Annotated in this window: 103 protein-coding genes, 2 tRNA genes and 1 pseudogene (2 of these 106 cut by a window edge); 72 read left to right on the top strand and 34 right to left on the bottom strand. The window is 57.4% G+C overall.

Going from position 1 to position 115343, the window contains the following annotated elements; genetic code table 11:
• The 3 genes from fliN to motA form a co-directional block, all read right to left on the bottom strand.
• Positions 1–140 carry the 5' end (the start) of a flagellar motor switch protein FliN gene (gene fliN / locus G6N80_RS08390; RefSeq protein ID WP_062555345.1) on the bottom strand. The gene continues 439 nt to the left of window position 1, outside the view, so 140 of the gene's 579 nt are visible here — the first part of the coding sequence; its start codon is at positions 138–140; its stop codon lies off the left edge, out of view.
• Between the two features lie 63 nt (positions 141–203).
• Positions 204–1151 carry a FliM/FliN family flagellar motor switch protein gene (locus G6N80_RS08385; protein ID WP_062555346.1) on the bottom strand — a complete coding sequence of 316 codons (948 nt, stop codon included), beginning with the start codon at positions 1149–1151 and terminating at the stop codon, positions 204–206.
• Between the two features lie 5 nt (positions 1152–1156).
• Positions 1157–2035 (bottom strand): flagellar motor stator protein MotA, encoded by an 879-nt coding sequence (gene motA, locus G6N80_RS08380; protein WP_062555347.1) that lies wholly within the window; start codon positions 2033–2035, stop codon positions 1157–1159.
• Positions 2036–2274: 239 nt separating this feature from the next.
• On the opposite strand from motA, the gene flgF reads away from it, so the two are divergent.
• The 38 genes from flgF (at position 2275) to folD (ending at position 36615) form a co-directional block, all read left to right on the top strand.
• Entirely contained in the window at positions 2275–3009 is a 735-nt protein-coding gene (gene flgF / locus G6N80_RS08375; RefSeq protein ID WP_062555348.1) for a flagellar basal-body rod protein FlgF, read from the top strand.
• Positions 3010–3030: 21 nt separating this feature from the next.
• Positions 3031–4416, top strand: a complete 1386-nt coding sequence (gene fliI / locus G6N80_RS08370) for a flagellar protein export ATPase FliI (protein WP_062555349.1) — start codon at positions 3031–3033, stop codon at positions 4414–4416.
• A 2-nt stretch (positions 4417–4418) separates the two neighbouring features.
• The gene (locus tag G6N80_RS08365; protein ID WP_062555350.1) at positions 4419–4988 is read left to right on the top strand and encodes a hypothetical protein; all 570 of its coding nucleotides are present in this window, start codon (positions 4419–4421) and stop codon (positions 4986–4988) included.
• Positions 4989–5041: 53 nt separating this feature from the next.
• Positions 5042–5434 carry a flagellar basal body rod protein FlgB gene (gene flgB, locus G6N80_RS08360; RefSeq protein WP_062555351.1) on the top strand — a complete coding sequence of 131 codons (393 nt, stop codon included), beginning with the start codon at positions 5042–5044 and terminating at the stop codon, positions 5432–5434.
• A gap of 6 nt (positions 5435–5440) precedes the next feature.
• Complete coding sequence (gene flgC / locus G6N80_RS08355) at positions 5441–5863, top strand: flagellar basal body rod protein FlgC (protein WP_062555352.1); 423 nt, start codon at positions 5441–5443, stop codon at positions 5861–5863.
• Entirely contained in the window at positions 5860–6195 is a 336-nt protein-coding gene (gene fliE, locus G6N80_RS08350) for a flagellar hook-basal body complex protein FliE (RefSeq protein ID WP_062555353.1), read from the top strand. Before flgC ends, fliE begins: the two co-directional genes overlap by 4 nt.
• 21 nt (positions 6196–6216) lie before the next feature.
• Entirely contained in the window at positions 6217–7005 is a 789-nt protein-coding gene (flgG, locus tag G6N80_RS08345) for a flagellar basal-body rod protein FlgG (RefSeq protein WP_062555354.1), read from the top strand.
• A 19-nt stretch (positions 7006–7024) separates the two neighbouring features.
• Complete coding sequence (gene flgA / locus G6N80_RS08340; protein WP_062555355.1) at positions 7025–7507, top strand: flagellar basal body P-ring formation chaperone FlgA; 483 nt, start codon at positions 7025–7027, stop codon at positions 7505–7507.
• A complete protein-coding gene (locus G6N80_RS08335; RefSeq protein WP_376748543.1) occupies positions 7504–8619 on the top strand; it encodes a flagellar basal body P-ring protein FlgI in 1116 nt (371 codons plus the stop codon). Before flgA ends, G6N80_RS08335 begins: the two co-directional genes overlap by 4 nt.
• Positions 8616–9164, top strand: a complete 549-nt coding sequence (locus G6N80_RS08330) for a MotE family protein (protein ID WP_425503907.1) — start codon at positions 8616–8618, stop codon at positions 9162–9164. Before G6N80_RS08335 ends, G6N80_RS08330 begins: the two co-directional genes overlap by 4 nt.
• The gene (gene flgH / locus G6N80_RS08325) at positions 9161–9871 is read left to right on the top strand and encodes a flagellar basal body L-ring protein FlgH (RefSeq protein ID WP_062555356.1); all 711 of its coding nucleotides are present in this window, start codon (positions 9161–9163) and stop codon (positions 9869–9871) included. Before G6N80_RS08330 ends, flgH begins: the two co-directional genes overlap by 4 nt.
• A 26-nt stretch (positions 9872–9897) precedes the next feature.
• Complete coding sequence (locus G6N80_RS08320; protein ID WP_062555357.1) at positions 9898–10434, top strand: flagellar basal body-associated FliL family protein; 537 nt, start codon at positions 9898–9900, stop codon at positions 10432–10434.
• Positions 10431–11168 carry a flagellar type III secretion system pore protein FliP gene (gene fliP, locus G6N80_RS08315; protein ID WP_062555358.1) on the top strand — a complete coding sequence of 246 codons (738 nt, stop codon included), beginning with the start codon at positions 10431–10433 and terminating at the stop codon, positions 11166–11168. Before G6N80_RS08320 ends, fliP begins: the two co-directional genes overlap by 4 nt.
• A gap of 529 nt (positions 11169–11697) precedes the next feature.
• On the top strand, positions 11698–12660 hold the full coding sequence (locus G6N80_RS08310) for a flagellin N-terminal helical domain-containing protein (protein WP_062555359.1): 963 nt from the start codon (positions 11698–11700) through the stop codon (positions 12658–12660).
• A 256-nt stretch (positions 12661–12916) separates the two neighbouring features.
• Complete coding sequence (locus G6N80_RS08305; RefSeq protein WP_062555360.1) at positions 12917–13879, top strand: flagellin N-terminal helical domain-containing protein; 963 nt, start codon at positions 12917–12919, stop codon at positions 13877–13879.
• Positions 13880–14204: 325 nt separating this feature from the next.
• Positions 14205–15173: a flagellin N-terminal helical domain-containing protein gene (locus G6N80_RS08300; RefSeq protein ID WP_062555361.1), complete on the top strand. Its 969-nt coding sequence runs from the start codon at positions 14205–14207 to the stop codon at positions 15171–15173.
• Positions 15174–15418: 245 nt separating this feature from the next.
• Positions 15419–16051: a hypothetical protein gene (locus G6N80_RS08295; protein WP_165133000.1), complete on the top strand. Its 633-nt coding sequence runs from the start codon at positions 15419–15421 to the stop codon at positions 16049–16051.
• Entirely contained in the window at positions 16048–17352 is a 1305-nt protein-coding gene (locus G6N80_RS08290; protein WP_062555363.1) for a MotB family protein, read from the top strand. Before G6N80_RS08295 ends, G6N80_RS08290 begins: the two co-directional genes overlap by 4 nt.
• On the top strand, positions 17352–18629 hold the full coding sequence (motC, locus tag G6N80_RS08285; protein ID WP_062555364.1) for a chemotaxis protein MotC: 1278 nt from the start codon (positions 17352–17354) through the stop codon (positions 18627–18629). The genes G6N80_RS08290 and motC overlap by 1 nt, the downstream gene beginning before the upstream one ends.
• Before the next feature lie 4 nt (positions 18630–18633).
• Positions 18634–20094 carry a flagellar hook-length control protein FliK gene (gene fliK / locus G6N80_RS08280; RefSeq protein WP_165132998.1) on the top strand — a complete coding sequence of 487 codons (1461 nt, stop codon included), beginning with the start codon at positions 18634–18636 and terminating at the stop codon, positions 20092–20094.
• Positions 20021–20599: a transglycosylase SLT domain-containing protein gene (locus G6N80_RS08275; protein ID WP_062555366.1), complete on the top strand. Its 579-nt coding sequence runs from the start codon at positions 20021–20023 to the stop codon at positions 20597–20599. The genes fliK and G6N80_RS08275 overlap by 74 nt, the downstream gene beginning before the upstream one ends.
• Positions 20600–20882: 283 nt before the next feature.
• Complete coding sequence (gene rem / locus G6N80_RS08270; RefSeq protein WP_062555367.1) at positions 20883–21554, top strand: transcriptional activator Rem; 672 nt, start codon at positions 20883–20885, stop codon at positions 21552–21554.
• A 223-nt stretch (positions 21555–21777) separates the two neighbouring features.
• Entirely contained in the window at positions 21778–22998 is a 1221-nt protein-coding gene (locus tag G6N80_RS08265; RefSeq protein WP_062555368.1) for a flagellar hook protein FlgE, read from the top strand.
• A gap of 29 nt (positions 22999–23027) precedes the next feature.
• Entirely contained in the window at positions 23028–24473 is a 1446-nt protein-coding gene (gene flgK / locus G6N80_RS08260; RefSeq protein WP_165132996.1) for a flagellar hook-associated protein FlgK, read from the top strand.
• Positions 24474–24476: 3 nt separating this feature from the next.
• Positions 24477–25562, top strand: coding sequence for a flagellar hook-associated family protein (locus G6N80_RS08255; RefSeq protein WP_062555370.1), 1086 nt, complete (start codon positions 24477–24479; stop codon positions 25560–25562).
• 37 nt (positions 25563–25599) lie between these two features.
• Complete coding sequence (gene flaF / locus G6N80_RS08250; protein WP_062555371.1) at positions 25600–25947, top strand: flagellar biosynthesis regulator FlaF; 348 nt, start codon at positions 25600–25602, stop codon at positions 25945–25947.
• The gene (gene flbT / locus G6N80_RS08245) at positions 25944–26393 is read left to right on the top strand and encodes a flagellar biosynthesis repressor FlbT (RefSeq protein WP_062555372.1); all 450 of its coding nucleotides are present in this window, start codon (positions 25944–25946) and stop codon (positions 26391–26393) included. The genes flaF and flbT overlap by 4 nt, the downstream gene beginning before the upstream one ends.
• Complete coding sequence (gene flgD, locus G6N80_RS08240) at positions 26384–26905, top strand: flagellar hook assembly protein FlgD (RefSeq protein WP_062555373.1); 522 nt, start codon at positions 26384–26386, stop codon at positions 26903–26905. The genes flbT and flgD overlap by 10 nt, the downstream gene beginning before the upstream one ends.
• A gap of 142 nt (positions 26906–27047) precedes the next feature.
• Positions 27048–27314, top strand: coding sequence for a flagellar biosynthesis protein FliQ (gene fliQ, locus G6N80_RS08235; protein ID WP_062555374.1), 267 nt, complete (start codon positions 27048–27050; stop codon positions 27312–27314).
• A 105-nt stretch (positions 27315–27419) separates the two neighbouring features.
• Positions 27420–29507 (top strand): flagellar biosynthesis protein FlhA, encoded by a 2088-nt coding sequence (gene flhA, locus G6N80_RS08230; protein WP_062555375.1) that lies wholly within the window; start codon positions 27420–27422, stop codon positions 29505–29507.
• Positions 29504–30256 (top strand): flagellar biosynthetic protein FliR, encoded by a 753-nt coding sequence (gene fliR / locus G6N80_RS08225; protein WP_062555376.1) that lies wholly within the window; start codon positions 29504–29506, stop codon positions 30254–30256. Before flhA ends, fliR begins: the two co-directional genes overlap by 4 nt.
• 7 nt (positions 30257–30263) lie before the next feature.
• The gene (locus tag G6N80_RS08220; RefSeq protein ID WP_062555377.1) at positions 30264–30674 is read left to right on the top strand and encodes a hypothetical protein; all 411 of its coding nucleotides are present in this window, start codon (positions 30264–30266) and stop codon (positions 30672–30674) included.
• Between the two features lie 391 nt (positions 30675–31065).
• On the top strand, positions 31066–31623 hold the full coding sequence (locus tag G6N80_RS08215; RefSeq protein ID WP_165132994.1) for a rod-binding protein: 558 nt from the start codon (positions 31066–31068) through the stop codon (positions 31621–31623).
• 25 nt (positions 31624–31648) lie between these two features.
• On the top strand, positions 31649–32014 hold the full coding sequence (locus tag G6N80_RS08210) for a hypothetical protein (RefSeq protein ID WP_062555497.1): 366 nt from the start codon (positions 31649–31651) through the stop codon (positions 32012–32014).
• Positions 32014–32553 carry a hypothetical protein gene (locus tag G6N80_RS08205; protein ID WP_062555379.1) on the top strand — a complete coding sequence of 180 codons (540 nt, stop codon included), beginning with the start codon at positions 32014–32016 and terminating at the stop codon, positions 32551–32553. The genes G6N80_RS08210 and G6N80_RS08205 overlap by 1 nt, the downstream gene beginning before the upstream one ends.
• A 241-nt stretch (positions 32554–32794) precedes the next feature.
• The gene (locus G6N80_RS08200; protein ID WP_156379230.1) at positions 32795–33484 is read left to right on the top strand and encodes a hypothetical protein; all 690 of its coding nucleotides are present in this window, start codon (positions 32795–32797) and stop codon (positions 33482–33484) included.
• Between the two features lie 18 nt (positions 33485–33502).
• Entirely contained in the window at positions 33503–35434 is a 1932-nt protein-coding gene (locus G6N80_RS08195; RefSeq protein WP_165132991.1) for a GumC domain-containing protein, read from the top strand.
• Between the two features lie 281 nt (positions 35435–35715).
• Positions 35716–36615, top strand: a complete 900-nt coding sequence (gene folD / locus G6N80_RS08190; protein WP_165132988.1) for a bifunctional methylenetetrahydrofolate dehydrogenase/methenyltetrahydrofolate cyclohydrolase FolD — start codon at positions 35716–35718, stop codon at positions 36613–36615.
• Positions 36616–36621: 6 nt separating this feature from the next.
• Here folD and G6N80_RS08185 read toward each other — a convergent pair whose 3' ends face one another.
• Positions 36622–37647, bottom strand: a complete 1026-nt coding sequence (locus tag G6N80_RS08185) for a LacI family DNA-binding transcriptional regulator (RefSeq protein WP_165132985.1) — start codon at positions 37645–37647, stop codon at positions 36622–36624.
• Positions 37648–37919: 272 nt separating this feature from the next.
• Here G6N80_RS08185 and G6N80_RS08180 point away from each other — a divergent pair, with 272 nt between their 5' ends.
• From G6N80_RS08180 to G6N80_RS08145, 8 genes are all read left to right on the top strand, one after another.
• The gene (locus G6N80_RS08180; protein WP_062555384.1) at positions 37920–39281 is read left to right on the top strand and encodes an ABC transporter substrate-binding protein; all 1362 of its coding nucleotides are present in this window, start codon (positions 37920–37922) and stop codon (positions 39279–39281) included.
• 205 nt (positions 39282–39486) lie between these two features.
• Positions 39487–40500 carry a carbohydrate ABC transporter permease gene (locus tag G6N80_RS08175; RefSeq protein ID WP_062555385.1) on the top strand — a complete coding sequence of 338 codons (1014 nt, stop codon included), beginning with the start codon at positions 39487–39489 and terminating at the stop codon, positions 40498–40500.
• 1 nt (position 40501) lies between these two features.
• The gene (locus tag G6N80_RS08170) at positions 40502–41665 is read left to right on the top strand and encodes a carbohydrate ABC transporter permease (protein WP_062555386.1); all 1164 of its coding nucleotides are present in this window, start codon (positions 40502–40504) and stop codon (positions 41663–41665) included.
• Between the two features lie 28 nt (positions 41666–41693).
• Positions 41694–43349 carry a beta-galactosidase BglA gene (gene bglA, locus G6N80_RS08165; RefSeq protein WP_165132982.1) on the top strand — a complete coding sequence of 552 codons (1656 nt, stop codon included), beginning with the start codon at positions 41694–41696 and terminating at the stop codon, positions 43347–43349.
• 99 nt (positions 43350–43448) lie between these two features.
• The gene (locus G6N80_RS08160) at positions 43449–44537 is read left to right on the top strand and encodes an ABC transporter ATP-binding protein (protein ID WP_062555388.1); all 1089 of its coding nucleotides are present in this window, start codon (positions 43449–43451) and stop codon (positions 44535–44537) included.
• 174 nt (positions 44538–44711) lie between these two features.
• Positions 44712–45068, top strand: coding sequence for a hypothetical protein (locus G6N80_RS08155; protein WP_062555498.1), 357 nt, complete (start codon positions 44712–44714; stop codon positions 45066–45068).
• Positions 45069–45116: 48 nt separating this feature from the next.
• Positions 45117–45938 carry an AraC family transcriptional regulator gene (locus G6N80_RS08150; protein ID WP_343048863.1) on the top strand — a complete coding sequence of 274 codons (822 nt, stop codon included), beginning with the start codon at positions 45117–45119 and terminating at the stop codon, positions 45936–45938.
• Between the two features lie 176 nt (positions 45939–46114).
• Positions 46115–46726: a LysE family translocator gene (locus G6N80_RS08145; RefSeq protein WP_062555389.1), complete on the top strand. Its 612-nt coding sequence runs from the start codon at positions 46115–46117 to the stop codon at positions 46724–46726.
• Positions 46727–46752: 26 nt separating this feature from the next.
• Here the strand turns inward: G6N80_RS08145 and edd are convergent, their stop codons facing one another.
• From edd to G6N80_RS08120, 5 genes are all read right to left on the bottom strand, one after another.
• Entirely contained in the window at positions 46753–48573 is a 1821-nt protein-coding gene (edd, locus tag G6N80_RS08140; RefSeq protein WP_062555390.1) for a phosphogluconate dehydratase, read from the bottom strand.
• Between the two features lie 103 nt (positions 48574–48676).
• Positions 48677–49375 carry a 6-phosphogluconolactonase gene (gene pgl / locus G6N80_RS08135; protein WP_165132976.1) on the bottom strand — a complete coding sequence of 233 codons (699 nt, stop codon included), beginning with the start codon at positions 49373–49375 and terminating at the stop codon, positions 48677–48679.
• 4 nt (positions 49376–49379) lie between these two features.
• Positions 49380–50852 carry a glucose-6-phosphate dehydrogenase gene (gene zwf, locus G6N80_RS08130; protein WP_062555392.1) on the bottom strand — a complete coding sequence of 491 codons (1473 nt, stop codon included), beginning with the start codon at positions 50850–50852 and terminating at the stop codon, positions 49380–49382.
• Positions 50853–50942: 90 nt separating this feature from the next.
• Complete coding sequence (locus tag G6N80_RS08125) at positions 50943–52229, bottom strand: NAD(P)/FAD-dependent oxidoreductase (protein WP_165132973.1); 1287 nt, start codon at positions 52227–52229, stop codon at positions 50943–50945.
• Positions 52230–52242: 13 nt separating this feature from the next.
• Entirely contained in the window at positions 52243–53682 is a 1440-nt protein-coding gene (locus G6N80_RS08120) for a glutamine synthetase family protein (protein ID WP_062555394.1), read from the bottom strand.
• A 130-nt stretch (positions 53683–53812) separates the two neighbouring features.
• Here G6N80_RS08120 and G6N80_RS08115 point away from each other — a divergent pair, with 130 nt between their 5' ends.
• The 4 genes from G6N80_RS08115 (at position 53813) to G6N80_RS08105 (ending at position 60072) form a co-directional block, all read left to right on the top strand.
• Entirely contained in the window at positions 53813–55015 is a 1203-nt protein-coding gene (locus G6N80_RS08115) for a BaiN/RdsA family NAD(P)/FAD-dependent oxidoreductase (protein ID WP_165136978.1), read from the top strand.
• 194 nt (positions 55016–55209) lie between these two features.
• A complete protein-coding gene (locus G6N80_RS08110; RefSeq protein WP_165132970.1) occupies positions 55210–57747 on the top strand; it encodes a methyl-accepting chemotaxis protein in 2538 nt (845 codons plus the stop codon).
• 216 nt (positions 57748–57963) lie between these two features.
• Positions 57964–58086: a hypothetical protein gene (locus tag G6N80_RS23495; protein WP_280139192.1), complete on the top strand. Its 123-nt coding sequence runs from the start codon at positions 57964–57966 to the stop codon at positions 58084–58086.
• A 153-nt stretch (positions 58087–58239) separates the two neighbouring features.
• Positions 58240–60072 carry a methyl-accepting chemotaxis protein gene (locus tag G6N80_RS08105; protein WP_165132967.1) on the top strand — a complete coding sequence of 611 codons (1833 nt, stop codon included), beginning with the start codon at positions 58240–58242 and terminating at the stop codon, positions 60070–60072.
• Between the two features lie 78 nt (positions 60073–60150).
• Here the strand turns inward: G6N80_RS08105 and G6N80_RS08100 are convergent, their stop codons facing one another.
• A complete protein-coding gene (locus tag G6N80_RS08100; RefSeq protein ID WP_062555397.1) occupies positions 60151–60387 on the bottom strand; it encodes an SMc00767 family acetate metabolism repressor in 237 nt (78 codons plus the stop codon).
• Positions 60388–60485: 98 nt separating this feature from the next.
• Entirely contained in the window at positions 60486–61775 is a 1290-nt protein-coding gene (aceA, locus tag G6N80_RS08095; protein ID WP_165132964.1) for an isocitrate lyase, read from the bottom strand.
• A 215-nt stretch (positions 61776–61990) separates the two neighbouring features.
• Here aceA and G6N80_RS08090 point away from each other — a divergent pair, with 215 nt between their 5' ends.
• The 5 genes from G6N80_RS08090 (at position 61991) to G6N80_RS08070 (ending at position 67640) form a co-directional block, all read left to right on the top strand.
• Positions 61991–63409: a helix-turn-helix domain-containing protein gene (locus tag G6N80_RS08090; protein WP_165132961.1), complete on the top strand. Its 1419-nt coding sequence runs from the start codon at positions 61991–61993 to the stop codon at positions 63407–63409.
• A 139-nt stretch (positions 63410–63548) separates the two neighbouring features.
• On the top strand, positions 63549–64667 hold the full coding sequence (locus tag G6N80_RS08085; protein ID WP_183898016.1) for a polyamine ABC transporter substrate-binding protein: 1119 nt from the start codon (positions 63549–63551) through the stop codon (positions 64665–64667).
• A 68-nt stretch (positions 64668–64735) separates the two neighbouring features.
• Positions 64736–65902: an ABC transporter ATP-binding protein gene (locus G6N80_RS08080; protein ID WP_165132958.1), complete on the top strand. Its 1167-nt coding sequence runs from the start codon at positions 64736–64738 to the stop codon at positions 65900–65902.
• Between the two features lie 9 nt (positions 65903–65911).
• On the top strand, positions 65912–66820 hold the full coding sequence (locus tag G6N80_RS08075) for an ABC transporter permease subunit (protein WP_062555402.1): 909 nt from the start codon (positions 65912–65914) through the stop codon (positions 66818–66820).
• A 1-nt stretch (position 66821) separates the two neighbouring features.
• Complete coding sequence (locus G6N80_RS08070; protein WP_062555403.1) at positions 66822–67640, top strand: ABC transporter permease; 819 nt, start codon at positions 66822–66824, stop codon at positions 67638–67640.
• Positions 67641–67648: 8 nt separating this feature from the next.
• On the opposite strand, the gene G6N80_RS08065 is transcribed toward G6N80_RS08070, so the two are convergent.
• The gene (locus G6N80_RS08065; protein WP_165132955.1) at positions 67649–69502 is read right to left on the bottom strand and encodes an AsmA family protein; all 1854 of its coding nucleotides are present in this window, start codon (positions 69500–69502) and stop codon (positions 67649–67651) included.
• Between the two features lie 139 nt (positions 69503–69641).
• On the opposite strand from G6N80_RS08065, the gene G6N80_RS08060 reads away from it, so the two are divergent.
• Positions 69642–71594, top strand: coding sequence for an acetoacetate--CoA ligase (locus G6N80_RS08060; protein WP_165132952.1), 1953 nt, complete (start codon positions 69642–69644; stop codon positions 71592–71594).
• A 261-nt stretch (positions 71595–71855) separates the two neighbouring features.
• Here G6N80_RS08060 and G6N80_RS08055 read toward each other — a convergent pair whose 3' ends face one another.
• Both G6N80_RS08055 and G6N80_RS08050 read right to left on the bottom strand, forming a co-directional pair.
• Positions 71856–73424, bottom strand: coding sequence for an ABC transporter permease (locus G6N80_RS08055; protein WP_246251527.1), 1569 nt, complete (start codon positions 73422–73424; stop codon positions 71856–71858).
• A 168-nt stretch (positions 73425–73592) separates the two neighbouring features.
• Positions 73593–77498: an ATP-binding protein gene (locus G6N80_RS08050; protein ID WP_165132946.1), complete on the bottom strand. Its 3906-nt coding sequence runs from the start codon at positions 77496–77498 to the stop codon at positions 73593–73595.
• A gap of 235 nt (positions 77499–77733) precedes the next feature.
• On the opposite strand from G6N80_RS08050, the gene G6N80_RS08045 reads away from it, so the two are divergent.
• From G6N80_RS08045 to G6N80_RS08015, 7 genes are all read left to right on the top strand, one after another.
• Complete coding sequence (locus G6N80_RS08045; protein WP_062555406.1) at positions 77734–78180, top strand: phasin; 447 nt, start codon at positions 77734–77736, stop codon at positions 78178–78180.
• A 142-nt stretch (positions 78181–78322) separates the two neighbouring features.
• A tRNA-His gene (locus tag G6N80_RS08040) sits at positions 78323–78399 on the top strand.
• Positions 78400–78703: 304 nt separating this feature from the next.
• The gene (locus G6N80_RS08035) at positions 78704–80074 is read left to right on the top strand and encodes a DUF3696 domain-containing protein (protein ID WP_165132943.1); all 1371 of its coding nucleotides are present in this window, start codon (positions 78704–78706) and stop codon (positions 80072–80074) included.
• Between the two features lies 1 nt (position 80075).
• Positions 80076–80606: a hypothetical protein gene (locus tag G6N80_RS08030; RefSeq protein WP_165132940.1), complete on the top strand. Its 531-nt coding sequence runs from the start codon at positions 80076–80078 to the stop codon at positions 80604–80606.
• Positions 80603–81289, top strand: coding sequence for an RNA ligase family protein (locus G6N80_RS08025; protein WP_165132937.1), 687 nt, complete (start codon positions 80603–80605; stop codon positions 81287–81289). Before G6N80_RS08030 ends, G6N80_RS08025 begins: the two co-directional genes overlap by 4 nt.
• Before the next feature lie 240 nt (positions 81290–81529).
• Positions 81530–82678 (top strand): plasmid recombination protein, encoded by a 1149-nt coding sequence (locus tag G6N80_RS08020; protein ID WP_165132934.1) that lies wholly within the window; start codon positions 81530–81532, stop codon positions 82676–82678.
• Between the two features lie 664 nt (positions 82679–83342).
• Positions 83343–85307: a DotA/TraY family protein gene (locus tag G6N80_RS08015; RefSeq protein WP_165132931.1), complete on the top strand. Its 1965-nt coding sequence runs from the start codon at positions 83343–83345 to the stop codon at positions 85305–85307.
• 482 nt (positions 85308–85789) lie between these two features.
• On the opposite strand, the gene G6N80_RS08010 is transcribed toward G6N80_RS08015, so the two are convergent.
• The 7 genes from G6N80_RS08010 to G6N80_RS07985 all read right to left on the bottom strand — a co-directional run bounded on the left by G6N80_RS08010 (position 85790) and on the right by G6N80_RS07985 (position 89577).
• Entirely contained in the window at positions 85790–87106 is a 1317-nt protein-coding gene (locus G6N80_RS08010; protein ID WP_165132928.1) for a DNA cytosine methyltransferase, read from the bottom strand.
• Positions 87107–87194: 88 nt separating this feature from the next.
• On the bottom strand, positions 87195–87371 hold the full coding sequence (locus G6N80_RS23570) for a DUF7706 family protein (RefSeq protein WP_425503906.1): 177 nt from the start codon (positions 87369–87371) through the stop codon (positions 87195–87197).
• Positions 87372–87379: 8 nt separating this feature from the next.
• Entirely contained in the window at positions 87380–88258 is an 879-nt protein-coding gene (locus tag G6N80_RS08005; protein WP_165132925.1) for a hypothetical protein, read from the bottom strand.
• Positions 88255–88500 (bottom strand): hypothetical protein, encoded by a 246-nt coding sequence (locus tag G6N80_RS08000; RefSeq protein WP_165132922.1) that lies wholly within the window; start codon positions 88498–88500, stop codon positions 88255–88257. Before G6N80_RS08000 ends, G6N80_RS08005 begins: the two co-directional genes overlap by 4 nt.
• Positions 88497–88856 carry a hypothetical protein gene (locus tag G6N80_RS07995; protein ID WP_165132919.1) on the bottom strand — a complete coding sequence of 120 codons (360 nt, stop codon included), beginning with the start codon at positions 88854–88856 and terminating at the stop codon, positions 88497–88499. The genes G6N80_RS08000 and G6N80_RS07995 overlap by 4 nt, the downstream gene beginning before the upstream one ends.
• A 266-nt stretch (positions 88857–89122) precedes the next feature.
• Positions 89123–89416 (bottom strand): hypothetical protein, encoded by a 294-nt coding sequence (locus tag G6N80_RS07990; RefSeq protein WP_165132916.1) that lies wholly within the window; start codon positions 89414–89416, stop codon positions 89123–89125.
• Positions 89413–89577, bottom strand: a complete 165-nt coding sequence (locus tag G6N80_RS07985; protein ID WP_165132913.1) for a hypothetical protein — start codon at positions 89575–89577, stop codon at positions 89413–89415. Before G6N80_RS07985 ends, G6N80_RS07990 begins: the two co-directional genes overlap by 4 nt.
• 1058 nt (positions 89578–90635) lie before the next feature.
• On the opposite strand from G6N80_RS07985, the gene G6N80_RS07980 reads away from it, so the two are divergent.
• On the top strand, positions 90636–91328 hold the full coding sequence (locus G6N80_RS07980; protein WP_165132909.1) for a helix-turn-helix domain-containing protein: 693 nt from the start codon (positions 90636–90638) through the stop codon (positions 91326–91328).
• Here G6N80_RS07980 and G6N80_RS07975 read toward each other — a convergent pair.
• Both G6N80_RS07975 and G6N80_RS07970 read right to left on the bottom strand, forming a co-directional pair.
• Positions 91321–92418 (bottom strand): flagellin N-terminal helical domain-containing protein, encoded by a 1098-nt coding sequence (locus G6N80_RS07975; RefSeq protein ID WP_246251464.1) that lies wholly within the window; start codon positions 92416–92418, stop codon positions 91321–91323. The two genes, G6N80_RS07980 and G6N80_RS07975, sit on opposite strands and share 8 nt — an antisense overlap.
• A gap of 271 nt (positions 92419–92689) precedes the next feature.
• Complete coding sequence (locus tag G6N80_RS07970; RefSeq protein WP_165132906.1) at positions 92690–94033, bottom strand: hypothetical protein; 1344 nt, start codon at positions 94031–94033, stop codon at positions 92690–92692.
• A 148-nt stretch (positions 94034–94181) separates the two neighbouring features.
• Here G6N80_RS07970 and G6N80_RS07965 point away from each other — a divergent pair, with 148 nt between their 5' ends.
• A complete protein-coding gene (locus tag G6N80_RS07965; protein WP_165132903.1) occupies positions 94182–94349 on the top strand; it encodes a hypothetical protein in 168 nt (55 codons plus the stop codon).
• A gap of 99 nt (positions 94350–94448) precedes the next feature.
• Here G6N80_RS07965 and G6N80_RS07960 read toward each other — a convergent pair.
• Positions 94449–95372, bottom strand: a pseudogene (locus G6N80_RS07960) (IS5 family transposase); the annotation flags it as partial.
• A gap of 56 nt (positions 95373–95428) precedes the next feature.
• Between G6N80_RS07960 and G6N80_RS07955 the strand changes: the two are divergent.
• Positions 95429–96394, top strand: coding sequence for an IS481 family transposase (locus G6N80_RS07955; RefSeq protein WP_165132900.1), 966 nt, complete (start codon positions 95429–95431; stop codon positions 96392–96394).
• Between the two features lie 60 nt (positions 96395–96454).
• Here the strand turns inward: G6N80_RS07955 and G6N80_RS07950 are convergent, their stop codons facing one another.
• Positions 96455–96910 (bottom strand): very short patch repair endonuclease, encoded by a 456-nt coding sequence (locus G6N80_RS07950; RefSeq protein WP_246251526.1) that lies wholly within the window; start codon positions 96908–96910, stop codon positions 96455–96457.
• Between the two features lie 205 nt (positions 96911–97115).
• Between G6N80_RS07950 and G6N80_RS07945 the strand changes: the two genes are divergently transcribed.
• Genes G6N80_RS07945 through G6N80_RS07935 form a run of 3 tightly spaced genes read left to right on the top strand, consistent with a single transcriptional unit; the run spans position 97116 to position 102181 of the window.
• A complete protein-coding gene (locus tag G6N80_RS07945; protein ID WP_165132894.1) occupies positions 97116–98606 on the top strand; it encodes a DNA cytosine methyltransferase in 1491 nt (496 codons plus the stop codon).
• Positions 98603–100360 carry an McrB family protein gene (locus tag G6N80_RS07940; protein WP_165132891.1) on the top strand — a complete coding sequence of 586 codons (1758 nt, stop codon included), beginning with the start codon at positions 98603–98605 and terminating at the stop codon, positions 100358–100360. Before G6N80_RS07945 ends, G6N80_RS07940 begins: the two co-directional genes overlap by 4 nt.
• 3 nt (positions 100361–100363) lie before the next feature.
• Positions 100364–102181: a DUF2357 domain-containing protein gene (locus G6N80_RS07935; protein WP_165132888.1), complete on the top strand. Its 1818-nt coding sequence runs from the start codon at positions 100364–100366 to the stop codon at positions 102179–102181.
• Positions 102182–102183: 2 nt separating this feature from the next.
• Here G6N80_RS07935 and G6N80_RS07930 read toward each other — a convergent pair.
• The 3 genes from G6N80_RS07930 to G6N80_RS07920 all read right to left on the bottom strand — a co-directional run bounded on the left by G6N80_RS07930 (position 102184) and on the right by G6N80_RS07920 (position 105066).
• Positions 102184–102259: transfer RNA gene (locus tag G6N80_RS07930), tRNA-Lys, on the bottom strand.
• 133 nt (positions 102260–102392) lie between these two features.
• A complete protein-coding gene (locus G6N80_RS07925) occupies positions 102393–103907 on the bottom strand; it encodes a site-specific integrase (protein ID WP_165132885.1) in 1515 nt (504 codons plus the stop codon).
• A gap of 271 nt (positions 103908–104178) precedes the next feature.
• A complete protein-coding gene (locus G6N80_RS07920; protein ID WP_062555407.1) occupies positions 104179–105066 on the bottom strand; it encodes a LysR family transcriptional regulator in 888 nt (295 codons plus the stop codon).
• A gap of 105 nt (positions 105067–105171) precedes the next feature.
• Here G6N80_RS07920 and G6N80_RS07915 point away from each other — a divergent pair, with 105 nt between their 5' ends.
• Entirely contained in the window at positions 105172–106668 is a 1497-nt protein-coding gene (locus G6N80_RS07915) for a CoA-acylating methylmalonate-semialdehyde dehydrogenase (protein WP_165132882.1), read from the top strand.
• Between the two features lie 225 nt (positions 106669–106893).
• On the opposite strand, the gene G6N80_RS07910 is transcribed toward G6N80_RS07915, so the two are convergent.
• The 3 genes from G6N80_RS07910 to rirA form a co-directional block, all read right to left on the bottom strand.
• Complete coding sequence (locus G6N80_RS07910; RefSeq protein ID WP_244484759.1) at positions 106894–107553, bottom strand: TetR/AcrR family transcriptional regulator; 660 nt, start codon at positions 107551–107553, stop codon at positions 106894–106896.
• Positions 107554–108036: 483 nt separating this feature from the next.
• Complete coding sequence (locus G6N80_RS07905; protein ID WP_165132879.1) at positions 108037–109065, bottom strand: AbrB family transcriptional regulator; 1029 nt, start codon at positions 109063–109065, stop codon at positions 108037–108039.
• Between the two features lie 87 nt (positions 109066–109152).
• Positions 109153–109623 carry an iron-responsive transcriptional regulator RirA gene (rirA, locus tag G6N80_RS07900; RefSeq protein WP_062555410.1) on the bottom strand — a complete coding sequence of 157 codons (471 nt, stop codon included), beginning with the start codon at positions 109621–109623 and terminating at the stop codon, positions 109153–109155.
• Positions 109624–109796: 173 nt separating this feature from the next.
• Between rirA and G6N80_RS07895 the strand changes: the two genes are divergently transcribed.
• Entirely contained in the window at positions 109797–110834 is a 1038-nt protein-coding gene (locus G6N80_RS07895) for a Fe(3+) ABC transporter substrate-binding protein (RefSeq protein WP_165132876.1), read from the top strand.
• Positions 110835–110903: 69 nt separating this feature from the next.
• Here G6N80_RS07895 and G6N80_RS07890 read toward each other — a convergent pair whose 3' ends face one another.
• Positions 110904–112208 carry an NAD(P)/FAD-dependent oxidoreductase gene (locus G6N80_RS07890; protein WP_062555412.1) on the bottom strand — a complete coding sequence of 435 codons (1305 nt, stop codon included), beginning with the start codon at positions 112206–112208 and terminating at the stop codon, positions 110904–110906.
• Between the two features lie 11 nt (positions 112209–112219).
• The gene (locus G6N80_RS07885) at positions 112220–113467 is read right to left on the bottom strand and encodes an NAD(P)/FAD-dependent oxidoreductase (RefSeq protein WP_165132873.1); all 1248 of its coding nucleotides are present in this window, start codon (positions 113465–113467) and stop codon (positions 112220–112222) included.
• Positions 113468–113634: 167 nt separating this feature from the next.
• On the opposite strand from G6N80_RS07885, the gene G6N80_RS07880 reads away from it, so the two are divergent.
• On the top strand, positions 113635–114462 hold the full coding sequence (locus G6N80_RS07880; RefSeq protein WP_062555414.1) for a manganese catalase family protein: 828 nt from the start codon (positions 113635–113637) through the stop codon (positions 114460–114462).
• A 92-nt stretch (positions 114463–114554) separates the two neighbouring features.
• On the opposite strand, the gene G6N80_RS07875 is transcribed toward G6N80_RS07880, so the two are convergent.
• Positions 114555–115343, bottom strand: partial view of a pectate lyase family protein gene (locus G6N80_RS07875; RefSeq protein WP_206531710.1) — the 3' portion only. It continues 690 nt past the right edge of the window; the window shows 789 of its 1479 coding nt (coding positions 691–1479); its start codon lies beyond the right edge, outside the window; the stop codon is at positions 114555–114557.

The following is a 115343-nucleotide window of genomic DNA, read 5'->3' as shown; positions in this document are numbered from 1 at the left end:
CCGAAATCGTCACCGAGGCTGCCGGTTTCGTCAGCTTTCAGCACGCCGCGCAGATCGTCGATCGCCTGATCCAGTTCCTTTTCGTCGCTGGAAGGGGCGAACATATCGTCCGGATTGAAAGGTGTCTTATTCGTAGCCATGAATTGATTATTCCTGTTGAAACTTGCGTCAGGCTGCCCATGCTAAATTACGAACCTGGCGGGTCACTTCATGAGATGTCTCAGCAGTTCGTCTTCGGTGCTGATGTTGTCCTTGACGCGTACCGTGTAGCGATCGCCTGAGCGACCGAATTCGCACGCATAGAGATCTTTCCCGTTGGCGCTGACATCGACCCGGACATCTCCCTTGTCCTCGAAGGCGATGACATCGCCTGCCATCAGCTTCGAAATGGTCTTCAGCGTCAGCGATTGCAGACGAATGCGCGCCTGCAGAGTGATTTGCGAGCGGCGCACCTGTTCGGCAATGCGATCTGCCCATTCCTGCTTCTGTTTCGAAAGCTGTGCCCGGGATTTCGGTGTCACGACCTTTGTCTTCAGGAGCGCCGTCTGCGGTATGACCAGGGCGATTTCTGACGAAACATTGCCGATCTCGACGGCCATGCGGATAGTAGCGCCGAATTCAGGCTTCTCATCCTTGTCCGCTTCCGGTCTGGCGGCGGCGTTATAGGGGCGCTCCAGCATCGCTTCGAAACCACCGGCTGCATTGACGCCCGAACGCAGAACATTCGCAATGCGCTCGAACACCATGGAGGCCAGATCGATTTCAATGTCCGAAAGGGGACGAGGATCCGGTTGAACGATGATGGCCGGATCTGCGCCCAGCATACGCTCCATCAATGCGATGACGAAGCTGTTGCCACAGGCGAGAACGAAGTTCGGGCACCAGTTGCGCAAGGATCCGTCAGCCAGGCACACGACATCGCCCAGCTGTGCGATAAGGTCCTGCATCAGGCCCGACTGGAAGCCGATATAGGAAACGTCGATGTGGATATTCGTCTCGCTGTGAAAGACATCCGGCAGAAATTCCGAATAGAGCTGGCCGAAATCGGCGGCAAGCTTTTCCACGGTCTTGTAGTCGCCCAATCCGCCGGTGAGCTTTGCAAGAAGCGCGAGATCCATACCGGAAGCCATGTCGTCGGTGCTCTTGGTCATCTGGGTCAGGCCGCCTTGCTTTCGCCACCGCCACCCGGATTCATCATTTCCTGCTCGACGGCGTCAATCGACGGACGCTCATAGCCGGAGATCGTCTTGCGACCATACTCAAGCGCGACCTGCGGAACCGAGCCGTTCATGTAGGCAATCAGGGTCTGCTTCACGACGATGTAGAGGCGATGCTGCTTGGAACGCACGATCTTGATCTGGTTGCAGAGCGGCGCGACCATGCAATAGGACAGGAAGATGCCAAGCATGGTGCCGACGAGCGCCGCACCGATCAGGCCGCCGAGAACCTCCGGCGATTCGTTGATCTTGCCCATGGCCTTGATAACCCCGAGAACGGCGGCGACGATACCGATCGCCGGAAATGCGTCACCCATGGTCGTCAGCGAATTGTAAGGCTTCATCTTGTCGTGCAGGATGGTTTCGATTTCCTCGTCCATCAGCGCTTCAATTTCATGGCTTCGGGCATTGCCGATGATGATGAGGCGAACATAGTCACAGATGAAGGAAGTCAGTTCCTTGTTCTTCAGGACCGTCGGAGCGGTCTGGAAGATCGAGGATTCCTCCGGATTGTCGATGTGCGCTTCGATCTCGTTACGTGACTTGGTGCGAAGGTCGCGCATGAGAGAATAGAGAACACCCAGAACATCGAGGTAGTTGCGCTCCTTCGGAACCGCATACTTGAAAGCCTCTCCGATCGCCTTGCCCGAATCCTTCACAACCTTCATCGGGTTGGCCATGATGAAACTGCCGACACCGGCACCGCCGATGATGACGAGCTCGAAGGGCTGGACAAGCACGTCCAGATGGCCGCCCATGGCCATGTAGCCGCCGAGAACGCAGCCCAATGTGACTATAAATCCGATTATGATTGTCATCGTACACCTGCACCATGTTCGTATCAGGTTCCTGAATTACTGGCGCTGGCTTGCGTGAGGCTGGGTTTATAGCTGTTTAAGTAAATCGAAAAATTGCAGCGGCATGGTTTCGCAGTGGAACAGCCTCGCACAAGTCTCTCTGCCTATGGATTGGCATGATCAGGGTTCTCTGTGGAGCCCGCACATTCGACCCCACCAGCGTGTCGGAAACATCTGAACCATCACGGAGCCAGAGACGAATGCAGTCCGGTTTGTATGTCGGTATTTCTTCGCAGATCGCGCTTGAGCGCCGCTTGAACACGATCGCCGATAATATGGCGAACATGAACACGGTTGGCTTTCGAGCGACCGAAGTGAAGTTCGACGAAGTACTCAGCAAGACACGCAATGAACTCAACGCGAAGGTCGCCTTTGTCAGCCAGGGCAATGACTATCTGTCCACGCGTAGCGGCGGCTTCGATCATACGGGCAACCCGCTGGATGTTGCGATCAAGGGCGATGCCTGGTTTGCGATCGACACCCCGCAGGGTCAGGTTCTGACGAAAGATGGACGCTTCACGCTGAAGGAAACGGGCGAGCTCGTTTCCAACATGGGCTATCCGGTGCTTGATGCCGGTGGCGCACCCATCCAGCTGGACCGCACCGCCGGTCCGCCGGTCATCGGTCCAGATGGTCGCGTGACGCAGAACGACAGGCCTGTTGCCACGCTCGGGGTCTTTAGCACGGACATATCCAAGGGATATCTGCGCTTTGAGAATGGCGGCGTAATTCCCACGCAGGCGCCGCAGCCGGTTGTCGATCGCGTCGATATCAGCGTTGTCCAGGGCTATCTCGAGCAATCGAACGTCAACGGCATCGGCCAGATGACCGAACTCATTCAGGTCAATCGCAGCTTCGAAGCCATTTCTTCGCTGATGCGCGACACGGAAACCAATTTCAGCGAAGCCATCAAGACCCTCGGCGGCTCGCGCTAATTTCTCGGTGAAGGCTGAATCATGAACGGCAAGTCCGTGGAACCGGTGCCGAACGGCAAGCTGACCCAGATGGCGTCGCTCGTTGAACGCTTTACCAAACCCGAGGTCGCAGTGGCCCCTGGCGGTCATGTGCGCACAATTGCAGCCGGTCATTACACGGTCTCAGGACTTTCGAAGCAGGTAAGGCTTGGCGAATTCGTCGCGCACCGCAGCAAGACCGGCATCCATCTGGGCGAAGTTGTGCGGGTCGAACCGGATCTTGTTTATGTCTGCCCCATCGAACCCGGTGAACCGATCGGTATCGGCGATGTGGTCATCCGCAAGGGCGCTTTCCGCATTGCGCCGGACGACAGCTGGTGTGGCCGCACCATCAGTGCCCTGGGTGACCCCATCGACGGAAAAGGCCCGCTGGTCAATGGACCGGAGAAGCGGTCGATTTCCAACACGGCTCCACCTTCGATGACGCGACAGCGTATTGAAGAAGGATTTCGAACCGGCGTGCGTGCCATCGACATCTTCTCGCCGCTGTGCCTAGGCCAGCGTCTCGGCATTTTCGCCGGGTCCGGTGTGGGCAAATCGACGCTTCTTTCCATGATCGCGCGCGCGGTGGCCTTCGACAAGGTCGTCATCGCGCTTGTTGGCGAGCGTGGGCGAGAAGTGCGCGAATTCATCGAAGACACGCTGGGCGACAACATGGCGAAATCCATTGCCGTCGTTGCCACCAGTGACGAGAGCCCGATGCTGCGCAAGATGGCGCCGTTGGTCGGGATCACCATTGCGGAGCACTTTCGCGATCGCGGCGAAAACGTGCTGTTCATCGCCGATAGCATCACCCGATTTGCCCATGCGATCCGAGAGGTCGCGGTTGCGTCCGGCGAGCCGCCCATCGCACGTGGCTATCCTGCCTCCGTGTTTACCGAGCTGCCGCGCCTGCTGGAGCGTTCGGGTCCGGGTCCGGAAGGAACGGGTACCATAACGGCTATCATTTCAATCCTGGTGGATGGCGACAATCACAACGATCCGATCGCCGACTCCGCGCGCGGGATTCTGGATGGACACGTGGTGTTGGAGCGTAGCCTTGCCGAAGAGGGACGCTATCCGCCCATCAATCCCTTGTCGTCCATCTCGCGTCTTGCACGCAAAGCTTGGACTGGTGATCAGGAAAAGCTCGTTTCGAGGTTGAAATCCCTCATTCATAAATTTGAGGAGACGCGGGATCTGCGACTGATCGGGGGGTATCGCGCCGGCAGTGACGCCGATCTCGACATGGCGATCAAGCAGGTTCCCATCATCTACGACGTACTCAAGCAAGGTCCAGGAGATCCGCCGGCAGAGGATGCCTATGCGGATCTGGCAGGCGCCTTACGGGCCGGTGCAGGCCCCGGGAACCTGAGACAGAGAGGTTGAACATGCAGCAGGACAACGACGAAGAGATCAAGCCTTCGCGCACCCGTCGGCGATCTGGATCTTCCAGCGATCGAATGCTGGCTGGTGCCGGAATCCTTCTGGCAACCGCATCAGCGCTCTTCCCCTGGTACGTTTTCTTCAACGAGGACAAGTTCGGCATCCGTGTCGAAACAATGGATCACACGCGCGACCTGCCAGACACGCCGGCCCGGAACGTCTTCAGCGTATCGCCGCTTGCCATGGTCGATAACACGCCCTCCGACACGCCGAAGGACCCGCTGGATCCAACCGACAATCTGACGACAGCGACGGTTGCCTCGCCTGACAAGACCGATGGGAATGAAGGGGCGGGGCTCATGCAGCCTCTGCCCGGCAAGAATACGTTCCGCCTCATGCATGTTGCCAATGGTCGGGCGCTGATCGAAGACAGCAAGGGCATGTACATGGTGCGTGTTGGCTCGATCCTTCCAGATAACAGCCGTCTTGCAACAATCGAGCAGCGCGGCGGACGCTGGGTGATCATAACCTCCACCGGTGAGGTGTTAAACGATCAGGCCTCGGGCAGTCCGTAAGTCTGACGCAAGGATATCAGCCTAGGCTTCAATTAGAAAATGGAGAGAAGCCTATGCAACCCATTCAATTGTTCGATCTGGCATCGCGTCAAGCGGAATGGCTTTCCATTCGCCAGCAGGTCGTTGCTGGCAACATCGCCAACGCAAACACGCCCGGTTACAAATCCAAGGATGTCACACCCTTTTCGGCGGTGATGAACGAGACCAACATCGCCATGGCGCGCACCAATGCGGCGCACCTGTCGGGTCACTCCCTGGATAGTTCGATCGATGTGAACATCGAAGAAGAAGATCTCAATCAGGAAATCGGCGTCCAGGAATCGGGAAACACCGTTTCCCTGTCGCAGGAACTCACCAAGATGGGTGGGATCAAGCGTCAGTACGATATCGGGAACACGCTGGTTAAGTCCTTCCACAGCATGATGCTGATGACAGTCAGGAGGTAATGATCCATGGATCCGCTAGCCGCATCGCTCAGGATTGCCGGTTCGGGTTTGGAAGCCCAATCCACCCGCTTGCGCATTGTTTCAGAAAACATCGCCAACTCGCGCACCACGGGTGATACGCCCGGTGCTGATCCCTATCGCCGCAAGACGATCACCTTCGGATCGGAACTGGACAAGCTGTCCGGCGCCCAGGTTGTCGACGTCAAGAAGCTCGGCACCGACTCCTCTGATTTTCACGAGGAATACGATCCCGGCAATCCGGCCGCCGATGCCAAGGGCATGGTGAAGATGCCCAATGTGAACGTGCTGATCGAAATGGCCGACCTTCGGGAATCCAACCGCAGCTATGACGCAAACCTGCAGACCATCAAGCAGACGCGCGAAATGATTTCCTCCACTCTCGATCTTCTGAAGGGCGCATCGCAATGATTGACGGTATCCAGAAAGTCGCCGGTCTCTCCATGACGCGAGATCTCGGCGAGGTGACTTCCTCTTCGAGTGCTGCTTCTGCATTTGGCACCGGCGGTTCTGCAGCAAGCACGGGCGCTTCCTTCTCCGAAGTGCTCGGCAATATGGCGGTCGATGCCGCCAACAGCTTGAAGAGCGCGGAAGCCATTTCCTTCGACGGAATTACCGGCAAGGCGAACACACGTGAAGTCGTCGATGCCGTTCTGCAGGCGCAGCAGTCGCTGCAGACGGCCATCGCCTTCCGCGACAAGATCGTCAGCGCCTATCTCGACATCACCAAAATGCAAATCTAGCGGTTCAAGGACATCAGATCGATGAGAGCACTTTCCGTCGCAGCGACGGGCATGGATGCCCAGCAGACCAACCTCGAGGTCATCGCGAACAACATCGCGAACATCAACACCACTGGCTACAAGCGCGCCCGCGCCGAGTTTGCTGATCTGTTGTATCAGACCGAACGGGCTGGCGGCGTTCCCAACCGGGCTAACCAGGCGATTGTTCCGGAAGGTGCAAACATTGGTCTCGGCGTACAGACCGCCGCTGTGCGCAACATCTTCCAGCAGGGCGAACTCACCCAGACCGAGAACTCACTCGACGTTGCCGTCATCGGTCGCGGCTGGTTCCAGGTGCAGGCTCCGGATGGCTCGACCATGTACACCCGTGCAGGCGCCTTCAATACCAATGCGCAAGGCCAGCTGGTGACGATCGACGGCTATGCCGTGGTCCCCAACATCACCTTTCCGGCCGATGTGACGGAAACGGTGATCAACCGCTCCGGCGAAGTCAGCGTCCGCATCGGGAATGCCACGACCTTCACGCCGCTCGGCCAGTTGACCATGGCGAACTTCGTCAACGAAGCAGGCCTGAAGCCAATGGGTGACAATCTCTTCCAGCAGACGGCTGCTTCCGGTGAGGCCATTGTCGCAGCTCCCGACGATCCGGGCTTTGGTTACCTCAAGCAGGGTTACCTCGAATCCTCGAACGTCGATGCCGTGAAGGAAATCACCAACCTGATCGCGGCACAGCGTGCCTATGAAATGAACTCGAAGGTGATCACGACAGCAGACGAAATGGCGTCGATCGTCAGTAAGAACCTGAAGTAATCTTGAAGGGGTGGCAGACATGATGTTTCGCCGGAATAGCCGGAAGCGGGTCGGATTGCAGGGCATTGCCCTTGGTCTTCTTGCTGGTCTTTTGGCGCCGTCCGCATACGCCGATATGGGCTATGCGGTCGTGCCGAAGCAGATCATCTATCCGGGTCAGGAAATCGATGCCGCCCAGCTTCAGGAAGTCGAAGTCACCAATCCGAACCTTGCCGGCGGCTATGCCTCCGGTATCGACCAGGTCATGGGCAAGGTCAGCAACCGCACGCTTCTGCCGGGCCGCACCATCCAGCTCAGTGCCCTGCGTGAGCCCTACGCGGTCAAGCGCGGCGCGCCTGTGCGCCTCACCTTCAGCCTCGGCAACATGACCATCAGTGCAACAGGTACGCCTCTCGACAATGCAGCGGTCGGCGACGTCATCAAGGTTCGCAATCTGGATTCGGGCGTCACCGTTTCGGGAACGGTCATGGCGAATGGAACAGTGCAGGTGATGGCGAAATGATGAAGCGTCTTCTTGTGGCAGGCCTTGCCTTCCTGTGCCTTCTAACACCAATTCAACCGGCCTTTGCCGATGCTTCGCGCATCAAGGATATCGCATCCCTGCAGGCAGGTCGTGACAACCAGTTGATCGGCTACGGTCTGATCGTTGGTCTCCAGGGAACGGGCGATAGCCTGCGATCCTCACCCTTCACCGAGCAGTCCATGCGCGCCATGCTGCAGAATCTCGGCATATCGACACAAGGTGGCCAGTCGGCAGCGAAGAACACGGCGGCCGTCATGGTGACGGCTAATCTGCCGCCCTTCGCCAGCCCCGGCAGCCGCCTCGACGTCACGGTAAGCTCCCTCGGCGACGCAACGTCGCTGCGTGGCGGTACTCTCATCATGACCTCGTTGACCGGCGCCGACGGCCAGATCTACGCCGTCGCGCAGGGCTCGGTCATCGTGTCTGGTTTCTCGGCGCAAGGGCAGGCGGCTTCCGTCACCGAAGGTGTGACGACAGCGGGCCGCGTTCCAAACGGTGCCATCATCGAGCGCGAACTCCCATCGAAATTCAAGGACGCCGTCAATCTGGTGCTGCAATTGCGCAACCCGGATTTTTCCACGGCGGTCCGCATTGCTGATACCGTGAACCGCTTTGCCGCCCAGCGCTATGGAGGTGCGATCGCGGAGCCTCGCGACTCGCAGGAGGTCTCGGTCGCGAAGCCGAAGACGGCTGATCTGACGCGGCTGATGGCGGAGATTGAAAATCTTGTCGTCGAAACGGATACCCCCGCGAAGGTCGTCGTCAATGAGCGAACCGGCACGGTCGTCATCGGTGCCGATGTGAAGGTATCGCGTGTGGCCGTCAGCTATGGAACCTTGACCGTCCAGGTCACGGAGACACCGCAGATTATTCAGCCGCAACCCTTTTCCAATGGTGAGACCGCCGTTCAACCCCAGACCGATATCAGCGTCATGAAGAGCGGCAGCAATGTCGCCATCCTCAACGGACCGGATCTCAGGACGCTGGTTGCAGGTCTCAACAGCATCGGCGTCAAGCCAGATGGAATCATCGCGATCCTGCAGGGCATCAAGTCCGCAGGCGCGCTTCAGGCGGAGCTCGTCATACAATGAAGTCTGATCTGGAACCTGTCATGTTCGCGCTTGGCCGCAGGAAATCTTTCCTGCGAATGGCGGTGGTTGGAGCGCTTCTGCTTCTGGTGCCACAGGTCAATGCACAGCAGGCGACGTCGCTGCCGCAAGATTCGACCGCTGCCGATATCGAGAAGTTCTGCACGAACATCGCCGATTCAGCGCGCGATCAGCGCTACCTTCTGCAGAAGCAGGAACTCGAAAAGCTGCAGGCGGATGTGGACGAACGCATCGCCGTTCTGGAAAAGCGCAAGGCGGAATATGAGCAGTGGCTCAAGGTTCGCAACGAGTTCATGGCAAAGGCAGATGCCGGCCTGATCGAAATCTTCAAGACAATGAAAGCAGACGCGGCAGCGCCCCGGCTTGAGCAGATGAGGCTCGAACTGGCTGCAGCGATCATCATGAAACTTCCGGCACGTCAGTCCGGCCTGATTCTGAGTGAGATGGATCCGCTGAAGGCGGGTCAGATTTCCATGATCATGTCCAGCGCGTCCGACCCCAACACATCCAAGGATCGCCGCACATGATCAAGCGCATTTCCGTATTTTGTGTAGGCCTGCTTTTGACAGGTTGCGCCAGTCAGACGGTCAAGGAGATCGGCAATGCTCCGTCGATGAGCCCGATCGGCAGCGGTCTTCAGTATGCACAGACGCCGCAGATGTCGTCCTATCCCAAGCAGCCACGCCACATGGCGAACGGTTATTCGCTGTGGACCGATAGCCAGGCAGCGCTCTTCAAGGATGCGCGTGCATTGAATGTGGGCGACATCCTGACGGTCGATATCCAGATCAATGATAAAGCGGATTTCGATAACGAAACCGACCGCAGCCGGACAAACTCCACAGGTTTGAAGTGGGAAGTCGGTGCAAGTCTTCTGGGTTGGAAGCCGAAGACGGATGGTGACTTGAGCACGGATTCCGATACCTCTTCGAAGGGCAAGGGATCAACCAAGCGCTCGGAAAAGCTGAACCTTCTGGTCGCAGCGGTCGTGACCGGCGTCCTCGAAAATGGAAACCTTCTGATCAGCGGCTCGCAGGAAGTGCGCGTCAATCACGAAATTCGCATCCTGAATGTGGCGGGTATTGTTCGGCCACAGGATGTTAACGCCAAGAACAGCATTTCCTATGACAAGATCGCCGAAGCCCGCATCTCCTACGGCGGTCGCGGTCGCCTGATGGAAGTGCAGCAGCCGCCAGTCGGCCAGCAGGTTGTCGACCTGTTCTCACCTTTCTGATGACGGCCTGAAGGGATACCGGGATCATGGAAGACGCAGCAGAAGGCGCTGAGACCAAGAAAAAGGGTGGCGGCATGGTGGCCACCATCGCTGGCGTCGCCATCGTCACTCTGATCGGCGCCGGTGGCGGCTGGTTTCTCGGTGGAATGATCGCGCCGAAGGATCCGGCTGCCGAAAAGGCTGCAGAAGAGAAAAAGCAGGAAGCGGCAGCTGCCGCGGCGGCCGCCGCCCATGGCGGTGGCAAGAAGGAGGAGGGCCTCCCTCACATTTCCACCCCTGCGACCGGCGTCGTGCAGCTTGAGCCTATCACGACAAACCTCGCCTATCCTTCCGACAACTGGGTTCGACTTGAAGTGGCGCTGGCGTTCAAAGGGGCGCCTGAAATGCCGCTCGCTGAGCAGATCCACCAGGATATTATGGCCTACATGCGGACCGTCTCGCTCCAGCAGATCGAAGGTCCACGCGGATTTCAATATCTTAAGGACGACATTCAGGAACGTGTTGACCTGCGTTCGCAAGGCAAAGTATCGAAAGTGATGTTCAGAACCTTCGTGATCGAATGATTCGACTCCTTGCGCTGCTCGCCGTCTTCCTGATGGCACCGGGACTGGCATTTGCACAGCAATCGCCAGCTGACCTTTTGAATCTGCCGGTGGATGGCTCCGCGGCGGCGTGGATCATCCGTACCTTCGGACTGCTGACGGTGCTTTCCATTGCGCCGGGCATTCTGGTGATGGTCACCAGCTTTCCGCGGTTCATCATTGCTTTTTCCATTCTCCGAACAGGAATGGGTCTGGCAACCGCGCCTTCCAACATGGTCCTGATCTCCATGGCCCTGTTCATGACCTTCTACGTCATGACGCCGACCTTCGATCGTGCATGGACGGAAGGCGTACAGCCCCTGCTGCGCAACGAAATCAACGAGGCGGAAGCGGTACAACGGATCGGGGAGCCCTTCAGAGCTTTCATGAGCGCCAACACGCGTGAGAAGGATCTGACGCTCTTCGTGGACATCGCGCGAGAGAAGGGCCAGTCCGTCGGCACGCCGGAAGCTGTAGACTATCGCGTGCTGATACCGGCTTTCATGTTGTCTGAAATCCGGCGCGGCTTCGAGATCGGCTTTCTGATTGTCTTGCCATTTCTGGTGATCGACATGATCGTCGCTGCCATCACCATGGCCATGGGTATGATGATGCTGCCGCCGACCTCCATCTCTCTCCCCTTCAAGATCCTCTTTTTTGTCCTCATCGACGGCTGGAACCTCCTGGTGGGAAGCCTCGTCCGCTCGTTTAACTAACGCAATCAGGCGGGCAAAGATCGAATTTTTCACGCCCGGACGCCGTTCCATTCAGGCTCGACCGATCATTTCTTCCGTTCCCTGTCGCTTCCAACTGGCGAAGCTTTGCGCGGACTGCTCATTTTCGAGGCGATTTCGGGCAGGCACGATCGTCTCCATATCGTACGATGCGCAAGTGCGAACAAAGCTTCTCAAGCGTTAACAGCCAGCCCTTCGAACTCGAAATCATGTCGTGACGGCACACATTGCCTTTCTGTGAAGCAGGCCGAAAAAATTTAATTAAAACAATGCGATAATTCTTCTGGTCATAGTCTGTAAATCATTATCCACCGGAGTGTTTGCATAGGTCGAACTTTAGAATGCGGTTTAAGGAATCCGCAATGAATCTCTGCAAATATCCTTGGCATATGACGCGTTTGGTTTCCTTCGAGTACACGGAACCGAGTGGGCATGAAGCCAATCGTCATTGCCGGTAGTTTAAGTCCGGTATGTCCCCAACGAGTATCCAGTAACAAGGGACTAGAATACTATGTCATCAATTATGACGAATAGCTCGGCTATCTCAGCGCTCTCCACATTGCGCTCCATCAGCAGCAGCATGGAGAAGACCCAGTCGGCGATCTCATCGGGCTATAGCGTCGCAAGCGCTTCCGACAACGCCGCTTACTGGTCGATCGCGACAACGATGCGCTCCGACAACAAGGCACTTGGCACCGTTAAGGACGCTCTCGGTCTGGGTGCTGCTACCACTGATACAGCCTACACCGCGATTGAATCTTCCATCAAGGTTGTCGACCAGATCAAGACCAAGCTGACTGCTGCCTCCCAGCCGGGCGTTGACAAGGACAAGGTTCAAAAGGAAATCAAGCAGCTTCAGGACCAGCTGAAGTCGATTGCAAAGTCTGCATCCTTCTCCGGTCAGAACTGGGTTCTGCAGGATGATAACAATACGCCGGAAACCAAGGCAATCGTTGGTTCGTTCAACCGTGACTCTGAAGGCAATATCAGCCTGACGACCCTGGAATACGACACCACAAGCTCCACCCTGGTCAGCTTGCAGACCGATGGCACCAACGATACGTCTGGCGACGGCATCCTGTCCAAGGAGCGCACCGGCCTGACCTATGTGGACGACGCTGGTCAGACACAGACAGACGGCGAAGTCGCCGATGGCATCTTGGGCTTCACGATCACCGGCACCACCGATCGCAACACGATGGCGCAGATCCTGTCTGGTGTTGAAGCTGCACTGAAGGAAATGACCGATGCCGGCGCTGACGTTGGTGCCATCAACAGCCGTATCGAACTGCAGAACTCCTTCGTCGAAGACCTGATGGACTCCATCGACAAGGGCGTTGGCAAGCTCGTTGACGCTGACATGAACGAAGAGTCGACCCGCCTCAAGGCTCTGCAGACGCAGCAGCAGCTCGGCATCCAGGCTCTGTCCATCGCAAACAACGACTCGCAGAGCATCCTGTCGCTCTTCCGCTAAGCGAACCAAGGTTAAGCAAAGTTTAAGATCGCGCCCGGCCAGGGCGCGATTTTTTTGTCTCTGAGTAAATGTTTCCCTTCAGTCCGCTAATCTTTTCCTTAACCACTTCAATATTTGTTAACCTTAATCAGTTGATATGGACTCATACAAGCGGTGCGTCCCGATAACCATTGGAAGCAGGACGAGCATGAGGCGCAACACCCCTTGCCGGTAGACCCGGAATATCAAGTCCACTGTTTTCTTGTAGGGGCCAATTATGACCAGCATTCTGACCAATACCGCAGCGATTGCAGCGCTCTCCACTCTGCGCTCCATCGCCAGCGATATGGAAACAACGCAGAACCACGTATCTTCCGGATATCGCATCGAAACGGCCTCGGACAACGCTGCTTACTGGTCGATTGCCACGACGATGCGTTCGGACAACAAGGCTCTTGGCACAGTCAAGGACGCTCTCGGCCTTGGCGCTGCGATGACGGATACGGCTTACACGGCTCTCCAGAGCTCGATCAAGGTTGTCGACGAGATCAAGGCCAAGCTGACGGCTGCCTCGCAGCCCGGCGTGGACAAGGAAAAGGTCCAGAAGGAAATCACGCAGCTCCAGGACCAGCTGAAGTCGATCGCGAAGTCGGCGTCCTTCTCCGGTCAGAACTGGGTTCTCGAAGACCCGACCACGACTCCTGAGACCAAGGCCATCATCGGTTCCTTCAACCGCGATGCGACCGGCAATATCAGCCTCACAACGCTGGAGTACGACACCACGAAGTCCACTCTGGTCAGCCTCGACGCAACGGGTGCAAACGATACGGCCGGCGCTGGCATTCTCTCCAAGGAATGGACGAACCTGACCTACGTCGATGAGACCGGCAACACGCAGACCAACGGCGCGTTGGCAGACGGTGTGCTGGGCCTCACCATCACGAACACGACGACACGTGATGAAATGGCGCAGTATCTCGTTGCAACGGATCAGGCCCTGAAGGAAATGACCGATGCGGCAGCTGACGTCGGCTCGATCAACAGCCGTATCGATCTCCAGTCCAACTTCGTTCAGGATCTGATCGATTCCATCGACACCGGTGTTGGCAAGCTCGTGGATGCCGACATGAACGAAGAGTCGACAAAGCTGAAGGCTCTGCAGACACAGCAGCAGCTTGGCATCCAGGCTCTCTCGATTGCCAACAACGACTCGCAGAACATTCTGACACTCTTCCGTTAATCGTAAGACGTTTCAGACCTTCAAAAGGGAGGCCGCGCAGTTTGCGCGGCCTCCCTTTTTCGTTCAGGATTCCTGATACGGACGGTTCGGCTTCTTCCCCAACCTGTTGTCTATGGAAAAAGATCAGCCTCGCACAAGACAAATGCGGCTTTATCGACCTCGGGATGCGAGTCTGCTGAATGCTCTGTTCGGAGCAGATCGGGCTGGCCATTCACATACGCCCGAACGTCTGCCGAAAACTTGGTCGGCTAACGTCTGCATGATGCAATCGCGCGTTTAGCCCGGTCCGGCATGTCCCAAATCATATCCAGGGGCGATATTCGAAATGACAAGTATTATTACCAACACCGGCGCTCTGGCGGCGCTTCAGACACTGCGTTCCGTCAATCAGAACATGGAGCAGGTGCAGGCGCGCATTTCGTCGGGTTACCGCGTCGAGACCGCTGCTGATAACGCTGCCTACTGGTCGATCGCAACCACCATGCGGTCGGACAACAAGGCGCTCAGCACGGTTCAGGATGCTCTCGGTCTTGGCGCAGCGACCACGGACACGGCCTATACGGGCTTGGATTCCGCCATCAAGGTCGTCGATCAGATCAAATCCAAGATAACGGCTGCATCACAGCCAGGTGTCGATAAAACCAAAATCAACAAGGAAATCGAACAGCTGAAGAACCAGCTGTCATCGATCTCCGAATCAGCGTCTTTCTCCGGAGAAAACTGGCTTTTCAACAAGGATAGCGCAAATCCGGGCGTCAAGAATATCGTTGCATCGTTCAATCGCGCTTCCGATGGTGCCGTAAGCCTGACGACGCTCGCTTTCGATACGGCAACCTCGACCCTCATCGATACCGAAGACGCCCAGCGCGGCGTTCTGACCATGGACTGGACCGTAGATCAGCCTGACGGTAGCGGCGGTACGGTTGCAGCGGACTACTTCCTGATCAATGCCGATTCCGCCTCCGGTGCATCTGGAACCGAAATTGCGATCAGCAATACGACCTCGGCAGAAGATCTCGCCGGAATGTTGAGTGCAACAGAAAAGATCCTTCAGCGCCTGACCGATTCAGCGTCAGCGCTTGGTGCCATCACCAGCCGTATCGACATGCAGGAGCAGTTCGTTTCGACCCTGATGGATGCGATCGATACCGGTATCGGTCGTCTGGTCGATGCAGACATGAACGAGGAATCGACCCGATTGAAGGCCCTGCAGACGCAGCAGCAGTTGGCGATCCAGTCGCTCTCCATCGCGAACACCAACGCCCAGAACATTCTGCAGCTCTTCCAGCAGTAGTCACAAATCGTTGAAACGATACAAGGGGTCGCTGCTCGTCGGAATGGCGGCCCCTATCTTCACCTTCGCGCAAGTTTGAATTCCTAAAGTTCCAAAAAATTCACGCTGATCCGATAAATTTGTCGGGACATGTTTGGCATGCAGTAGGGTATGGCGAAAATCATGGTGGCTAGCTTTCGACGACTTGTGCCTTCGAGCGCTTCACCATGCGAAGGTCCGGCCTTTCGCAGTGCAGGAGAGGGACGATGACGGCATCCCTGACGCGATATCTGAAGGACTTTTCCACGCCTCCCGCGGCGCCGGTTCCGGTCGTCGCATTTGAGCTCGACAATGATTTCCATTTCGAGCCCCCAGCGCCAGAACCGTCTGTCGATCTGGAGGCGGAACGGGCAGCTGCATTTGCAGAAGGGCGCGCCGAAGGCGAGGCGGCCAGCGATGCGCGCTGGGAAGCGGAACGCGAGCGGCTTGTGGCCGAGCATGAGGCTGCTCTGATTGAACTACGTCATGAAATGGAAAGACAGACCGCTGAACGTCTTGTCGAAAGCCTCGAGCGCATGCGCGAGGAGGCTGCCGTCGCCCTGGAGACGGCGGTGACTGCGGTTCTTGCGCCAGTGATGGAAGAGGCCGTTGCGCAAGCTATGGTCGCTGAACTTGCGCAACAGGTCATTGAGGCCCTGAAAAGCGAAGACGTCGCGAAACTGACGGTCCACGGCAGTCAGAACCTGTTTGAAATGTTCACCAAAGCCTTGGGCGAGAATGCCCCGGACATGCGGCACATCGAGACATCAGATCTCGATCTGTCCGTCGATATCAATGAGGCTGTCCTGGTCACCCGGCTTTCTGCCTGGGCTGGCAGCCTGAAGAAAGTGCTCGCATGAGCGAACAGAATCATCATCACGGCAAGAACGAAATCATCATCGTCAAGAAGCATGGCGGTGGGCACGACGGACATCACGGTGGTGCCTGGAAGATCGCCTATGCCGACTTCATGACAGCGATGATGGCGTTTTTCCTCGTGATGTGGCTGGTTAACGCCGCGAACGAAAAGACGACGGCATCTGTCGCCAGCTATTTCAACCCGATCAAGCTTTCGGACCAGACCCCGGCAAAGAAGGGCCTGGAAAAGCCGGTCGATGCCGCTGAAGGCGAGGAGAGCAAGGAGCGCTCCAAGGTCAAGGCCGATGCCGACAAGGTCGGGGCTGCCGCCGCAACTGGCGAGGATATGACGCAGGCCTCGGGTGAAGAAGCCAACTTCTCGGAAGCGGACTTCTTCCAGAATCCCTATTCCGTCCTGGCGGAAATCGCTCAGGAAGTCGGTCAGCAGGCCAATGTCAGCGCAAAGGGTGAGGGCGGCGCGAGTTCATCGGGCCCCGCAACGGGCGCAGACGGCGGCGAAGCCTATCGCGATCCGTTCGATCCCGACTTCTGGACCAAGCAGGTTGAAGTCACCCGTGCTGACGGACAGGCCAAGGCGCCGGCAGAAGTCAAGCCGGTCAATCCTTCCAACGAAACCATGCCGGAAATGCTGCCGCCGACGCCGCCTTCTGCGACGCAAACGCGCGGAGAACCGCCGAAGAACCCGGCAAACGTTGCGCAGGCCGGTGCCCCGGCCGCCGATATGCAACTGGCATCCGTCGCTCTCCCGCGACCCAGACCCGACCCTGCAACGGTGCAGGCGGATGCGGCGGCAGCGGCTGCTGCGGCTGCAGCCGAGGCACGCAAGGCTGATGAACTGAAGCAGCAGATCGAAAGCCAGATTGCAGGCATTTCGGGCAAGCTGGCGGAAGGTTTGATCGTGACGCCGGCTGAAGGTGGGCTTCTGATCACGATTTCCGACCAGCTTGATACGCCAATGTTCAATGTCGGTTCAGCCGTTCCTCGCAAGGAACTGGTGCTGGCCATGGAGAAGATCGGTGCAATTTTGAAGGATCGGAAGGGAAGCGTCATCATTCGTGGACATACGGACGGTCGTCCGTTCAAGTCGGGCGAAAACGACAACTGGCGGCTTTCCTCCCAGCGCGCCCACAGCGCCTATTTCATGCTGACCAAGGGCGGGCTTGCCGAAGACCGGGTGAAGCAGATCTCCGGCTATGCGGATCGGCGCCTTCAGGTTCCCAATAACCCGCTGGCTGATCAGAACCGGCGCATCGAAATCCTGCTTGAGGACGGCAAAGCCTGATGAACTGGCGAGCGCGCCATGCTCTGTCTCTGCTTGCGGCAACGGCCATCGCGCTGGTTCTGCCGATGGACAGCCGTGCCCAGCAATCGCAAGAGACGCTGGAGCCCTACCAGATGCTGCGGTCCCTGCAATTCGTGCAGGATACGGTGGTCATGGGCGATCACTCGGCCGGTGCCATGCAGCGCTTCATGCTGTCCACCATCGATAAGCGGTTGCGCACCGCCGATATGCGCGTCTTCGAGGATCCGAGGAACGTCGACGCGGCGCTGATCTACGCCATGAGCGGCGGCAATCCCTCCACCCTGGAACTGATCGTCTCGAAGGATACGGCCGGCAATTTCGACAACCGTGTCGCCAATGCGCTGCGCAAATACCTGAGTGGTCGCGGTACGATGGTCGCAAGTGGTCTCGCAAACATGGTGCCGGAGTACCGCGATCAGCGGATCGGCCCTTACCTTGCGCTTGTCGCTGGCAATGTGATCATCGCGACGGATCAGAAGAAGGCCCTGGAGTTCTATGATACGGCACGCCTGCTGGCGCCCGGAACCATCATTGAGGAAGCGGCTCTGCGCCGGTCTGTCGCGGTCGCGGTCGAACAGGGGCTCGTTGCCAAAGGCTTTGGCTACGCACGCCAGTACGCAAGACGCTTCTCCCATTCTCCCTATGCCAGCCAGTTTGCGGATCTTTTTGTCGCTCTGGTTTCAGCTCATTTTGGAGAGATCACCGCCGAGGACCTGGACGGTGCGCTGGAAGTCATGGCGGATGATCGGGCGCGCGAGATCTATCTGAGACTTGCACGCCAGGCGACCATTGAAGGAAAGACCGAGCTTGCCAAGCTGGCTGCCGACAAGGCGGCTGAGCGCGGAAAATCACTCGCCACCAGCGGCCTGTCTGCTGCGAGCCTCTTCAGCAATGTTGCGCGCATGCCTGCGGGCAAGATGCAGGAGGCCGTCAAGGCCCTCGATCAAATTCCCGATAATGAACTCAGTGCAGAGGATCGCGCGCTGCGTGATGCCGCACGACGAATTGCCGCCGAGGTTCTGAAGGCTCCCAGCCTCGAAAGCCTCGGGCAAGACAAAGCAGAGACAATCCCCAATCAGATCAGTGCAGAACAAACCTCTGCACTGCCTGCGCATGATGCAGCAGGAGCCACGGCGAAGGGAGTTCAACCTCCTGCCGGTGAGGCGAAAGCGCTCGATCCCGACTTCAAGTCCTATGTCGACAAGGGTCGGTCCAAGCTGAGCGCTATCGATGAACTGCTGAAAAAGGACAAGTAGCGCGATGATTACGTCGGCCTTGAATTTGGGCGCGCCCGCCAGCGGCGCGGCGCCTCAGGACGCCGTGCAGGGACGCGGTGTAAAAGAAAAATCAGACGACTTCGGCAATGCTCTCTCCAGCGTCTCTCAACGCGAGTCCAAAGGGCAGGGCGAGGATCAGTCCGGGGCGAAGGCCTCAACCTCCGCTGATCTGGAGGCTGATGCCGATGCGCAGCCGGCGAATACAGTTTCGCGTGTTCGTATTGCGGGCAGCACGAACGCCTCGGCGGCGCTGCGCCTTGATCTCGCCATCGCAGGCAAACTAAACCCGAAAGTGGGTGCCGAAGTAAACTCCGTTGTAGCCGAGCCTCAACAGATCGAGGGCGACCCGAAGACGCAGAAGCAGGATAAGGCTGAGAAGATCAAGACCAAGGCGCAGGACAAGAACGCCGATGACGAGGTCCTGTCCGATAAGACTGAGATAGCCGCCAATCTTGAGCCCGACGTAAAGAAGACGGATGCCGATAAGGCCGACCCGAAGACGGCAGCCACAGATGCAAATTCCGTGCTGTCACTGCTTTCGGGCTCGGCTGAAGCTGCAGCGGTTGCTCATTCCGGAGTGAAGATCACCAGCGGCAAGGCATCTGGATCCGGTGATTCCAATGACGGGAACCGCGATGCTGCACCGCTACAGAAACAGGTCGCTGCTGCGGATACGGTGATGGCAACCGAACTTGATGTATCGGCGGAACTGCCGGAGACTGGCGTTGGAGGCGGGGAAAAGACGTTCCGCTTTGCCGGTCCGCGCGGCAGCAGTCTGGACATGATCATCGGCACGGGCGCTGATGGCAAGACGACGTTTGAAACCGGACGCAGTGGTAATGGCGGTGCCGAACAGGTCACGGTGCTCGATGCACGCCGGTTCCTGGGTTTTGGTACGTCCCAGAACGCAACAGCCCTGACGACAGCCATCTCGCAGGATCAGGACTGGGCTGCTGCCATGCATCCCAGTTCCGCTCTGTCGAATGCGGCTGCCCAGAGCAGCACCGGTAACGTCGTCAATACGCTGAAACTGCAGATGACGCCGGTTGATCTGGGGTCGGTCACAGCGACCTTGAGGCTCGTTGGAGAGCAGTTGAGCGTTCACCTGACTGTCGAGACGAGGGCGGCGCACAGCCAGCTCACAAGTGATAGCAGCGGCATTCTGGACGCGCTGCGCTCGCAAGGCTTTGCAGTGGATCAGGTGACGGTGACGATCACGCCGACATCGCAATCGGATAATTCGCAGCAGTCCAATGATGCCGGACAGCGTGGTGCCATGGCCGGGCAACAGGGCAATGGTGGCGCAGGGCAGGGACAGGGGCAGCAATCCGGACGTGCCGGAGTGCCCTTCATGACAGGAAATGATGACTATGAGACAGCCGCAGATCCGCGCTCTGGCGCTGCTTCTGGGCGCGATGTTCGCGCTGGCGATATCTATCTCTGATGCCGCTGCAGTAGCTGCTGGCGCCTGTGAGAAGGAAATCCAATCGGCTGCAGCAAAGTACCAGATCCCTGAAGGTATCCTGTATTCGGTCGGTCTGACAGAGACTGGTCGCAAGGGCAGCCTTTATCCCTGGGCGCTCAATATCGAGGGTAAAGCCTACTTCCCGGAGACCCCGATGGCCGCCATGCAGGCCTTCGAAGCGGCTCGTCGGGAGGGCAGGCAACTCATCGACATGGGTTGCATGCAGATCAATCACCACTTCCATGGCGAGAATTTTGCGTCTCCCCAGGAGATGCTGGACCCGCGGCGGAACGTCGAATACGCCGCGAAGTTTCTCCGCAACCTCCACGACCGCCACGAAACATGGACGATGGCGGTAGCCAGATACCATGCGGGACCGAACAATGACCCGGCACAAAAGCGGTACGTCTGCCGCGTCATTGCGAATCTGGTCGCGACGGGTTACGGCAAGTGGACACCGGGGGCTGCAAATTTTTGTCAGTGAATACAACTAAAAATTGGTTGTAGGGCGCCGCCGAATAGGGGGTGGCCGCAGATAGACTGATTTGGCGAAAAAGTGGCAAGAAAAGATCAGTTTTACGTTACGTTAACTTTTCCACTAATTTTTTGTGGGGAAAAATTGTCGCACCCACTAGATATAGAGCAAATCAGGAGCCGACCCTTAATCAACTATTAAAATCTATGGTTAATTTTGCGTAGTTGTTCATGAAGCCGCCGATTCGTACCCATAGATCATCGAGGCACCACACTGATTCGGAGGCGGACGAATGATCGTAGTGGTTGATGAGCGTGAGCTCGTGAAAGAGGGTTACACCTCATTGTTTGGGCGTGAGGGAGTACCCTCAACAGGGTTTGATCCCAGAGAGTTTGGCGAGTGGGTATCGACTGCGGCCGATACGGATATCGCAGCGGTTGAAGCGTTTCTGATCGGTCAGACCGAGCATGCGCTGGAACTGCCGCGTGCAATCCGGGATCGTACCGCAGCACCAGTGATTGCTGTGAGTGATCAGCCGTCGCTGGAAGCAACGCTGGCATTGTTCGACAGCGGCGTCGACGATGTCGTGCGCAAGCCGGTTCATCCCCGGGAAATCCTGGCACGTGCGGCGGCAATCCGTCGTCGTGTGAAGGCATTGACGAACTACACCGATATCGGACCGATCCGCGTTTTCGACGATGGTCGCGATCCGGAAATCCAGGGCGAGATCTTCCCCCTGCCGCGGCGTGAGCGTCGCATTCTCGAATATCTAGTCGCAAACCGCGGACGTCGCGTGTCGAAGACCCAGATCTTCAACGCCATCTACGGTATCTTCGACGAGGAAGTCGAAGAGAACGTCGTCGAAAGCCACATCAGCAAGCTGCGCAAGAAGCTGCGCAAGAAGCTCGGCTTCGACCCGATCGATAGCAAGCGTTTCCTTGGCTATTGCATCGACTGGAGCTGATTGAGCTTTCCCGAAAATAGACAGTGATTCACTTGGCATTAGCCGAGTTTAGCCCCGGAAATCGACAGCGATTTCCGGGGTTTGTATTTTGTATCTGCCTGTAGCGCTCTCGGTCTGACTTTGCTTCAGGATGTTCGGAATGGCTGATGAACAGCCGAAACAGCCAGCTTCACGCAAGGCCCGTCATCTAGTGTTGCTACCACAGGCAGAACGAGGAATTGATATGAGCCTTTACGGAACCATGCGGACCGGCGTGTCCGGAATGAATGCCCAGGCAAATCGTCTCAGCACGGTGGGCGATAACATCGCGAACGCCAGCACGGCCGGTTACAAGAAATCGTCGACCCAGTTTTCGTCGATGATCCTGCCGTCTTCCGAAGGTTCCTACAATTCCGGCGGCGTCAACACCACCGTCCGTTATTCCATCAACGATCAGGGCGCCTTCAGCTACACGACGTCCTCGACCGATCTGGCGATTGATGGTGAAGGTTTCTTCATCGTCGCTGGAGCCGATGGCACCGACTACCTGACCCGCGCAGGCAATTTCGAAGTGCAGGAAGACGGCACGCTGCAGAACTCGGCTGGCTTCACCCTGATGGGTTATCCTTACAAGGCCAATGAGGATCCGACGATCGTCATCAATGGTTTCGAAGGTCTGACGGAAATCAACGTCACATCTGGTGGCATGACAGCGACGCCTTCAACAGAGGGTCTTGTGGCAGGCAACCTGCCAGCCAAGGAAGCAATCGGGTACACAAAGTCCTCTTCGCTCGTCGCCTATGACTCGCAGGGTAATGGCAGGCTTTTGAACCTGACCTATGAGAAGACCGCTGATAATGAGTGGGAACTGACGGTCGACTTTACCGATTCGGGCACGCCGCCGGTCACCACCAACTTGTCGACCACAACGCTGACATTCGACGCCAACGGCAAATTGACGGCGCCAGCGGCACCGATCACCACCACGGCCATCCCATCCACAAGCCTTGGCGGTGCTGAACTGGGTGCGCTGGACATCGACCTCTCCAAACTGTCCCAGCTGGGAGCGGACTACTCGATTACCGGTAACATCAACGGTCAGGGCGCCAGCGCCGTCGACAAGGTCGAGATCAGCAAGGATGGCGTCGTTTCCATTCTCTACAAGAACGGCCAGTCGGTTCCGACCTATCGTATCGCCATGGCAAACGTGCAGAGCCCCAACAACCTTCGTCCGGTCGCTGGTAACGTCTACTCCCAGAGCAATGACTCCGGCGTCGTCGTCATGGGCTATGCGGGTTCCGTCGGTTACGGTGACATTCTGTCTGGTGCGCTGGAAGATTCCAACGTCGATATCGCCGAAGAACTGACAACGATGATCGAATCGCAGCGCAGCTACACGGCCAATTCGAAGGTCTTCCAGACCGGCTCCGAACTTCTCGACGTACTCGTGAACCTGAAGCGCTAACGCCAAGGCTCTCGCTGGAGTAATGTAACATGACGCTTTCCACCGCACTGAATACAGCCCAGGCCATATTCAACAATACCTCGAAGCAGACGCAGGTTGTTTCGACGAATATCGCCAACGGTCAGAACGCGAACTATGTTCGCCGTTCCGCCTCGTTGACTACGGCTGGCAACGGTGCGCTGGTTGCGTCTGTCGACAGAGCCCAGAACAATTCTCTGTTGCGGCAGACCATCACGGCAACCTCTGTTTCCACCGGCCAGTCCACTCTTCTCACCGGTCTGCAGGAAATGCGCGACCTGATGGGCAACAACGAGTATGACAACTCGCCGAGCAAACGCCTTCAGGACCTCTTCGACCAGTTGAGTTCTTATGCTGCCTCGCCGACATCGACCACGCTCGGATCGACCGTCGTGTCGAACGCGCAGGATCTGGTGGATACGCTGAACAATATCTCTGCTGGCGTTCAGGGCATTCGAACCCGCGCCGACGCAGAAATCCAGAGCCAGGTCGACAAGCTGAATGGCCTGCTCGGCCAGTTCGAGGCTGCCAACAATCAGGTTGTTGGTGCAAAGATCACGGGATCGGATGCCAACAACGCGCTGGATAATCGCGAAACGATCCTGAAGCAGATTTCCAGCATCGTGGGTGTCTCGACTGTCGTTCGCGACAATGGCGATATGGCCATCTACACCTCCGAAGGCACCACGCTTTTCGAAACGATCCCGCGCACGGTATCCTTCAGCTCGACCAATGCCTATGCGGCGAATGTCACCGGCAACCCGATCTACATCGATGGCGTTGCGATCACGGCAGGAGAGGGCGGAGACACCAGCGCATCCGGTTCGCTGCAGGCCCTTTTGCAGATCCGTGACGAGATCGCGCCGAAATTCCAGAGCCAGCTCGACGAAGTTGCGCGCACCTTGATCGTGTCCTTTGCTGAAACCGGTCCTTCCGGGGCACTGCCACCTCTCGCGGGTCTCTTTACAAACGGTGTGGATGATGCGGTCGATGCGACCGGCACGGTCATTCCGGGTCTTGCGGCATCCATCAAGGTCAATCCCCTGGCCAAGGGCAATCCGACCATGATCCGCGATGGCGGATTCAATGGCGCTGCCTATGTCGTCAACGCGGGCGGCTCGGGCTATTCGGCGCTACTCGACAGCTACACCCAGGCGATGAAGACGACGCGCAGCTTCGATCAGGCGACGGAGGTGAAGGGTACCCTCAACCTCATGACCTACTCGTCGGCCTCGACGTCCTGGCTGGAAGCGATCCGTAGCACGGCCACAGCCGCAAACGAAACCAAGACGGCCATGGAGGCACGGGCCTCGGAAGCCTACACAAGCGAAACCGGCGTCAGCCTCGACGAGGAGCTCTCCCTGCTTCTCGATATCGAGCAGTCCTACAAGGCGGCGACCAAGCTGGTCAGCACCATCGATGAAATGATGGCAGCCTTGCTACAAGCGGCAGGATAAGACATGAAGACTTCATTCAGCTCGACGATTTCAGTTCAGACCAGCCTTAGAACGGCAATGGCGAAAGCCCAGAATGAACTGATGAAGGCAAACGAGGAGGTCACTACCGGCGTTCACGCCGACATGGGTGTCTCTCTCGGATCGCAGACCGCACGCAATCTTGATCTGACGCGCGATGTCATGCGGATCGAGTCGCAGCTGACAACAAATTCGGTCGCCGTGACGCGTCTGGACTCTTCCGAGGCGGCACTCAACAATATGTCGACATCGGTCGACAAGGTTCGCGGCGCACTCGCCTCGCTTACCTCCAGCGCGTCGACGCTGGACGATGCCCGACGCACGCTGACCTCCGCGCTCGATTCGTTCACAGACGCGGCGAACTCGTCGGTTGCTGGTGAATATCTGTTCGCGGGCACGAACACTGACGTCAAGCCGCTGACATCCTTCACGGAAGCCGGATCGCCATTTAAAGCGGCTTACGATGCGGAACTGAACCAATTTTTAAGTGCCAACGGGATACCTTCCAAGAGCGCCATGACGGCAGCTCAGGTGGACAGTTTCTTGACGGATCTCGAAGCAAAGTTCAGCGGTACCACGACCTTGACCGACCCGCCCCACGCGGGCCAGGCCGGACAGGATTTCTGGACCACGTTCGTTTCCAATGCAAACGATACGAACATGACGACGCGCATCAGCGCCAATGAGGTGGTCGATACATCCACCAACGCGAATGGGTCCGGTTTCCGCAGCTTCGTCTTCGCCGCCGTCGTTTCCAACGAATTCTTGACGACAGACATCCCGGAAGCTTCGCGGCAGGCAGCGGTAAAGGTTGCCAGCGGTGCCATCGGCCGGGCCGAAACCGGGATCACCGCCGCTCGCTCAAACCTTGGTATTTCCAGTGAGCGCGTGAAGAACGCGAATGAGTCTCTCGAATCTCAAAAGAAGATCTTCGAACTTCATCTGAATGATCTGCAAGGTGTCGATGCCTATGAGGCATCCACCCGCGTAACATCGCTGAAGGCTTTGCTGGAAGCGTCCTATACCTTGACGTCAAGAATACAACAATTGAGCCTCGTAAACTTCCTTTGATGATTGAAGGAAGTGACTGAAAATGAAGGATACATGAATGTACCAGTTTTCATATGCCGAGATCATGGAGGACGACGTCGCGGACGCCAAAAGCCGCGAACGTCAGGCGCTCGATCGCTCGATCGAACTCCTGAAGGCGGCCCGTGATACTGCCGAGTATTCCGGCGCCACCATCGAGGCCTTGTTTTTCACCAGGCGTGTCTGGATCCGCTTCATCGAGGATCTGCGCCAGCCGGAGAACGAGTTGAACGCCGAGCTGAGAGCCAACCTCATCTCCATCGCCATCTGGATATTGAAGGAATGCGAGCGGATTCGTCAGAGACAATCGCAGAATTTCCAGGGCATCATCGACGTGACCACCATCATCAGGGATGGACTTAAATGAAAAGTACGCTGCGCATTTCGCTGAAGTCTGGCGAACGAATCTTCATCAATGGCGCGGTATTGCGCGTTGACCGCAAGGTAGCCCTTGAGTTTCTCAACGACGTTACATTCTTGCTGGAGAACCATGTTCTGCAGCTGGAAGACGCCACCACCCCTCTGCGTCAGCTCTATTTCATCGCGCAGATGATGCTGATCAATCCGGAAGGCAAGGAGCAATCGCTCGCCATGTTCCGGAAGTCGATCACCATGCTGCTGGCCTGCTTCAAGGATGACGAAGTTCTGGCCGAACTGAAGCGCATCGATGCAATGGTTGTCAGCGGCCGTGCCTTCGATGCCTTGAAGGCTATCCGCGGCCTCTACGCCATTGAGGATCGTATCCTCAACAACCAGGAAATGACGCCGGCTACGGTCGAGCAGATTCGCCGGGAAATCGCGCCATGGCGGTAGATTCGGTTTCAAAATCAACCGCGGCGTCGAACCCTTGGGCCAATGCCGGAGCTTCGACCAAGGACACGGACAAGGCGAGCGTCAATTACGACAGCTTCCTGAAGCTTCTCATCGCACAGATGAAGAACCAGGATCCGACCTCGCCGATGGACGCGTCGGAGCAGATTTCTCAGCTCGCCTCCTTCTCGCAGGTCGAACAGACCATCCAGACGAACAACCACCTGAAGAGCATGCTTCAGGCCGAAGCCCTGACGCGCGCCGGTGACATTGTCGGCAAATACATCATGAGTGCCGATGACACCGTGACCGGCAAGGTCAAGGAAGTTCAGGTCTACTCGGATGGCGTGATGGCTGTGACGGAGGGCGGCGGCAAGGTTCTGCTGCAGGCTGGCGTCGTGGTGTCTGACCGCGAAATTCCAAAGCCGACGACAACGACGACGAGCGCGACCGGTTCATCGACCGAGACCACGACGAACACAAATACCAACACGAACAACGGCAGCTCCAGCTGAACGGCTGGGCCGCCGTCCCGAAAGGTTCGTGGCATCACATTTGAATTCCATCCGCGCAAATTTGCGTTTCCACCTTTGCGCGGAGATGGTCTAAGCGAGAGCTTGGACGGTCCTGAATGATTCGGGGCCATGGAGTGGCGACATGAATGAAGCCGATGCCCTGGAGATCATGCAGGCAGCAATGCGCACTGTGTTGATCGCAGCCGGTCCCGCAGTTCTGGCGGGCATGCTGGTCGGTGTCATCATCGCCTTTATCCAGGCCTTGACACAGATCCAGGAAATGACCCTGACATTCGTGCCGAAGATCGTCGCTATCCTTCTGTGCTGCGGTCTTGCTGCTCCCTTCATCGGATCGCAGATCAACCTGTTCGCGGAGCTCGTTTTCTCCCGGGTCCAGTCCGGCTTCTGACGCCCTGAACAATCCTGCCATCCTCGCGCAAGCTTCAGCGCCTAATCTTGCCATGACGAGGTGCGCTCTGCGCACCGCCTTCTCATGAGGAGATGGAAAGAAGCGATGGCACAACCACCTGCATTAGCAATTCCGAAGGTTAATCCCAGCGGCCGCGATATTGGTTTCGCCACAGGCATTATCGCAATCCTGTGCGTACTCTTCCTGCCTATCCCGACCTTCCTGATTGATATCGGTCTGGCTTTCTCAATCGCCTTTTCCGTCCTCATCCTGATGGTCGCGTTGTGGATCCAGCGACCGCTGGATTTCTCATCATTCCCGACGATTCTCCTGATCTCGACAATGATCCGTCTGTCGCTGAACATCGCGACGACCCGAACGATCCTGTCTCATGGTCACGAGGGGCATGATGCTGCCGGTGGCGTGATCGCGGGCTTTGCGTCTCTCGTCATGTCCGGCGACTTCATGATCGGGGTGATCGTCTTCTGTATTCTCATCACGGTGAACTTCATCGTCATCACCAAGGGTGCGACGCGTATCGCGGAAGTCGGTGCCCGCTTCACCCTCGATGCCATCCCCGGCAAGCAGATGTCGATCGATGCCGACCTTTCGGCCGGTATCATCGATGAAAAGGAAGCGCAGCGCCGCCGCCGCGAACTCGAAGAAGAAAGCATGTTCTTCGGTGCCATGGACGGTGCGTCGAAGTTCGTCCGCGGTGACGCCATCGCGGGTCTCCTGATCACGGGCATCAATATCTTCGGCGGCATCATCATCGGCTACTTCCGTCACAGCATGGAAATCGGCCAGGCGGCAGATGTTTTCGTCAAGCTCTCCGTGGGCGACGGTATCGTTTCGCAGGTTCCGGCCCTCATCGTGTCTCTGGCAGCCGGCTTGCTCGTCACCCGCGGCGGCAGCTCCGGCACCGCCGACAAGGCCGTCATTGATCAGCTGGGCGGCTACCCGCGCGCGCTTTCAATGTCTGCCGGCTTGATGGCGACGCTCGCACTCGTTCCTGGGCTTCCCTTCGTGCCCTTCATTGCGCTTGGTGGCGTTATGGCCTTTGGTGCCTGGATGGTTCCGCGCCGGCTGGAAGCCGAAAGCAAGCAGCGCCGCGATGCCGAAGAAAAGATGGCAGTGCAGACGAAGGAAGCCGACAAGGATTCCGTGAAGTCGATGCTGAAGACATCCGAGATCGAGCTGGCTCTGGGCAAGCAGGTCTCGACACGTCTTCTGGGCGCGCATCAGGAGCTGGCGTTCCGCGTCGGCAAGATGCGAAAGAAGTTCGCGACCCAGTACGGCTTCGTCGTGCCTGAGATCAAGGTCACCGACGACATCGCCATCCCTGAGAAATCCTATCAGATCCGCATCCATGGCACGACGGTCGCATCCAACATGCTGCGCGTCGGCGATGTTCTCGTCGTGACCGGCTCCGGTCGCAAGCCCAGCATCCCGGGGGATGAGATTCGCGAACCGGCCTTTGGCATGCCGGCCATGTCCATTCTCGAAACCTTTGCGGAAGACCTGAAGCGTGAAGGCTTCCACCCGATCGACAACGTCTCGGTCGTGCTGACGCATATGAGCGAAGTCATTCGCAACAATCTGCCGCAGCTTCTGTCCTATAAGGATCTGAAGATCCTGATTGATCGAATGGATCCCGAATACAAGAAACTGGCAGACGAAATCTGCTCCTCGCACATGTCCTATTCCGGCTTGCAGGCGGTCCTCAAGCTTCTTCTCGCGGAGCGCGTTTCCATCCGCAACCTGCATCTCATTCTGGAAGCGGTTGCCGAGCTTGCTCCCCATGTGCGCAAGACCGAACAGATCGTGGAACATGTGCGAGTGCGGATGTCGCAGCAGCTTTGCGGCGATCTGGCCGACAACGGCGTGCTTCGTGTTCTGCGTCTCGGAAGCAAGTGGGATCTGCTGTTCCACCAGGCCTTGAAGCGGGATGCCAAGGGTGATGTCATCGAATTCGATATCGATCCCCGACAGCTGGAGGAATTCAGTGAGCAGGCAAGCCGTGTCATTCGTGAATTCATGGACCGTGGTCTGCCATTCGTGCTTGTCACATCGCCCGAAACACGCTCCTATGTGCGCATGATCGTCGAACGATTGTTCGCCACCCTGCCTGTACTTTCCCACGTGGAACTGGCAAAGGGACTCGAAATCAAGATTCTAGGCTCGATTGGATGATAACCGACCCGCAGGGCTCAATGCTCGCCTTCTTTCTGGCTTTCTGCCGGATTGGCGGCTGCTTCATGGTCCTGCCGGGTTTTTCCAGTGCACGCATTCCCGTGAACGTTCGGCTGATCGTAACGATTGCCATCACGCTCGCGGTCCTGCCTGTCCTCTGGCCCACCATTTACAGTCGCACGACAGCACCGACTGCAGCCTATATGGGTTTGATCTTCTCGGAGCTGTTCATAGGCATCATGTACGGCATGATTGCCAGGCTCTATGTTCTCGGACTGCAATTTGCCGGGGCCGTGCTGACAAGCTCGATCGGCTTCACGGCACCTGCCGGGCATGACATTCTCGAAGACACGTCCGAAACCAGTGTCACCAGCTTCCTCACGTTCAGCGGACTTCTTCTGCTTTTCATGATGGATTTCCATCACGTCGTCTTCCGGGCACTGGTCGATTCCTATGACACGACCCCGCTCGGCGCCCTGATCGAACCCCAGAAGATGCTGATTACGCTGACGGACACCCTGCGCGCCTCGACGTCAATCATGCTGCGCCTCGCCAGCCCATTCTTGATTTATGGTCTTTTGTTCAACGTGGCTGTCGGTCTGGTCAACAAGCTTGCGCCGCAGATCCCTGTCTTCTTCATATCAACGCCGTTCCTGATCGCAGGCGGCATGTTCATGCTCTATCTGGCCATCGGCGCCTTGACCCGGCAGTTCGCCGAAGGCTTCGATGTGATGTTCAACGCATTCTGAGGGTGCCATGGCTGGCCAGGAACCACGTTCGAAGAAGTTGAAGCGGCTCGTCAACGTCCAGCGGCAGCTGGAGCGGATGGCGGAGGGAGAGCTTGCCGCCAATACCGAGCAGCGCCGCGAGGTCGAGCAATCCATGGAGGTCGTCATGGAGGCGATCAGTTCCGGCAAGCCGGTGCATATGCAGTTCTCCCGCAATTATTCGGAACGCTATGGTCGCTTGATGATCAAGGACAAGCAGCTTGCCGGTGTGCAGCAGGTTCTGGAAAGCAAGGTTCTGCGCGAACGAACCAAAGGGGACCGGCTTGAGGAGCAGATGAAGGAGGCGCGTGAACTCGAAGATCGGGAACGCGACGATAATGCCATTTACGAACTTCTGGAACTGACGCTGCTCACCGGTTCCGGCAAGGATCACACCTGATCCCTGTTCTTTCCCTCGTTAATCTTCGAATTGTCTGGTTATTAAATTCATTTAATACAGATACTTACATATAGACCAATCACCGCGCGCGCATTCCATCAGGCACAACTAATATTTTTTGCCTTGGCCCCAGATTTGCCAGAACAACGCCAGCCTGCAGCAAGGTTCACTCAGCATAATCACCTCCAACACGACATGAGGGCTCCTTGTTCCGTGATCTCAGCGCGGTCGTATTGATGGCCGACACGTGATCGATCACCCGGTGTCCGTGAATTCGGGAGGCGTTCGCTGCATCTGTGCGTGCACGTGTGTCTTCCGTTCCGACTGATGCAAAGACCGCATGGCCTGGATGTGACAGGCGGCGGTGCTTGTTCAACGAAAGGACGTGGAGATGGCAATCTCTCCTCCAACCGATCTTGTGATGGATGTGCTGCGTGCGGCCGATCCGACTGCCGTTCAGGAGGCTCAGGCCAAGCTGACCGCAAACCGGGCCGCCTACAGTGCGACGAAGCTTGCCGCAGCCGGGAAGGGCTTCGGTGCCGCGCTGGAAGGGCTCGATGGCATTGGACACAAGACCCGTATCGATGTTGCTCACGAAAGCAAGAAGTCTGCGGAAATGCCGGAAGAATATCGAAAGTTCGAGGCTTCGATTCTTCAGAACTTCGTCAATACGATGATGCCGAAAGACAGCGAAGCGGTCTACGGCAAGGGGTCTGCAGGTGAATTCTGGCAGAGCATGATGTCGGAGCAGATCGCCGATCAGATGTCCAAGAGCGGCGGCATCGGTATTGCGGAGCAGGTGTTCAGGCAATCCTTGGATCGCATGCGCAATGAAGCCACGCCCAATGCAACAACCGACAAGGACAGCCGCAATCGTGCAGTCAGCATGATCGACGAATTCGAACGCAAGGTCTTCGATCTGGCGCCGTCAGAGCGCAGCGAGGCATAATATGAATACCATTGGGGCAGAAAACATGGATGTCATTTCCACCGATTATCGCATCAAGACGGTGCTGGGCCGCCTGGAGATGATCATCGACAATGAGAACGAGCGAATCGGCAAGGATGCGATGTTCGACCTCAAGGTCTCGAATGCGCACAAGAGCAGATGCCTTTACGAATTGACCATGCTGGTTCGCACGACCGATCCCAAGGAACTGGCCTTTAACCACAAGCAGCAAATGCATGTTCTGAAAGACAAGCTTGCCTTGAATGCTCGCCGGGTTGAAGCGCATCTTCATGCCGTGCGGTCGGTCGCCGACATTCTCAAGAATGCCGCGCGCGATGCCGATGGCGATGGCACCTATACCCAAGAACAATTCCTTTACAGCGAAGTCTGATGATCAAACTCCTTCTCACCGGTCTCTGGGTTTGCGCCGTGACCTTGGGCGCGGTCTACGGATCCGTCCAGATGTCGAAACCGAAGCCTGTCGTCGACGAGGCAACGCAGTTGCGCAACAAGTCGGAACTGGTGAAGGGGGAGAACATCAACGTGCCTGTGCTCAGCAAGGGCGCGGTTCAGGGGTACTTCATCACACGGATCTCCTTCCTGATGGACAAGGAAAAGATCAAGGGCGTGCATCTTCCAACGACCGAGATGATGACCGACGAACTGTTCACCCTGCTTGTCGGCAACAAGATGGTTGATCTGGGAAATACGAAGGCCTTCGATCTCGACGGTTTTCGAAAGGCCATCAAGGAAAAGCTGAATGAGCGTTTCCAGGGCGAATATGTTCTGGATGTGCTGGTCGAACAGCTGGATTACCTGTCCAAGGACGACATCCGCACCAATGGCGAGCGTCCGCAAGGCAAGCAGGTTCAGCCGACGAAAATTGTTGAAGGCGTAAAACTCGAAGCTCCCGCCAAATCCGGTCACTGACCGTATCCGGCCGGGCTTACTCCCAGTCTGCTTATCGCTTCAGGTTCTGTTGCAACGGGACAGGGAGATGAGCAGGATCCGCTCGACCGCACCGCTATGCGGAGAGCTGGAAAAACGAACGCAACCAATCGAGTGAATTGATGCTCTCTTCCGAAGCAGGCAAGCCGACCGTCAGACATAGACCTGCGACCGCAGAGGCGAAGGGTTGCAGGCCTGCTGGCCGGCAGACCGGGGTTCTGCCATGACCTTCCTGAAATCCGTTCGCGACGGAAAACCCAGTCTCGGCTTCTGCCTCGATTTCTCCTTCCACAGCAAGCTGGAAAATCTCTCGCTTCTGGAGGCCATGACGGATGTGCGGGTCGGCTATCGGGCCGTTTCCTTCGTCAATCTGCCGCAACTTCTCAAGAGCGCCGTCAATCCTGCCTATCGCGAGCGCCTTCAGCAGCGGATCCTTTTGCCGGGGACGCCGGGCGTTGCGAGGATAATTCGTGTGGTAACCGGCCGATCCTTGTGCACGGCAATGCCGCCGCAGGATTTTGTACCTGTCCTTCTCTCTTTCATGGCAGAGCCTCGCAGGATCGTGCTTGCCGGGCGAGATCGTGTTCGTCTCTCGGCAGCACGGGATCATATTCGGGCGCAGGTTCCCTGGCATCAGGTCTATGCGACGCATCTTTCGCCTGCCAGTCCGGGGGATCAGACAGACCGGCTGCGTGCCGAAATCGGCGGTGTTCGTCCGCATCTGGTCCTGCTGGATTGCGAGACGCTACGCGACGAAATTGTCATGGAGCCCGCGCTCGCAAGCGCCTATGATGGCCTGGCCCTGATTGCGCCTGCCTATTTTGCGAGTGCCCCGGCCATTTCTGGCGGTTCCAGCCTCGCAGAGGACCCCTCGTTAACGATTTGTTCGCCAAATAAATTTAGCTTGTCTTAATCAAAGGCAGGCGCGTCCATGCGCGCCAATGGCATGGTTGATACGACGATGGCGATCGGCAGCACGAAAAATGAGCGGCTTGCAGAGCCTGCATTACCGGATGCATCCAGCAGGAGCGCCGGCAAATCAATGCTGTCTGCTGTCATCCTTCTGTCAAGCGCAGCTCTTGGTGCGTTCATCCCAGGCGTGCTCCCCCTTGATTTGCAGCAGAGCTATCAGGCGTCAGCCGTCTATTCGCTCAGGCCGTTGCCGCAGTCGACGGACGCAATTGCGGAAGCAGCGCGCGCGCGACTGACGCAGCAGGAAACCCTGGCCGCCATTGCAAAGCAGCTCGACTGGAACCGGTTGGGTAAGACGGGTGAGCAGTCCCAGACAAGCATTGGCTTCCTCAGAGAATTGATGACCGGCAGGGAAATGACGCTCGGTCGCTCCGAGGCGGCTCAACGTGAGCGCCTGGAGCAGATGCTGCTTGTCTCCGCGGCGGGCTATCCCGGCGCCATTCTCGTCTCGGCATCCTCGACCGACGCGCAATTTGCCGCCGATGCAGCCAATGCAGCGGCGATGCAACTCGCTTCCCTTGAAGGTGGAGCTTCGTCTTCCGGAAGTGGCTCTCAGATCGATATCGCTCGAAAAGCGCTCGAACAGGCCCAGATCGCACTCGATAATGCCGGTGTTACAGATGAGGCCGTGCGCGCTGAACGCCAGATCGAGGTTGAACGTGATGCCTTGGCCGCTGATGTAGAGCGGCTCCAAGGGCAGATCGATGATCTGACGAAGCAGGCAGAAACTCTTTTGAAGATGAAGTTCTCGGATGTGCTTTCTCAGCCATTGCCCGAGGAACTGGCCCAAACCGGCCTGGAGAGCCTGCGTCAGCGTTACCTTTCCGCCCAGATGAACGTGGATCAACTTTCTGCCGAATTAGGGCCGCGTCACCCGCGTTTCCTGGCGGCAAAGGCTGCCGCCGACGAGGCGCGCGCAGCCGTTGCCAAGGCCTTGGCCGGCGTCGTAGCGGATCTCAACCGGCAGAAGGCGCGGGCTGCAAAGGACCTGGATGGCGTCAAGCCGAAGCTTGAGGTGCTGCAGAAACGAAGCGTTCCAGAGCCCGTTACGCGACGCCTTGAGCTTGAAAAGAATGTCGAGAATGCGCGGAAGATCTATCTGGATCGTCTCCGCGAAGCAAACATAAGCCAAGCCTCAACGATAAAGGCGGAGCTGACCACAACGGCGACAGCGGCCAATGCGTCCGTGATCGGGATGCCCCATTGGGTCTACGCGATCCTTGGCGCGCTTGCAGGCTTGTGCCTCGGTGGAGCATGCCTTCCATCAAGACGCCCGTCGCATTCGGTGGAGGGTATTGGTTCTCCTGCAATGTATCCGGTGGTCGCGGATGCCGGGACCATCCATGAAACCCATGCCGTTGAGCCGCAGCCGGAAGTGGCTGCTGCGTTGCTGCAGCCCCCGGTTTCGCTGCAGCCCTACAGAGCGTCGCAGCCCAGTGTGCAGACCTTGCGTGAACTGGAGGAGGTTGCCCTGGATCTGGATGCGCAGGAAACCCGCCAGGATCCGGTTCGCCTGCCTCATTTCGAGGATTACTACGGTTCAGATCTCGACCCGATGCAAGATCGCGCCTTCCATCATGCTGACCGCAGCGAGCGCCGCGCCAAGAGTGAGGAGTTTGAAGCTGTCGCAGCCAATGACGATCGCTCCCTGGCCTGGCTGACGGAGCTAGTTCTCGCCAACAGAATGTCGGAAGCAAGCGGCGAGCCGCTACCTTATCTTCTGGCCACCATCATGCAGGGCCGCAGCCCGGCCAGTGAAATCCCCGAGGCTGCGGACGGGGCAACCGAGGCTGAACTTCAGCAGCTTCTGGCTGAGCTCGAGATCCTGCGGCGCGAATTGGCGCAGCACGAAGCCGCCGAACGGCAGAGCCGCTTCGCAATGGCGAGCTGAGCGCGGATCCTCGTCCTCTATCGGTTTATGGTTCGGCCCTGAGCGCCGTACCGCGCCTCCCTCTTGCATTCCAACGCCCGAGAGCCTAGTCACCGGCATCTGAAGTTCGTCCAACACAAGCAGGCGCTTGAAGGGACTTCGGATCCCTGATGGTGATCATCAGCGAATGGATGTGGTGAATTGTCGAGATTCGGCCCGATGCCTGATCTGTACGACCACCCGACCTTTCAGATGCATCACATATCTGGCGGTGGTTCGGCGCCTGAGCAGGAGGGCATGCCTTGGCAGATATCATTGATGGCAAGAAATCCGCAGCAGTGGTTACCGATGCGGTCAGCGAGGCTGCTGGCAGTCTTCATCATGAAGCGGGGTTGCAGCCGGGGCTCGCCGTGGTCATTGTCGGTAATGATCCTGCAAGCCATGCCTATGTCGGAGCCAAAAGTCGCATGGCCAAGAAGTGCGGCTTCAACTCCATGCAATACACGTTGCCGGAAGAGACGACGCAGGATGAGTTGGAACAGCTTGTCGAGAAGCTGAATGCTGATCCGTCCGTCCATGGAATCCTGGTTCAGCTGCCGCTGCCTGGCCACCTTCAGTCCGAGCCGGTCATTCAGTCCATTCGCCCGGAGAAGGATGTGGATGGGCTTCACATCGTCAACGCAGGCAAACTTGCCACGGGCGATCTCGCAAGCGGATTGATCTCCTGCACACCCGCCGGTGCAATGCTGCTTCTGCGCGACCGCCTCGGCGCGGATCTTTCCGGTCTGAACGCTGTCGTCATCGGTCGCTCCAATCTCTTCGGAAAGCCGATGGGGCAATTGCTTCTCGCCGCCAATGCAACCGTCACGATGGCTCATTCGCGCACGAAGGATCTGCCTGCCGTCTGCCGTCAGGCCGATATCCTGGTCGCTGCTGTCGGTCGCGCGCAAATGGTCCGAAAGGATTGGGTGAAGCCCGGTGCAACCGTCATCGATGTCGGCATCAATCGGATTGATGCGCCCGAGAAAGGGGAGGGCGGCACCCGTCTTGTCGGTGATGTGGCCTTTGATGAATGTGCCGATGTTGCGTCCGCAATCACCCCTGTTCCAGGAGGCGTTGGCCCGATGACGATTGCCATGTTGATGGCAAACACCGTGATTGCGGCCTATCGTTGTGTCGGCAGGCCAATCCCGAAATTCTGAGACGTTTCAGGCGGGTGCCGTCGCCGTTGAGGCGCGCAGGATGAGTTCGGCGCGCCAGAGTTCCCGTTGCTGCGCATCGATCTCCTCGCCATTGACGGCTGCAATCAGGCGTTCGGCAACCCGGCGTCCCGCATCGCGGATCGATGAGCGCGTGGTGGAAAGCGGGGTGCTGAAATGCTCCGGCCTCAGCAGATGCAGATCGTCATCATGGGCGATGAGCGAGATGTCGGCGCCGACTTCGAGACCTGCCTGCCGGATCGCCCGAACGGCTCCAAGAGCCAGAACCGTACTGGCGCAGAGGACGGCAGTCGGAGGGGCTTTGCGTTCAAGAAACCGGGCCATGTGCTGGAAGCCGTGGCCGTCTGTCATCACCGTGCTGCTGACCAAAGCAGGATCGAGGGACAGTCCGCGAGACCCCAGCGCCTTTTCTATTCCCAGTCTCCGTCGCTGTGCGAAATCGAGATCGGCAGGGCCGTTCAGCATGGCAAACCGTCGATGGCCAAGATCCAGCAGATGCTGCGTAGCTTCGGAAAACGCAGCTTCGTTATCGACGTCGAGATAGGGATAGTCTTCCGCAAGGTTTGCAGAGCGGCCATGAACGATAAAGGGCAGGGGCAGGGACTTTGCCATGGCGATACGTGGATCCCGCTCCCGCATATAGGCAATGTAGTAGCCGTCGATCGAGCCGCTAGAAACCAGATCCCTGATGGCCTGTTCTTCCTGCTCGCGCTCGGCTGGCATGATCACGAAATGAAAGTCGTGCTTCAGACATTCATCCGCAAGTCCGCTCTGGAACTCTGCAAAATGAATATCGACCGGTTGTTCGGGTGTGATGGGCATGACGATGCCGAGCGACCCGACTTTTCCCGTGGCGAGCCTTCTGGCCACCCGGTTTGGCCGGTAGCCCGTTTCCTCTGCTGCCCTTAGAACACGGGCGCGCGTCTCCTCGTTCACCTCCGGATACCCGTTCAAGGCGCGACTTATGGTCGTCTGGGACAGACCCAGGAGATTGGACAATTCCTTGAGATTCACAACCCTTTACTCCCTTCGGGCTGCTGAGAATGACCGTATTACCCTCGTTCAAAGCGCTTCGGAAGCCGAAATTTTGCATTTTGGAAAAAATCCAACAAATTCGACTTCTTGGCGGTGTGCCCTATTCTATTTTGAGCCGCTTGCTCGTGTGAGGTGTGATGTCGCTCTTGACTCTCCCCCACATGCTATGTGTACTTTGTCTCCAAAGCGCTTTGGAGACGCTTCAGATTTTGGTCCTTTGGGCCGATCCGTTCATGATGGGAGGACGATTTATGAAACATTTCTTGCTGGCTGGCGTCGCAGCCTTGTGCCTTGGCGTGGCTTCAGCATCCGCTGCCGATCTCAAATTCGCACCGGGTCAGGATGCGAAGTTCAACTGGAAGAGCTACGAGGACTTCAAGAAAGCCAACGCCAATCTCAAGGGCCAGAGCCTGACGATTTTCGGGCCATGGCGTGGCGATGACGAGAAGCTTTTCCGCAGCGTTCTGGCTTACTTCAACGATGCGACCGGCGCGAATGTTCAGTATTCCTCGTCCGAAAACTACGAGCAGCAGATCGTTATCGATACGCAGGCCGGTTCGCCGCCGAACATCGCCATCCTGCCGCAGCCCGGCCTCCTGCAGGATCTGGCCTCCAAGGGCTTCCTCGTCAATCTGGGTGCCGAGACCGGCAAATGGGTGGAAACCAATTATGGCGCGGGCAAGTCCTGGGTGCAGCTTGGCACCTATAAGGGCAAGGATGGCAAGGATGGATTCTTTGCCTTCCCTTACAAGGCGGATCTGAAGTCGCTTGTCTGGTATGTTCCGGAAAACTTTGAGGAAGCCGGTTACAAGGTGCCGAAGACCATGGAAGAACTGGTCGCGCTTTCCGACAAGATCGTGAAGGATGGCGGCACGCCCTGGTGCATCGGTCTGGGTTCAGGCGGTGCGACCGGCTGGCCGGCAACTGACTGGGTCGAAGACCTCATGCTGCGTATGAACACGCCGGAAACCTACGACAAGTGGGTCAGCAACGAAGTCAAGTTCAACGATCCGAAGGTCGTCAGCGTCATTGAGGAATTCGGCAAATTCGCCAAGAACGAGAAATATGTGAACGGTGGCGTTGCCGCTGTCGCCTCGACGGATTTCCGCGATAGCCCGAAGGGTCTCTTCGGCATTCCGCCCAAGTGCTACCTGCACCATCAGGCCTCGTTCATTCCGACATTCTTCCCGGAAGGCACGAAGCTCGGCACGGATGCAGACTTCTTCTATATGCCGACATTCGCTTCAAAGCCGGAACTCGGAACGCCTGCTCTTGGTGCTGGTACGCTCGTGACCATCACGAAGGATTCGCCTGCCGCCCGCGCCTTCGTGGAGTTCCTCAAGACGCCGATCGCGCATGAGGTCTGGATGGCGCAGTCCGGCTTCCTGACGCCATACAAGGGCGTGAATACGAACACCTATGCCAATGATGCCCTGAAGAAGCAGGGCGAAATTCTCTCCACCGCCACCACCTTCCGCTTCGACGGGTCCGACCTGATGCCCGGCAAGATCGGCGCTGGCGCATTCTGGACCGGCATGGTGGATTATGTCGGCGGCAAATCTGCCAAGCAGGTTGGTGATGAGATCCAGAAGGCCTGGGACGGCCTGAAGTAAGTTCGCGATGTATGGGCCGCCGGGCGTCTCTCGTCCGGCGGTACAGGAGGTCTCCGCAGCAATTCGACGGGAATTGCTGCGCCCGGATGAGACGCCGCTTGAATCTTGAGGTTTGAAGCTTGAGGCTCACGCGGCGCCTTGCCCAAGAAGCCGGCATGATCAGCCGGACAAGAAACGGCCCGAAGCGGGCTTGTGAGGAGGGGACATGGTTTCGCAAATTGTGTCGGCCATCGGTGTGATGGTCGTTGGCGTGTTCATCTGCGCGCTATACTACTGGATGTCCGACAAGATCCTGAATGCCATCTTCCCGGTGCCGGTGGGAAACGTCACCCTTGCTTCCCGCAACCTCAACCGCCGTGCCGTCGTGCGTCCCTGGCTCTTCCTTGGTCCAGCCCTTTTGTTGCTCGGCATCTATCTGGTCTATCCGGTGGTCGCGACGTTCATCCTGTCCTTCTATGACAGGGCGGGCGTGGAATATGTCGGTCTTGCCAACTATCGGTGGGCCTTCTTCGATTCAGGTTTTCGTCAGTCCATCTTCAACAACATTCTGTGGCTCGCCGTCGTTCCAGCAGCCTGCACCTTCTTTGGCCTCGTGATCGCAGTTCTGACGGATCGCATCTGGTGGGGCAACATCGCCAAAAGCATCGTCTTCATGCCAATGGCCATCTCCTTTGTCGGCGCATCTGTCATCTGGAAGTTCATCTATGAATATCGCGGTGGCAACGACACGCAGATCGGCCTGCTGAATGCCATCGTCACCTGGTTCGGTGGCGACCCGCAGGTGTGGATCTCGATGCCCTTCTGGAACAACTTCTTCCTGATGATCATCCTGATCTGGATCCAGACCGGCTTTGCCATGGTCATCCTGTCGGCAGCGCTGCGTGGCATACCCGAAGAAACCATCGAGGCCGCTGTCATCGACGGCGCGAACGGCTGGCAGATCTTCTGGAAGATCATGGTCCCACAGATCTGGGGAACGATCGCCGTCGTCTGGACCACGATCACCATTCTCGTTCTCAAGGTCTTCGACATTGTGCTGACCATGACCAACGGCCAGTGGGACACCATGGTTCTGGCAAACCTGATGTTCGACTGGATGTTCCGCGGCGGCGGCGATAGCGGACGAAGCGCCGTCATCGCGCTCATCATCATGGCAGCCGTCACGCCGATCATGATCTGGAACATCCGTCAGGCCAACCGCGACGCAGGAGGACATTGATATGACGAGCCTCACCACCCGTCTGAAGCGCGTCGGTCTCCCACGCCTCATCGTTCACCTTTCCGTGCTGTTCATCGTCATCCTGTGGCTGATACCGACGCTCGGCATTCTGGTTACCTCCGTTCGGGACAAGGGCCAGATTACCACATCCGGCTGGTGGACGGCGTTCGGCAGCTCCTCGCAAACCAGCGCCGGTCGGCTGGGTGATCCTTCCACCGCCAAGCAGGAAGGTGCGAACTATGTGATCCGTGGTTCCGTGTTCGAAAACGGGCAAAGCGGAACCGTCAAAGCCTTTGGTATCCGCGTTCAGGAACCGGCTGCTTTTCCGGCGGGCAAGCCTGCCGATCTGGGTGAGGGCGAGTCGCTGACCGTGCAGGAGGATGGCGCTTATGTCTATTCCAGGAACGCGCCGTTCGAAGGCTCGCGTGGCAAGCGCATCTACCTGACGGTCACGACGCCGCCGGTGTTTACGCTCGATAACTATCGAACGGTTCTTTTCTCGGAAGGCATCGGGCAGGCCTTCATCAATTCGCTGACGGTAACGATCCCGGCGACCATCATCCCCATACTAATCGCTGCCTTTGCCGCCTATGCGCTGTCATGGATGCATTTTCCGGGTCGCGCGCTGATCATTGCGCTGGTTGTCGGTCTCATTGTCGTGCCGCTGCAAATGTCGCTGATCCCGCTCTTGAGGCTCTATAACGAAGTCGGCAATTTTCTTGGAACGTCATCCAAGACTTACGCAGGCATCTGGCTGGCCCATACTGCCTTCGGCATGCCGCTCGCCATCTATCTGCTTCGCAACTACATCGCCGGTCTTCCCAAGGAGATCATCGAAAGCGCACGTGTCGATGGCGCCTCTGATTTCGAGATCTTCCTGAAGATTGTTCTGCCGCTCTCCTTCCCGGCCTTGGCGTCCTTCTCGATCTTCCAGTTCCTCTGGGTGTGGAACGATCTTCTTGTCGCCATCGTCTTCCTCGGCACGGGCCGTGATCAACTCGTCTTGACTGGAAGTCTGAACGCACTTCTGGGATCACGCGGCGGGAACTGGGAAATCCTGACAGCTTCGGCTTTCGTCACCATTCTGGTGCCGCTGGCCGTCTTCTTCGGGCTTCAACGCTATCTGGTACGCGGTCTCCTTGCCGGTTCGGTCAAGGGCGGCTGAGTATCTCTCCATTCAAGGTTCAATCTGCATGACTGTTTATCCTCAGACGACCGAAGCGCCGGACGCCGACTGGTGGCGCGGCGCGGTCATCTACCAGATCTATCCACGCTCCTATCAGGATTCGAACGGCGATGGCGTCGGCGATCTGAAGGGCATCACCGCACGCCTGCCGCACATCGCGGCGCTCGGCGCGGATGCCATCTGGATTTCGCCCTTCTTCCCGTCACCGATGAAGGATTTCGGCTACGACGTTTCCAACTATGTCGACGTCGATCCGATGTTCGGCACGCTCTCCGACTTCGATTCGCTGATATCAGAAGCGCATCGCCTGAAGATCAAGGTGATGATCGATCTCGTCATCTCGCACAGTTCGGATCAGCACGCCTGGTTTATCGAGAGCCGTTCCAACCGCGTCAATCCCAAGTCTGACTGGTATGTTTGGGCCGACGCAAAGCCGGATGGCACGCCGCCCAATAACTGGCTGTCGATTTTTGGTGGGTCGGCTTGGGCCTGGGACCCCACCCGCATGCAGTATTATCTGCATAACTTCCTGACCTCCCAGCCGGATCTCAACCTGCACAATCCGGAAGTGCAGGATGCGCTGCTGGAGGTGGTTCGCTTCTGGCTGAAGCGCGGCGTCGATGGCTTTCGCCTCGATACGATCAACTTCTATTTCCACGACAAGGAACTGCGCAGCAACCCGTCGCTTGCACCGGAGCGGCGCAATGCCTCGACCGCGCCTGCCGTCAATCCCTATAACTTCCAGGAGCATATCTACGACAAGAACCGCCCGGAAAACATCGAGTTCCTCAAGCGCTTCCGCGCCGTCCTGAACGAGTTCCCTGCCATTGCTGCAGTGGGCGAAGTCGGCGACAGCCAGCGTGGTCTTGAGATCGTCGGGGAGTACACCTCCGGCGGCGACAAGATGCAGATGTGCTATGCCTTCGAATTCCTGGCACCCGACCCGCTGACCCCGGAGCGCGTGGTGGAAGTGCAGCATGCCTTTGCCGCAGCGGCACCGGAAGGCTGGGCCTGCTGGGCCTTCTCCAACCACGATGTGGTGCGCCATGTCTCCCGCTGGGGTTCGGATGTCATCGATCGTGAAGGCTTTGCGAAACTGCTGGCCTCGATCCTGCTGACCCAGCGCGGTTCCGTCTGCATCTATCAGGGCGAGGAACTGGGACTGACCGAGGCAGATATTGCTTTCGCCGATCTTCAGGACCCCTATGGCATTCAGTTCTGGCCCGAATTCAAGGGCCGCGATGGCTGCCGCACGCCCATGGTATGGGATGACCATGCAACGCATGCGGGCTTCTCCGGCGCTGAAAAGACCTGGCTACCGATCCCGGTCGAGCACCAGTTGCGGGCGGTCAATGTGCAGCAGGGCGATGAGAACTCGGTGATGGAGCATTACCGTCGCTTCCTCGCCTTCCGTAAACAGCATCCGGCGTTCGCCAAGGGTGACATCGAGTTCTTACCAGTGGATGGGGCTGTCCTGCGTTACGTCCGCAAGCTTGGAAACGAAGTGGTGCTGTGCCTCTTCAACATGAGCGGGGACGAAAGTACGACGGAGCTGCCGTCCGGCGATTGGAGCCTGCTGGAAGGCCACGGCTTTGCCTGCGAAGTCACAGAGCGCAGCGTGACGCTGCCAGCTTGGGGTGCCAGCTTCGCAAGGCATGCCTGATGGAAAACTCCGGGGGCGATCCTTTCTCCCCCGGAGCGTCTTGAGAATAAGCATCGCGACGCCTATCGGCGGCTAAGCGACGGACAAAAGGGGAGAGACATGACGGGATTGGTGCTGAAGGATATTCGCAAGGCCTATGGGCAGGTCAAGGTTCTGCACGGAATCGATCTGGATATCGCCGAGGGCGAATTCGTCGTGTTCGTCGGTCCGTCCGGCTGCGGCAAGTCCACCCTGCTGCGCATGATTGCCGGGCTGGAGGAAATCACCAGCGGCGACATGTACATCGATGGAAACCGCGTCAATGATGTGCCGCCCTCGCGGCGCGGCATCGCCATGGTGTTCCAGTCCTACGCGCTCTATCCGCACATGACCGTCTACGACAACATGGCCTTCGGCATGCGGATTGCGGGCGAAAACAGGCAGGAGATCGATCGCCGCGTTCGCTCCGCGGCGGATATCCTCCAGCTCACGCAATATCTGGAGCGTCTGCCCAAGGCGCTTTCGGGCGGCCAGCGCCAGCGCGTTGCCATCGGTCGCGCCATCTGCCGCAATCCCAAGGTCTTCCTGTTCGATGAGCCTTTGTCGAACCTGGATGCGGCGTTGCGCGTTGCGACCCGTATTGAAATTGCCAAGCTGAAAGAGCAGATGGCCGATACGACCATGATCTACGTCACCCATGATCAGGTGGAGGCCATGACACTGGCCGATCGTATCGTCGTTCTCTCCGCCGGACATATCGAGCAGGTCGGTGCACCGCTGGAGCTTTACGAACGCCCGCAGAACCTCTTTGTTGCCCGCTTCATCGGTTCTCCCGCCATGAACGTCATTCCGGCGACTGTCACCGAGACCGGGCAACAGACGCGGGTCGATCTCAAGGGCGGCAAATCGGTTCTTGTGCCCGTTGCGACCGATGCGTCCGAGCGCGGAAAGGCGGCAAGCTTCGGTATTCGCCCGGAAGATCTGACCGTTACGACGGGCGAGGACTATCTGTTCGAAGGCAAGGTTTCCATCGTCGAAGCCCTCGGCGAAGTCACGCTTCTCTACATCGAAGGCCTGACGGATGAGGAGCCGATCATCGCCAAGCTGCCGGGCATCCACAAGGTAGAGCGGGGCCAGTCACTGCGTTTCGCAGCGGATTCGCAAAAGATGCATCTTTTCGACGCTGCAGGCCAAACCTATAGACGATGAGTTAAGGCTGTTGGCATTCTGGTTGTCAGGAATGTGCTGATAAAGAGCAACTGTGTGCCAACCAAACCGTCTGTTAAGCTCTCGAGGCTAGGCTTTTCGCATTGAATGCAGTGAAATGCCGGGGCTGCCATGACAACGAGCCAGAAGAACTATCTGAAGCGCGAAGAATCTTTCATGTACGACCGCGAAAGCCGGTTCAAGATGGAAGATACCATGAATGCGGGCCGCATCGAGTATACCGAAAAGCATGTCATGCACATGGCTGCCCGCCGTTGCGACGTGGTGCGGATTTCGATGAGCGGCGCGACCCTGACATTCCTCACCAAGACGGATCTGCCGCGTGAATTCGTGCTGGATATCCCCGATGCACGCATCATGAAAATCGGCTGCGTGCTGATGCGTCAGAATTCCAACAACTCTGCCGAAGTCCGCTTCCTGCGCCTGTTGACGCAGAAGGAGCTCGACCGCATCTTCATCTTTTCAACCCATCCGGCGCATAAGGACAAGACGCTGGATGTGCGAAGCTGGTAAGCGCGGATAGGAGCTGCCTTCTCGCGTGCCGCCTCGCGGAGTATGATGATGAAGAGCCGGTTCCTTGCTTACTCCTGCGCAGTCAAAGGCGTCGATGCCGTCGCAGCTGATTCCGATAGGTCGTTCCCAAAGCACACGCACGACCAGTTTGGATTAGGCTATATCGTCCGAGGTGCTCAACAGTCGGCCAGCGGCGTCGGCTCCGTCGAGGCGCAAGCCGGGAATGTCATCTCCGTAAACCCCGGTGAAGTGCATGACGGTTCGCCGATCGGCGGTGGCGGACGTGCCTGGCGCATGGTCTATCTTGATCCTCACCTCGTCTGGGCGGCTGGGCTCGATGTAAGTGAACACCTACAAGGCCAGATCGAATTTCAGCGCCCAGTGATAGGTGACCCCCGTCTGCTGGAAAAGACGGCGGCATTGTTCGATGCGGTCACGAGCCCCCATACTTTCGACGTGGCTATGCCCATGGAGGAACTTTTGTTGTCCATCTTGCCGCATATGGCAGAGGTGACTGTGCCGAAAGTGAAGGGGCGATTGAACATCACGCGGGCGCTCCAGCGGATCAACGACGATCCCGCCTCTTCATTGTCACTGGAAGATTTGGCCCACCTGACTGGAGGAAGCCGGTTTCAGGTTCTGCGGGCTTTTACCATGACAACCGGACTTTCGCCGCACGCATATCTCATGCAGAAGCGCCTGCAACTTTCTCGTCGGCTTATGCGGGCTGGTCGCCCATTGGCAGAAGTGGCGCTCGAAGCAGGCTTTGCCGATCAGAGCCATATGAGCCGTTTGTTCTTGAGAACGTTCGGTTTCGCGCCCTCAAGCTACGCAAAGGCTCACAGATCGGACGCACGATCTTCGGCGTGATTGCCGCTCTGCCAATGTCGCGGATGTGTTTGTCCGCCTCGCTGAACTGCAATTTCGTTCAAGACCGGACCGCATCGCCTATCCCATAACAGGCTCGAAAAAGGGAGCCTGTTCATGCGCAAACGTGCAATTCGACGACAACCGATAATATCTCCGATGAAGACGGAGGTAGGACTATGAGCTGGGATTTTTTCCTCACGTCGTTATTCATCGTCGCCACACCTGGCACAGGCGTCGTCATCACACTGGCCGCCGCATTGACCGAGGGACGCAGGGCGGCTGTCGTTGCAGCATTTGGCTGCACCCTTGGCATCGTGCCGCATGTCGTTGCGGCAATTAGCGGGTTAGCTGCGGTTTTACACAGCAGTGCTCTGGCATTTACATGCATTCAGTATGCCGGTGTGGCCTATCTGCTCTACATGGCAGTCATGATGCTGAGGGAAAAGGGAACTCTGACAGTGACCATCGAGCCGGTTCGTCGGTCAGATCGGCAGACAATCACCCATGCGGTGATGGCCAATCTTCTCAACCCCAAACTCTCGCTGTTTTTTCTGGCTTTTTTGCCGCAATTCGTCAGTGGGAAAAAGGAAGCGGCGATCCAGGAAATGCTGCAAATGTCCTTCGTCTTCATGGCCATGACGCTGGCGATCTTCATTCTTTACGGATTATGCGCAGCGTCGGTCCGCGATCGCGTCATAGGCAATCCGTTCATCATGAGCGCGCTACGGCGCAGTTTCGCCGCAGCTTTCGTGGCACTCGGTCTCAAACTCGCTCTGAATGCCGGGTGAAGGGATAGCTTCGCCCTGCGTCATCGTCACCCGAAAAATACGCTGGCACCCTGGTCGGCGGGGCCGACATGGCGGCGGAACGGGGCGAAGAGTTCGCGGCCCATGCCGAACTCGTTGTCATCCAGATTGGCGGTTGCCAAGGCGCGCGTTGCGAACTCTGCCGCATCCACCAGCACTTCCAGCGTGCCGTTGACGGCATCGAGCCGAATGAGGTCGCCGGTCTGAATGCGGGCAATCGGGCCGCCGTCGGACGCTTCCGGCGTGACGTGGATGGCAGCGGGCACCTTGCCCGATGCGCCGGACATGCGTCCATCGGTCACCAGCGCCACCTTGAAACCGCGGTCTTGCAACACGCCGAGCGGCGGGGTGAGGCGGTGCAGTTCCGGCATGCCGTTGGCCTTCGGACCCTGGAAACGGACGACGGCAATGAAGTCCTTGTTCAATTCGCCCTTCTTGAAGGCGTCCTGCAATTCCTGCTGATCGTGGAAGACGATGGCCGGTGCCTCGATCACATGGCGCTCGGGCTTTACCGCAGAGATCTTGATCACGCCCTTGCCGAGGTTGCCGGTCAGCATCTTCAGGCCGCCCGTCGGCTGGAACGGTGTTTCGATTTTCGTCAGAACCTTCGCATCGCCGCTTTCCTCGGGGCTTTGCTCGCGCACGACAGCGCCGTTCTCGTCCAGCCTTGCCTCGACCGTATAGGCTTCAAGCCCTTGGCCGAACACAGTGCGCACATCGTCATGCAACAGGCCGGTCTTCAGAAGCTGCTTGATGAGGAAGCCCATGCCACCAGCCGCATGGAAGTGGTTCACGTCTGCCAGACCATTGGGGTAGACGCGGGCAAGCAGAGGCACGGTATCGGATAGCTCGGAAATATCCTGCCAGGTCAGAACGATCCCCGCCGCACGCGCCATGGCGACCAGATGCATGGTGTGGTTCGTCGAGCCACCCGTGGCATGCAGACCAACGACACCGTTGACGATGGACCGTTCGTCGATCATCTCGCCTGCAGGGGTGAACTCATTGCCAAGACCGGTAATCGAAAGGGCGCGCTTGACGGCCTCGCGCGTGAGCGCTTCGCGCAATGGCGTGCCGGGATTGACGAACGAAGCACCCGGCATATGGAAGCCCATGATTTCCATCAGCATCTGGTTGGAGTTTGCCGTTCCGTAGAAGGTGCAGGTGCCGGGGCCATGGTAGGACTTGGATTCCGCTTCCAGCAGTTCGGCGCGACCGACCTTGCCTTCGGCATAGAGCTGGCGAATGCGCGACTTTTCATCGTTGGGCAGACCGGATGTCATCGGTCCCGCTGGAATGAACACGGCTGGCAGATGCCCGAAGGTCAGCGCCGCAATCACCAGACCCGGCACGATCTTGTCGCAGATGCCGAGATAGACGGCTGCATCGAACATGTTGTGCGACAGGCCGATACCCGCTGCCATGGCAATCGCATCGCGGGAGAAGAGAGAAAGCTCCATGCCTGGCTGGCCTTGTGTCACGCCATCGCACATGGCGGGAACCGCACCGGCAACCTGTGCTACGCCACCGGCGTCGCGCGCTGCCTCGCGAATGATCGGCGGAAAGATCTCATAGGGCTGATGGGCAGACAGCATATCGTTATAGGCGGTGATGATGCCGAGGTTCGGCACGACATCGCCTGCAAGAGCAGTCTTTTCCGAGGGGGAACAGACAGCGAAGCCATGGGCAAGATTGCCGCAGGACAGCGTGGAGCGATGAACGCCGCGGGAAATGGCGCGCTGGACCCGGTCGAGATAGGCTTCGCGATGCGGCTTGGAACGCTCGACGATACGGCGGGTGATTGCTTCAATGCTCGAATGGGCAGCCATGCTCAATCCTCCTTCAGATGCAACAGCACGGTTGGGAGACCATGCTGGCGCAATGTGTGCTTATGTAGTTTGCGTGCTGCTTGAAAGGCAGCGTCGGGTTCGCTCAGGGCGCCCAGTAAATCTCGACGGTCGATGGCGCGCGGTTCAACATGGCGCGGATCGGCATCTCGAACACGTCCGTTCCGGCCTCGGCCTTTTCCAGAACCTCTTTCTTCGCATCGCCTTCGATGTGCAGAACCAGAAAGCGCGCATCGGCAAGGCTCGGAAAGGTAAAGGTCAACCGCTCTTCGCCAGCGCCTTCCGCTTCCATCGTCATCACGCCACGCGGCGCATCGGCATCGATTGCGCGCGCCAGATGATTGCCGCCCGGGAAGAAGGACGCCGTATGTCCATCTGCTCCCATGCCGAGAATGACGACGTCGAACGGATTGCCGATATCGGCGGTCTTCTCCGTCGCAATTGCCGCCGCCTGCAGGGCGGAGGCGACATTCTGGTAGAGTGGCTGGAAGTTTGCAGCCGCAGCCCGGTTCTTCAACAGGTGTGTTGCAACCAGCAAATGGTTGGAGCGCGGGTTGTCTGCCGGAACGAATCGTTCGTCCACGAGGGTGATCGTCACGAGGCTCCAGTCGAGATCATGCGCCGACAGGTCTTCAAACAACCGCTTCGGTGTTGATCCGCCAGACACCGCCATGGATGCGCTGCCACGGGCAGAAATCGCATCGCTCAGGTGTTTCGCGATATCCGTGGCCAGATTTCTGGCCAGCGCGTCTGCGTCTGCGAAGGAATGAAGACGTGCCGCCATGATATTATCCCTCGTGCCAGGTTCTGCCGTCACGCTCGATCAGAGCGATGGATTGGCTGGGTCCCCATGTTCCGGCGGTGTAACCCTGCGCCAGCTGGCCGGTTGTTTCCCAACCTTTGAGGATCGGATCCACCCAGCGCCATGCAGCTTCCACTTCGTCGCGGCGCATGAACAGCGTCTGGTTCGAACGGATCACATCCATCAGGAGCCGCTCATAGGCATCCGGATTGCGAACGTTGAACGCTTCCGCAAAACTCATGTCGAGCGATACGTTGCGCAGACGCATTCCACCCGGGCCCGGATCCTTGATCATCAGCGACTGCTTGACCCCTTCATCTGGCTGCAGCCGGATGATGAGCTGGTTTGCGGTGATGCGGCCAGCAGCGTTTTCAAAGATGTTGTGGGGGATCTGCTTGAAGGTGATCACGATCTCGGACATGCGGCCGGTCAGACGCTTGCCGGTCCGGATGTAGAACGGCACGCCCGCCCAACGCCAGTTGTTGATTTCGGCCTTGATCGCGACGAAGGTTTCCGTGTTGGAAACGCCGCCTTCGAGCTCTTCGAGATAGCCCTTGACCGGACCGCCTGCAGAGGCGCCGGCGCGGTACTGTCCGCGCACCGTCATCTGCTCGACATTGCTGTCGTTGATCGGCTTCAGCGCACGCAGAACCTTGAGCTTTTCGTCGCGAACCGCTTCGGAATCCAGCGAGGACGGCACTTCCATTGCTACAAGGCAGAGAAGCTGCAGGATATGGTTCTGCACCATGTCGCGCAGTGCGCCAGCCGTATCGTAATAGCCTGCGCGCCCTTCAAGGCCGACCGATTCCGCCACGCTGATCTGCACGTGATCGATGTATTGCGCATTCCAGAGCGGCTCATACAGCGCGTTTGCAAAGCGCAGCGCCATCAGGTTCTGAACCGTTTCCTTGCCGAGATAGTGGTCGATACGGAAGATCTGCTCTTCCTTGAACACCTTGCCGATCGTGTCGTTGAGCTCCAGCGCCGAAGCGAGATCGCGACCAATCGGCTTTTCCACGACGATACGGGTCGATTTGGTGATCAGCTTGTGATCACGGATCTTTTCCGAAATGGCACCGAAAATGGCAGGAGATACGGCAAGATAGAAGGCGCGAACGCGATCCTTGCCATCGTCCAGAAGCTTTTTCAGCTTGTCCCAGCCGCCATCGGACTTCGCATCGACAGACACGTAGAACAGTCGATCGAGGAAGGTTTTCACCTGCGCGTCATCGTATTCGCCGGGCTTCAGATGTTCCTTGAGGGCCGTATCTGCAAACTTGCGGAATTCGTCATCGCTCAGGGCACTGCGCGAGGCGCCGATGATGCGGGTGGGTTCCGTGAACTGACCCTCGATCTGGCGGTGGTAGAGCGCTGGAAGCAGCTTGCGCTCGGCAAGGTCTCCGGTGCCGCCAAAGACGACATAGTCAAAGGGTTCCACGGGAATGATCTGGCTGCTCATGCCTAACTCTTTCGAAGTTCGGGGTTGCGTACTCAATAATCTAATCGATTTAAAAAAGCCAGCCCCTTTCGTCGGGATCTGCTTTTCACATCAGAAACGGTCGCGTAGCGCGTACCATGTCAGCGCCAGAAACAACAGCGGACTTCGCAGGCGCGAACCGCCAGGGAAGGGCGGGACCTTCAATTCCTTGAGTATATCCAGTTCGTTGCTGTTTCCGGCAATGGCATCGGCATACATCTTGCCGGAATAATTGGACAACATCACGCCGTGACCGGAAAATCCGCCGATCGAGGTAACGCCGGGCATGACCTCTCGCACAAAGGGTTTGCGCGGCATGGTGATGCCGACAGATCCACCCCAGCCATGCGTGATGCGGATGTCCTTCAGTTCCGGATAGATTTCCGCGATCTGCCTGCGAATGTGCTTCGAAATGTCACGCGGACTGTCTGCAGTGTAGGCCTCGCGTCCGCCAAACAGCAGCCTGTTGTCCCGGCTCTTGCGGAAATAACGCACCACGAAACGCGAATCGGCCACCGCCTCCGATCCGGGGAGAATGTTGGGGAAGGCATCGAGCGGTTCGGTGGCCCCGATGAAGGAGCGGATCGGCATGACATGCGCCGCTGTCTGGGGTTCCAGATTGCCGATATAGGCGTTGGTCGCAATCAGCACCCGTTCTGCGGTGATGGTGCCGCGCGGGGTATCGATCGTCGTCTTTCCACTCGCGGGGCGAACGGCTTTCGCCGGTGTCATCTCATGGATTTTGGCACCTGCCGCTGCGGCAACGCGCGCCAGTCCCACAAGCAGCTTGAGGGGATGAATGTGCCCCGTTCCCATGTCGCGAATGCCATGGTGATATAGGTTGGAACCAAGGCGTTGCGAGGTTTCCGCCCTGTCCATGAAGCGCACATGCGGATAGTTGTAGCGTGTCGCCAGAACTTCCGCCGATTGTCTGTAATCCCGCTCATAGGCCTGTTTATGCGACACGTTCATCTGGCCGGGCATGTAATCTATATCGATGCCATGGATCTCGGCAAACTCCAGCAGATGCCGTTTGGCATTCTCGGCAAGATCAAACAGAAGTTTGGCCCGCTCATAGCCCAGTTCCTCCTCCTGCTCGTCCGGCCAGGCGCGCTGACCGGTTCCAAGCTGGCCGCCGTTGCGGCCAGAGGCTCCGTCTCCGAAACGTGAAGCCTCGATCAGCACGACCGAAACCCCGCGCTTGGCCAGATTGTAGGCCGCTTGCAGACCGGTGTAGCCGCCGCCGATGATGGCGACATCCACTGTGGTGGAGCCAGCGAGGGCCGGATAGTCCGGCCGTTCTCCAAGGCTGTCCTGATACCAGGAGATGCCGGGTGCGATCGGGCTTTGCCAGTTCATGTGCTGTCCCGCATCAAACGTTCAGGAGCAGGAATTCGCGCTCCCATGGGCTGATCACCTGCATGAAGGTTTCGAACTCGCCACGCTTCACGCCCGCATAGAGGCCGATGAACTCCTTGCCGAACACCTCTTCCAGCGCTGGCTCATCCTCGAGAAGAGCCACTGCCTCCAGCAGGCCGCGCGGCAGCTCGATCGATCCCTCGTTTGCGGAATCATAGGTCGGCTCTGTCGGCTCGATGCCTTTCATGATGCCGAGCCAGCCGCAGGCCAGCGAGGCGGCAAGCGCCAGATAGGGGTTTGCATCCGAACTTGGCAGACGGTTTTCCACCCGCCGCGCAGCCGGTTCCGAAATCGGAACGCGAAATGCCGTCGTGCGGTTGTCATAGCCCCAGGCATTGTTGACAGGGCATGCCATGTCCGGCGTCAGTCGCCGGTAGGAGTTCACGTAGGGCGCAAACATCACCAGCGAACTCGGCACATATTTCTGCATGCCGCCGATGAAATGGAAGAAGGCGCGGGAAGGGGAGCCATCCTCGTTGGAAAAGATGTTCCTGCCGGTTTTGGTGTCCACGACCGACTGGTGGATGTGCATGGCAGAGCCGGGCTGGCCCTGCATGGGCTTGGCCATGAAGGTCGCATAAATGCCGTGCTTCAGGGCCGCTTCACGGATCGTGCGCTTGAACAGGAACACCTGGTCCGCCAGCTGGATGGGATCGCCGTGCCGCAGGTTGATCTCCAGCTGTGCCGGTCCCTCTTCGTGGATCAGCGTGTCGATCTCCAGTCCCTGCTTTTCGGAGAAATGGTAGATATCGTCGATCAACTCGTCGAATTCGTTGATCCCGGCAATCGAGTAGCCCTGACCGCCAACGATCGAACGGCCGGATCTGCCTTTCGGTGGATGCAGCGGGTAGTCCGGATCTTCGTTGATTGCCACGAGATAGAATTCGATCTCTGGCGCAACGACGGCCTTCCAGCCTTTTTCCTCGTAAAGGCGCAAAACATTCTTCAGCACATTGCGCGGCGTGTAGGGCACCTGTTCGCCCGTCGTTCCGACGACATCGCAAATCACCTGCGCAGTCGGGTCCGTTTCCCATGGAACGACGGAAAGCGTGGAAAGATCGGGCACCAGCTTCAGGTCGCTGTCGCGCGGTTCGTATCGAAAGTTTTCCGTCTCGTCCGGGTATTCGCCGGAAATCGTATGCCGATAAAGCGCAGACGGAAGCGCGAGCGAGGTATTCGAGGTGAACTTCGATGTCGGCATCATCTTGCCGCGTGGCACGCCTGCAAGATCCGGCGTGATGCATTCCACATCCTCGATACCACGAGCCTTCAGCCAGGCCGCAGCCTCGCGCCAGCTTGAAACACCGCGCAGCGAGGTCAAGGGTGGCTGCGTGGCGGCAGATTTGAGAACGCTTTTCGAAGCAGGTGCAGACGGCTTCTTTCTGGGCGGCATGATTCACCGGTCGTTGTTGACGATAGCATCGCATCATAGTCGCAACCGCATGATTGGCGAGGGGGCCGCATTGACTTTATCGGCATTCCGACAAACACAGAAGCCGGAAATGACCAAGGGACTGCGGGCGATGAAGCCGATGTATGATGTGATTGTGCTGGGTGCGGGCGCTGCGGGCATGATGTGTGCGGCGCAGGCAGGTCAAAAAGGCTGCTCGGTTCTGGTGCTGGATCATGCACGCTCACCGGGCGAAAAGATCCGTATCTCCGGTGGCGGTCGCTGCAACTTCACCAATCTTCATGCAAGCCCTGCCAACTACATTTCGGGCAACCGGCATTTCGCCAAATCCGCACTCGCGCGCTACTCCGCTAAGGATTTCGTTGCCCTGGTCGATTCCTATCGTATCCCTTGGCACGAAAAGACGCTCGGCCAATTGTTCTGCGATGACAGCGCCAAGGAAATCGTGCGGATGTTGCTCGAAGAAATGCGCAAAGGACAGGTCGAGCTGCAGTTGCAGCAGACGATCTCTGCGGTCGACAAGACGATCGACGGTTTTCGGGTTCGCCTTGAGCATACGGATGTTGAGGCCAGGGCCTTGGTCGTTGCCACAGGCGGCAAGTCCATTCCCAAGATGGGCGCGACCGGCTTCGCCTACAAGCTTGCTGAGCAGTTTGGCATTGCCGTGACGGAGACCCGGCCGGCCCTGGTGCCATTGACGCTCGACCCAATGCAGCTTGAGAAGCTCTCATCGCTGTCTGGCGTTGCGGTCGATGCACGGGCATCCTGCGGGAAGACTGATTTCAAAGAGGCACTTTTGTTTACCCATCGTGGCCTGAGTGGACCCGCGATCTTGCAGATTTCTTCCTACTGGCGCGAGGGTGAAACGATCGGTCTTCATCTTCGTCCGGACTTGAACATCCTGCAGCGATTGAAGGATGCCAGGCAGGCCAACGGCAAGCAGGCGATCCAGACCGTGCTTGGCGATATTCTGCCAAAGCGTCTTGCCCAGTATCTGTCCGACGAGAACGGATTCTCGGGGACCATGGCCGACCAGAGCGACCGCAAGCTTCAGGCGGTTTGCGACAGTCTCCAGAATTGGCAGATCTGTCCGGCAGGCTCGGAGGGATATCGGACTGCCGAGGTGACGCTGGGTGGAGTGGATACGAACGAACTTGACCAACGTTCCATGCAGTCGAAGAAAGTGCCGGGTCTCTATTTCATCGGCGAGGCCGTCGATGTGACCGGCTGGTTGGGTGGCTACAATTTTCAGTGGGCCTGGTCATCTGGATACGTATGCGCCGAGACGCTGAGGAACATCACACCAACCGCGTGAATAAGCATTTTTTTGAAGTCGCAGGTTGGTGAAATGCCGGTCAATTAGAATGCAACTAATTGATAGGATTAAAATTTAAATCCGATTCTTGCTTTGTTTATTTTTCGTTCATTGCTGGGTGCGAGAACTTGGGAGAACAGTCCGCATGAGGCTGGAAGCGCTGGATCAGCGATAATAATTCCAAGGGGAAAAGCATGATGATCGATCGCATGCTCGCACGTTTCAAAATTCAGACGAAAGTCATCGCATTTATTGTGCCTTTTGTCGTCAGCATCTCCGCAGTCGGCCTTTCCGGCCTTTATGCGTCGAGCCTTCTGCAGTCGCGGATGGACATGTCAAATTCGGTGCTTCAATCGCTGAGCGGTTTCAAGGATGTCTATTCCGGCATGGGTTCCTTCCTCCAGAATACGACGGAAGAGGCGAGGTCCAATCTGAAGAAGCAGATTGAGACGCAGTCCAGCCTGCTTCAATCGGTTCGTTCTGGTGCCAATTCAGATGAGAGCCTCACCGAAATCGAAAGTGCCGTGAAGGGAACGGAGGCGATCGGTTCGCGTGTCGATCAGCTCTGGACGCAGTATCAGCAGGAAAAGACGGTCCGCCAAAACCTGGACGATGGTCTTGCGACCTTGGTGCGCAGCCAGACGGACCTGCTCAATTATGCCACGAGCGCGCGCGAAAACCTCGCCGCCGATGAAACCAAGGCAAAATCTCTCCTGCGTGATGCGGAAAAGCTCACTCGCGGCGCCAACGTGATCGCCAAGCTGGTGGCTGATTTCAACGGCAAGACCGCGCCACAGGAGAAAATGGATGTCCTGAAGGAGCAGGTCGGTGATTTCGCCCAGGCCGTGGCAGCCATCGGTGAATCTCTTCCTGCGGAGCAACAGGCGCTGGCCGGACAGCTGACGGACAATCTGAAGCAGATCCGGGATCTGATGGCCATTCCGACCGCCAGTGAAACGACGGTGGACAACATCGACCGTATCGTCAATCTGATGCGCCCGTTCTCCATCCGCCTGCAGGGTATCTCTACACTGAAGGCCCGTCAGGCTATGGAGGTGTTTGGCCAGCTCGACGAGCCGATTGCCCGTGCAACCCAGTTCCTGGCCACGACGCGGCAGATCTTTGATGCCATTCGCGCAATCGAGCTGAAATCGGCGCATTATGGTGCCAAGCCGACGGCGGCAGGACTGCGGGAACTGCAGGATGCCTTGATGATGCTGGAAATCCCGGTCGGTGTTCTCGAGACGGACAAGAATTCCTCAGAACAGGTTCGCCAGCGGGCTGCTGCAATGCTCCCCATTTCCGCGAAAATGGACAAGGATGCTGCCGCGCTGTTGGAGCTTTCCACCAAGCGTGCTGCTGAATTCAAGGCTGCTGCTGCAGATATCGATCGTATCTGGGCAACATTGACCCGCTTTGCCGCTGCCCAGCGCGATGCCGCCGGTGTCGAGCGCGACAAGGCCAACCAGATCTCGGTCACCGCCATGATGCTGGGTATTCTCGTTGCAATCTTCGCCGGTATCGGCCTTGTCTTCACCTTCAAGGGACCGATCCTCGCCATTTCTGCCGCTATGCGTCGTCTTGCCTCCGGCGACCTTGATACGTCCATCGATGGCGAACAGCGCCGTGACGAGATCGGCGACATGGCGCGTGCTCTTGGTATCTTCAAGGAAAATGCCCAGGAAAAGGTGCGCATCGAAACGGCCAGTGAACAGGAGCGTGCGGCTGCAGATGAAGAGCGTCGCCGTAACGAGCTGGAGAAGCAGGAAGCCGATCGACAGATCCAGTTTGCCGTCGGTGCGCTTGCACAGGGCCTTGAGAGGTTGGCCGCTGGTGATGTCTCCTCGACGATCGACACGCCTTTCGTCGGTCGCCTGGAACAGCTTCGCGTCGACTTCAATGCGTCGCTGACCAGGCTGCAGCATACGATCGGTCTCATTCAGGAGAATGTGGGCGCCATACAGAGCAATGTTCGACAGATGTCGCAATCAACCGATGATCTGTCCCGCAGAACCGAAACCCAGGCGGCGTCCTTGGAGCAGACTGCGGCAGCCGTCAGCGAGGTAACCTCGAATGTTCGTTCGGCAGCCGAGCGAGCGCGCGAGGCCCATGCCATCGTGGATGACACGCGTCGCAATACGGATGGATCGCTGATCATTGTTCGCAACGCCGTATCAGCGATGCAGCGGATTGAAGGAGCATCGCAGAAGATCGGTCAGATCACCGAGGTTATCGATGCCATCGCATTCCAGACCAATCTCCTGGCGCTGAATGCTGGCGTGGAGGCTGCGCGTGCAGGCGAGGCTGGCAAGGGCTTTGCTGTCGTCGCGCAGGAAGTGCGCGAACTGGCACAACGCTCTGCGGGCGCTGCAAAGGAGATCAAGGAACTGATCACCGCCTCGACCATAGAGGTCGACAAAGGCTCCGATCTCGTTCAGCAGACCGGACAGGCTCTCGAAACGATCGGTGACCAGGTCACACGCATCGCGCAGCAGGTGGAAAGCATTGCCCATGTTTCGCGCGATCAATCCTCTGCGCTGCAGGAGGTCAACGGTGCCGTGAACCAGATGGACCAGTTGACACAGCAGAATGCCGCGATGGTCGAGGAAACCAGTGCTGCAAGCCGTCAACTGGCTGACGAGGCCGATCAACTGGTCGAACTGCTGCAGCAGTTCAAGGTGGCCACCCATGCGGGCACCCACCATGCCCATCAGCGGCATCGCGCGGCATAGCGCTGTCTTGTACCGAAGATCAGCAGGACAGGAACCTCCCGGCAGTCAGTTGGGAGGTTCTTTACTATGTGGGCACAGGCAGCACCGTGGCAACCGCGGGTCTTCAGCAGTTGTTAAGTGTCGTCTTCCACACTGATCTCCTGCGTTCGATGGAACGTAGTGACAACCAGAACGCAAAGACATTCGAGCCGAGCGTATCAGTTAGAGGATCATGCCATGCAGAAGCAAAGTGCACGTGCCATCGCTCTCACCATCGCACAGGAGCAGGCAAATTTCCGCCTTCGGCTTTTGGCTGTGTCCGGATTTGCCACCTTGGCGCTTCTCTGCCTCTCACTGTGACATTCATAAAAATCAAGGGCAGTGCGGCGCATTGGCGTCCCGCTGCCCTTCTATCCAGGCATTCTGTCATTAATACGTGTTAAGTTAGAAATTTAGAACTCTTTTACTGACCCTTGGTAAATTGACAAAGATCAGTCGTTTATGGGGGTCCACATGTCTAAATTTCTTCCAGCCTCAGTGACGGCGCGGATACTCGGTCTCTGTCTTCTTCTCGTTGTCACCGCTGTTGCTTGCGTTACCGGTATGACTTACTGGAATGTGCGCGCGGAAATTACAGGCCGGTCGAAGGATGATGCACAATCTGCCATGCGTGCCATGGCAACGCTCTACACCGCCGCTATTCCGACATCCACGATGCAGGTTAAGGATGGCATTGTAACCGCCGTTTCACAGTCCGGCAAAGTTGCCGTTGCCGACCATGTCCTTGTTGACCGGGTTGCCCAATCCATCAATGGCGTTGCAACCATCTTCGAAAAACAGGGCGCGGATTTCGTCCGCATCTCGACCAACGTCAAGAAAGAAAATGGTGATCGCGCCATCGGTACGAAGCTGGCTGCGGACCACCCGGCGCAGCCATACCTGGCACGCGGCGAGGCCTACTTTGGCCCGGCCACTCTTTTCGGCCGTGACTTCATCACAGGCTATTTCCCGGTCAAGGATGCTACCGGGGCAACAACGGGAATGCTGTTCATCGGCATCCCACTTGAAGTCTACTTCGCCGAGCTCAAGGCATCCGCGACGCTTATGCTGGTAACGGCCTTGATTGCAATCAGCTGTGTTGGCCTCATCGGTTTCGTCATGACACGCAGGCTGGTTCGTCCCTTGCCGGTACTGACCGACACCGTTCGGGCCATTGCCGAGGGCCAGGATGTCACAGTACCTTTCACAGACCGTGCGAACGAGTTTGGCAATATCGCCCGCGCGCTCGAAATCTTCCGCAGAAATGCAGAAGAGAAGCAGATGGTTGAAGCCCGGTCCGAGCAGGAGCGTGCCAAGGCGGATGCAGAGCGCTTGCATCACGATGAAGAGAAGGCGCATCTCGATGGCCAGATCAATCAAGCCGTGGCTGAACTCGGCTCTGCCTTGGCCCGTCTTGCGCAAGGTGATCTGACCCGCACGATCGAGACGAAATTCGCCGGTCGGCTCGAACAGTTGAGGCAGGATTTCAACGCATCGATCACGCGGTTGAGAGAGACGATCTCGCAGATCCACGGAAGCGCGATAACCATTGAGAACGGCACCGCCGCTCTCAGTCAGTCTTCCGGCGATCTGGCTCGGCGTACGGAATCGCAGGCCGCCTCCCTTGAAGAGACCGCCGCGGCCGTCGACGAGATCACGGTCACCGTCTCCAATTCTGCAGAACGTGCTCGTGAGGCAAACCTTGCCGTTGCTTCGACCCGCAAGACTGCGGACAGTTCCGCAACGGTAGTCAACAGCGCCGTAGAAGCCATGTCCCGCATCGAGGAAGCGTCTGGCAAGATCGAATCCATCATCGAAGTCATCGATGAGATTGCCTTCCAGACCAACCTTCTTGCCCTGAACGCGGGTATCGAGGCAGCTCGCGCAGGCGAGGCAGGCAAGGGCTTTGCCGTTGTGGCGCAGGAAGTGCGCGAACTGGCGCAGCGTTCCGCCAGCGCAGCGCAGGAGATCAAGGCGCTGATCAACCAGTCGAGCGCCGAAGTGCAGAATGGTTCGGAACTCGTGCAGCAGGCCGGCAAGGTCCTTGCCAGCATCAGCGAGCAGATTGCAGGGGCAAGCCGTCATGTCGAGTCGATCGCAACCTCCAGCCAGGATCAGTCTTCCGCGCTGAAGGAGATCAACACGACCGTCAACAAGATGGATCAGTTGACCCAGCAAAACGGGGCAATGGTGGCCGAAACTAATCAGGCGAGTTCGAGACTTGCGGCAGAAGCTGCCCTGCTTCGCGAACTGGTCCAGCAATTCCGTCTGGAGAACACGACGTCTGGTACGCGGCGCGCAGCCTGATCCCGGCTCGACACATCAAAAAAGGGCGGTCCGCAATGGCCGCCCTTTCTGTTTTCAATCATGACAATGAGATATTGCCTACCTCGGTTGCGCAACGACAACCGGTATCATGAGGTCGCCCCAGTTTCCGTTGCCGCCGTGGTGGCGGGCTGAGCGGACGAGCTCAACCGAAACGCCTGCCTCGACTGCTTTCATGACGGCGTGGTTCAGCCGATGTAGCTCGTTGGCAAGCATGCGGATGGCAGATTGCTGGTCAGTGCTCATCGATGTCGCCTGTTCTTCGGCGCGTTCCTTGACTCGGGTCTGGGGTGTCATGGCATTTCTCCTCTTGTGTTGGGGGTTCTTGAACGGTTGCAGATGGGATTGAAGCCTCGCCCTTGAGGTCAGGTTGGGGAGGGCGAGGCTTCGCGAGCTCACTCCGCCGCGGGGCGGAATTGCTCATGTTCGGTCGATTCCTTCATCGCTGTCGTGGAGGACTGGCCACCGCTGATGGCAAGCGAGACGGCGTCGAAATAGCCGGTGCCCACTTCGCGTTGGTGCTTGGTGGCCGTGTAGCCATTGCTTTCGGCGGCAAATTCCGCCTCTTGCAGCTCCGAATAGGCCGCCATCTGGCGCTCCTTGTAGCCACGCGCCAGTTCAAACATGCCGTAGTTCAACTGGTGGAAGCCAGCCAGCGTGATGAACTGGAACTTGTAACCCATGGCGCCCAGTTCACGCTGGAACTTCGCAATGGTCGCATCATCGAGGTTCTTCTTCCAGTTGAACGATGGCGAGCAGTTGTAGGCAAGCTTCTTGCCGGGATGCGCCTTGTGCACGGCTTCTGCGAACTTACGGGCCTGCTCCAGATCGGGCTTGCCGGTCTCCATCCAGATCAGGTCGCAATGCGGCGCATAGGCGATGGCGCGAGCGATGCAGGGCTCAATGCCGTTCTTGACCTGATAGAAGCCTTCGGACGTGCGCCCGGCATCGTAATCCACGAAAGGACGGTCCCGCTCGTCGATGTCGGATGTCAGCAGTTTCGCCGCTTCCGCATCGGTTCGCGCCACGATGAGTGTCGGAACGCCCATGATGTCGGCTGCCAGGCGTGCAGCGTTCAGGTTGCGGATATGCGCAGCGGTCGGGATCAGAACCTTGCCGCCCAGATGGCCGCACTTCTTCTCAGAGGCCAACTGGTCCTCGAAGTGAACGCCAGCGGCACCGGCTTCAATGAAGGCCTTCATGATTTCGAAGGCGTTCAAGGGGCCGCCAAAGCCGGCTTCCGCATCGGCAACGATGGGTGCAAACCAGGTCTCGACAGAGAGACCCTTGCCTTCGGCGGTCTCAATCTGGTCTGCCCGCTGCAGGGTGCGGTTGATGCGCTTGGCAAGCTCCGGCGCCGCATTGGCCGGATAAAGCGATTGGTCCGGATACATGGCAGACGCCGTATTGGCATCTGCCGCAACTTGCCATCCGGACAGGTAGATGGCCTTCAGGCCCGCACGAACCATCTGCATGGCCTGATTGCCAGACAGTGCACCCAGTGCATTGACGAAATCTTCGCGGTCGAGCAACTCCCACAGACGGATCGCGCCACGCTCAGCCAGCGAATACTTGATCTCGACCGAGCCGCGCAGACGCTTCACATCGTCTGCCGTGTAGGGACGCTCGATGCCGTCAAAGCGGCCTTTGGGTGCGGTTGGAACAAGATTGTAAAAGTCTGTCATTGTGCTCTCTCCCGATATGTATTCGCGGCTAGGACAGAAGATCTTCGCTGCGTTTCGATGAGAGTAGATTTACATTGCGTTGCAAAATAGCGCCAGAAAATAAGCAAAATCAGCAGGATGAAAGAGGTTAGGATGTGTTGCAATTTACAAAACGCATTGTAAACTTGTCAAAATTGTAAATTCTCCCTCTGTTGGCGATTGTCAAAGGATGTGACATGGCTGAACGCAAGATTTTTGCAGGACCCAAAGTGCGACGCTTGCGACAGAGCCTGGACCTGACGCAGACGGCCATGGCGGAGGGGCTCGGAATTTCGCCATCCTACTTGAACCTCATCGAGCGAAATCAGCGACCTTTGACGGTTCAATTGCTGCTCAGGCTGGCGTCCGTCTACAAGGTCGATCTGGAGCAGTTGCAAGCTGAAGGTGGTGGTGCAGCGGCTCAGTTGCGGGAAGTCTTTGCTGATCCGTTGCTGGCGGGTGAAATCCCTGGCGATCAGGAATTGGTCGATCTGGCTGAAGGGGCTCCGAATGCGGCAGGCGGCGTCCTGAAACTGTATCGCGCCTATCGGGAGCAGGCGGTCAGGCTCTCTGATCTTGCAGAAATCCTGGCGCGCGAAGGCCATGAGACATCTATCTCCGGAACCAGGTTGCCGATCGATCTCGTGCGGGAAAAGCTGGAGGGGCGCTCCAGTTTCTTTGCGCGGATCGAGGCGGCCGCGGAAGCCTTCCTGGCCTCTCTTCCGTCAGCGGATGATCCGGCCGGTCAATTGAAGGCGTGGCTGAAAAGCAGTCATGGCATCTCGGTGCGCATCCTGCCGGTGCATGCCATGCCGATGTTGAGGCGTCGCTACGATCGGCATTCGATGCGGCTGTTTTTGTCAGAGCGCCTGTCTCTTGCGGAACGTCGTCGCGAGGTGGCGCAGGAGGTTGCCTTGCTGGCGCTGCGGGAAGAAATCGCTCAGGAGCTTCAGGATCTTGCATTGCCGGTCGCGGAGGCGCAGCGGATTGCCCGTTTTGAACTGGCCCGGCTCGGCGCGCTGGCGCTGATGATGCCGTACGGTACCTTTCTGGCGGCGGCACAGCGTGCGCGGTTCGACGTCGAGGTTCTGGCGGCTCGGTTCGATGTATCTTTCGAGCAGGCGGCATTCCGCCTGTCCATGCTCGGCAGACCCGGCAGTGCAGTGCCTCCGTTTTTCATCATGGAAGTGGATCACGCGGGAAACCATCTGCGTCGCGCGGGCGTGCAGGGCTTTCCGAAAGCCAGGTTCGGCGGCAATTGTCCGAAGCTCGGTCATCACCTTGCGTTCTCCCAACCCGGTCAAATTCTGGTGGACTGCGTGGAGATGCCGGATGCAACGCAATTCCTGACGATCTGCCGAACTATCGACGGCCCACATGCCGCCTATGGCGAAAGGCTTCGCCGGACGGCGCTTTTGCTCGGCTGCGAGCTGGAAGCCAGCGGTGACATAATCTATCGCCAAGCGGCGGAAATGCCTGCGGCACGTGTTCTAACGGGAACCGCGTGCCGTCTTTGCGAGCGGCAGGGCTGTCTGTCCCGGGCAGAGCCTCCGGTCACGCGTCCGCTCGGGCTGGACGAGATGGTGACCGGGCTAAGCGCCTATGACTTCCAGTAGAGCCAATTTGAACAAGCCTTGTGCGCTGCCGAACATTTAGGCTTGTGGCACACCTTTTTCCTTTCTACTCTTCTGAAACGACGTAAAAATTCCGGGCGCGTTTGACGCGAAGCCGGAGAAGAATGGAACAGGAGTTGTTATGAGACAGACCACCTTGCGCCTCGTCGCTGCCGGCGCCGCTTTGGCAACGACAATCCTCACGACCTCCGCCCTGCCAACCATGGCGTTGGCGCAGGAACGCGTGGTTCATGTCTACAACTGGTCTGACTATATCGATGAATCGATCCTGGAGGATTTCACCAAGGAAACCGGCATCAAGGTTGTCTATGACGTCTTCGACAATAACGAGATCGTCGAGACAAAGCTTCTGGCAGGCGGCTCGGGTTACGATGTCGTGGTACCCACCGGGCCATTCCTCGCCCGTCAGATCAGCGCCGGTGTCTTCCAGAAGCTGGACAAGTCCAAGCTGCCGAACCTCTCCAACATGTGGCCGCAGGTCATGGAGCGCCTGGCGAAGTATGATCCTGGCAATCAGTTTGCCGTCAACTATATGTGGGGCACCACCGGCATCGGCTACAATGTCGACAAGGTAAAGGCGGCTCTCGGTGATGTTCCCATCGATAGCTGGGATGTTCTCTTCAAGCCGGAAAACGCCAAGAAGCTGAAGGGCTGCGGCATCAATATCCTGGATGCGTCCGACGAAACCTTTGCAATTGCCATGAATTATCTCGGCAAGAACGCCGACAGCAAGGCCTCTGCCGATCTGGTGGCCGGTGGCGAGGTCTACAGGAAGATTCGCCCCTATGTGAAGAGCTTCAACTCTTCGGCCTATATCGATGAATTGGCGAACGGGGATACCTGCATCACCATCGGCTGGTCGGGAGACATTCTCCAGGCAAAGAAGCGCGCGGTTGAAGCCAAGAACGGCGTCAAGGTGAACTACGTCATCCCGAAGGAAGGCACCTATATGTGGTTCGACAACCTGGCGATCCCGGCAGATGCCAAGCATGTCGAGGAAGCGCATGCCTTCATCAACTACCTCATGAAGCCGGAGGTGATAGCCAAGGCCTCGAACTTTGTTCAGTACGCCAACGGCAACCTCGCCTCGCAGAAGTTCATCGATGAATCCGTTGCGAAGAACCCGTCGGTCTATCCGAACGAGGCAACGCTCGGAAAGCTCTTCACCATCTCGCCCTACGATCCCAAGGCCCAGCGCGTCCTGAACCGCGAGTGGACGTCGATCAAGACCGGCAAATAAGCGTTGAACGAACACATTGCCGGAGGTTCCGGCAATGTGAAATTGTTGGGTGAAGCAGGGGCTCGGGCATGGCCAGATCTTTGGGACCGGTAAAGCGCAAATTCTCTCCCTGGACCGAGCCGCATGCCGTGCCCTTCATCCGCTTTGAGAATATCACCAAACGTTACGGCGATTTCGTTGCGGTCGATAACCTGTCGCTCGATATCTATGAGCGGGAATTCTTCTCGCTCCTGGGGCCGTCGGGCTGCGGCAAGACCACGCTGATGCGCATGCTGGCGGGCTTTGAAGCGCCGACCGAGGGACGCATCCTGTTGCAGGGTAAGGATCTCGCCAACACGCCACCCTACAAGCGCCCCACCAACATGATGTTTCAGAGCTACGCGCTCTTCCCGCACATGACGGTCGAGAAGAACATCGCTTTCGGCCTGGAGCAGGATGGCCTGCCGAAAGGCGAAATTTCGGCGCGTGTCGATGAGATGCTGAAGCTGGTGAAGCTGGAAGCCTTCGCCAAGCGCAAGCCCGCACAGCTTTCCGGCGGACAGCGGCAGCGTGTTGCGCTGGCGCGCTCGCTTGCCAAGCGCCCGAAGGTTCTTCTGCTGGACGAGCCGCTGGGTGCTCTCGACCGCAAGCTGCGCGAGGAAACGCAGTTCGAACTCATGGATATCCAGCACACGCTCGGCCTGACATTCCTAATCGTCACCCACGATCAGGAAGAGGCGATGACCGTATCTGATCGGATCGCGGTCATGGACAAGGGTGTTGTGATGCAGGTTGCAACGCCTGCCGAAATCTATGAGGCGCCCAACACCCGTTATGTTGCCGAGTTCATCGGCGATATCAACATTCTGGAATGTGCCGTTATGGCAAACACGGGCGAGGTCCTGCAGCCAGGTCATCCACCTGTTGTCAGGCTGGATAGCCAGGGCGTTTCCATCGCCGTGGAGCAGGAATGTGCTGCCGCTACAGGCGCATCCGTCGCCTTCGCCATAAGGCCTGAAAAGGTCCGCATCGCGCTGGATCAGCCCGTCGATGTCAGTATCAATGCGGTCCATGGCGAGGTCTGGGATATAGGCTATCTGGGAGATTTTTCCGTCTTTCTCGTCAAGCTTGCCGATGGGCGTGTCGTCCGTGCGGCGCAGGCCAATGTGTCGCGTCTCGTTGATCGGCCCATCACCTTCGGCGACATGGTCTGGCTCACATGGCCGCTTGATGCCGGCCTTGTCTTGACGCGCTAGGGTGAAGCCATGGCAGAGATTGCAGCCCCGACCCATCGCAACCCCGCCCGCTGGCTCGTCGTGGCCATACCCTACATCTGGCTTGTGCTGTTCTTTGCCGCGCCCTTCTTCATCATCCTGAAGATATCCCTGTCGGATACGGCCATTGCCATGCCGCCCTACACGCCGGTCTTCGAAGGTTTCGGTGACATCGGCTCGTTTTTCGCCGGGCTGGATCTCGATAACTACAGCTTCCTGACCGAAGATCCTCTCTATCTCGATGCCTATCTCTCCTCCCTGCGCATTGCCTTCATCTCGACTCTTCTGCTTCTGCTGATCGGATACCCCATGGCGCTGGCCATGGCGCGGGCACCCAGCACGATCCGACCAACGCTGATGATGCTGGTCATTTTGCCCTTCTGGACCTCCTTTCTCATTCGTGTCTATGCCTGGATCGGCATCCTGAAGCCGGAGGGGCTGCTGACACTTCTGCTCCAGACGCTCCACATTCTGGGGCCGGACGATCAGGTTCAGATCTATCGCACCGATTGGGCGGTCTTCATCGGTATAGTTTATTCCTATCTGCCCTTCATGGTCCTCCCGCTTTACGCGGCTCTGGAAAAAATGGATGGCACGCTTCTGGAGGCGGCAAGCGACCTTGGTTGCCCGCCCTGGAAAGCGTTCTGGCGCATTACTTTTCCGCTATCGCTGCCGGGCGTCATCGCAGGCTCGATGATCTGCTTCATTCCGATCACCGGCGAATTCGTGATCCCCGATCTTCTGGGCGGCGCGAGCACGTTGATGATCGGCAAGACGCTCTGGACCGAGTTCTTCGGCAATCGCGACTGGCCGCTTGCGTCTGCCGTTGCCGTTCTGCTGCTGCTCGCGCTGGTCGTTCCTATCGTCATCTTCCAGAACCAGCAGCGGAAGGTGACGTGACATGAAACCGTCGCGCTTCGACAGCACCGTCCTGACGCTCTGCTTCGCTTTCCTCTATATCCCGATCATCATTCTCATCGTCTATTCGTTCAACGCGTCAAAGCTGGTCACCGTCTGGGGCGGCTTTTCGCTGGAGTGGTACAGGGTGATGTGGAGCAACCAGGGGCTCATGGATGCTGCCTGGGTCACCGCGCGGGTCGGGATGCTGAGCGCGACACTCGGCACGATCCTTGGAACCCTCGCAGCCTTGACGCTGGTGCGCTTTCCAAGGTTCCCGGGACGTATTCCCTTTACCGGGATGATCTATGCACCACTTGTCATGCCGGAAGTAATCACCGGTCTGTCCATGTTGCTGCTGTTCGTGGCCATGAATATCGACCGCGGTTTCTGGACGGTAACGATCGCTCATACCACCTTCACCATGTGCTATGTGGCAGTCATCGTGCAGTCGCGCCTGCTGACCTTCGACAGATCACTGGAAGAGGCGGCCATGGATCTCGGCTGCCCGCCGGTCAAGACCTTCTTTCGCATTACGCTGCCGCTCATCGCGCCTGCCATCATCTCGGGCTGGATGCTGGCCTTCACGCTGTCGCTGGATGATCTGGTAATTGCAAGCTTCACGACGGGGCCCGGGGCCACCACGCTTCCCATCAAGATCTATTCGCAAGTCCGCTTAGGCGTGACGCCGGAAATCAATGCCATCTGTACGATCTTGATCGGTCTCGTGACGATCGGTGTGATCTGCGCATCCATCAGCTCAAAGCGAACGGAGCTGCGTCGTATCCGCGATGAGCATGATGCCATCCGCGCGGCTACCTGAAAAACCCGTCAGGGCCTTGAGGTTCCCGGGATTTGAAACTGCTCATGCATGGGCCAGATGACCGGATTCGGCCAGGCACCGCCGATGAACAGCCTGTGGCTGGCCACTCCGTTCTCGATTGTGCCGGAAAGCGACAGGCTTCGGGTTTCATAGGGAATGACACCCGCCAGGCTGAGCCGATAGGGTGCGACAGCGATGGATGCGGAACTGAGTTCGGCGCTGCTGCCGTTGATCTTGCCCACCGCTTCCAATGTTTCGAAACTACTGGAACTTTGACCCGCCTGCTGGAGGGAGAAATACGAAGTTCCTCCGGCCAGCGTCATGAGCCTTGAAAGATCGAGTCCCCCAATGCTTCCAGATTTTGCCTGAAAGCGAAAATCGCCAGTCACGTCGTCGGGAGAGGCCTGTAATAGTGTCTTCGATAGCTTCATCCGGGCTTGCAGGCTGCCTGTCCCCGTGATGGATGGTGAAGACCAGGCAAGCGCTTTACCAAGGCTGCCGAGATCGACATCCTTTGCGGCAATCCTCAGCTTGGTGGAAAGCTCCGGCACCTGAAGCAAAGTCAGTTCGCCTGTCAGGCTGCCCTGAAAGAGATCGCTATCCAGAACCTCGATCTGCGTCTGGTTTGCATTCGAAACGATGCTGACTGCCGCATTGTCGAGCGTCACCGGGCCAAGTGCCGCCGAGGCTGCCGAAAACCGCACATCGAGGCCGATCTGGCGTTCGAGAAGCGAGGCCCGCTTGGCTTTGTCCGCGCCAATGGTTTGATCCTCGCTGGCTATAACATGTCCGAGCCGGGCCAGGTCGATGGTATCGAAGGCGAGAGTCCCCGTCAGGCGAGGTGGACTGGACGCTGTCGCCATGGCCAGATCCATGACCCCGGTGCCTTTGGTGCCGTTGGCTGCGACCGAAAGCTGGTCGAAACGCAGAACGTTTCCGATCGTCAGCAGCTTGGCCGTCAGCGAGAAGTTGGTCAGTCGATCGGCGATGTGGACAGGGATATTTCCCCATGTCACAGCCTCTGCGACTTTGGGCACGGAAATCTTCAGGTCACCAGACATGAAGGCATAACGCTGCAGATCTGCGGCGCCGCGGAAGCTTGCTGTTACCAGCGGAGACTGCAGTGTGGCATCCACCTCGCTTCCCCTTCCGGCAAGCAGCAGCAGCGGGTTCACGGCGCTGACATCCAGCGATACAGGCTCATTCTTTGCGATAGCCTCGATTCGCAGGCGAGCAGACCTTGAGAGCCGGGGCCAGTCGAGGCTGCCCTCGATCTTGTCGATCAGAATAGAGCGTCCGGTCCGGTCTTCTATCCGCAGAGAGCCCGAAACGATCGAAATGTCGCCGATCACCGGGTCGCGTTCAAGCTGCAACTGGTTGTCAACGGCAGACTGAGACTGTCCGAGTCTGTGCAAGGTTTGGCCAAGAACGCCATCTGAACTCCAGTTCAACGACCCATCCTGATTTTGGCGCAGAAGGACCTGCGGCTCCGTCAGAGTAAAGTCCTGAAACACAGGTGTTCCCCGCAGTGCCTCCCAGATGCTGAACCGTGCCGACAGCGATGTCACATGGCCAAGTATGGGAGCATCGGGTCTGTCTTCTTGGCGGATGGCGATATCATCAATCTTGACAACCGGTCGGGGCCAGAAGCTGAGCGAAGGCGTTCCTCGGATGACCACATCATGGCCCAGCCATTCCTCGACTGCGCTTTCCATGCGCTCACGAACGAGATCGGAGGAAACAAGCAGCGGCGAAAGCAGGCGGAACAAAACCAGCAAGACAAGCACGAGCCCACCCGCCGCAAGGGCAATTCGGACCGGCATGGTACGGAGCAGGTTCTGGTACATAGACTGAGTTTTCACGTGTTTAGATTGTGTCGCATTGTCGTTTGCCTTGTGGGTTACCGGATTTATTGCTGCCTTGCAAACAACAGCGGCTCGAGCTCTTTATCTTGCAGTGCAACATGTTATAGCTTGGCGATCAGGGTGGAGGTGTATGCTGATGACAATTGAAATGCCGCTTTGGACGCCGAGCGAAGACTTCAAGAACGCGCAGCCATTGTCGCGTTTCATGACATGGTTGAGCGAGCGCGAAGGGACAACATTCCCGGATGTGGATGCACTTCATGTCTGGTCGGTGGAGAATCGGGATAAATTCTGGTCCGCCATCTGGGATTTTTGCGGTGTCGAGGGCGAGAAGGGGGAGCATGCGCTGATCGATGACGGTCGCATGCTGGAGGCCCGTTTCTTTCCCGATGCGCGGCTGAACTTTGCCCAGAATCTTCTCAGGCAATCCGGTGAAACTGATGCCCTGATTTTCCGGGGTGAGGACAAGGTGTCCTATCGCTGGAGCTGGGATGAGTTGAAGGGTCGAGTCTCCCGTCTGCAGCAGGCTTTTGCGGCAATGGGCATAGGCGAGGGAGATCGCGTTGCAGCCATGATGCCGAACCTGCCGGAGACGATCGCCTGCATGCTTGCGGCAACGTCCCTCGGTGCCATCTGGTCGTCATGCTCCCCTGATTTCGGTCCGCAAGGCGTGCTCGACCGGTTTGGTCAGATCGAGCCGAAGCTGTTCATCACCTGCGACGGCTACTGGTACAATGGCAAGCTGCAGGATGTCTCTGCCAAGGTGCGGGATGTGGCTGCCGAACTCAAGGTGCCGGTTCTGGTTGTTCCCTATGCGGGAGATGCCGCCGCATTGGCCGGGTCAATCCCGAATGCCCGGACGCTGGAGCAGTTTGTTGAAGGTTTTGAGGTCCGGCCGCTTGAGTTCCGGCAGCTTCCCTTTTCGCACCCGCTCTACATCCTGTTCTCCTCCGGCACCACCGGAGTTCCGAAGTGCATCGTGCACTCTGCCGGCGGAACTCTCTTGCAGCATCTAAAGGAACATGTGCTCCACTGCGGCATCCAGCCTGGCGACCGTCTGTTCTACTTCACCACCTGCGGCTGGATGATGTGGAACTGGCTGGCTTCCGGCCTCGCCGCTGGTGCAACGCTCTGCCTTTTCGACGGGTCCCCGTTTGCGCCGAACGGAAGCGTGCTATTCGATTACGCTGCAGAAGAGAAATTTGCGGTTTTCGGCACCTCCGCCAAATATATCGACGCGGTTCGGAAGAGCGGTCTGGAGCCGTTGAAATCACACGATCTGAGCGCCTTGCGTCTGATCACCTCAACGGGATCACCTCTCTCGCCGGAGGGTTTCACCTTCGTCTACGAGGGCATCAAGCGGGACGTGCATCTGGCGTCCATCTCTGGAGGCACCGACATCGTGTCCTGCTTCGTGCTCGGCAATCCGCTCAAGCCTGTCTGGCGCGGTGAGATCCAGGGGCCGGGTCTTGGACTGGCGATGGATGTCTGGAACGATGACGGGCAATCCGTGCGCGGCGAAAAGGGTGAACTCGTCTGCACGAAGGCTTTCCCCTCAATGCCGGTGATGTTCTGGAACGATCCGGACGGCAAGAAATATCGCGCCGCCTATTTCGAGCGTTTCGACAATGTCTGGTGCCATGGCGACTTTGCCGAGTGGACGAGCCATGGCGGTCTCGTCATTCATGGACGTTCGGATGCAACGCTCAATCCCGGCGGTGTGCGCATCGGCACCGCAGAAATCTACAATCAGGTTGAGCAGATGCCGGAAGTGCTTGAAGCGCTTTGCATCGGTCAGGACTGGGACGATGACGTCCGCGTCATCCTCTTCGTGCGCCTGGCCAATGGCTACACGCTCGACGACAATCTGGTGGCGGCCATCAAGAACCGGATCCGTACCCGCTGCACACCGCGGCATGTGCCAGCCAGGATCATTGCGGTTACGGATATTCCCCGCACCAAGTCTGGCAAGATCGTTGAGCTTGCCGTGAGGGAAGTGGTTCATGGTCGTCCGGTGAAAAACAAGGAAGCCTTGGCCAACCCGGAAGCGCTGGATCTCTTTGCCGATCTGGATGTGCTAAAATCGTGAATCGAAATGGATTTGTTTCATTGTGGGGCGAAATTGTCATCTGGTGAACCAACGATCCATCCATCATAACAAGGTGTCGTATTTTAATGTCTTGTTAAGGCGCAGAGGAGACGATCAGGTATCGGCCCATGAGGCGGCAAGAGAATTGTCACTATGGGTCGCTCCGGAGATAATCCATCAGCATACCATAAACTCAAAGGCAGCCCCGGCTGCCTTTTTTTCTGTCTGCCATTGGGTTTTTGGCAGTGTTGTTCCTGATTCTCAGCGCTCCATTGTTCTGGATACAAAAAGAACCGGAATGAGACCGACCAGCACGATGATGAGGGCGGCGACGGAGGCATCTTCCACTTGCGCTCTCGATGCATCCTCATAGACCAGCGTCGCCAGCGTGTTGAAGTTGAAGGGGCGCAGCAGGATCGTGGCGGACAGTTCCTTCATGGTCTCGACGAACACGAAGAGGCCGGCCGTCAGCAGCGCTGGCCGCATGTTTGGCAGAAGGACGAACAGCAAGGTTTGTCGTCGGTTTCGGCCCAGCGTTCTTGCCGCCATATCGAGATGCGGCGAAAGCTTCTGGAAACCGGCATCCACCGTACCCTCCGCCATCGTCAGAAAGCGCACGCTGCAGGCATAGAAGATGGCGAAGCCGGAGCCCGAAAGAAGCAGGCCCGTGGAAATGCCCAGATGCGCACGCAGGATCGCGTCCAACGTGTTGTCGAAGGCGGCAAGCGGAAACAGGACGCCGATTGCAAGCACGGTTCCCGGCATGCCATAGCCGAGTGACGCGATGCGACCTGCCAACCGGGTAGAATGGCTTGTGTCCTTGCGGTGCGTGTAGGCAAGCATGAAGCCGATCATCACCGTTGCCAGTGCTGCGGCGCCCGAAACCTGCACGCTGTTCCACAAGGCCTTGATCAGTTTCGGTTCTGCAAGCAGTTCCAGCCGGATGCTTGCATAATGCACCAGCATTGCGAAGGGGAGAAGGAAGCCCAGCGCAACAGGCAGAAGACAGGCGACAGCGGCCAGCGAGCCGCTCCCGAAGCCAAGCGGACGCCGCACATGGTCATTCACGCTGGATGTCGTCCTGTTTGCGGAAAAACGCTGGCGACGCCGTGCGATCCGCTCGATGGAAATCAGAACAATAACAACGGCAAGCAACACGAGTGCCAGCTGTGCAGCACCGGACAGACTACCGCGGTTGAGCCAGCTGTCGTAGATCGAGAAGGTGATCGTGTTGACGCCGAGATATTCAACCGCGCCGATATCATTCAGCGTTTCCATCGCAACCAGGGTCAGGCCGATCACAATGGCGGGTCTCGCCATGGGGAGCTGAATTCGCCAGAGCGTTCGCCAGAGCCCCGAACCCAGCGTGCGCGCCACATCGCTTGCCGCTCGCCCCTGCATCAGGAATGTCGCCCGGCAAGCGAGATAGATATAGGGGTAAAGCACGCTGGACAGGATCAGCACGGCGCCACTGAGCGACCGGATGTCTGGAAACCAGTAGTCGCGAGCTGTCTTGAAGCCAAGGATCGACCGGAGTGCCGTCTGGAGAGGCCCTGTGTAGTCAAGGGATTCCACGAAGGTATAGGCTGCGATGTAGGAGGGGATCGCAAGCGGCAAGACGAGTGCGACCGACAGGATGCGCCTGAATGGAAATTCGAACGTGGTTACGAGCCATGCCGTCGCAATACCGAAGAGGGCGCTGAGCACTCCGGTCATGCTCACGAGAAGAAACGTCCGGCTCGCGGCCTTTGGCAGCACATTGACGAAGACATGAGAGAGGCTGTCCGTACTGCCGGAAACGGCGATCCAGACCACCGCACCGAGCGGCATGGCCGATATCAGTGCGATGAGCACCGCCAGGACGGCGAGCGAGCGTGTCTCTTCCTTCACCACGCGCGGATAATCATGACTGGCTGGAGGCAAAACCGGCATCCCTTCTTCGTCCGGTCCCTCTACATCAAGACATCAGGAATCGGAATGCCGTCCTACGCGATCCGTTCAATTCGCCAGCACACGCGGCGAGGGGAAGGTGATCTCGACCAGTGTTCCTTCGTTTGGTGCCGAATGGATGGTAAACACAGCGCGATTGGCGTCTACCATAGCCTTCGTCAGAGGAAGACCAAGCCCGGTTCCGTCACCACGCTTCCGAGACGCACCGGCCACCTGCCGGAACGGCTTCATCGCCAGTTCGAGTTCGGAGCGTGTCATCCCGATGCCCGTGTCGCGCACCCGCAGCACCACGCTTCCATTGGTCTCGTAGGACGTGGAAACCACGATCTGTCCCCCGGACGGCGTGAAGCGAATGGCGTTGGACAGGATGTTGAGGACGATCTGCTTGACCGAGCGAAGATCTGCCACCACCGGAGGCACAGAATGGCTGAGCGCTGTGCGGATGATGACGCGCTGGGTATTTGCCTGCGGCTGAACAAGCGAGACAGCTTCGGCAATCGTCTCGTTGAGGCCCACCGAGACGAAATCCAGTTCCATCTCTCCCGCCTCGATCTTGGAGATATCCAGAAGATCGTTGACGATATCGAGGACATGGCGTCCTGAGCGGCCGATGTCGTTGGCGTATTCGATGTAGCGTGCGTGTCCGATAGGGCCTAGCCGCTCGGTCGCCATCATGTCGGCAAAGCCTATGATTGCGTTCAGCGGTGTGCGGATCTCGTGGCTGACATGCGCGAGGAAGTCGCTCTTGTGGGCGTTCGCCGTTTCGGCTGCGCGCTTGGCGCTGCGCAACTCGTCCTCGGTCCGCTTCCACTGGGTGATATCGCGAATGACCGCGCAATAGCCATTGGAGGACGTCAGTTTGCCGATTGTCATGAAAAGCGGAACGAAACCACCGCCCGCTTCACGCCCGATCACCTCACGCCCATCGTTCAACAGGCTGACGACGCCGTGGCTGCTGAGACCATGCAGGTAATCGAGAACGGATTTCTGACTCTCATGGGCAAACAGCATGACGAACGGCTTTCCGCTGGTCTGCTCGTTATCATAGTTGAACAGCGCGTTGGCGGCCCGGTTCATGGAACGGATAGTTCCGTCAGCACCCATCAACACAACGCCGTCTGTCGCGGTATCCAGGATTGCCCGCAATTCCTCGACTTCGACCTGCAGACGGGAAATCTCGCCCGCCTGCCGCGCCTGCTCTTCCAGCACCTCTGCTGACATAGCCGGTGCCGCGTCTGTGGAAGGCTCTGTCATCTCCACAGTGGCCTGGCTCGGCATCAAGGCGAGAATGAGAGCCGTTGCGCCATCGTAGCGAACGGATTGCAACCGCGCCGCCACGGGAACGATGGAATCATCCTCGCGAACCACAACCATCCCGCCCGCTTCGTGCGTCTTGTCGTCGAGATCCTGACGCTGCAAAAGCGCATCGAGACCGCCCACGGCATTAAGATTATCAAGACCCGCATAGCCCGTGAGGCGCAGGAACTCCGGATTGGCATGGATAAGGGTGTCGCCGCTATGGACCAGCAGAGCGACTGGCATCTGATCGATGATCTCGGCTGTCAATTCCGGCCGGGGACGCAAGGGAATGGCCTGCGCATAGGCTTCTGCAAGCGAGATTCGGTCATCGTCGGCAGCGGTCTCGTCATCCTTTACCGCTTCATTTTCTTCTGCCTGCACGTCGGGATCGGCTGAATCGACAGGCTCGTCAGATAGCTCGAGATCGTGCTCGACAGGCTCCGGAAGGTTGTCCGTGCCGGTTTCTTCTGGCTGAGGCGTTGCGGCATCCAAAACCGGCTCTTCGTCAGCTTCGAGCAGCGAGCGGGGCGCAAAGGATGCGGCCGAAGCAGAAGCAATCGGCGCTACATTACTGTCTGCCTCTGCCTCTGTCTCGGGAGTGTCCACTGCCTGCACGTCGCTCGGCTTCGGATCCTGCTGTTCCTCAGCTGTGACTTTCGGCTTTTCCGTTTTCGGATCCTCACCGCGGCGAAACGCGTCCAGCTTCCGGGCGATCTCGCGAAACGCTGCCTGTTCGCCCGCCGTCAGGCCATCCTGCAGATTGCTCCGGCGTTCGTCGAAACGGATAACCTTGTCGGAATAACGCAGGCCCGGATTTTCGATAATGCGCAGAACGGGCTTTTCGAATGCGGGCAGGGGGATCGGAGTATTGATTGCAGCAGGCGCGTCAGTCGGTGTAGCCCTCTCGTCGCCTTCCTCTGGAACCCACTCGTCCAGCTCGACATAATAGGCCTCGACCTCTTCCTCCGTTACCGCGTCATCAGTGGTCGCGCTCTCGTCCGTCGTCTCAGCGATGGGTTGCGATGCATCCGCATCAGCCGGTTCATCGCCCGCCATTTGAGAAGCGGCGTCGTCGGACTGCGGCACGGTTTCGGCTTCAACCTCTGTTGTCGCAACCTGCGCGTCTTGAGATTCCGCCGCAATGACAACCGGTGTCAGCTCAAGGTTCTCGACCGTTCCATCGCCATTCGCTGCGTCGTTCGTTGCGTCTGGCGCTTCTTCGGCTGCGCTCTCATCCTGCGTCGCATCCTCTGCAATCACCGGATCCGAACCGGTTTCCAGGAACGTCAGGCCGATTGCGTTCTCGTCCTCTTCCGCGTCCGCAAGCCGGATGATGCCAAAACCCCGGAAGCCATCGAATTCCCGATTGCGCGAATAGGTTGGAAGTGCTGCCAAATCGATGGGCACGACTGCCGATGTACCCTCCACAGGCCACCAGATTGTCTTGCCGGACCAGGTGTCACGCCGATTCAGCAATTCGGCAATCTTTCCTTCCGGATCGAGATTGAACAAGGCAGCCACGTCCGTGAAGGAAAGGCCGACGATTTCTGCGGCGTGCGGCCCAACGGATGCGGCCAATTCCGGCGAGATCTCGCTGAAATAGCCATCGGCATCGATTTTCCAGACAAAACGCGTGGCACGCGTCTCGCGGCGCAACGACCGGTGGATGGATACTGGCTCTGTTGCCGGGCTCTCCAGGTCGCTGGCGTCAGGAATGAGCGCGCTGTTTGCGACGCTCTCTTTCAGGGGTTCGACAACCGCTGCGGAAGTCTCCGTCTCGTCAACGATGTCTGCATGGTCTGCCGGATCTTCATCGCCCTGCGACACAAAGTCTGGATCCTCGTCGAGTTCCTCCTCCATGTCATCGATGGAAGTTACGGCATCAAGCGCCGTCTCGAATGCAGCGTCCGCGACAGTGCCGCTGGCGGTCGGTTGATCCGCGACACGATCCTCCGCGACTGCAGTCTCTGTTTCAACCGCTTCGACGGTCGGGGAGGGTTGAACAAGCATCACAAGGTAAAGAGCTGGCTCATCGCTCAGGCGCGCAATGGCTGTCGGAAGGCTTCCGAAATCGGTCGGTACGGCGCGTTTGATAAGCCGGTCCGGTCCGGACCCGGCAAGCCTCACCAGCAACTGTATCGTCTGGGAAGACAAGGAAAGCCCGGAAAAGCCGGACGAGGCGGTGATTACGTCCCCCTGATGGTCCAGAACGGCCATATGGGTGGAAGGGTCATCGAAACCCTGCAGCATCTGGCTCGCGCTGGTCAGGCTTGCCGGTTGCGCCTCGCCAGCCGGGACCGCAAGAAGCACGGCATGTTCGCCGTTTGGAAGGGAAATGAGTTCCAGATTCGCTTGTACGGTCACCCGGTCAAAACCCGCAGTCATGCGAATGAGAAAACTGCGCGTGTCTCCGGTGCTCTGCAAGGGGCGCGCGCTGGCCTTGGCCTGCCTGAAGGTCAGGTCGGTTGCGGGCGGCCCCTGTTCGATCAGATCATAAATGCTGGCCTGGCCGAAAAGCTGCGCACCGGCCCCATTGGCCCAGATCACCTCATCCATTGCAGCCGAGAAGATGATCACCGCTTTGCCCGCGGCATAGTTCAGCCTCACGCGCTCATGCACGGCAAGATCAATGAATGGGTACTGTACAGAGGACATGAAGCTTCCTTGCACCGGGACCGTCACCATTTGTTAAGACGGTAGATTAACACATTGTTAGTAACTTCCCAGCCCTCGGGCGTCCATGCGGCAGGGAGAATAAAACCCGAACAGGGTTAATCTGTAAAATCTTATTGTGCACCGCACAAAAATATTGCAACGCACAACGGAATGGTCTATATAGAAGGTCATGGAGCTTTCCTGATTGGGGCTCACCGAAAAAAGGACAGATCACATGGCATACAGAACTGATGACATTTTCTCGTTCTCGACCTTCGATCCGAGCAAGCTGACGGACAGCTTCCGTGAATTCGCCGAGAAGGGCGCAACGCAGTCCCGCGAAGCCTTTACCAAGATGAAGGACGCTGCTGAGGAAGCGACCAAGGTTGTGGAAACCACCATGCAGACGGCCCAGTCCGCCTCTGTCGAAATCGGCCTGAAGGCCATCGACGCAATGCGTACCAATGCTGACCTGTCGCTGACGCACATGGAATCGCTCCTGGGCGTCAAGTCCGTGGCGCAGTTGATCGAGCTTCAGACGGCCTTCATCCGCAAGCAGGCTGAAGTTGCGGTCGAGCAGGCCAAGGCTTTGCAGGAAACAGCGCGCAAGGTTTCGGAAGACGTGTCCAAGCCTGCCAAGGATGCGGCTGAAAAGGCAATGTCTACTTTCAAGACTGCCTGATACGTATATCCTCCCAAGGATAGGCCGGACATTCGTGTCCGGCCATTTTTGCATGCGGGGCAAAAGAAGGGCTTGCAAAAACAACGCAATCCCCTTATGTCACGCCGCAGAGCAGCGGATCGAACGGTCCGCAGCCTGATGTGCGGTTGTAGCTCAGTTGGTTAGAGCGCAGGTTTGTGGCACCTGAGGTCGGTGGTTCGACCCCACTCAACCGTACCATTCCCCTCTCCCGATAAGTTCATATGTCACAAGGACTTACCGGGAGAGGGGAGTCATGTGTCTTCCCCTTTTCCGACCGTTCATCGGTTGTGCAATTCTCTGTGGAACACGTTTGGAACATTTGGTTCCGCGTTTGGACGATTCCTAGTTAGACCAAATCGGACCGGCATAGCGCCGGTGCGTCCACCCGGCGAGTTTGCCCGCTCGCGTTTTGCCTACCCGCCCAGTAAAAACACAATTTGTTAAGCTGAGATGAGGTAGTAATGTTCGAATCGGGACAACGATAAGTGGCGTGGAATTGTGAATGTTAACTGAACTCCGGATTAAGAACTTCAAAGCCTGGGAGGATACTGGGCATGTCCGTATCGCACCTATGACGGTGATATTTGGAGGGAACAGCTCAGGTAAATCCAGTTTGGGGCATTTGCTACTAGCGCTCAAGCAAACAGTCCAACTGTCGGACCGCAGGAGAGCACTACACCTTGGTGATGAGAATTCGCTGATTGATCTCGGCACCTTCGAGGATTGTCTGCATGGTCATGACGTTTCACGTACTCTGGATTTTTCGCTGCGTTGGAAGCTGCCGCGGCCATTGGCGGTAAACAATCCACTGGCAAAAAATGAGCAGTACGTTGGTGATCAATTGGCACTCAGTTCAGTGATCCGAGCGGATAAGACAAGTCAACCACAGACTGCGGAGATAAGCTACCGCCTCTACCAAGCAAAGAAGCGGACGCTAGAGGTGATACACCGGCGCGACGGAAATAGCGGAACTGTCGAGTCACAGCCCATGCGTCTTGTACATGCGCAAGGCCGGAAATGGCCGGCTGAGCCACCGGAGAAGTTCTATCGCTTCGCTGATCGCACGATGCTGCGATATCAAAATGCTGACTTTCTTGCTGACTTTGCTTTGGAAACCGAGAGAGTTTTGGATGACTTATTCTATCTCGGGCCACTTCGCAGTCCACCCAGGCGTGTCTATCAATGGTCTGGTGACACTCCTCCAGACGTTGGGCAAGAGGGAGAATACGCGATCCCCGCGCTGCTTTCAGCGGCGCATGCCGGACGCATGTTGAACCGAGGTCATGGAAAGAAGAAGAAGCGCTTCGATGAGTTCGTCGCCTCGTGGCTTGTTGACATGGGAATAATCGCAAGCTTCGAGGTTAAACCTCTCGCGGCGGGTCGAAAAGAGTTCGAGGTTATTGTTAGAACGCAAGCAAATTCACCAGAGGTTAAGCTAACCGATGTTGGGTTCGGCGTCTCACAAGTGCTTCCTGCGCTCGTACAAGCGTTTTACGCGCCTCCGGGTGCGACTGTTTGGATGGAGCAGCCTGAAATACATCTACATCCGATGGCACAGTCCGTTTTGGCAGACGCGTTTATATCCGCGATCCGTTCTAACGAGGACGGCCAGCCTCGAAACACTCAACTGATCATCGAGACGCACTCTGAGCATTTCTTGAGTCGCTTACAGCGACGCGTCGCAGAAGGGGAGCTCGAACCCGATGACGTGGCGATCTATTTCGTTAACAACAGAAGAGGCACCGCTCATATCGAAGCTCTGCAGCTGGACGCTGATGGTGAAATAGCAAATTGGCCGGAGAATTTCTTTGGTGACGAGATGGCGGATATAGCCGCTAGAACTATCGCTGCAATGAATCGGAAGCAGAATTGACATGCCTCATCGAGTCATCGACACCAATGTCTTGCTTGTTGCTAACGGAAGTCATGCAGACGTTTCTGCGGCGTGCAGAGAGACATGCGTTAAGCAGCTTTTAGAAATACAAAAGAATGGCATCGTGGTTATCGATGACGGCTATCGCATCTTATCCGAGTACCAGAACAAGACCAATCCGAACCGACCGAAGAGCGTGGGCGACGTTTTTTTAAAGTGGCTATTGCAAAACCAGCGGAACGTTGCTCGTGTCCACCAAGTCACAATTACTGAGCTTGACGAGAACATATTCACAGAGTTTCCGGATAGCGAGTTAGAGAAACATTTCGACGCTCCAGATAGGAAGTTTGCTGCTGTCGCGAACTCTCATGCTCAGAAACCCCCAATCCTGCAGGCTGCGGACTGCAAATGGCTAGATTGGTGGCCGAGATTGAAGGAAAAAGGCGTCTTGGTAGAGTTCCTTTGTGAGGAAGACGCTTGTAAATTCTACTCGAACAAGTTTCCCGACAAAGAGCCTCCAAAAGTACCATGAATGAGTTCTGGAAATTTCCGCATACACCGCACCTTCTTTGGCTAGGAACTGGCGAAGCAAGGGGGGATAAGGTGTTGTCTACTCAAGAAGTAGACAAAATTCTCTCGAGAAAACTGATTGTTGAAGAAAAAGTCGATGGTGCAAATTTAGGTATTTCGGTCGATAGTAGCGGTGAGTTTCGTTTTCAAAATCGCGGTTCGTATCTGGAGAAGCCATACAGGGGACAGTTCTCGCGATTAGCTTCCTGGTTTTCCGGCCACCAGTATGAACTTGTGAAAAGCATCACGCCGAATCTTATATTGTTTGGCGAGTGGTGCGCGGCGAAACATTCTCTGAGTTATGACCGACTTAATGACTGGTTCCTTCTTTTCGACGTTTACTCAAAGGTTGAACGAGCTTTCTGGGACACGGTAAGGCGTGACCAGTTTGCCTACGTAACTGGTCTATCAACTACACCTCGCGTTGCTGAGGGCTTTTTCGATCGGAACAATCTCGTCTCGTTGCTCATGAGTAGCGAGAGCAAGTTCCGACATGGGAGCGTTGAAGGACTCATCATTAAAGCGGAGGCTAATGGATTTTGTGAGATGCGAGCGAAAATTGTGAGGCCAGATTTTGTTCAGCAGATTAACGAACATTGGAGCGCCCGTCGACTAGAGTGGAATCGCGTCGAGTCCGATACCTAGACTCTCGTTATGCTACTTGGCTTTCATGAGGCTCCGCGCCGCGGCCCTCGGAGAGCCGATGTCATGAGCCCCGCGAATGACTGTAGTCGGTCACTACGGTTGTTCTTTTTGCTTTCCGCCGGCCGTATCCGGGAGCACGCTGAGACATTCTCCTGAGTACCAGCGATGCCTCGGCCTGATGATCATCCCAGCCTCGACTTCAATATCCTGATCATCCTCTTGAACTGGTGAGGCACACTCATGGCCTACCAGTTTGTCCATCTGGAATCGTGGAGCCGCAAGCCTGATGCGACAGGCCGGTCTACGGATTTTATTCTCGACGAGGCTTCCCGCAAGCCTATAGCGTCGGTTCACGTCGCGGAGCCGAAACCTCCCACGGTGATCTTCGGCGTCGGCGTCGATGAGGTCCGCCAGATGCACGACGCCGCAGCGTCGGCGGCGATGACGCCGGGAGCTCGGGGGAAGCTGCGCAAAATCGCGTCGACTCAAAAGACCCTTCACACCGTCGTGGCTTCGCATCCGTACACAGTCGAACAGGTTCTCGCTGAGCCGAAGATGGCTGCTGAAGTCCGGGACTGGGAGCGACGCACGATCGGATGGTTGCGGGAGCAGTACGGCCCCGCACTCAAATCTGTCATCCGACATACCGACGAAAAGCAGTGGCATATCCATGCCTTCGTCCTCCCGACCCATGATCCCGAGCTGCGGGCGGGCCTCTATCACCCGGGCGTAATCGCAAAGAGGGATGTTAAGGCCGCCGGTGCTCGCAATGGCGAGGATGCCAAGGCGCTGAACAAGAGGGCCGACGTCGCCTACAAGTCAGCGATGCGCGAATGGCAGGACTCCTACCACCGGACTGTTGCTGTCCATTGCGGCCTGACACGCATCGGTCCCGCCCGTCGTCACTTGACACGTGAGCAATGGAAGGCGGAGCAGACACAGGCGAAGGCGCTCCAGATCGCGAAGGATCGCGCTGAGGTTATCAGGCGGCAGGGCCAGACGTACGTAGCGAGAGTGCAGACCGAGGCGGCCGGTATCAAAGCCGAAGCAATAAACGTCAAGGCTTCGGTCGACCGTTTCTCAGGAATCGGTGGCGCGGTACGGGCCATGGTGGACGGAATTCAGGAATCCCGAATCCGGTCGCGTATCCGGGAAGAATTTGCTCGTGATCTTACCGCTGCCCAAGCCATTGCGAAAGCCGCGGAAGAGACTGCGAAGCGCGAAAAAGGCGCGCGACTTTCTGCGGAGAAAGAGGCCGCGGAGGCGCGCTTCAGCGCCCGCCAGGCCCGGGCGCGTGCCGCCGCCGCTCAGGCCGAGGTTCGACGCCTCACCTCCGCACTCGCAGCGGCACTTCAAGAACCGGACACCAGACCAGGGATGACGCCATGATGTCGGGAAGAGAAATTTTCACAGAGAATGCACGGCGCACACTGCGCAACATCGGCATGACGCACCTCGATCCCGCCCACGGGGCTGCGGTAGAAGCTGTACGATGGTGTCTTGCGGTTCGTGGCCGGCCTACACATCACCGACTGGCTTTCCTTGAGGCGGAGTCGCCAGCACTCCTCGCTTACCTCGAAGCAGTTGCCAGTTCTGGAAATTCAGCATCATGGAGGACAGCCGAGGAGCGTGTTCGGCTACACGCCGAACTTCTGCGAGATCGCTTTGACCAATCATGCCCTAGACCATGGCTCGCCGCTATATGGCACGTGCTGCCGGAGCTCGCGGCGATCGGACAGACATTGCTCGATCGAGCGACTGAGCGGAACGACTTTGCCTCCGATATCTCGCCGGCGATGTGCCCGGCGGAAGACGGTAGTGGAGAAGGCGACAAGGGCACCGGAGGAAGGTCGGGTGCGGCCGGCACCACTGCGAAGCCTCGTCCGTCCTTTCGTCTCGCACTCCCAACGGTGGTGGTCAAGCTGACTGATCAGGAAAAGAAGGTTCTCGACCTCGGCGACGACGAAACCGATGACTCTGCGCTCACATTGACGTCAGACGACTCCAATGAGGACGATAGCGTAGTTGGGCCCAGATTTCGGGGAGGCCCGAAATGATCGACCTGCTGGCCGAACCGCTTAAAACGGATATCGCTTGGCAGTTCGTGAACGCCGTGCTGCCCAGCGAGGCAACGACAGTTTATGGTCGCGTCTTCCAGGTCTTCACCTCAGTCCTCGCGCTACTCGGCAGCCTCCTGATAATCTACCAAACACTGCAATGCATCGTCGCCTCGGCCCGAACCGGGCAGGTACTTGGCGAACGCTGGCATACGATCTGGACGCCGCTCCGATTTGTAGTCGGGATGGGACTCCTGATTTCCATTCCCTCCAGCGGATTCTCCAGCGTTCACTACCTTCTCAGAGACTTCGTCGCACGCCCCGGCATCAATCTTGGCAATGCGCTCGCCAACACGGGCATCTCCGCGGTCGTCAAGGAAGGCATGACGATAACGCCCGCATCCTCGATCGGGTCGAGTATCGCCATGACGGTACTGCGACATGAAGTTTGCGCGGCGGTCTACAACCAGGCAGGCAGTCGGTGGGGTTGGAACGCGCGACTGCCAGACCCGGAAGGCACAAAGACGGGAACGGGAATCTTCGGCGCAGAGAGCCGCTACACCTGGGCCTATGGCCCGATATGCGGCCAGTTCTCCGTCGGTGCCATGGAGGATCGACCTTCGTTTTCCAAGGCACGGCGTGAGGCCATCTCCACATTCGTGGTTGCCTTCCGGAAGGAAGCGGATCGATATGCTCGCCTCGGCGCTGAAACCTCGGGATTGTCCTCGGCTGGTGCGGCGGCAAGGGCGGTGACGTCCAACGTGCTGTCGCCCGATCTCGTCCAGCGTATACGTTCCATGGGTGCCACATACGATCGCGCGATAACGGCCGCGGCCAAGGAAGAGGCAAAAACCGTCGCGGCCGGTTCCCGTGAAGCGCTGATCGAAGGCGTTCGGCAGGAAGGGTTCCTGGCGACGGGAATGTACTGGCGGACTCTCGCGCAGATTTCGGAAATCACCACTGGCATGACGAACGAGCGGCCCGAAGATACACCACCGCGGGTCGACGGCGATTTCGGTGCGGCGATACAGACTGCCTTTGATGCACTACGCTTACAGGTTTCGGGCGAGGCTGAACGTCAGGCTTTGAGCGCCAATGATTTCGCGGCTGCCGGCGACGAGACAGCCGATCTTGCAACAAAAATCATCGCGCCGGTATCGCGCTCGATCATCGAGTGGGCGGCGACATCTGCAGACGATGGACAGCCTCGTGACGAAATGGGCGCTCTGGTATCTTCCGGCCATGCGATGATGTCAGGCGTGTACGCTGCCATCGCCGCAGGGGGGGTGGTCGCTGGTGTCGCGGGAAATCAGGTCGTCGAGTTTTTCGGGGCGGGGGCCATCGACTATTTCCTCGACTGGTCGAAGTTCGCGCTCATTCCGGTCTGGATCATCGGCGCGCTGCGGGCATTCGTGATCCCGTACATGCCTCATGTGTTTATGCTGGTGTCTGGTGTTGCCCTATTGGCCTCGCTCATGGATGCAATGATCTCCTTGCCGCTCTGGTGCATGCGCTGGCTCAAGCTGGATAAAAACGACGATTTCGCCGGCGACAGTGTCAAGCTCGGCTTGCTCTTCGTCGTCAATATCTTCTTGCGGCCTGCCTTGGCCATGCTCGCGGTTTTCGCAGCGTATGGCGTTTTCAATCCGGTTCTCGGAATGCTGGACCGGCTATGGGCAACAGCCTTTCTGGCTCAGTCGGGTGGCCAAGTTGTCGGCCTTCCTGGCTATATCATTCTGACGCTGGGGCAGACGTACATAATCTGGTACGTCGTGTTAAAAACCTATGGGCAGATATGGGCTCTACCAGACCGCGTGCTGGCATGGTTCGGGCACTCGACATCCTTCGGCGAGTCGGGGCTCGTATCGGGCGCTTTTCTTGGCATGATAACTGTTGCCGGACGCGGTGTTCTGCCCAAGACTGGTATGTGGGCAGCAACAGCGGGAGGGAAGAAAAAATGAAAGAACGAACCAAAGTGGGGCTGGCGTCGAGCATTCGGACTACTTCCGCTACACTCGGCCTCCTCCACGGGAAGGTGTGAGGCGATGAAGGCGTTGCTTCTCTGGATTTCTGGTGGAATAAGTTTGGCGGTAGCCTGCGGCGTAGCCGGGCTGGCGCACTTGTCGGCCACTATCTTTACACTGACAATGTTCTGCACCATGCCGGCCGTAATCATTCATCTAATCGCTCGGTGCTTTGGCTTCATATGGTCCCTCCCTAACCGTATCGCGGCAGGAACAAGGATTTCGGCCCCAAATGGTGCCATCGAATAGCGGGAGCAGCTCCCCAAAAGCTCTCAGAGATGCGCCGTTCTGCCTGCGCATTGGCCGAGGGAATCGCGTTGGCAGATAGTTTCAGATCAGTATCGCCGCTACCTGCTCGGTTCCCGTCAACAGGGCGAATACGAGCAGGTAGCGAGATAGCTGACAGTGCTGTTCTGAAGTCACGGACTTGTAAGTGACTTTCCGACCTTCACTCCTGCCATAGACGCCGCGAGATCGAAGCGTGGCGGCCGCTGCAATACCACAGGGCGGATCGCGAGCGATCCACTCCCGCCTCGGCGACGATGGCGGTCTTCGAGGTAGTCGACATAATGGAGCAACGCCTGTCGCAGGTCCGACCTGGTACCCGTTGCCAAATTAGCAAAGTCAGGCGTCGCTTCCAGCGTTGCAAGTTCCAGCGCCGGATCGGCGAAGGTTCTTCCGCCAAGAAAATTCCGTGCCCGTCGAAGATTCGAGATGATGTTATAGGATGTTGCTCGGCTCCGCCGTCCTCCCCGAACGAGCCACTGGCGGAATGTTCCCTCGACTTCAGGTGACGTGAATCCAAGGTGCCGACTATAAATGACGTTACCGATGATGGTTGCCGCAGGCGGTGGCACCGCGTTGGCAAGCATGACCATAATGCGACGCTGGTTGTTCGATACCCACTTCCAGTTCGCGGGAAATCCCTGAACTCGCGTCAGGAAACGGAGGTTCATGACAGAGGCTTGGTCCAACGGGGCGGAATCTCGCTCGTGCGGCTGATAGCGTTCCCTGAAAAGAGCCGAAGGTTTCTCGCCAGAGGTGCGGGTAAGCGTTGAATAAGGCTCATCGATAGTCCGAACGGCGCGACCGGCCCGCAGTGGACGAGTGTAGACATGTTTTCCTGAGATGAGCTTTGCGAGTTCATGAGACCAAGGCAGGCCGGTTTGGGGCGATAGCGCGCTACGCAACGGCATAGGCGTCGCGGTTGCTGCTTTCACAAGGGCGCTGTTGATGAAGTTGTCCCGTTCTCCAAGCCGGCCAACCACGATGAGTCGTCGTCTTGCCTGGGCCACGCCATAGTGGGCAAAATTAAGCCTTGATTCCGAGATGCCATAGCCAGCTGCCTTCAGAATTGCCTTGGCCTCAGCCCAGTTCTGCGAGCCCGCTGCCTGAACGACGTTCTCCATCAGGAACCACTGGGGCCTGACACTTACAATCGTCAGCGCAAACGCAAGAGTAAGACGGGCGTTCAACCCTTCCTCTCGTCGTCCGGCGATGGAGTAATCCTGGCAGGGTGGTCCGCCTGTGATCAAATCAGGGCCAAGTTCCCTGATACGAGGAATGATGGAGAGAACGTCCGTAAGGTCGACCTCGTGGACATGGTCGCCGACATTTGCGCGGTAGGTTGCTACCGCATCGGGCATCACGTCGAAGGCACCGACTACTCTGAGCCCAGCTTTCTTAAGCCCGAGCGACATTCCTCCCGCCCCACAGAAAAGTTCAACTACGCGCATGAGACCTCTCAACTCACCAAGTTCTACATGAGACACATGGCAGCCGAGTCCTTAACGATCGGCAGAGTCGAGAGGGTAAAGATTTTGTCTACCGCGGATTGTACCCGATCCGGCCGAGTTCACTTCGCAGAGCCCGAAGCGCTTCAAGCATGCGCCAAGCCTCTTCCTCGTCTTCGGAAAACTCCCGGACGCGGTCGAGGTTTGACCTTTTGCAAAACTGGGCGAGTGTACGGCAAGTGTCGTGGTCTATCGTGATTTTGCTCATCATTAACCTCATGCTTCGGCGGTGTCAGGAAGGCCGTGTTGTGTGAATTCCATCCCTGCGAGAGCGTCCTCCAAGGCGACATCGATGATATCGATCTGATCGGGCGTCAAAATCCGGGTATCCAAGAGACGTTCACCGCTGTAGTCCAAAAACAACTCCCCGTCGTCCGTCACATAGACCCGTTCCTTCGCCGATACCCACGTCCGCTCATCGTCGAGGGAGTAGTCAAAGCGGATTCTGAACTCACCCTCGCTCTGCTGCTCCAGATGATCATCGATGCTGCCGATGTCGAGCCGTACCTCGACGTTGCCATCGGCATTCAGGCGGTAGGGTGTGCAGCGAAGCGCATCGATCACATCAGGGTCGAATTCGCGCGGGTCATAGCTTCCAAACCTTTTGCAGACGGTCGAAGCATCATATGCGATCTTGATCGCCGCTTCGACGGCTTGGATAGATGGGTCGAATGAATCTCCCGCGATCTCACGTACTTGTTCAAGAGCTTGCAGATATTCCTCTTCGGCGTCGTCGACCCTGATTTCGAACAGGCGCTGCGCGAGCGGATCGTCTACAAGCCTGCCGATATCCTCCATCCCGAACGTTTCCGGGCCGGAATAGACGTATACAGCGTAGACGTTGTAGTTATCGGATCGATTACCTGTGCTCTCATACTCCATGATCTCACTGCTCGGGCTATCGAAGCGTTCAGCGTAGAGAATGCCGTCATACTGGCCGATCGCGTGAAGGACGGCATCGATACCGGCGTGGACGGTTTTCCGATCGAGATTGGCAATCGTCACAGGCTCTTCGACACCATCGCGGCCGACGAGATAGAGCGCATGTGGTGGCGCGGTAGGGTCCGGGTAGGGATTTCTGTCGAATTTTTTCATTCGCCACTCTCCAAAGCTATGTTCCGGACTTCATGGCCCGGCCGGGTTTGCAAGAAAACCCGTCCGATCTGTTCATTGAGAACACGATGTTGTTCGAGCTTCTCTTCGACGAACGCACGATACTCGGTGTCATTCGCTGGGCACTCCTCGATTTCGCGCTCAGCAAAGCGGATGGCATCGGCGGTTGCGGTTAGAATTTGTCCGATATAGTCGTGATCGGTTGTGATCGTGACGTCAGTCATACTGGCTCCTCCGATGTAATCGACAACGGCGTCGTTGTCCGTGCGGCCTTCAGTGCTTTTGCAAGGCTTTCATAAGGCTCGTAGGTCAGTGCATCGTCTTCTATGGCATGGACATGCCACCATCGCCGGTCCGGCTGTCTCCGGCCGCTTCCGCTGATGTAGTCCCCGCCAAACTCGACAACATCACCAGCCTGAACTGCTTCGAGATCGACGATCTCTCCGTTCATCGGGAGAAAGTCGCGGGCGCAGTTGGCAGCGTTCTTTCCACGCATGATCGCCGCCCAGTTCCGACCGCGCTTGTGGTTGCAATATGCCGGATTTTCGATCGACCGGCCGTCGAGTTCAACGGTCTTCATGTGTTTGTTCCTTCCTTTGCAACTGCGTTCTCGATCAGGCCGGTGACGAACTCCCGGATTGTCGTCTCACGTTGAACGGCATGAATTTTCAAAGCGGAAAGCGTGCCCTTGGGCAGGTCCACGGTAAGTCGCCGGACATGGCTTCGCCGTCCGCGCCGAAGCGCAGTATTCTCCTCAGATATGATCAATGTCAGGGGTTCCTCGGTTGTGAGCGGGTGCCTATGTGCGTTCCCACACTTAAATGCTGCTAGCGATCTTCGACCGCGTCAACCGGCTAAATCCGGCTCTTTTGCAAAATTTTCGGGGTCGCCGAAGTAAAGGCCCCACTCGTTGCCAGCCCATCGCGCGGCGTAGAATTCGGCGCGAGCGCGGGCAGGTTCAAGCGCCGGCGCGAAACCGGATGCGATCAGTCGACCCCATTGTCCACCCATACGTACGGACCATACCGCCTCTCCCTGCCGATCCGGTGCTATGGCGACGTAGAGATGATACGCACTGCCCTTGATCCTGACAGCACACGATGCGCTGCGCTCCTTGTTGATCCATCGAAACCGCGTCATGCGCGCCACCGCAAGAGCTTGGCGATCAAAATGATGGACAGGAAGGGCCAGAGCGCCAGGTTGACTGCCCCGACAATGTCAGGCGCTTTGATCGACGACGTGTAGAGCGTGGCGGACACCGCCAACACGACCGGGAGCGTGAGAAAACGAAATAGAAGCATGCGACTTCCTTCCAGTATGCAGATGCATTTTCAGAGATTTTGAAAGCGTCGGAACGCTCTGATTCCATCCTGCTGAATTTCGCGCTTCATGTCTGCCGCCGCGCCCAGCAACCGCGATCGTCGGACGACACGCCGTAACGAAGAGCCCTTATCCTTCCGATAGATGGTCGCCAGGTAGCAGATCAGCCCGCCATTGGTGCATCGGATGTTTACCTCCTCTATAATAAGATCGAACGTCAATCCCGGAATGGTTGTTATTTTAGTTGTCATGCTAGACGTCGACTGATGTTGTTTTTCTTGAATATTTCTAGCAGAAAACGAAAATCGAGCCCAGGAAAGTACGCGGTAAGGTTGAGCTTTGCCGGAGCTTTGGCTAATCCTCTCGCGAGACTTTTAATGATCTGTCCCACCGTGCCAGTTCCTGTTCGATGCGGGCCGCAGGCCAAGCTTCGAACCCGCCCGCAAGGCGGCCTTAGATGTTCCCGTCCCGATGCCTCCAATCCCACCGGCACGTGCAACGGCAGTCATCCGAAGGACCGTAGCAACGCGAAGGACGGCATCGCCGTTGACGGAGTGAGCATGGCGGTAGGCTTGGTGCTGAGGGTGCGGAAACATAATGGGGCTAGTTGGCCCATTCCAGCGTAAATTAGTGCTGTATCGGGCTGTATTCTTCGCCCTACAGCACCGAAGTAGTTCAGAATGGCCCGTGAGCCATTCGAATGCGGGAACTGCATCAGGCAACGAAAGATGAGCATATCGGAGCGGCAAGCATAGCGACCCCGATAACGGGGATGACGCGGGAATTCGCGCATGCCGAGCGCGGTTAAACGGGTTGCCGCAGGAGGTTCAGCATCGCGCCGCCATCAGCGGGAACCGGGACCGACCACCCCCGCCGAGGCTTTCCGGTTCGGTTCTTATTGAAAGCTCTGACTTATCTATCCGCCACAATTGCAAATCCTTGGCGCAAAAAGGCGGGATAACGTTAGTCGGGTCTCCATACCAGGTTGCGCTTCTGAGGTCTGTCATTTTTCAGTAGCGGCAACTGGAAGAAGAGACGCATGTTGAAAGATAAACCCTTTGCCGCCGTGACCCAGAAGATGCTGGATGCATGGATCGAGACCAATCCCACCGATCCTGTGGAGCCGCATCGCGTTTATGCCGGTGTTATAGACCTACTTTCAATCAAGATGCGATTAACGGTGTTTCGGATCGAAGGTGATGATCCGCTCGCGTGGCAGATGACGCCAGTGCGCCATTCTGGCTTCACGTCGAGCTTGTTCAACGTCAACAAGATTTTCGAAGATCAGCGAATTGGCGACTTCAAGGACCAGGACTACATGGCGTCGGCTGTGATCCCGCGCCTTCGCCAAGTCATTGAGAACCAGCAGCCGTCGATGGAGTTGGTGAAGACCAAGCTCTTCGGCATCAATCTCGGCTATGACCGGATTCTGATACCGCAGCGGACGCTTGGCCGCCCTCGGTGGGTGATCTCTTCTTCAAATGCTCGATTTCTTCTGGATGCACCGAAGACGCCGGGCAGGTTCGATATTGATGACGAGGCCGTGGTTCAGCTTTTGCTCGAAGGCTGCACCGCCAAAGAAATCGCCGCGCAATTGGGCCTATCCCACCGAACGGTGGAGCATCGTCTTGACCGGCTTAAAGTGAGGTTTGGCGCGCGCAACCTTGTGCATCTGGTCGTCATGTTACTCGGCGGGCATGTCAATCGCGAAAACGGTGCCAGCATCACCTGAACAGTTGCAGAATGGAATCAGGGGAAGCGTTGGCGATCTGTAACCCCTGTGTTGCAAGCTGCTGCTGGGTTTGCAAAGCCTTCAGGCGGGTAGATGCCTCGTTCATATCCGCATCGACAAGAAGCCCCACACCCTGGGTCACCGTTTCGATCCGCCGTTTGTTCAGTTCTTCATGTGCCTCGAGAGAGCTCTGAATGGAACCGAGATAGGACATGCGGTCGGCGACACCCTGTATTTTCTTCTCGAGGGTGTCTACGAAGTTGGAGTATAGACCTGCCCGGTCCCCGCCGTCTCGAGCGATATTGTTTTCGAGGTTCATCAACGGAAAGGATGGATGCACGTCGTATGCTTCCGGAACGCCCGTCACGGGATTGGTCGCAATGATGTTGTACCACGTCACCAAAGCCGGTACGACCGACCCCGGTGTCATGACGACGTCCGCTTGGTCGAACAGCGCCTCTTCGGGATTGTAATCCCAGGGAGACGTCTTCGGATACCCCGAGTCGTCATTGAGCAACAGGAGGTCAATCGCCTTGACGTCTATGGTCTGGACCTTCGCTTCGCCATATCCGATCACGAAGGAGTAAGTCCGTTGACTGGCCTTCTCGGGTTGCCCCTTCGGATTATACAGCAGGTTCACTCCCGAGAACGATGCGGACACCATCGCATCGCGGGCTTGGTCCTGCAACTGTTGCATCTGCCGCTCGATGTCGGCGACCTGCGACTTGCCGTAATACTCGTCGAGGTCATACCCGCCGATTATGAGGTTTTTGAATTCCGGCTGCGGCATGCCGCTAGCTGTTATCGCGAGGTTTCTGATTTCTACGAAGCTCTTATGCACGGTCTCCATTGCGGTGTAGGCGACATCAACGATGCCTTTCGCAAGACCTATGCTATCGGTGACAGCTGCCATCGACTTTGTTTCGGAACGCATCGTGGTTGAAATCGACCAGTAGGCGGCGTTGTCTGATGCCGTTGCCACCCGCAGTCCGGTGGATATGCGATCTTGCTCTGTGCCGAGTCGTGTGCCCACATCCCGCAAGGTGCTGAGGGCCGCAAGCGCAGCGTTATTCGTGATTATGCTGGTCATGGAATGGAGCCGTCGAATGCGATGAGGTCTTGGCTCTTCATGTGCCGTCGGCGCAATTTGCCGCGAAGGCAAAATGGTTCATGAGGTCTTAATTTTCGTCCGACGTTGTTTGGGTAAAAATACGGAGGCTGATCGCTTTTCGATCAAAGTTTCTCGTCGAGCGTCATTGGCTCGCCTGGTTGCCCAAGTCGGTCTCCACCAAGAGCAATATTTCTTACTATATAAGAAAAACGGGACAATATCGATTAAGAATCTGAAAATAATGGCATAATCAGTATGGCATGTCGTTTTCGTCGCCCACTTCAACCTCCCGCACTACCTCTGGAAGGTAGTGAGACAGGGTCTCGCTGTCGGGCGCTTGCCATTCGCCTGACTTCTCCAGCACCAGCATCCGCGAAAGACGGCCTCTGGCTTCAAGGTAATCGTCGCCGCTCATCGCGAACGATTCCCGGATGTAGGCCAGCCTGGCAAAGCTTTCGGGAGACGCCTCCGCTGTCTTGTCCATGACGCTGAGGACCATGTCGACGTTTTGGAACGCATCGAAGGATGTCGGCAACGGCCCCATGAAGTTTTTGAGGTCTCTCATGATTTTGGCAAGACGTCGGGTTGCCTTGCGCACGGCCGGATCGTTGATCTTGTCCGCCAGCGTTGAGAGGTTCTCCGCCATGTCATCGCCAGCGAAGGAATGATGGGCGCGCTCCAGCCATGGCAGAACCGGCGTCATGTCGGTCAGCAGCCGCTCGAAGCGGTATATGGCGTCTAGTTTTTCTATAGGGTAGAAATGACCGGTCACACCCATCTCGATGATAGCCATGACGTCCCTGACAAAGGGATCGGCCCAGAAGTAATCCCGTGCGGCTGGTACGGCGATAGGTTCAGGCTGACGGATGGCGGGATAGCGTCCCAGGCGCTGTGCGTCCGCTATCCAAGTGCTCGCTTCCCCCAGTGAGCGGAAACGACGTCCGTGGAAGACGCCGCAAACATCCCCGATCGTAACAATGTTGTAGCCGACGCCTGCGCCGGAAATCTCGGCTAGCAGCTCTGTCAGTTTCTTTTTGCGTGAGGCCTGCGTTGTAGGTGGAACGTGGCGTGTTTCGCCTGCGTCCCACAAAGCCGTTCCCAGCCTTTCAAGCTGAAGAATACCCGCTGCCTGCCGATCAAACGTCGCATCGAGAATGCGCACGAGCTGTTGCGTAGTCTTGGTCAACTTCTTGATTTTGGCATCACGGCGCGGGGCGATGCCGTGGCGCACAAGGTGCCTCCCAACCGTACTCTTCGATTGGCCGGTGATCCGGGCCGCATTTCGAACGGACGCCCGACCGAAGTCTTCCGCTGACATCTGGTACGCTCCCGGAGTCAGAAGAAAAGTGGATGCGCGCTCTTCACGGCTGCGCCTGGGTTGGTAACGTGGCCGATTATACCGGTTCATCGTCCAGCGGAAGACGTCATTGACGAGCCTATTGTCGTTTGCGCCTCGTGTGCCGCGTTTCTCGCGCCAGTCGTGCATGAAGTTTTCGCAGAAGTTGAATAGCCGGTCGGCATTCTTGCCATGCTCGTCCACAAAAGATCGTGCCGCCTGGCTCAACGCGTCGAATTCTTCTTGGTTGTCGCTCAAGACTACCGCCTGCGTGCACGTGCTTTTCAAGTCACGCTCACAATGGTGTAGCGAATATAGACCGGCTTCAAGGTGGTTTTGGCAGTTACCGCTTTAGGCCGATTCGAAGTCAAGGCAGGTGATGAAATGGTGCTGGATAACTTGCCGCGTGGCATTTCCACGGATCACGATCCGGTCGCAACCGGCAGCCAAAGCCGTCAATACATCGTGGAGCATTTGCGATAGCCGATCCGGGCTTGTCTTCAATGTGAAGTTGATCAAGCCAGACCAGCGCGGCGCTTTCCTGGCTTTCATCGCAGAGAGCGGTACGGCCTAACCAGACTGGCGAAGGTGCTACGCAAGTTAGGTAGTGCTCCCTGAACAACGCGGATGCCGTTGATTTTGTGCAGTATGATGGTGCTGGCGAAGGATTGGTTTATGCGGTTTTGGCTTCTGCATTTCGGCTGGCGAGCAGGATCAAGGCACACCAGAAGGCGATTGCCTTGAGGATGAGGCGCAGATTGTGGGCTGCGGCCACGAGGGTGGCGTTGGCGGCATCGCCATCCTGCCCGAGGAGAAAGTTTCTGTCGAGGCGACCATCGGTTTTCATGTGACCGATGGTGGCCTCGATGGCGGATCGTCGCTTGAGCTCACGACGGATGGTGGGGGTAAGCCCGCGCTTCTGCCCGGCAATGAAGACGGTGGCAGGCCCTTCATAATCGTGCCCGCGATAGCCCTTGTCGACATAGATGCGCTCTGGATTGACACCACCGATCTCGACTGCCTCAGCCACCGTCCGATTGAGCGTGTGTCCGTCATAGGGGTTGTTCTCGAAGGCGACAGAGGCCAGCACGAGCCCCTCGCGGTTGGTTGTTGGGATGCCGACCTTGGCCCCGAACTCGTAAGGAGTACGAGCCTTGCCCTTGGAGATGCACACGACTTCGGGTGCATGCAGCGCGTAGAGCTTGTTTCTGTCCTTGGGTTTTTGGGCCAGCAGCCGCTCGACAAGACCCAGAAGCCTTGCAAAGCGGGCCTGAAGATCGAGGTTTCCGGCAATCTTGCGGCCGATATCGCGATAGACGCGGCCGAGATAGGTGCGCAGCTTCTTCAATTCCCGGCGCATGCGGCGAAACTGCCTGGCATGCGCATAGCGGCCAGCTCTGAGGGCGGCGGCCTTGGCAAGCCGGGTGTGGCTCTGGCGAAGCTCGATGCCGAAACGCTTGGCCAGGCGCACAAGGGCCATGAGCGCCTTCAGGTAAAGCCGACCATCGGTCGGATAGGCAATCGCCTTGGGCTGCACTGTCGTGTCCACCGTGATGCGCTCCAGCGAAGACGGTTTAACCGTTGCGGTATCAAGGGCTGTTTGGTCCCGGCGTTTGATGGTGCATTATTCAGCCAGGAATGGAGGGATGCACTATGGGTCAGATTCTGCACGGGAGCGCCCGCACGACAGAGGCAGTCCGTCGAGCGATACAACATAGTCAAGAGAGCCTGAGGGTTCTGGCGAAACGCTATGGGATCAACCAGAAGACCGTAGCAAAGTGGAAGCGGCGCACAGCGGTGAAGGACCTGCCAACCGGTCCGAAAGACGCGCACTCGACGACACTTTCAATCGAAGAAGAGGCGATCATCGTTGCCTTCCGCCGACACACGCTGCTGCCGTTGGATGACTGCCTCTACGCCCTGCAGGCTACGATCCCGCACTTGACCCGCTCGTCCCTGCATCGCTGCTTACAACGGCATGAGATCAGCCGATTGCCAGAAGTAACAGGGGACAAGGAGCCGAAGAAGAAGTTCAAGACCTACCCTATCGGGTACTTCCACATTGACATCGCCGAAGTGCGCACAGCCGAAGGAAAGCTCTATCTTTACGTGGCGATAGACCGAACCAGCAAGTTCGCCTTCGTGCAGTTGGTCACGAGAACAGGCAGGACATTGGCGTCCGCCTTTCTCGTCGCGCTGATCGCGGCCGTGCCCTACAAAATCCACACCGTCCTGACCGATAATGGCATCCAGTTCACGTTCCCACCGCGCTACGCCGATGGGCCTACGGCCACGTACATCACGCACATGTTCGACATGCGTTGCCGTGAGAACGGGATCGAGCACAGGCTCACCAAAATCAAGCATCCCTGGACCAACGGCCAGGTCGAGCGAATGAATCGCACGATCAAGGAAGCGACCGTCAAACGTTACCACTACGACAGCCATGCACAGCTAAAAGCCCACCTTCATGATTTCGTTGACGCCTACAATTACGGCCGGCGGTTAAAGACACTGCGCGGCCTGACGCCCTACGAATATATCTGCAAAATCTGGGCAACAGAGCCGGAACGGTTTAAACTCAACCCGCACCACCAAATGCCGGGACTAAACACCTAGTGATCCAGCTCAACCCTTGGCATCTCGTTAAAGAGTGGACGACTGCCGCCTATTTCCAGGTCACTTTTCTGTTGGTGGCAGCTCCAAGTTATCTATCAGCTCTACCGAACGTAACCCGCCTGCTTCCGAAGCGACGAAAAACGACTGGGTTCGATCTATCCAGCCGGATAGTTCCTCGATCAAATCAGGATCGCGGGCCCCGCATTCCCATATTAGGGCCACACGCCAGCCCGCTCGATGGAGCGCCTCAACATTTTGGCGATCTCGGAGGCTGTTCTTCGAAAGTTTGCCCCTCCAAAACTCAATATTGCTCTTCGGCAGTCTGTAGTGACGGCATCTGTCATGTTGATGCCAGAAGCAGCCATGGATGAAAATGGCAACTTTCCGAGGGCCAAGGACGATGTCGGGGCGTGACAGACCTACCTGGCGATGTAGTCTAAACCGGTAACCTTTGCGGAAAAGGCCCCGACGAACGAGCATCTCAGGCTTTGTGTCTTTTCCTTTGATCCTAGCCATCAAGGCTGAACGTTCCTGCTGGCTTAGTATATCCGCCAATTGGACCTCCATCGGTGAGATTTCAGTGGGACCTCATACACTGCAATAAACCGTTTGAAAGGCTGGCAGCTCCAATGCGTTGCAAATTGAATGATGATATGAATCATCGACGAATCGCCACTTAAATGGGCGAACCATCACTGATGCTGATTGTGCGAGCGATGAATTGAATAAAAGAGCAGGTGATAAGCCGCTGATTCTTGAAAAACTCCGGCGAGCTGATGAGAGGGGGTATTTTCGCACTCTCGATTTGTTCGCGGGGTGTGGGGGGATGAGTCTGGGGTTCGACAGGGCAGGCTTTCGGTCTGTAGCTGCTGTTGAGATCAATGATTACGCCCGGGCGTCGCATGAGCTGAATTTCGCGCGGTTAGTTCCCGAGGGAGACTATCGGAGTTTTTCAGATATCACGACACTCGAGCCAGAGGATGCGGTGGCGCATCTGCGACATCATGGCGAAGTCGGTGAGCGGGTTGATGTGATTGTCGGTGGCCCTCCGTGCCAGGCATTTTCGCGACTCGGTCGTGCTGCCCTCTGGCGGTTGGCCGGCAAGGACCACGCTCACGGCGAGGACCAGCGGGCCTCGATGTACCACCACTATCTCCGTTTCGTTGCGTCTTTGAAGCCCGTCGCATTTGTGATGGAAAACGTTCGCGAGATTGGCAAGTTTGTTGGCCGCAATGTAGCCGAGGAAGTGGCTGCTACCGCTGATGAACTTGGCTATTCGACGCGCTATTGTCTCTTGAATGCGGCATGGTATGGCGTTCCGCAACTGCGCGAGCGCATGATAATCATAGGCATCCGAAAGGAGCTTTCCACGATCCCGGAGTTTCCATTGATCGCGCATCACTGTGAAATCCCAGGTGGGTATTCGACTTCCCGATCCGGGAAGGGGCATTTACAGGTCCTGCCTCCCTTCGATCATTTCGTTGATCATGCCAATGCTCTGCCCCAGCTGGCTCCAGCGGTGACCGTTTCGGACGCCTTTGCTGACCTGCCGAAGATCACATCACATCTCGATGGAAAGAAAGGGAAAGGGAACCCTCGCGATATCGCTGAATTATTCGAATACAATGGGAATGAAACCGCCTTCACTCGATCGATGAAGGAGTGGCCGCATTTCAAGGCGGGGTCAACTTTCACGGGACATGTGATACGCTACACGCCGAGAGACTATGAGACCTTTAGGCGCATGCCCGAAGGTGGAATGTACCCAGAGGCCTTAGCAACCGCAAATGAGATTTTTGGCGAACGGTTGGCACGGTTAGAGAAGAAGCTGAAGCGGAAGCTTGTCGAGACCGACGAAGAGTACAAGGACCTGTTTGCTGCAACTGTGCCTCCGTACAAAGACAATCGCTACCCCAACAAGTTCCGCAAAATGTGGCGTGATCAACCCGCGAGAACTTTGCCCGCGCACATCGGGAAAGATGCTTATTCCCACATCCATTTCGACGGCGAGCAGGCGCGTGGGATTTCTCTGCGGGAAGCTGCACGTATACAATCCTTTCCAGACGCTTTCCGTCTCGCGGGTAGCATGAATACCCAGTTGACGCAGATTGGGAATGCCGTGCCGCCATTGCTCGCATTCGCTGTCGCTTCACAATTGAAGCAGCAGCTCGCCGAGGCGAGTCCGGCCCATCATGCGGCTGCAGCTGAATGAACGCAGTGGATGTCGTTTACGCTGCGCGCAAACTTGCCCCCTCGAACTTGGGCTGGTTCCACCGTACCCGGGAAACACTGGGCGAGGCCTCTGGCAGAGAGCGTGCCATAAATATCAATAGGGATGTGCTTGCCGACTGGTTTCCCAATCTCGCTCCGGCCAGTGAAAAACCTATCGAAATAAACACACGCTTCCTAGACGGCACGCCGGCGCAGACGCGGAAGATACTTACTGATCGGCGAACGATCCGACTTCAAGGTGGCGGAAAGAACTGGCGGCTGGCAGGAGACGCCATCCCTGGCGAGCTGTACGATGTACGCGAGGATGACCTCTTGCTCATGGCATTCGACCGCTCGACATCCACCCTTTCATTCATCGTCTTGAAAGGGGTCGATCAACCGGATCGACCCGTGAGTCCTGTAGAGCAGGCAGCCTATTCCGAAGCACTGGCGGCCTTGGGCCCTGCCAATCGCAGCATGTGGATCATTGCCGCGGAAAAGGCGGGGGCAATAATTGATTTAGCCAGGACAGTATACGACAACGCAGGAGAGGTCCTGATGCAGTACAAGAGCATGGCGGAAAGCTGGAGAAGCGATCTCTCTTCGTCAGGGTACGCTGTGGTTCAGAACGTTGATGAAAGGCTGCTTCTGGCCCTCTTTTCCAAAAGATTCCTAATATTGACTGGTTTGTCGGGATCGGGAAAAACGTTACTTGCACGATCCTTTCTTCGTTGGTGTACCACAAGCCCTGAGCAGTACGCTGTTGTAGCGGTGGGGGCGAATTGGACTTCCAATGAGCATGTTCTTGGATATGCGGATGCCCTAAATGAGAGCCGATATATCCGGACGAAAGTCCTCGATGTACTGATCAGGGCGATTAAGGACCCCAAGCAGCCGTATTTCATCGTGCTCGATGAAATGAACCTCTCACACGTCGAGCGTTATTTTGCTGATTTCCTGTCCGCTATTGAATCGCCGCAAGAGCCCATCTACTTGCACGGCGATGCCAAGCCAAGAGATGGCATCCCTGGTCAGCTGCCCAATCTGCCCCCGAACCTGTTCGTGATTGGTACGGTCAATGTTGACGAGACGACCTACATGTTTTCTCCGAAGGTGCTGGATCGTGCGAATGTAATTGAGTTCAGGACGTCTGGAGAAGCTATGCTCGCTTTCCTCGGCGGAGCGAAGTCCTCTACTAGCCGAATTGATAGCAACGGCAGCAGCTTTGGCAACGTCCTTGTCGAAGCCCAGCAGTTCAAAGTGACTCCCGCAGAACTACCTGAAGCTGTTCGGAACCCCGCCGCCGCAGAGATCATGCTCCTCTTCAATCTACTTGCAGAGGAGGAGATGGAATTCGGTTTCCGTAGCGCCCAGGAGATAACGCGATACTTCTGGTTTATTTTTGAAGCGAGGCAGGCTGCGACAGACGTGGCACGCTACGCAGTACTGGCTACAGCATTGGACCATCAAGTGCTTCAGAAAATTCTGCCCCGTATCCATGGAGCACGCAAGCGCGTTGAACCCCTGTTGCTCAAGCTTCGAGCATACTGCCAAGAGAGACATGAGTGGGAACCGGCCGGGATCAAAAACCTCACGGGGCTGAACGCTGCAATTGCCGCTTCCAAGGGTATCGCGCAGGCTGGGACCACAGACGAACTTACTGCGACGCCTTTCCTTCCTCTTTCACACAGGAAAATTGAACGCATGCTGATGAAGGTCAAATCGACTGGCTTTGTTAGCTTCGCAGAGGGCTAGCTCTTGCTCACGTGCCTTGCCTTTGAGGATGATCAAGGCCATCGGGTAACCGAACTGCTGATCGTCGCCCGCGAAAGCGATCTTGATGCGATCAAGGTATTGCCGGTGTCGGAAGCGCTTGAGTACGGCGAGGAGCCCATCCAACTACTTGAGGGGCGCACATACCACTATGAGGTCAAGGATGCTGGATTGGAGCTGGAGCCGATTCCTGGCATTCTCCAACGCTTTATGGTCGGAGCTGTTGATCTTGACCGCGGAATGCTGACGCCTGGCCTCTACGTCGGATCGCTACAGCTACACCTTCTCCGAGCCGGCCAGCGAGTTGGCTCGGCAAGAGTTGAGGTCCGGTCCAGAAAGCTTGATTTCCGGAGCGACTACCGGAGCATGCTTGACGACATTGCGAACGTCTCACTTGACTTGCTTCTCGCCATGTTCTCCCCGTCGTCCGTTGACGTAGATTTCGATCTCACGAAAGATAGTGACTCACTTCAACAGCAATTTTTCTTTCTCCGCTCGCTCATCGACAGCGCGGACTTCCGAGCCGCGATGCAGCAGGTCTTGGCCCAGCCCCATAGTCGACTCGTCGCAACACATGAAGAGCGCTCAGCCTCAAGGCCGGTCAGTGGAGGTGCCGAGATCGGCCGGCAGATCGCTTCGCGCTATCCTCGTGAACGATTAGGTCCCTCCCATCCTTTAAGCGCATCTCTACCCACCGTGCCTCGCTACATATATAGCAGCGCCGTTGTGGAGACGCACGACACCCCGGAGAACCGCTTCGTTCTGTTTGTCATCGAACAGTTCATTGAGCTTCTCACCACAATGTCCACGATCCTGCAATCTAAGGGTAGGGCCGCTGTGCACTTCGTCGGCCGGGAGATCGGACCATTGCTCCAGCGCATGGAGGAATACCGCAGCCATGACCTCTTCCAGGACGTATCCCATCTCACTGAGCTGCCGCTTGGCAGCCCAGTGCTGCAGCGGAAGGCTGGGTATCGCGAAGTCCTTGAAGCGTGGCTCAAGTTCAACGCTGCGGGGCGTCTGACCTGGGGCGGATTAGATGATGTCATCAGCGCGGGCAGCAGAAACGCGGCGGCCCTGTACGAATACTGGCTTTTCTTTGTATTGCTCAGGGCGTTGGAACCTTGGTTTGGTGTGGCGCGAGAAGAAGTGATCAACACAATCGTGGTTCCGAGGTCAGACGGGTTTGGGTTAAAAGTGAAGTCCGGTGAGGTTCTGCCGCTGCCGGGAGTAGCCTTCAGACACAATGGTGATGAGTGGAAGCTTCAGTTCAGCTACAATCGGACGTTTTCCGACGGCCCTTCGAAGCCAAATTTCAAACGTTTGACGTTCTTTGACTCTGGGAGCGCGGATTCATGGTCGAGAAAAATGCGCCCAGATTTCACGATTTCCATCTGGCCGTCCGCCTTCGATCAAAATGAGGCGGCTGCGAATGGCAAGCTCATACATTTGCACTTCGATGCAAAGTATAGCGTTGATCAACTCAAGGAGCTTTTTGGTGATCCCGAAATAGACGTTGATGAAGAAAAGAGGAGCCAGCGGGTAGGAAGATACACCCGAGGTGATTTACTGAAGATGCACGCTTATAAAGATGCTATCAGACGATCCAAGGGAGCCTACGTTTTATACCCTGGATACGGCTCGGGTCACCGAAATTTCTTGTGGCAGGAATACCACGAAGTCATCCCAGGGCTAGGAGCGTTCTCCATTCGGCCCGACGACGCCGATACTGGATGTGAGACAATCCGGAAGTTCCTACTCGACGTTCTAGACGAGCTCTCCCCGCCCGCTTCGAAGAGTTGAGATGGTGGGTGATGTAGGGCTCGAACCTACGACCCGCTGATTAAGAGTCAGCTGCTCTACCAACTGAGCTAATCACCCCCACGACGCCTACTCAAGACGTAGGCGCTTATAGATTGGTTCGGCACCGTCGTCTAGCAAGTTCTGTATCTGTATTCGCCGAGGTGTCATCCTTGCACGTAGCTTGGTGATCGCCTCTCGTCGGCTATGAATGTCAGGACTGCATATCTTTTCTTCTAAGCTCTAGGTATGCATCCAGTACCGCGTCTGTCCAAATCGACATGGCTTTGCGCTTCAGGTGTAGGTGTTGCGCACCTCCGTAAGCCAACCTCGTGATCCGGGCAATCCGCTGCTCGCGCGAGTCGTCGTCTTCGGCGTCCAGTTTGTCGGTGCGTCTTATTTCGTGAGCAAGTACCACAGATGCGCCCCCCGGAATGCCGGCTTGGTCCAGCGTCTTGGTGATCGTGGTGCGCAGATCATGTGGCGTCCACCATCTGATGCCGTTCGTCGCGAAGAGGTCGACAGCGGTCTTGCGCTTCTTCGCAAGCGTATCTCTTGCGGCCAACCGCTGGCAGACGGCAAGTGTAGACGACCGGTGGATATGGATATCTTCCTCGCCGCGCTCAGAGGGGAAAAGCCACTCGCTATCTGCCCTGTTCACGAGCGCGAGCTTTTTGGCCATGTGCTGGACCAGCCGGGGAGGGATGGGCAGGATGTGGGCCACGCCGGCCTTCATGATCCCTTCTCCCCATGCGGCCAGATACCAGCCTTCATTTTCCGGGTCCGGAACGTAGAAGGCTTTGCGAATTGCCAAGGCGGCTCCCTGCCTCTGCGCCGTTAGGCATACCCAGTGGAAGGCGGCGGCAACACCGTCACGAATCCCGTACTTGTGGTCATGCTTGGCGTCTAAGCGCCCAGGCAGGCGTCTCGTCGTGTAGGTGTCGACGAGGACGAGCGTTTTCGCTAGCCCTTCCAGCCCCGGATTTCTGGTCCGGGGCTTCACCGTCCGCCCGACCGTTAAGAGTTTCCACCACGGCTCAACCCGATCCAATCCCGACAGTCCGCCGTGGACGGACTGGCAGTGGCTGAGAATGGTACTGACGTTCGAAACCGCTTTTCCTGCGGGGGAGGGGGATGCATGCTTCTTCAGCATGACGTCGCGAATGCTCTCGATATCTGCGCGCTTGATATTGACGGCCGGCATGTCGAGGAGGTCTTTGAATTCGGGTTTCGCGAATGTCGAATTCAATGTGGAGATGGTCGTCGCTCTCCATGGCTTCGCTGCGTTTTCCGCCGTCTTGTCCTCGATGGTCTTCTCGATGCACCGACGCAGGGTCCACGTACCGGCCTTTGGGCGCATTTCCCGAATGATGTCATCGTGAGAGAGGCCAAGGTTGTTTTCCACGGCGTGGTGATGCTGCCGAAGGAATTCCTCCGCGTGGGCGTCTCCGCCGAAATCGATCTGACGCTTCACCTTCTCTGCAAGTTCTCGCGCAGCCTTGATCGAGGGGATGTACCAAGCTTCCCCTTCGTGGGCCCACCCGAGGGTTTTGTTGATCCCCTTATATCGCAGAAAGAATGCAACCTTCTCATTCTTGAGGCGGAGGGAAAGGCCGGTGCACTTCAGGTCGGTGATGTAATGGCTGCCTTTATGCCCAGGACTTGCCTTCTTTAGGAAGTCGGCGAGATGAGAGGGGCGAAGATCGGCTTTGTCGGAAATGGTGGCCATTGAAGTCGTTAGCTCGTTTTCTGGAACACGTCTGGAACATCTGCCCCTCCGATTTTGGGTCTTTCAATAGGCGAGCGGCGAGGTGATCAATGTCTTGGATTAACGGTAGATAACGAGAAAAGTCTATTTATGTCAACAAAATAGCGCGAAAATAAAAGACATCGATATCGATCGGAATCTTGCAATAACGCTAGGCTTTAGGTTTGTGGCACCTGAGGTCGGAGGTTCGAGACCCCCCAACCGTACCATTCCCCCTTTATGGTTGACGCTGTTATTCGGTCACGAAACGTGCCCTGTTTTGTCCGACGATCTCCTGTAGAAACGAAACGACGGTCCTGATGCGTGCCATGTCACGCAGGCTCTCGTGATAATTCGTCCAGTAGGCGCGGCGGATTGAAATGGCCGGAAGAATGCGGCGCAGTTCCGGCACCTGGCTTGCGATGTAATCGTGCAGGATGCCGATACCAGCGCCTGAGCGAACCGCCTCCGTTTGACCGATTGCGCTGGAGATCTCGAAACTGGCATCCCAGTTGCGCATGATTTCACCGGTGAAATTCAGTGACGGGGAAAAGATCAGATCTTCCACATAACCGATCCTTGCATGATGTCGCAGGTCTTCGACATCGCGCGGGGCGTCGTGCCGCTTGAGATAATCCTCGGATGCATAAAGTCCGAGCGTGTAATCGGTCAGGCGGGCGCAGATCAGTCGCCCCTGCGAGGGCTGCTCGACAGTAATGGCAATATCCGCCTCTCGGGAAGAGAGCGAGAAGGAACGCGGAACGGGCACCAGTTGGATGCGCAGGTTCGGATGCCGCCGCATCAGAGGTCCGAGTCTTGGGGCCAGAAATGATACGCCGAAGCCATCCGGAGCGCCAATCCTCACAATGCCGTCGATAGGAGCATCGACATTGCCCGCTCGTGCCTGCGCCGCCAGCATCTCGGCCTCCATGCGTTCCGCCGTGGCATAAAAGGCATGACCCTCAGCCGTGAGATCGCATCCACTGGGCTTGCGGATCAGTAGCCGAGTCCGCAATTGCTCTTCAAGCGCATTGATGCGCCGCCCGAGCGTCGCATGATTGAGCCCGAGCCTCCGGGATGCCGAAAGCAACTGGCCTTCACGAGCGACGGCGAGAAAAATGCGCACATTGTCCCAATCCATTGGTCCTGCCCTGCACTATAAAATTTGCACAATGGATGCGTAAATCATGGTGTTGTCTTGTGCAAATGAAAGCGCATACTGCGGCCACAACACTGGAGGAACACCATGTATCAAATCGGACATTTCATCGACGGCAAGAAGGTCGCCGGTACGTCGGGCCGCAAGCAGGGCATCTTCAATCCCGCGACAGGCGAAGTGCAGGGTGAAGTCGCTCTTGCCAGCCAGGAAGAGCTGAACGCTGCTGTTGCCAGCGCCAAGGCTGCGCAGCCGAAATGGGCTGCCATGAACCCGCAACGCCGCGCACGCGTGTTTATGAAGTTCGTTCAATTGTTGAATGATAACATGGATTCGCTCGCCGAAATGCTGTCGCGCGAGCACGGCAAGACGATCGAAGATGCCAAGGGCGATATCATCCGCGGGCTGGAAGTCTGCGAATTCGTCATCGGCATTCCGCATCTGTCCAAGAGCGAGTTCACGGAAGGCGCTGGTCCGAACATCGATATGTACTCGATCCGCCAGGCTGTCGGCGTCGGCGCAGGCATTACGCCGTTCAATTTCCCGGCCATGATCCCGATGTGGATGTTCGCGCCGGCAATCGCCTGCGGCAACGCCTTCATTCTGAAGCCATCCGAGCGCGACCCTTCGGTTCCGATCCGTCTGGCCGAACTGATGATCGAGGCTGGTTTGCCGGAAGGCATTCTCAACGTCGTCAACGGTGACAAGTCGGCTGTCGATGGCATCCTCACCCATCCGGACATCGGCGCCGTTTCCTTCGTCGGCTCCACGCCGATCGCTCGTTATGTCTACGGAACGGCGGCCATGAACGGCAAGCGCGCCCAGTGCTTCGGTGGCGCCAAGAATCACATGATCATCATGCCGGATGCGGACCTCGATCAGGCTGCCAACGCGCTGATGGGGGCTGGCTATGGCTCTGCCGGCGAGCGTTGCATGGCAATCTCCGTCGCTGTGCCGGTGGGCGAAGATACGGCAAACCGCCTCATCGAGAAACTCACACCCATGGTGGAAAGCCTTCGCATCGGTCCTTATACCGATGACAGGGCCGACCTTGGACCGGTTGTCACCAAGGAAGCGCGCGATCGTATTCTGGGCCTCATCGACAGCGGTGTCGAAGCAGGTGCAAAGCTTGTGGTCGATGGTCGAGACTTCAAGCTGCAGGGCTATGAAAACGGCTACTTCGTCGGCGGCTGCCTGTTCGACAACGTGACGCCGGACATGGACATCTACAAGACCGAGATCTTTGGTCCCGTTCTCTCGGTCGTCCGCGCCAAGACCTACGAAGAAGCACTCGATCTGCCGATGAAGCATGAATACGGCAATGGCGTTGCCATCTACACCCGCGATGGTGATGCAGCCCGCGACTTCGCCAGCCGCATCAATATCGGCATGGTGGGCGTCAACGTTCCGATCCCGGTTCCGCTGGCCTATCACTCCTTCGGTGGCTGGAAGTCTTCATCCTTCGGCGATCTCAATCAGCACGGCACGGATTCCATCAAGTTCTGGACCCGGACCAAGACGGTGACCAGCCGTTGGCCTTCCGGCATCAAGGAAGGCGCCCAGTTCGTCATGCCGACAATGAAGTAATTATCATTCGATCAGACCAGAAAGGCGGCTCGCGGAGCCGCCTTTTTTGTGCGTCTTACATGTCGTAGCCAAAACTGTGCAGCGGTTTTGCGACAACGACATGTGATGAAAAGAGACTTGAAGCGTCAGGAGCGAATCTGAAGGATCGCGACACGCTTTGAAACGAAAACGGCCCCGCCGGTCGGGCAGGGCCATTCAATATACCAGTCAGCGGACGCGTTTACGTCACTTGCTGACGAAACGGCTCAACTGATGACGGATCGACGCCTTGAAATCGGAAACGATCTGGTCGCCTTCGTCGTCTGCGACCTTGATCGCCAGTCGTACCATGCTGACCGTCAGGTGGCACATGACAAAGGCCGTACGAACAAATTCCTCACGCAGATTGGCTGGAACGAAGGCCTCCGAAGCCTTGCAGAACATGTCGGCGATCTGCCGCGCTTCCTTGATGTCGATATCTTCCAGCAGCTTGTCCGCCTGTACGGCATTGATCAGATCCTGAACATGCGGATGGGAGCGCACGAACTTCGCATAAAGCGTGATCATCTCTTCGGCAGCATCGGCAATGCCACCCGCTTCGTTGATCTGCGGCAGCGCGCCGGCCAGGATCGAACGCAGTTGTGAAATGTAACGCTCGTAGAGTGTGGCAATGATTGCCGTCTTGTTGGGGAAGTACTGATAAACGGAAGCAATCGGCCCGCCTGACAGGCTGGCAATTTCCTTCATCGTTACCGCGTCGATCCCCTTCTGGCCGATGAGGTCCATCGCCACCTTCAGGATCTCATCGATCCGCTCGCGGCTCCGTTCCTGCTTCGGAATGCGGCGCAGGGCAAAATGCGAACCTACATCACGCCTGTCGGCCATCTGGTTTCCCGTTGCGTCCATTCTAAGTCTCCCCTCAACAGGTGCGCCTGGCAGCATAACAAGTATTCCTTGCGGAAAGCTTGCGAATGCACGTTTAGCGAAACCCTCTCTCGCATCTTCAACTGGAGAACCCCGTATCGCTCCAGTCATCCCATTCGCCTCGAAGCCAGATCAGATCGAACGATTTAAACTGAACTTCATTGACATCACACATTGCCAGATTGCATCTGACGATCCCGACTGTCCCGCATGTAGCTCGCCGGAACTTTGGAAATCTTAACTTCTTTAGTAAAGAAGAAGCATTCCTCTGTTCTTGGACGCTCATATAGCTTACTGCCCGTGTAAGCTGACGTCTGACAGGTTATCAAAACACAATTTCTGCTTCGCGCCCGCGTCTGCAACGTTTGCGCTTATCTCTGTCAGTACTTCATGTTGTACAGGCGTTCAACTGCGGGAACCCATCAATATCTCATTTTTTGAATACGGTTTTTTGTAGATGATTATTTAGCGCTTCCGGACCCATGCGATCATAGCGGGCATTAGGAATGACAAAAATATAAGTCTTACAATATGATGCGTACCGACATAGGCGGGATCGGCATGCAGTATAATCGCCATGGCGGCCATGGTCTCAAGCCCTCCTGGGGCAAAAGCGATGAGAGCCGCTGACAGCGGAATGCCAAGTATGCGCGATACACCCATCGCAACGGCGACCGAAATGACGCCGGCGATGATGGTAACTGTCAAACCTGCCATACAAGCCGACTTCAGGTCTGATAGGCTAACACCCGCAAATCTTGATCCGATCATGCTGCCGAGAACGACATAAATCGGAATTTGCAGCCATGTCGGGATCCCGCCTTCAACAAGATGGGTAAGGTGCGCCGTGCTGGAGACGACCATTCCGCCAACCAGCAGAGCAGCCGGTACGCGAAGCCTGCCTAGTCCGCGTCCAAGCAGGAAGCCCGCCGCTCCCATTATCGACAGAGCAAGAGGGGTGATTGTGGTGGAAGCCACCGGCATTGGCGCGCCAATCGGAGCGCTCATCTCGACAAACAAGGGCACGAGAAGCGTCAAGGCCAAAACTCTCACGCTCTGAATGACACCGACGCTCACGAGATCGCTCTTGACCCCCGCAGCCAGTGCAAGGACATAGCTGAGATGTCCAGGGCAGGCCGCCAGCATGGACGTCATGGGGTCGTATCGGAAGATCGCCTTCAGGACTGCATAGACGATCAGCAGAAGAGCAAGCGACATTGCCGCCAGCGTGATGAAGCTGAGGGGCCATGCCTGTGCCGCTGAAAGAACCTCCGGCGTAACACCCGATCCCATCGACAAGCCGACCGACAGGAAGGCGATGTTGCGTACAAGGTGGGGAACCTTGAGATCAAGCCCGGCCAGACTGCCGAGCGTGACCAGTGCCGCAGGTCCGATGAGATAAGGAGCGGGGAGTGAAAGCGCCGAAGCAATCAGGGCGCCAATCGAGCCAAGAGCGGCGGTGATGGCAACCGGCCAGATATCCTTCGAAAACATTTTCACCTAGCAGCGCTGTGTGGCAGACCAGCCAAGGGGTTGGCCCTCGCGTTCAGCCTCAACCCGGGCGAACGCGCCATGCGGTCATCAGGCCGGCAGAGCGGCACGCGGGCGCGGCGCAAGATCGTCGAGCCCTAGCAGGAAGTTGATCTGGGGACGCGCCTTTACCAGATCGTCGATCGAGTATTCCGTCAGGACGTCGAAGAAGGCATTCAGCGCCTTGCGAAGCGCGGAATTGAGGCCGCAGCTATCGACAAGGGGACATTCGACGGCGCCGTCCTCGAAGCATTCTGCCATGGCAAAACTGTCTTCCGTCACCTTCACGACGTCGAAAAGGGAGATCTTGTCGGCAGCACGGCCGAGGCGAACCCCACCATTGCGGCCGCGGACAGTCTCGATGAGGCCTGCCTTTGTCAAAGGCTGCAGGATCTTGAACAGAAACAGTTCGGAAACGCCATAGGCCTTGGCGATCTCGGGAATGCGGCTCAGGTTGCCATCATTCGCTGCGCAGTACATCAGCATACGTACGGCGTAATTCGTCTGCTTGGTCAAGCGCATGCCAGTCTCCGTGTTTCCGTTCGACACACATATAAGCCTTGAGCTTCTTTTGAACAATTCCAAAATATGAAAATTTTGTTCATCTTAAGGTGCGCCTCACAGGGCCGTGAGTTGACTGTGTTCCTCTTTTCCTGAATGAGCCAGTCCAGAATTATTAGTGGAGGGATACATTCATGAAAAAAATCACGCGCATTGCTCTGGCGGGCGCTCTGGCGCTGATGTCGTCTACGGTCGCTCATGCCGCAGGCGAGGTGAACATCTATTCCTATCGTCAACCGGAACTGATCAAGCCGCTTCTTGATCGCTTCACGAAAGAAACCGGCATTGCAACCAACGTCCTGTTCCTCGACAAGGGACTGGTGGAGCGGATCAAGGCTGAAGGGGTAAACTCCCCGGCGGACGTGATTCTCACCATCGATATCCAACGTCTCACCGAAGCGAAGGATGGCGGTGTCGTTCAGCCGGTGAAGGACAATGCGCTCATCAACAAGGACATTCCGGCGTCGCTTCGCGATGCGGATGGAGAATGGTTTGGCCTCACCACCCGTGGTCGCGTGGTTTATGCCTCCAAGGATCGCGTCGCCCAGTCCGAGATCACCTATGAAGAACTGGCTGACCCGAAGTGGAAGGGCAAGATCTGCATTCGCGATGGACAGCACGCCTATAACATCGCGCTCTTTGCCTCGATGATCGCCCATCACGGTGCAGACTATACGCAGACATGGCTGACGGGTCTGAAGAACAACCTTGCGCGCAAGCCGGACGGCAATGATCGTAGCCAGGCAAAGTCCATCATGGCTGGCGAGTGCGACATCTCGCTCGGCAACACCTACTATGTCGGCCTGATGATGACGAACGACAAGGCGCCGGAAGAGAAGGAATGGGCGAAGTCGATCAAAGTTCTGTTTCCGAACGTCAAGGATCGCGGAACGCATGTGAACGTGTCCGGCATGGCGCTTGCTAAGAATTCTCCCAACAAGGCCAACGCGCTGAAGCTGATGGAATTCCTGGCGTCGGTCGAGGGCCAGAAGATCTATGCCGAGCAGGTGTTCGAGTATCCGGTCATGGCGGGCGCTGAGCCATCCGCAATCGTCAAGTCCTTCGGCACCATCAAGCCGGATACGATTGCGCTGACCGAGATTGCCAAGCATCGCAAGCAGGCATCGGAACTGGTCGACAAGGTGGGCTTCAACGAAGGTCCTTCGAAGTAAGCCTGTCGTAGATCAGATTTCAGTCATCGAAACGCCGGTGGTCACTCCATCGGCGTTTTTTTACGTCGTTCAGATGCCAAGCCGGTCTCTCAGCCCATACCACCACGCGCCGAGCTGCGTGATCGGCACGCGGAAGCGGCTTCCTCCGGGGAAGGGCAGGTTCGGTAGCGAAGCCCAGACATCGAAGCGTTCCGCATGGCCCGCCACCGCTTCGCCTAGAATGCGGCCCAGAAGATGCGTCGTCGTCACACCGTGACCGCTGTCGCCGTGAGAGAAATAGACGCGCGGTGAGAGGCGCCCGATATGGGGAATACGGGTCAAGGTCAGGGCAAAGTTTCCGCCCCAGGCAAAATCAATGCGCGTCTGGGCCAGTTGCGGGAACGTTTTCAGCATCTTTGGCCGGATTGCCTCGGCGATATCATGCGGATCGCGCCCATCGTATCCGATGCCGCCGCCGTAGAGAATGCGATTATCGGCGGTCCGGCGAAAGTAGTCCAGCACATAGTTTGCGTCCTCGACGCAGAAATCCGCCGGCAGCAGAGACTGCGCCAGCGCTGGATCGAGCGGCTCCGTTGCAATGATCTGGCTAGAGACAGGGAGCACGCGCTCGCTGATCGCCGGAAACTGCGGGGCGAGATAGGCATTGCCGCAGATCAGAACGTATTCACAAGTTACGGAGCCCGCAGCCGTGCGCACGACCGGTCGCTCGCCATCGTCCATCTGCAGAACGCGAGAGCGCTCGAAGATCCGGCCATTCTGCTGTTCGAAGGCCCTCGCTTCTCCAAGAACCAGATTGAGCGGATGAATATGCCCGCCCAGGCGGTCGATCATGCCGCCGGCGTAGCGATCAGTCTGCACATAGGCTCCCACTTCGGATCGCGAGACCATTTCGAGACCGGGATGGCCGTAGCGCTCCCAGTCCTGCTTGTGCACCTCCATCTCGCGCATCTGTTTCTGGGTAAAGGCTGCGAAGAAACCGCCCTCCCGCAGATCGCAATCGATAGCGTAGCGGGAGATCCGCTCCCGGATGATCGCGCCGCCTTCGAGCGACATTTCACCCAGCCTGACCGCCTTTTCCTTCCCGTAGCGTGCCGAGATCGTTGCCAGATCCCGACTATAGCCGTTGACGATCTGGCCGCCATTTCGTCCGGACGCACCGAAGCCGATGCGTTCCGCTTCCAGGATGACCACGGAGAAACCCCGTTCGGCGAGAGCAAGGGCTGCCGAGACGCCTGTAAACCCTGCGCCGATGACACACACATCGCATTGCAGATCTTCAGCCAGCGAAGGCCGAATGCGCCTGTCGCGGGCCGATGCCGCGTACCAGCTGTTCGCATGACCAGCATTGTTCGACAGGGCGGATACGGACGTCATTCGGCTCCCCGCTAGATTGCAAATCGCTCCGGGCGATAGGCGGATGCATCCATGAAAGGCTTTTCGCCACAGATGGCTTCTGCAATCAGGCGGCCCGTGACCGGCCCGAGCGTCAGGCCATGATGCGAATGGCCAAAGGCAAACCACAGGCCATCATGACGCGGCGCCTTGCCGATGATCGGCATCATGTCGGGCGTACAGGGGCGCGCTCCCATCCAGGGTTCGCGGTCAAGGCGCTCGCCAAGCGGAAAGATCGTCCGGGCTACAGCTTCGGCGCGCTCAAGCTGCACAGGCGTTTTTGGTGCGTCCCGAAGCGCAAATTCGGCGCCGGTCGTCAGCCTGATGCCTTGGTTCATGGGGGCGAGGAAATAACCGCGTTCGGCATCCATGGTCCAGCCATTCAACACCTTGTTGTCGCGCGTGCCGTAATGCATGTGGTAGCCGCGCTTCACACCGACGAGGAAACGATAGCCGAGCGGTGCCGTGACGGTATCAGACCACGGGCCGAGAGCGATGACGACGTCTTTTGCCTCGATTGTGCCTTCATCCGTCGTCACCCGCCACCCGGCGCCGGTGCGCACAAGCGTCGTCGCATCACCGCGCACAAACCGGCCGCCGAGCCTTTCCAGCAGCTTCACATAGGCCATGGTCAGCGCGTGCGGATCAAGCACCGACCAGGGTTCGACCCATGTCAGGCCACCGACAAAGTCGTTTGAAAGATGCGGTTCCTTCTCGGCCAGTTGCCTGGCATCCAGCACCTTGAAATTCAGGTCGTATTCCCGCTTCAGCCGCTCGGCCTCCCGGACTTCCGCATCCTGTTTGGCCTGTGTGCGGAACGCTTCCGTCCAGCCGTCCTTCTTGATCAGATGCTCGCAATCCGCTTCACGGATCAGGGCGTCGTGTTCGGAGATGGAATGCTCGATGAGAGGCGCATAGGCCTTGGCGATAACCTGATGCCGGCTGACATTCGAATTCCGCCAGTACTTCGCCAGAAACTTCGCGACCGATGGAACAGCGCTCAGGTGATAGTGCGCGTCGATCCGGTTGTTCAGCGCATAGCGCAGGATCATGCCGATCTGCTGAGGAAAGCCATAGGGAACAACGCCTTCGCGCTGAATAAGGCCGGCATTGCCATAGGAGGTTTCTTCGCCGGGCCCGCGGCGGTCCACCAGAACAACGGATTTTCCACGTTTCGCCAGGTGCACGGCGGTTGAAACGCCGATGATACCCGCACCCAGAACAATTGCATCTGCCGACATGAATGACTGTCTCACGCTGTATTGAATTCGTGGGTGAACATGCGTCCGTGCGGGATCGCTTGCAAACGAAAACTGCAATCGGGGCATCAATCCCTGTTCTTGAATGGGGCACGGAACTTCTGACACGACCTCTTGTTGGGCGGGCTCTCAACAGGAAGGAGAAAATCATGTTTTATACTGACGGAAAGCTGCAATATCCGGTGCGTGTCGAAAAGCCGGATCCGCTGTTTGCCCGTGCGCTTCAGCAGGCGATTGGCGGCGTGGAAGGCGAGATCCGGGTCGCCATGCAGTATTTTTTCCAGGCCTGTGGAGCACGAGGAAATCCCAAGTTCCGCGATCTTTTGATGAATACGGCAGCGGAAGAACTGGGCCATATCGAAATGCTGGCGACAGCCGTTGCTCTCAACATGGAGGGAGCCCCTCTTTCGGAGAGGGAGGCAGTGGCCAAGGATCCCGTAGCCAGCATGGTCATGGGTGGTATCAACATGAAAAACATTCTGTCCGCAGGGCTCTCCGCCATGCCGGTAGACAGTGACGGCGTGCCCTTCAACATGTCGCACATCTATGCAAGCGGCAATATCGCCGCCGATATGACCGCTAATGTTGCGGCTGAGTCCACCGGAAGGGTGCTGGCCGTTCGTCTGTACAATATGACGAATGATCCGGGCATGAAGGACATGCTGTCCTATCTGATTGCGCGCGACACCATGCACCAGAACCAATGGCTGGCCGCGTTGGAAGAACTCGGCGGACACCAGGGGGCGTTTCCCATTCCCAACAGCTTCCCTCAGGAAGAAGAAAAGCAGGAATTTTCCTATGCCTTCCTCGGCTTCCAGGCAGATGGAGCGCCGCCTGTTTCCGGGCGATGGTCCGAGGGGCGCTCGATCGATGGCAAAGGCGAGTTTACAAGCACGCCCCTGTCCTCAGCCCTTGGACCGGAACCCGTGCTGGGCAAGGCCAAGCCGGGAAGCGGTGCGCAATCCGAGCAGATGTAATTGTCATTTGCATTTCCGTTCAGGCGTCGGCGTTCTGAACGGAGTATACCTTCTCCCGCGGACCGAGCGGGAGAAGGTGCCTCTCGATCCCTTCACATCTTGCCCGCACCGGCGTTTGCCTGGACGTGGCTCGGAACTTCCGCTGCGGGAAGTGGCGCATGGGCATAGCGGTCAGGCTTCCAGCCAAGGTCTGAAGATATGGGCTGCTTTGCATCCTGGTTCAGGACAGCGGCGAAATCCACCGGCTTGCCGTTGACGGTAGAGCCATTGTCGAAGAAACGCGTGCCGCCCTGGATCGCAACCGCAGTCTCGGGGCCGCCATTCTTGATCTCGAAGACGTTGTGCTCCGAGTAGATGGCCGACTCCTTGCCAATGCCGAAGCCGCTGCGGAAGACCGGATATTCGCCCTTCGCCTTCAGAGCCAGTGCATGCTTTTCCTCGAGATCCTTTGCCCCTTTGATCGGCAGGGCAGCCGTTCCGGTAAAATAGTTATTGTAGCTGTGCACCTTCCCGAAACGAACGCGTGGGCTTCGTTGTCCCGCATTGTCAAACCAGTTGACACGGTAGGTGACATTCAATTTTCCTGCGTCCGATGTCCGGCTATCACTGCCGCCGATCAGCGAAGTCTTGTCGTGGCCGCTGAAGTGGTTGTAGGTCAGGGTCACCAGATCGGCACCGTTGGTGATGTCCACCTGTCCGTCGTGATGCTGCACCTTCTGTTCCGGCAGATTGTTGGGGAAGGGGTAGACTGGCGGGAAAAGATGGTCGGGTCTCTCGCCATCGGTGAAGGTGCAATGGTCGATCCAGACCCGCTTGCCGCCGCTGATCGAGATGTTGTCGTACTCCGAATTCCATCGACCACCCGGACACTGTTGCGACCC

The sequence above is a fragment of the Rhizobium rhizoryzae genome, assembly GCF_011046895.1.
Taxonomy (GTDB): Bacteria; Pseudomonadota; Alphaproteobacteria; order Rhizobiales; family Rhizobiaceae; genus Neorhizobium; species Neorhizobium rhizoryzae.
This window is presented reverse-complemented; position numbering and strand designations above follow the sequence as displayed.

Coding starts and splice junctions, on each gene's coding strand:
- G6N80_RS08295 (WP_165133000.1), top strand. CDS start 15,419: ATGACGGCATCCCTGACGCGATATCTGAAGGACTTTTCCACGCCTCCC.
- G6N80_RS08180 (WP_062555384.1), top strand. CDS start 37,920: ATGAAACATTTCTTGCTGGCTGGCGTCGCAGCCTTGTGCCTTGGCGTG.
- rirA (WP_062555410.1), bottom strand. CDS start 109,623: ATGCGCTTGACCAAGCAGACGAATTACGCCGTACGTATGCTGATGTAC.
- G6N80_RS08085 (WP_183898016.1), top strand. CDS start 63,549: ATGAGACAGACCACCTTGCGCCTCGTCGCTGCCGGCGCCGCTTTGGCA.
- G6N80_RS08005 (WP_165132925.1), bottom strand. CDS start 88,258: ATGAAAAAATTCGACAGAAATCCCTACCCGGACCCTACCGCGCCACCA.
- G6N80_RS08090 (WP_165132961.1), top strand. CDS start 61,991: ATGGCTGAACGCAAGATTTTTGCAGGACCCAAAGTGCGACGCTTGCGA.
- G6N80_RS08080 (WP_165132958.1), top strand. CDS start 64,736: ATGGCCAGATCTTTGGGACCGGTAAAGCGCAAATTCTCTCCCTGGACC.
- G6N80_RS08205 (WP_062555379.1), top strand. CDS start 32,014: ATGATCAAACTCCTTCTCACCGGTCTCTGGGTTTGCGCCGTGACCTTG.
- G6N80_RS08115 (WP_165136978.1), top strand. CDS start 53,813: ATGAAGCCGATGTATGATGTGATTGTGCTGGGTGCGGGCGCTGCGGGC.
- G6N80_RS07885 (WP_165132873.1), bottom strand. CDS start 113,467: ATGTCGGCAGATGCAATTGTTCTGGGTGCGGGTATCATCGGCGTTTCA.
- G6N80_RS08105 (WP_165132967.1), top strand. CDS start 58,240: ATGTCTAAATTTCTTCCAGCCTCAGTGACGGCGCGGATACTCGGTCTC.
- G6N80_RS08265 (WP_062555368.1), top strand. CDS start 21,778: ATGAGCCTTTACGGAACCATGCGGACCGGCGTGTCCGGAATGAATGCC.
- G6N80_RS08015 (WP_165132931.1), top strand. CDS start 83,343: ATGATCGACCTGCTGGCCGAACCGCTTAAAACGGATATCGCTTGGCAG.
- G6N80_RS08175 (WP_062555385.1), top strand. CDS start 39,487: ATGGTTTCGCAAATTGTGTCGGCCATCGGTGTGATGGTCGTTGGCGTG.
- G6N80_RS08155 (WP_062555498.1), top strand. CDS start 44,712: ATGTACGACCGCGAAAGCCGGTTCAAGATGGAAGATACCATGAATGCG.
- motA (WP_062555347.1), bottom strand. CDS start 2,035: ATGACAATCATAATCGGATTTATAGTCACATTGGGCTGCGTTCTCGGC.
- G6N80_RS08215 (WP_165132994.1), top strand. CDS start 31,066: ATGGCAATCTCTCCTCCAACCGATCTTGTGATGGATGTGCTGCGTGCG.
- fliP (WP_062555358.1), top strand. CDS start 10,431: ATGATTCGACTCCTTGCGCTGCTCGCCGTCTTCCTGATGGCACCGGGA.
- aceA (WP_165132964.1), bottom strand. CDS start 61,775: ATGACAGACTTTTACAATCTTGTTCCAACCGCACCCAAAGGCCGCTTT.
- G6N80_RS07975 (WP_246251464.1), bottom strand. CDS start 92,418: ATGACCAGCATAATCACGAATAACGCTGCGCTTGCGGCCCTCAGCACC.
- flgD (WP_062555373.1), top strand. CDS start 26,384: ATGGCGGTAGATTCGGTTTCAAAATCAACCGCGGCGTCGAACCCTTGG.
- fliQ (WP_062555374.1), top strand. CDS start 27,048: ATGAATGAAGCCGATGCCCTGGAGATCATGCAGGCAGCAATGCGCACT.
- G6N80_RS08035 (WP_165132943.1), top strand. CDS start 78,704: ATGTTAACTGAACTCCGGATTAAGAACTTCAAAGCCTGGGAGGATACT.
- G6N80_RS07955 (WP_165132900.1), top strand. CDS start 95,429: ATGGGTCAGATTCTGCACGGGAGCGCCCGCACGACAGAGGCAGTCCGT.
- G6N80_RS08320 (WP_062555357.1), top strand. CDS start 9,898: ATGGAAGACGCAGCAGAAGGCGCTGAGACCAAGAAAAAGGGTGGCGGC.
- flgG (WP_062555354.1), top strand. CDS start 6,217: ATGAGAGCACTTTCCGTCGCAGCGACGGGCATGGATGCCCAGCAGACC.
- G6N80_RS07920 (WP_062555407.1), bottom strand. CDS start 105,066: ATGGATTGGGACAATGTGCGCATTTTTCTCGCCGTCGCTCGTGAAGGC.
- G6N80_RS08145 (WP_062555389.1), top strand. CDS start 46,115: ATGAGCTGGGATTTTTTCCTCACGTCGTTATTCATCGTCGCCACACCT.
- G6N80_RS08385 (WP_062555346.1), bottom strand. CDS start 1,151: ATGACCAAGAGCACCGACGACATGGCTTCCGGTATGGATCTCGCGCTT.
- G6N80_RS07910 (WP_244484759.1), bottom strand. CDS start 107,553: ATGGACGCAACGGGAAACCAGATGGCCGACAGGCGTGATGTAGGTTCG.
- G6N80_RS07890 (WP_062555412.1), bottom strand. CDS start 112,208: ATGACGTCCGTATCCGCCCTGTCGAACAATGCTGGTCATGCGAACAGC.
- G6N80_RS08075 (WP_062555402.1), top strand. CDS start 65,912: ATGGCAGAGATTGCAGCCCCGACCCATCGCAACCCCGCCCGCTGGCTC.
- G6N80_RS08160 (WP_062555388.1), top strand. CDS start 43,449: ATGACGGGATTGGTGCTGAAGGATATTCGCAAGGCCTATGGGCAGGTC.
- G6N80_RS07905 (WP_165132879.1), bottom strand. CDS start 109,065: ATGTTTTCGAAGGATATCTGGCCGGTTGCCATCACCGCCGCTCTTGGC.
- G6N80_RS08200 (WP_156379230.1), top strand. CDS start 32,795: ATGACCTTCCTGAAATCCGTTCGCGACGGAAAACCCAGTCTCGGCTTC.
- G6N80_RS08055 (WP_246251527.1), bottom strand. CDS start 73,424: ATGCCGCTCGGTGCGGTGGTCTGGATCGCCGTTTCCGGCAGTACGGAC.
- flgB (WP_062555351.1), top strand. CDS start 5,042: ATGCAACCCATTCAATTGTTCGATCTGGCATCGCGTCAAGCGGAATGG.
- fliI (WP_062555349.1), top strand. CDS start 3,031: ATGAACGGCAAGTCCGTGGAACCGGTGCCGAACGGCAAGCTGACCCAG.
- motC (WP_062555364.1), top strand. CDS start 17,352: ATGAACTGGCGAGCGCGCCATGCTCTGTCTCTGCTTGCGGCAACGGCC.
- G6N80_RS08300 (WP_062555361.1), top strand. CDS start 14,205: ATGACAAGTATTATTACCAACACCGGCGCTCTGGCGGCGCTTCAGACA.
- G6N80_RS07980 (WP_165132909.1), top strand. CDS start 90,636: ATGTTGAAAGATAAACCCTTTGCCGCCGTGACCCAGAAGATGCTGGAT.
- G6N80_RS07880 (WP_062555414.1), top strand. CDS start 113,635: ATGTTTTATACTGACGGAAAGCTGCAATATCCGGTGCGTGTCGAAAAG.
- G6N80_RS08060 (WP_165132952.1), top strand. CDS start 69,642: ATGACAATTGAAATGCCGCTTTGGACGCCGAGCGAAGACTTCAAGAAC.
- flgH (WP_062555356.1), top strand. CDS start 9,161: ATGATCAAGCGCATTTCCGTATTTTGTGTAGGCCTGCTTTTGACAGGT.
- G6N80_RS08195 (WP_165132991.1), top strand. CDS start 33,503: ATGCGCGCCAATGGCATGGTTGATACGACGATGGCGATCGGCAGCACG.
- G6N80_RS08070 (WP_062555403.1), top strand. CDS start 66,822: ATGAAACCGTCGCGCTTCGACAGCACCGTCCTGACGCTCTGCTTCGCT.
- flgA (WP_062555355.1), top strand. CDS start 7,025: ATGATGTTTCGCCGGAATAGCCGGAAGCGGGTCGGATTGCAGGGCATT.
- edd (WP_062555390.1), bottom strand. CDS start 48,573: ATGGCTGCCCATTCGAGCATTGAAGCAATCACCCGCCGTATCGTCGAG.
- G6N80_RS08025 (WP_165132937.1), top strand. CDS start 80,603: ATGAATGAGTTCTGGAAATTTCCGCATACACCGCACCTTCTTTGGCTA.
- G6N80_RS08030 (WP_165132940.1), top strand. CDS start 80,076: ATGCCTCATCGAGTCATCGACACCAATGTCTTGCTTGTTGCTAACGGA.
- G6N80_RS08125 (WP_165132973.1), bottom strand. CDS start 52,229: ATGAACTGGCAAAGCCCGATCGCACCCGGCATCTCCTGGTATCAGGAC.
- zwf (WP_062555392.1), bottom strand. CDS start 50,852: ATGAGCAGCCAGATCATTCCCGTGGAACCCTTTGACTATGTCGTCTTT.
- G6N80_RS08000 (WP_165132922.1), bottom strand. CDS start 88,500: ATGACTGACGTCACGATCACAACCGATCACGACTATATCGGACAAATT.
- G6N80_RS08365 (WP_062555350.1), top strand. CDS start 4,419: ATGCAGCAGGACAACGACGAAGAGATCAAGCCTTCGCGCACCCGTCGG.
- flgF (WP_062555348.1), top strand. CDS start 2,275: ATGCAGTCCGGTTTGTATGTCGGTATTTCTTCGCAGATCGCGCTTGAG.
- G6N80_RS23570 (WP_425503906.1), bottom strand. CDS start 87,371: ATGAGCAAAATCACGATAGACCACGACACTTGCCGTACACTCGCCCAG.
- G6N80_RS08150 (WP_343048863.1), top strand. CDS start 45,117: ATGAAGAGCCGGTTCCTTGCTTACTCCTGCGCAGTCAAAGGCGTCGAT.
- G6N80_RS08210 (WP_062555497.1), top strand. CDS start 31,649: ATGGATGTCATTTCCACCGATTATCGCATCAAGACGGTGCTGGGCCGC.
- G6N80_RS08050 (WP_165132946.1), bottom strand. CDS start 77,498: ATGTCCTCTGTACAGTACCCATTCATTGATCTTGCCGTGCATGAGCGC.
- bglA (WP_165132982.1), top strand. CDS start 41,694: ATGACTGTTTATCCTCAGACGACCGAAGCGCCGGACGCCGACTGGTGG.
- G6N80_RS07925 (WP_165132885.1), bottom strand. CDS start 103,907: ATGGCCACCATTTCCGACAAAGCCGATCTTCGCCCCTCTCATCTCGCC.
- G6N80_RS08310 (WP_062555359.1), top strand. CDS start 11,698: ATGTCATCAATTATGACGAATAGCTCGGCTATCTCAGCGCTCTCCACA.
- G6N80_RS07995 (WP_165132919.1), bottom strand. CDS start 88,856: ATGAAGACCGTTGAACTCGACGGCCGGTCGATCGAAAATCCGGCATAT.
- G6N80_RS08275 (WP_062555366.1), top strand. CDS start 20,021: ATGAGACAGCCGCAGATCCGCGCTCTGGCGCTGCTTCTGGGCGCGATG.
- G6N80_RS08170 (WP_062555386.1), top strand. CDS start 40,502: ATGACGAGCCTCACCACCCGTCTGAAGCGCGTCGGTCTCCCACGCCTC.
- flgC (WP_062555352.1), top strand. CDS start 5,441: ATGGATCCGCTAGCCGCATCGCTCAGGATTGCCGGTTCGGGTTTGGAA.
- fliR (WP_062555376.1), top strand. CDS start 29,504: ATGATAACCGACCCGCAGGGCTCAATGCTCGCCTTCTTTCTGGCTTTC.
- G6N80_RS08335 (WP_376748543.1), top strand. CDS start 7,504: ATGATGAAGCGTCTTCTTGTGGCAGGCCTTGCCTTCCTGTGCCTTCTA.
- fliK (WP_165132998.1), top strand. CDS start 18,634: ATGATTACGTCGGCCTTGAATTTGGGCGCGCCCGCCAGCGGCGCGGCG.
- G6N80_RS08010 (WP_165132928.1), bottom strand. CDS start 87,106: ATGCGCGTAGTTGAACTTTTCTGTGGGGCGGGAGGAATGTCGCTCGGG.
- fliE (WP_062555353.1), top strand. CDS start 5,860: ATGATTGACGGTATCCAGAAAGTCGCCGGTCTCTCCATGACGCGAGAT.
- G6N80_RS08120 (WP_062555394.1), bottom strand. CDS start 53,682: ATGCCGCCCAGAAAGAAGCCGTCTGCACCTGCTTCGAAAAGCGTTCTC.
- G6N80_RS07985 (WP_165132913.1), bottom strand. CDS start 89,577: ATGCTTCTATTTCGTTTTCTCACGCTCCCGGTCGTGTTGGCGGTGTCC.
- rem (WP_062555367.1), top strand. CDS start 20,883: ATGATCGTAGTGGTTGATGAGCGTGAGCTCGTGAAAGAGGGTTACACC.
- G6N80_RS08020 (WP_165132934.1), top strand. CDS start 81,530: ATGGCCTACCAGTTTGTCCATCTGGAATCGTGGAGCCGCAAGCCTGAT.
- G6N80_RS08110 (WP_165132970.1), top strand. CDS start 55,210: ATGATGATCGATCGCATGCTCGCACGTTTCAAAATTCAGACGAAAGTC.
- G6N80_RS08290 (WP_062555363.1), top strand. CDS start 16,048: ATGAGCGAACAGAATCATCATCACGGCAAGAACGAAATCATCATCGTC.
- G6N80_RS07990 (WP_165132916.1), bottom strand. CDS start 89,416: ATGACGCGGTTTCGATGGATCAACAAGGAGCGCAGCGCATCGTGTGCT.
- G6N80_RS08255 (WP_062555370.1), top strand. CDS start 24,477: ATGAAGACTTCATTCAGCTCGACGATTTCAGTTCAGACCAGCCTTAGA.
- G6N80_RS07895 (WP_165132876.1), top strand. CDS start 109,797: ATGAAAAAAATCACGCGCATTGCTCTGGCGGGCGCTCTGGCGCTGATG.
- G6N80_RS08220 (WP_062555377.1), top strand. CDS start 30,264: ATGGCTGGCCAGGAACCACGTTCGAAGAAGTTGAAGCGGCTCGTCAAC.
- pgl (WP_165132976.1), bottom strand. CDS start 49,375: ATGGCGGCACGTCTTCATTCCTTCGCAGACGCAGACGCGCTGGCCAGA.
- G6N80_RS07915 (WP_165132882.1), top strand. CDS start 105,172: ATGTATCAAATCGGACATTTCATCGACGGCAAGAAGGTCGCCGGTACG.
- G6N80_RS08330 (WP_425503907.1), top strand. CDS start 8,616: ATGAAGTCTGATCTGGAACCTGTCATGTTCGCGCTTGGCCGCAGGAAA.
- G6N80_RS23495 (WP_280139192.1), top strand. CDS start 57,964: ATGCAGAAGCAAAGTGCACGTGCCATCGCTCTCACCATCGCACAGGAG.
- flhA (WP_062555375.1), top strand. CDS start 27,420: ATGGCACAACCACCTGCATTAGCAATTCCGAAGGTTAATCCCAGCGGC.
- G6N80_RS08100 (WP_062555397.1), bottom strand. CDS start 60,387: ATGACACCCCAGACCCGAGTCAAGGAACGCGCCGAAGAACAGGCGACA.
- G6N80_RS08305 (WP_062555360.1), top strand. CDS start 12,917: ATGACCAGCATTCTGACCAATACCGCAGCGATTGCAGCGCTCTCCACT.
- flaF (WP_062555371.1), top strand. CDS start 25,600: ATGTACCAGTTTTCATATGCCGAGATCATGGAGGACGACGTCGCGGAC.
- G6N80_RS07940 (WP_165132891.1), top strand. CDS start 98,603: ATGAACGCAGTGGATGTCGTTTACGCTGCGCGCAAACTTGCCCCCTCG.
- G6N80_RS07950 (WP_246251526.1), bottom strand. CDS start 96,910: ATGGCTAGGATCAAAGGAAAAGACACAAAGCCTGAGATGCTCGTTCGT.
- flgK (WP_165132996.1), top strand. CDS start 23,028: ATGACGCTTTCCACCGCACTGAATACAGCCCAGGCCATATTCAACAAT.
- flbT (WP_062555372.1), top strand. CDS start 25,944: ATGAAAAGTACGCTGCGCATTTCGCTGAAGTCTGGCGAACGAATCTTC.
- G6N80_RS08045 (WP_062555406.1), top strand. CDS start 77,734: ATGGCATACAGAACTGATGACATTTTCTCGTTCTCGACCTTCGATCCG.